Raw genomic sequence first — 115,343 nt, forward strand, 5'->3', positions numbered from 1 at the left:
CGATACCTGCTAGTATCGTTGCGATTAAGAAGGCATCGTTAATACCGTTAATTGCAGATAGCTTTGAAATTTGTCCATATAATAGTTGTGTGCTCATCGCGTCTCCTGCTTGAGCTGATCCAGCTAAGGCCGCTAAGCTTTGACCCATGCCGTGTACTTTATCAACTAAAATTGGGTTTGATGTTGTTAACATGTTGCCGTAATCAGCTACGTGAGCAGTCGTTTGTTGCGTCATAAGTGTAATTAAAATAGCTGTTCCGATTGAACCCGCTACTTGTCTTGACGTATTTTGCGTTGCTGTACCGTGAGAAATTAATTTCATCGGCAGCGCGTTCATACCAGCTGTCATAATTGGCATCATAATGAATGACATACCAATTGAACGTATAATGTAATCCGTCATAATAACGCTATACGGCGTATCCATCGATAATTTTGTAAATTCATATGTCGCATACGTCGTAATTGCCAATCCAATTATCGCTAATGGACGAATACCATATTTATCGAATAATTTACCCGCTACTGGTCCCATGATCCCCATAATTAATGATCCTGGAAGAAGTAGTAAACCAGATTCAATTGGCGTAAAGCCACGAATGTTTTGCAGATATACTGGAAGCAATAACATACCTCCGAATAATGCCATCGTAACGATTGCATTAATTACTAAAGTAAAAGTAAATACTGGATATTTAAATACTTGTAAATCAAGCATTTTATTGTCCGTTGTTAACTCTCTCCAAATAAATAACGCTAAACCAATTACACCGATAACAAGTGAAATAATGACTTCTGCACTAGTCCAACTATTATTTCCAGCTTCACTAAATCCGTACAATAAGCTTCCTAGTCCAATACTTGAACTAACCACACCGAATATATCTAATTTCGTTTTAGACACCGGCTGAGCTAGTGTAAAGAATTTTAAAGATAGGAACGTAATAATTAAACCAATAATAAACATCGCATAGAACATTAAGTTCCAGCTATAGTTTTCAATCACCCAACCTGTTACAGTTGGTCCGATAGCTGGTGCTAAAATCATCGCTACACCTAGTAATCCCATCGCCGCTCCGCGTTTATGAGGCGGGAATAACGTCATGAAGATATTCATACCAACCGGCATTAAAATACCCGCACCAACTGCTTGAATTACGCGACCTGTCATCATCATTGTAAAGTTTCCTGAAGTAGCACAAATGATAGATCCTACCGTGAAGAATAACATTGCTGCTACAAATAATTTACGATACGTAAATCGTGAAACTAAAAAGGCACTAATCGGTACTAAAATACCATTTACAAGCATGAAGCCTGTAATTAACCATTGTGCTGTTGAAGTTGATACATTAAATTCATTCATTAACGGAGGTAATGCAACGTTAATGATTGTTTGGTTTAAAATAGAAACGAACATGCCGAGAATTAATACAGCTACAACTGCTTTTACGTTCACATTCTCTACAGGCATAGACATTTGTTTTTTCGGCACTTCTTTTTCTTGTTTTACTTCTTCTTGCTTTCCTGTTTCTAACTCAACTACATTAGAAATTTCCGATTCTTGCTTTCGTTCAATTTCTTTCTCTTCTGTTTCAACTTTACTTACTTCTATTTTACTTACGGCTGGGACTTGTTCTTCTCCCATTTTCGTTTTTTTCTTTCGTAAAAGACGATTTACAAGGAAGAAGACGATTATACAAAATAGTGCATATCCTGCAATTACAATTGAGGACATCTCATCTCCCCCTTACTTATGAATACGAACTGTCACATTCATGCCAGGAACAATATTTACTGATTTGCTATGATCTAAAGAAATTTTAACTGGTACTACTTGTGTTACTTTCGTATAGTTCGCTGTTGCGTTGCTTGATGGCAACATAGAGAATGTATTCGCTGTTGTTAAGCCAACTTGTTCTACTTTTCCTGTTAACGTTGTATCTGGGTATGCATCTACATACACATCTACATCTTGACCTTTTTGAACATCATCAACATCTGTTTCTTCAATGTTTGCTGTTACCCATAAATTGTTCATATCAAATGCATAAGCAATTGGGCTACCCGCTCCAACGAAAGCATTTGTTGTCGCGTTTGATTGTACAACTGTTGCATTTTGTGGAATTGTTACATCTACTGTTTGTTCTCCATTAGCTGCCGCTACAGTAACAGTACCTAATTTATCGTTCTCATTATAATTTTTTCCTACTTCAGCTTTCCAGTCAGTTAGTTTACCTGCTACTGGTGAAGCAACCGGAATTACCTTTCCATCAATCTTTGCATTGTCTGTTTTTAAGTAATTTTCCGTTTGATTGTAATAGTAATAACCGCCAATACCGCCGCCAACTAGTACAATTAATGTGATAATGTTGATAATTACCATTCTTCGAAACTGATTCATTGCATTCCTCTCCTTATATCGCATATAATTTTTTTCTAAACTATTTATGTCCTTATTGTTTAGATTGTTTAATTGTTAATTATATTAACCTTTTAACAAAAAAATCACACCATCTGCAGCGTAAATCGAAACTTCTCTACCTGCGAGCGGTGCTGATTTCTGAAGGACTATCGTTTATAATTATAAATAATTATTTTGAATCTACAACCGACAATTTACGTATGAAATGTCGTTTAAACAACAATATAATACCAATATGTTGTTTAAGTATAGAAAATTAAACGAGGGGAAATAAAAATGTCTATTAAAAATACAAATGATCCACGTGTAAAACGGACGAGACAACTCATACAGGATGCTTTTGTCGCTTTAGTAGGCGAAAAAGGTTTTGAAAATGTAACTGTGCAACATATCGCAGAACGCGCTCCTGTAAACCGCGCTACATTTTATAGCCATTACCACGATAAATATGACTTACTAGACAAAAGCATTGAAGAAATGTTAGAAAAGCTAACTGAAGTAATTAAACCGAGAAATAGAAATAAAGAAGATTTCCAACTAACATTTGATTCGCCACATCCAAGTTTTTTGGCCTTGTTCGAACATATTGCAGAAAACACTAACTTCTATAACGTCATGCTTGGTGATAAAGCTGCTGGAAACTATACGTATAAGATGATGAAAGCAATTCAAACGCATTTAACATTAAGCCTCTCTATTTCACAACCTAACGATGAAAAACTAATGGTTCCACGCGATATTCTCATTAGTTATGTTACTGGTGCCCACCTAGGAATGATTATGTCATGGCTAAAAAGAGGGATGATATATACCCCGCATTTTATGGCGATGCAATTAACTCGTTTAATTATTTTAGGGGCTCATACTGCTGCAGGATTAGAAAGGCCTTTTTAAAACATAAAAAAGCGAAGGAGAAGCTCCTTCGCTTTTTCTATTAATTAAATGTAATGTTATGTACAGCCTCTTTATCAAGACGTTTAATAACTTCTACAATTAACTTCACTGCATTTTCATAATCATCACGATGTAACATTGCCGCATGAGAATGGATATAGCGCGTTGCAATTGTAATTGCCATAGAAGGAATACCATTTACAGCAATGTGAATCGCACCCGCATCCGTTCCTCCGCCTGCTACTGAATCATATTGATACGGGATTTGTAATTCATCAGCAACATCAACTACGAAATCACGTAAACCTGTATGTCCAATAACAGAAGCATCATATAAAATGATTTGTGGTCCATCGCCCATTTTACTTTGTGCTTCTTTTGACGTTACACCCGGTGTATCTCCAGCGATACCAACATCTACTGCGAACGCGATATCTGGTTTAATATAATTCGCAGATGTTTTTGCGCCACGAAGACCAACTTCTTCTTGTACAGTTCCAACGCCATATACAACATTTGGATGCTTTTCATCTTTTAATTGTTTTAATACGTCAATTGCAATTGCACAACCGATTCGGTTATCCCATGCTTTTGCAAGTAACATTTTTTCATTCTTCATCACTTGGAATTCAAAGTAAGGTACAACTTGATCTCCTGGTCGTACGCCCCACTCCATCGCTTCTTCTTGGCTAGAAGCACCGATATCGATGAACATGTCTTTAATTTCAACTGGCTTTTTACGAGCTTCTGGAGGTAAAATGTGCGGTGGTTTTGAACCAATTACACCTGTTACATCTCCTTTACGCGTTACAATCGTCACGCGTTGCGCAAGCATAACTTGTGACCACCAGCCACCAACCGTTTGGAAGCGAAGGAAACCTTTGTCATCGATTTGTGTAATCATAAATCCAACTTCATCTAAATGACCTGCAACCATAATTTTCGGGCCGTTTTCTTCCCCTACTTTTTTCGCAACTAAACTCCCTAAATTATCAGTAGAAAGTTCGTCCGCAAACGGCTCAATATACTTCTTCATTACTTCACGTGGTTCACGCTCATTACCAGCAATACCACGTGCATCTGTTAATTCTTTTAGCATTGTCAATGTCGCGTCTAATTTTGTCATTGCCAACACCCTCCTTTTTCTTCAGTCAATTCATTATACAATAATTAAATTGAAATATTCAAAAATTAAATTAGTATCCTTGTGTTTGACGCTGATGATTTACTTCATTTTTATCTAAATATGCTTTTTCAATCTCTTCTTGTTCAAATTCAAGTGCTTGTCCAAGTCGAAGATAGCTCGTAAATAATTCAATATAGTTTGTAATAGATGGTTGATCTGTAAAACGAATTACTTTCGCATATGTGTCTAAGAAAATTTCCACTTGTGTTTTATTCGTCTGTGCACATTTATAGAATAGGAAGTTTTTATCAATACCTAAATCAATTCCGATTGATAAAATAAAATGCAAACCATCTACGTATTCTTCTAATATTACTTCACGTTCTGATGCTGGTTTGTTGCTCCAATATTTAAAACAACGTGTTTCATTTGCAAGTTCTCCAATTTCTACAAGAAGAGCTAACATTTTTTCTTTTAACAATTTTTTCGGTTGTAAGTCATGTTCTTTTGCAATACGGTCATCTAATTCTTTTTGTAATTTAAATAGTTGTAGTAAGTCCATTCTATTGTCCTCCTCCAACATCGCATTTTACGCAACAATGTTGTTTCATCTCAAAGTTCATTATTATGTTTCAGTTCTTATGAATAAGTCAGCTATCTAACTCTTTATAAAATAGCTTGTCCTTAATTTACAAATACGTTTCAGTCATCGCTCTTAAATTGTTCATCTGATGAAAGTTCCATATCATCTTTCCATTATAGCAGTGTCGTTTCAGCTAGGAAAGATACTCTTCTTTCCAAACGAGCAGAATTGAAAAAAGCCAGGAGTATTCTCCTGACTTCATATGTATATTCTTCTATACTGCTATAACTTTTATATTGTTTTTGTCATATTGATAACAACATAGCCGTTAATCTTTAGAATTTCTTTCACTTCTAACTTCTATTTGAATACAAATAAAAAAACCTTAGAAGAAAATTCTTCTAAGGTTTCAACTAATTAATTAGTTAATGTTGTTTTTTGCAACTGTTGCTAATTCAGCGAAAGCTTTTTCGTCATGAACAGCTAAGTCAGCAAGCATCTTGCGGTTAACTTCGATGCCAGCATTTTTAAGACCGTGCATTAAGCGGCTGTAAGAAAGACCATTCATACGAGCTGCTGCGTTGATACGTGTAATCCATAATTTACGGAAGTCACGTTTCTTTTGACGGCGGTCACGGAATGCATACATTAGAGATTTCATAACCTGTTGGTTAGCAACCTTGAATAATGTATTTTTTGAACCGTAGTAACCTTTTGCTAATTTAATTACTTTTTTACGACGTTGACGAGTAACTGTACCACCTTTTACTCTTGGCATAATATTACCTCCTAATTGTTCTATATATCAGCCGAACTTATTTTAAGTTGTCAAGCATTTGACGAATGCGTTTGAAGTCACCAGCGCTTACTACACCAGCTTTACGTAGTTTACGTTTAGCTTTTGTAGATTTGTTAGCGAATAAATGGCTTGTGTAAGCGTGAGAACGTTTCAGTTTACCTGATCCAGTCTTTTTGAAACGCTTTGCAGCGCCGCGATGAGTTTTTTGTTTAGGCATAGGTATTTCCTCCTCTATCTATTACTTATCGTTTTTCGGTGCTAAAACTAAGAACATACTGCGTCCTTCCATTTTAGGCTTAGATTCAACTGTGCTAACTTCAGCACAAGCTTCTGAGAAGCGATCTAAAACACGTTGACCGATTTCTTTATGAGTAATGGCACGTCCTTTAAAGCGAATTGATGCTTTAACCTTGTCGCCTTTCTCTAAAAACTTGATAGCATTACGAAGTTTTGTGTTAAAGTCGTGTTCATCAATTGTTGGACTTAAACGAACTTCTTTCATGCTAATTACTTTTTGATTTTTGCGCTGCTCTTTTTCTTTCTTCTGTTGCTCAAAGCGGAATTTACCGTAGTCCATAATGCGGCATACTGGCGGTTTCGCATTTGGAGCAACTAATACTAAATCAAGATTAAGATTTGCAGCTAAGTCTAAAGCGTCATTACGAGACTTGATTCCAAGTTGATCGCCATTTGCGCCAACTAAACGTACTTCACGTGCACGAATTTGCTCGTTAATCATCATATCCTTGCTAATAGTAAGCCACCTCCAAGGTTTTCTCAGAACATATTTTGTAGTCATAGAACCCGAACAAAAAAAGTGCGGGCATACGACACCCACACTTGTAAAATCTTAAGTAAGAAATACATTTACCTGTTAACTGCGAATGCGTCCATCAGGTGAGAAGCGGGTGCTTCTACTTGTTCCACAAAACAATATTCTATTATCCTTGATGAGTTTATCATAGGACATGACGTCTGTCAAGAAGACGCGATGTGTTTTACTAACAACAAGAAATATTGTAACAAACAACTAACATACTTGCAATACTTTTTTATGATAAGTGTTACATGGTTATTTTTTCTAATTTTCCTCAAGTATATTACATAAAAAAGCCGCGGTATACCGCGGCTTTTTCTTATCGTTTTCCTTCTACTTTAATCATGTCAACAAAAGCATCTAATGCGATTGTTTCTGATTTTTGTTCACCATATTTACGTACGTTTACGCCGTTTTCAGTTACTTCATTGTCACCTACTACAAGCATGTACGGAATTTTTTGCATTTGTGCTTCACGGATTTTGTAACCGATCTTCTCTTCACGAGTGTCTAATTCAACACGGATACCAGCACGACGCAATTCGTCTTGTACTTTCTTCGCATAGTCTAAATGTACTTGCGGAGAAACTGGAATTACTTGTACTTGAACTGGAGCTAACCACGTTGGGAATGCACCTTTGTATTCTTCAATTAAGAAGGCTACAAAACGTTCCATAGTTGATACAACACCACGGTGAATTACAACTGGACGATGTTGTTTACCGTCTTCACCAACGTATGATAATTCAAAGCGTTCTGGAAGCAAGAAGTCTAATTGTACAGTTGAAAGTGTTTCGTCTTTTCCAAGAGCAGTACGAACTTGAACGTCAAGTTTTGGACCGTAGAATGCCGCTTCACCTTCAGCTTCATAGTAATCAAGACCCATTTCATCCATAGCTTCTTTTAACATACCTTGTGCTTTTTCCCACATCTCATCATCCGCATAATACTTTTTAGTATCTGCTGGGTCGCGGTAAGATAGACGGAATGAGTAGTTCTCTAAACCGAAATCTTTGTACACTTCTAGAGTTAAGTTTACAACACGTTTTAACTCTTCTTTAATTTGATCTGGACGAACGAAAATATGCGCATCGTTTAAAGTCATTCCGCGTACACGTTGTAATCCAGATAACGCACCTGACATTTCATAACGGTGCATTGTTCCAAGTTCCGCAATACGGATTGGTAATTCACGGTAGCTGTGAATATCATTTTTATAAACCATCATATGATGAGGACAGTTCATTGGACGAAGAACTAATTCTTCGTTATCCATTTCCATTGATGGGAACATGCCATCACGGTAGTGGTTCCAGTGACCAGAAGTTTCATAAAGCTCTCTGCTTCCTAGTACTGGAGTATATACGTGATCATAGCCTAAGCTTGCTTCTTTATCAACGATATAACGCTCGATAATACGACGAATTGTTGCACCCTTTGGTAACCAAAGTGGTAAACCTTGTCCTACTTTTTGGCTATTAGTAAATAGTTTTAATTCTTTACCTAATTTACGGTGATCGCGCTCTTTCGCTTCTTCAAGCATACGTAAGTGCTCATCTAATTCCGCTTTTTTAACGAATGCAGTACCGTAAATACGTTGTAGCATTTTATTATTGCTATCGCCGCGCCAGTAAGCACCTGCAACGCTTAATAATTTAAACACTTTAATTTTCCCTGTAGATGGAAGGTGAACACCACGACAAAGGTCGAAGAATTCGCCTTGCTCATAGATTGAAATAACTGCATCTTCTGGAAGATCGTTAATTAAATCTAATTTTAACTCATCGCCGATTTCTTCAAAGCGACGAATTGCTTCTGCACGTGGTACTTCATGACGAACGATTTCTAAGTTCTCGTTCACGATTTTTTGCATTTCTTTTTCGATTTTCTTGAAGTCTTCAACTGTAATTGCTTCTTCCATATCAATATCGTAGTAGAAGCCATTTTCAATTACTGGACCAATGCCGAGCTCAACCTTAACATCTTTATATAAACGTTTTAACGCTTGTGCTAAAAGGTGGGCTGTTGAATGGCGTAAAATATATAGGCCATCTTCAGAATCTAATGTAATGATAGAAACTGCACCATCTTCTTCGATTGGTGTAACAAGATCGATCATCTCATCGTTTAATTTTCCAGCTACAGCTTTTTTCTTTAAGCCTGGGCTAATAGAAGCTGCGATTTCTTCAGTTGTTACGCCTTTTGGAAACTCCTTCACAGCTCCATCAGGGAAAGTAATTTTAACTACATCTGCCATCACTGGTCACTCCTCTTTTTCTCAAAATAAAAAACACTCATCCCGTAAAAAGGGACGAGTGTTGAATTCGTGGTTCCACCCTTGTTCCAATTAACATAATTGTTAATTGCTCAAGTTCAACATAACGGTGTTGTCCGTTAGCAATTACTAGAAAAAACGTTCACTGCTAAAGTTTAGAGGTGGTAAGTAATAATCCCGTACTAGGAAGCTCACACCCTAAGGCTTCCCTCTCTGAAAATCGTAGAAAACTACTCATGTCCTCATCATGACATTTCAATATATTTCATTTATGTAGGTAATTATATGCTCAAAAACTTAGAAAATCAAGGGCGTTACCTTTATTTTTTAAATTTTTCACATTGCGCTCAAAATCATGTAATCCATGTAATTGGACCCGTTCTTGGAACACATTTCGCAAAGTAATAATCATATTATGGTCTTGTTCTTTCGTATATAAATAAATCTTTTTAGGCGAAATAGAAAGAAGCGGCGCAATTACTTTCGTATCAATATATACATCATTTTGCTTTAATAATTCCTCATCTATATATTGGACCAACTTCTCCTGTTTTAAACGTCTACCTTTATCATCATAAAAGATAAAGCTTTCATCAAAAATAAGATGCACGCAAGACAAACGTGATTTACGGCTACTTACTTGTTGCCGAAGCGTCTCAATGAACATTTGGTATTCTTGCTCCATCTTATATTCATCAATTGCCACTTCCGCAAGTTTAGCCACCATTTCCCTATATGTACGAAGACGAAAACGGATATATGATGAAAACGAGAATGAGAGCGGATCACAAAGCCAATTATTTAAAGAAGACTTAATATATGACTCAAATGCGTTACGCGTTAAATCCTGAGCTACACCTTTTCTTCTTCCCTTTAAAATCTCATGTGCCATGTGCAATATTTGATGACACTCTTCTTGTTCTTCATAAAAAAACTTTTCTTTTAAAATCGTATAAATCCACTCATTTTGTTTCACATTCACAATGAAATACACCATCACTGGCAATAAGATTTTTTCAATATAATTCGATTCACGTACTGGTATGTGAATCACCACTTTTTGTTCCTGTAAATACACACTCGTTTCCTTATATAACACTTCCGCTCTTTTCAGCAATTGTCTATATACGTGCATAGCATCATTTTTTTCTTCGAAGCAAATTTCAATCACTTTTGTCCCCCCTTTTATCCCCGCTCTAAAGGACTGTATCTATACGTTACAAATCCTATAAGAGTCCGTCCCGCGTGAATTTCACTCTTAGTAGAATCACATTTCCTATCGTTAGAAAATCCACTCAATATGGCTTGCTAATTTTATATATATTAAGGGAGGGAGAAAAAAATGATACAAGCTACTATGAATTTTTATTGTATACTTTACTTATCAATAAAAGGGGGTATCTGAATGTTTGAATATAAATTCGTAAAAGTCGAATTACATTGGGGGTTCACTCGCTCAAAACCAGCTGAAGACTACCAAGAAATTATTCAAGAACATGCTAGAGATGGCTGGAGGTTCGTACAGATTGTTGCCCCTACGTTTGGCAGTTCTGGACAACCTGAATATTTCGATCTCATATTCGAAAAGAAAATATCACTATAATACAAAAAAAGAGCAAGCTGAGAAGCTTACTCTTTTACTTATGACGACGGTTTTTCCCACCAATTGGAATTGGTTTCGCTAAATATTTAATTCTTTCCATAATACGTGCTGCTTTCATTTCTTCAGCCTCACCACGCTGCGTATACGTTAAATGGTGTTCCAGTTGTTTAAAATCAAAATTAGACGTAAAGAACGTCGGTAAGTTTTCTAACATACGGAATTGCAAGATTGCACCAAGCACATCGTCACGCACAAAGCTTGACATCGCTTCTGCCCCAATATCGTCTAACATTAAAACTTGTACGCGTTTAACCGCATCAATCTTTTCACCAATCGAATTATCTTGAATTGAACTTTTAATTTCACGTAAAAATTCCGGGAAGTATACGAGCATCGAACTTATTTTCTTTCGAGCAAGCTCGTTCGCTATTGCTCCTAACAAATACGTTTTTCCTACACCAAATTTACCGTACAAATATAAACCTTGTGCTTTTTTACCTGGTTCATATGTACTTAAAAATTCATTCGCTGCACCAATTGCATCGATACGTGCATTTAAATCAGAAGGGTCTAAGTTTTCCATAGTTGCCTGCAAAATATCCGTTGGCATATATACACTTTGAACGAGTTTTTCATATTTCTTTCTCTCGTCATGCGCTACTTTTCTAACGCAGCGATCGTATTGAATATCAATCATCTTCCCTTGAATAACAAGCTTTGGCTCGTACCCTTGTAGCATATTTTTACATGAGCCTAAATCCGGACAATCCACGCAACCTACACTTTGTCCAATATATTCATATAACTTCACAAGACTGCGCTCAATCATAGAAGTCGTTACTTCACCCTTATGTTCATCTATAAATTCTTTCACACGCGGATGCGCCATTACTTCTGCCTTTAATACTTCATATCTATTTTTAAAGTTTTCATTTTCCATTAATTTTGCAAATGAATTTTGAATATGCTCCATTTTCTCACCTCAAAGAGCGTTCATTCTCTTCTATTAATCACGCTTATATTTTTTTAACACTTCTTCTAGTCGTTTTCGTTCATCTTCTAGCGTACTTGCATCTTTTTCTACACTTACATCTTTCTTCACTGTTTCTTTCTCTTGTTCTTTCGGCTCTTCTTCCTTAAGCCAATCTGGCACCATTTCTTTCCGCACCGTTTTCTTCGCCGTACGGCCCTTTTTCTTCGTCTCAGCCCACTCTTGATATTGACGGTTCTCTTCTTTCGCTAACGCCATCGCGTCCGCTACTGTACCGACCTTTTTACGTGCCCAATGCCCAGCAATCTTCTCGACATACGTTTTCGCAAGTTTCATATCTGAGCGTAGCATAACGTAATAAATAAGTACATTCACAACTCCTGGTGTCAATTTTTGATTAATCATGACATCTTCAACGATCTGCAAGTCCGCTTTCGTTGCCTCTGCACCACCAGAAATCTCTTTCAATAGTTGTTTTGGTGAGATTTCCTCTAGCTGCTTTATTAGCATCTCCTCTTGCGATGAAGGCTCTTTCTCTTTCATCGTACGTGCAGCATGAGGCTGTACTCTTTCACTTAATACCGGTAATGCTTGACCATTTTCAAATTGATACCAATCGCGCGCTCCTTTTCTAAGCCTTTCCATATCAATTGTTTGCATCTCTGTTACTGCACCAAGAACGATATTTTGCATCGATAACACATCTACACCATACACGTAAGCAAGTGTTATAACGCAGTCTCTCACTTGATCTGTAATCGCCTTTTTAGGAACAAGAGCGGACAATCCATCTACAAATAAAGAGAAATCAAAGAAATCATTCCAAACTTTCGGAGCGTCTCCCTTCTCGTTACTTGGCATAGTTGTCGTTTTGGGAATACGAAGGTCTTCTTGCGCATGCTCAAGCTGTCCTGGATTAAACGAACCAAACACATCATTGAAAGAACGCGTAACATTTTCATAAGAAGCAAAATCAAATTCTTCTTCTAAGAAATATTGCTTTACTTGATTATATTTTGTCCTGCTCAATCGATTGTATAAAAAGATACTTAAAACAATATCATCAAAAAACTGCTTCGGAGATAAAGGTGGTTGCAACTCATATATGAACATTCGAATATCTTTTTCTTTCTTAATATATACCTTCAAAAGCCCAATTGCCTCTAACTTTACTCGTTCCTCATATACTTCAGGAAGTTGCATTTGCATAGTCACCATAAGGGAATGATGCGTACTCTCTTTTCCAAATACACGATCTTGCTCAAGCTCTCCCCATAGTGTCATGTATAAGCTAAAAGCTCTACTACCTATTAACGGCTGATACAACATCGTTAACACTTTTCGGTCGTAATTGTGCAGTAGTCCTTTCGCACTTACTTTATAACGATCAATCGGCAATAGCTCCATCCATGACTGTTTTTCCATTCTTGCTTTTCCTTTCTCTCATCCAATCTATCCTCTACTTCATTCGTTCTATCTTCATTATATAAATTCTTAGTGAAAAAGAGCTATTAGCTTGCGCTTCTAGCTCTCTTATCCTATTACTTACGGTATGTAAAGAGAATAAAATACAACTTCTACTCTCTTTCTTTTTGCAGTATATCTTTTAATTCTTCAATAAATACATTTAAATCTTTAAATTGACGATATACAGAAGCAAAACGTACGTAAGCAACATCATCAATATCGCGAAGTTCTTCCATAACAATTTCACCAATCATATCACTTTTCACTTCTGATATACCTAAATTACGCAGTTCACGTTCCACGCTTTGTGTTACTTCTTCTAATTGTCTTAAAGATACTGGTCTTTTTTCACACGCTTTAATTAAACCGCGTAAAATCTTTTCTTTATTAAACTCTTCTCGTGTGCCTTCTTTTTTTACAACGATAAGAGGTGACTCTTCTACCCTTTCAAAGGTCGTAAAGCGACTTAAGCAGCTTTCACACTCTCTCCTTCTTCGAATAGAGCGCCCCTCGTCTACCGGACGCGAATCTAACACTCTTGTACCATTATGAGAACAGGATGGACAACGCAATTCATTCACTCCTTTACACTATACTCTTTATTTTTCTCTACTCACTTCACCTAAAATATATATACAATATTATATAACTCATTCTAACTCTCTTACCACTTTAAGTTCCAGCGCATAACTTTATCATCTCATCCTTAAAAATAAGATGGTATATAGGGCACTACCTCATTTGCAAGAGTCCAATTTATTCAACTAACAAGTACGTTATATTTTCCCTTTTTTATAAACTAAAAAAGAGGTGCATTATACACCTCTTTACATTTTAAATCAATTATGTTCTTTTTTAAAGAGCTTTTGTTTCTCTCTGCTTAATTTCGAAGCTACCAGTGCCTCGAGGAAGCTCGATGCTCTCACGCGTTTTCGCGTTTAAACCTTCTGCAATATATTCTGCAGCAACATTTGGATCAATACGATCCCCACAAGTATAAACATCAATACTTGCGTAACCGTGCTCCGGAAAGCTATGAATTGTTAAATGTGATTCTGAGATAATTACTACTCCACTTACACCTTGTGGTGCAAATTTATGGAAAGCAACCTCACGCACTTCAGCACCAGCTCTTAGTGCTGCATCCACAAATAATTGTTCAATATACGGCATGTCATTAAGCTTGTCGAAATCGCAATCCCAAAGTTCAGCGATCACGTGACGACCCATCGTATCCATAGTATCCATTCTACAGTTCCCCCTTGTAAATTTATTCTAACTGTTCGAATTGAAAACTAATTTGCAATTTGGCTTGCTCCACTACCACGGGGGAAAGTTAGTCCAGAGAGGTCCTAACCCTTTAAGTAGTGACTACGTACCTCAGCTCTTAAGTTTACGAGTGTTAGTATACTTTGTTTATTTTCATTTTGCAACAACAGTTTTTTCGATTTTCTGTCATATTTTCCTCTTTACTTTTCCCTAAAAAAAATAAACGATTCACAAATGCAGTAATCACAACGTTTCGTGGTATGTCCACTTTTTAAAATATACTTATATAATTTTTTTCCTTTTCAGAAAAAATTAAAAAAAGAGGGCAAATATTGCCTTGCCCTCTCCTCCCTTATTCACTTAAATGTGTTGCACATTTTCTTGTTTCGCTAACTCTTGAACAACTAATGTTACAAGATCTACAACACGACGAGAGTAGCCCCACTCGTTATCATACCAAGCAAGTACTTTCACTTTACGATCACCCATTACCATTGTAGATAAACCATCGATAATAGCTGAGTGTGTATTTGTATTAAAGTCGATAGATACTAAAGGCTCTTCGCTGAATTCTACAATACCTTTTAACGCACCGTTTGCAACAGTTTTGAATGCATCGTTAATAGCTTCAACTGTCACATCGCGTTTTACATCTACTACTAAATCAACAAGAGACACGTTTGGTGTTGGTACACGAAGTGCCATACCATGAAGTTTTCCGTTTAAATGTGGAAGAACTTTTGCTAGCGCTTTCGCAGCACCTGTCGTTGTCGGAATGATTGATTGTCCGCAAGCACGTGCTCTTCTTAAATCTTTATGTGGGTTATCAATATTTTTTTGGTCATTTGTATAAGCGTGAACTGTCGTCATTAAACCGTTTTCAATTCCAAACTGCTCATCTAACACCTTCACAACAGGCGCTAAACAATTTGTTGTACAAGATGCATTTGAAATAACAGTATGTTTTGTAATATCTAATTGGTCTTCGTTCACACCAACTACAATTGTTACATCTTCATTTTTACCAGGCGCTGTTAAAATAACTTTTTTCGCTCCAGCTTCAACGTGAAGAATTGCTTTTTCTTTCGAATTAAATTTACCAGTTGCTTCAATTACAACTTCAACACCTAAATCTGTCCAAGGCAATTCCTTTGGATCGCGGTTGTTTAAAAGGCGAATCATTTTTCCATCAACTAATAAGTGATCTTCAAATGCTTCTACTGTTCCGTCAAACTTGCCATGAACTGTATCATATTTAATTAAGTGTGCTAACGTTTCAGATGGATAGCTTGCATTGATTGCTACAATTTCGAATGCGCTTTCTTTTATTGCTTGACGAAATACCATTCTCCCAATACGTCCAAATCCATTAATTGCCACACGAGTCATAATATGTTATCCCCCTTGAATGCGTTATACTATTTATCTCCAATCCCAATAATAGTATAACACAAAAAGGGGATATGTCACTAAGCATTTTCATTAATTTCACAATTTTTTAGTCAATAATGTTCCACTTTTTTAAAATTACCTGCAATTGTGTTTTCGTTCCCATAATTGTGCCATCATTATTTATCACTTCATCTGCATTTTTCATTTTTTCTTCTAACGGCATTTGAGATTGAATACGAGCTGTTGCTTCCTCTTCTGAAAAGTTATTTCGTTTCATTAAACGTTCTAATTGCGTATGCGGCTTAACCGCTACAACTAAAATGCGGTCAACGAGACTTGTTAATTTGCTTTCAAATAAGAGAGGAATATCTAACACAACCGCTTGCATACCTTCTTTTATGTACATTTCCTTTTGCCTATTCATTTCCTCACGCACTGCAGGATGAACAATTTTATTTAACTGCAATCGTTTTTCTTCATTATAGAAAACGACACTTCCTAGTTTTGGACGATCTAATTCTCCATCTTCTTGTAACACTTCCGTTCCAAATACTTCTACTATTTTGTTATATGCTGGTTTTCCTCGCTCTACAACTTCTCTTGCGATAATATCTGCATCAATAACTGGTATGCTCAGTTCACGAAACATTTCTGATACCGTACTTTTTCCGCTTGCAATGCCTCCCGTTAATCCAATTACTACTGTCATAATAATCCTCCTCATAATAAAAGGCGCGAAACTAATGTTCCACGCCCATACTTACATTTTCCAAATTCCAATAATGATGAGTAATACTCCAGGCAGGAATGTAAATTTTTGTAACCACTTCATATTTGATAAAACCGTTCCAAGTTTCATTCCAATAAATAAAAACAAAGAACTCATAACTGCAACTAATATCGCCATCATAGCGGGTGCATACCCTAATAAAGATGCACCAATTCCGGCACCAAATGAATCTACAGAAAGAGCTATACCAAGAAGTAATGCTTCTCCTGCAGAAATGGTGCCTGATTTATCAAAATCTGCAACAGTCGGTTTCCGTAAAATTTGAATCACTAGGCCTAGCGAGGCAATCTCTAATTTCCAGACCTTCTCCTCTTGCTTCGGTTCTTCTTTTTTCTCACTTCGAAAAAATTGATATAATACCCAAATCCCTATTCCAATAAGAACAAGCCCACCGATACGCGTTGCGATAACAGGTGAAAATACTTTCGCGATCATATGTCCAATTCCCATTGAAACAAGCATAACAGCCGCTGAACACATTCCGATAATTATAATTGATCTTAGTGGAATTCTTACGCTTCTTAAACCATATGTTAGCCCTACACTACAGCTATCTAAGCTTAATGTAAAAGCTAATAAAATAAGAGATAAATAAAGGTACATCGGTAAGCTCCTCCCTTATACATAGCTCTGCTGTATGTATATGACAAATGCCTATCCGATGTTATCTCTTTTCTATATTCTAGGCTGACAAATTGGGCAGTAATGCGTTCCTCGCCCGCCAACAACTGTTTTTTCTAATATCGTGCCACAAGTTACGCACGGCTCTCCCTTTTTCCCATATACATTTAGGAGTTCTTGGAACGAACCAATTTGCCCCTGTGAGTTGATATACGTCCGAATTGTACTTCCGCCACGCTTTACTGCTTCGCCTAACGTTGTAACGGTAGCCTCATAAATTCGCTCAATTTCTTCTACTGTTAAAGACGAAGCTTCTCGTTCTGGATGAATTTGAGAACGGAATAAAACTTCATCTACATATATATTTCCAAGCCCTACTAAAAGACGCTGGTCCAGTAGCACAACTTTTATTTTACGATTTGTCTTTTGTAATCTTTCTTGTAAATACTGCGGTGTCATTTCAGCATCAAATGGCTCCGGACCTAAGTCAGCAAGAGGCATTTGGTTCATTTCTTCACCTTTCTTAAAGAGATGCATCGTACCAAACTTTCTCACATCTTTATAATGTAATTCCATTCCATCTGTAAATAAGAAACGGACGTGCGTATGTTTATCAATCGGCTCATCCTCTTGATGTAATAAAAACTTACCTTCCATACGCAAATGTGAAACAATGACATAATTCGTTACATATAAAAGCAAAAACTTTCCTCTTCGCTTTATATTTTCAATCTTCTCGCCTTTTAGCATTTCTTTAAAGATTTCTGCATCATCCGGTCGTTTCACTATTTTTGGATAAGTAACAATAACATCTTCAATCGTTTTTCCTGTTACAAGATTTTCAAGTGTCCGTCTAACGTTTTCAACCTCTGGTAATTCAGGCATTTCATCACTTCCTTATTTTGCGTCGTACCAAGTTGGACCGTAAGAATAATCAACTTTCAGCGGAACTGCAAGTTCAATCGCATGTTCCATTACTTCAGGTACAAGCTGCTCTAATTTTTCGATTTCTTCTTTTGGTGCTTCAAATATTAATTCATCGTGTACTTGCAGAAGAAGACGCGCTTGTAATCCTTCTTCTTCTAAACGATCTGCCATAATAATCATCGCTTTTTTAATAATATCTGCTGCAGTACCTTGAATTGGTGTATTCATCGCTGTACGCTCAGCGAAGCTACGCAAGTTAAAATTACGACTCGTAATTTCTGGAATATAACGGCGACGATTTAATAATGTAGCTACATATCCTTTTTGTTTCGCATCTTTTACGATGTCCTCCATGTATTCTTGTACACCAGGGAAACTTTCTAAATACTTTTCAATAAATTCCGCTGCTGCTTTTCTTGTAATTCCTAAGTTTTGTGAAAGACCATAATCACTAATACCATACACAATTCCGAAGTTAACAGCTTTCGCTTGTCGTCTCATATTTGAAGTTACTTCATCTTTTTCAACGCCAAATACATCCATAGCTGTTTTCGTATGAATATCCATGTCATGTTGGAACGCTTCAACTAGCCCTTTATCATTTGCAATATGAGCTAATACACGCAGTTCGATTTGTGAATAATCAGCCGCATACATAATCCAGCCTTCTTCTGATGGAACAAATGCCTGACGAATCTTTCTTCCTTCTTCTAATCGAATCGGGATATTTTGCAAGTTCGGATCCGTTGAACTTAATCGACCTGTTTGCGTTAACACTTGATTAAAGCGAGTATGAATTTTAGATGAATCTTCATGTACAACTTTCAGTAAACCTTCAATGTAAGTTGAATTTAGTTTCCCTAATTGACGATAATGTAAAATATTTGGAATAATTTCATGGTGATTCATAAGCTTATCTAGTACATCAGCTGACGTAGAATAACCTGTTTTCGTCTTTTTAATAACCGGTAAGTTTAAGTTCTCAAACAGAATAACACCAAGCTGCTTCGGTGAATTAATATTAAACTCTGTTCCCGCAAGCTTATAGATTTCCTGTTCCATTTCCTTTAATCTACCCGCAAGTTCTTCTCCCATATTACGAAGACGCTCTGTATCAACTTTTACACCCTTTACTTCCATATCAGCTAATACACGTGCAAGCGGCAATTCTAACTCTGTAAACAGTTCATATTGCTCATTCTTCTTTAACTCTTCAACGAATGTTTGCTTTACATCATATAATACATGCACTTTACGAGCCACATGCTCCGCGACTACCTTTAACTCTGGAACAGCACGTTTCGCACCTTTTCCGTAAACTTCTTCATCTGATTTCACAGCATGCGTTTCTTTCATTTTCGCTACAGTACGGAAATCTTTATCTGTATCAGCCGGGTCAAGTAAATAAGCAGCGATTAATAGATCAAAGTCAATCCCTTGCATATCTATCCCATTCCATTTCAGTGCAACGATTGCACGCTTCGCATCAAATGTATGCTTTCTCATCTCTCCATCTGCAAGCCACTCTTTAAAAGCATCTGACTTAAGAGCAATGTCTGTCTGAATAAAGTAACATCCATTTTCATTTTGAATACCGAAACCTTGAATGTCTGCTTTATGATAGTTATCTTCTTGTACTTCAACGATAAGCGCACTATCTTGCTGAAGCATTTCTTCTGTAACTTCTTCCACAATATCAAATGTAATATCATCTAATTCAGCTGGAGCTGTTTCTTCTGGCGTAACGCCTAATTTATTTAAAAGAGATGTAAATCCTAAACTCTCGAACATTGGAATGACATCACTTGCTTCATATCCTTTATACGACATATCATCCACATGAACTGTAATCGGCGCATCTGTAATAATAGTTGCAAGATCCTTACTCATAAGAGCTTGTTCTTTATTTTCTTCCAGTTTTTCTTTTAATTTCTTCCCACTTACTTGATCTAGATTTTCATACACTTCTTCAACCGTTCCAAACTGTGTTAACAATTTAATCGCCGTTTTTTCACCAACTCCTGGTACACCCGGAATATTATCTGATTGGTCTCCCATTAAACCTTTCATATCGATAATTTGCTTTGGTGATAAGCTGTATTTTTCAAATAAAGCTTCTTTCGTATATTCATCCACTTCTGTAATCCCTTTTCGCGGAATACATACAAGCGTGTTATCAGAAACAAGTTGAAGTAAATCTTTATCTCCTGAAATAACTTTTACACTCGCCCCTTGCTCACTCGCTTCTTTCGCTAACGTTCCCATGATGTCATCCGCTTCATAATTTTCTAATTCATAACGCGGTACATTGAACGCATCCAGCATCTCACGAATAAACGGGAACTGCTCTGATAATTCAGGTGGAGTCTTTTGACGTCCTCCTTTATACTCACTATACGTTTTATGACGGAACGTTGTTTTGCCTGCATCAAACGCCACTAACATATGAGTTGGCTTTTCTTCCTCTAATATTCTCATTAACATCATTGTAAAACCGTAAATTGCGTTCGTATGTATACCTTTGTCGTTATTTAAAAGCGGTAGTGCAAAGAAAGCACGATACGCGATATTATTACCATCTACTAATACGACCTTTTTTTCCAAAATTGAAACCTCCCCATACAAATTTGAAATGATTTTTTTCACAGAAAAAAACCGTTCCTTTCCTCTCTCTATATTAACATGACTAATAGAGAGAAGAAAAATAACGGCTATTTTCTTTCATATATAAAACAGACTTATATTGGCATAAAGGGAAGTGACGAGAACAGCTTAACTATTCTCGTCCAAAATTACTCCTTGGATGAAGGGGTTTTCATGTATTATATTAACAGAGCTTTATTAATATTTAATTAAGCCATTGTTAATATATTGTAAACATCCTTCATCCTATTTTTCAGTTGCTGATTTCGGTAAAACAACTGTAAACGTTGTCCCTTCTCCAACTTCACTATCTACTGTAATCGTACCTTGATGCGCCTCAACTAAATGCTTTACGATCGACAATCCAAGGCCGGTACCACCAGTATTTCTACTTCTTGCTTTATCCACCCGGTAGAAACGTTCAAAAATACGCGGAATTTCCTCTTTACTAATACCAATTCCAGTATCCGATACTTTTATATAAGCATTATATTTATCTTCCGCTAACTCTACTGAAACAACGCCTCCAGCCGGTGTATATACGATTGCGTTATTAATTAAATTAATAAAGATTTGTTTCAAACGACTTGGATCTCCAATAACAGAGGCACGTTTTAATACATTAACTTGTAAAGAGATTTCTTTTTCTCCTGCTTTATTATCAAGTACCATATGAATATCTTCAAGCAGCCCCTTCATATCAACGGTTCCCATATTTAATTTAAATCCTTGTTGTTCGATCTTCGACAAATCTAATAAATCTTCAATTAATCCTTGCATGCGCTCACTTTCTTTTAAAATAATGTGCAAGAAATGTTCGCAGAATTTTTTATTATCCATCGCTCCGTCTAAGAGTGTTTCTGAAAAACCTTTAATAGAAGTAATCGGTGTCTTTAATTCATGAGAAACATTCGCTAAAAAGTCTTTTCTCATTTGTTCTAATTTCTTTAACTCTGTTATGTCATGGAATACGAGAACAATCCCTTTCCATTCATGGTTTGTCCCGATAATCGGCGCTCCATATACTTCGAAATGCTTCCGTTCAATTCCAAGTGGCAATAACATTTGTTTACGCACTTTCACTTCTGTCATAAAGATTTCTTCTACAAGCTCAATAATTTCTGTATGATGAAACGATTCATAATATAAGCGATCTAAATATTCTTCATCTGTTACGTGGAAAGTTTCCTTATAAGAGCGGTTTACAAGGTTTATATATCCTCGGCTATCAATTAAAATCATTCCGCTTCCCATATTTTCAATTAACGTATGCAGACGATCTTGCTGCATTTCTTGTTCAAGTGTCATCTCTTGTAAATTTCGAGCTAAAATATTAATCGCTTTACTCAGCATTCCAGTTTCATCCGAATGACTTTCGTATGCACGTGCTTTATAATTGCCCTTTGCCAATTCAATTGCAACTTTCGTAACCGATTCAATTGGCCTAATATATTGCCCTGTAATTTTCATACCTAAAAATACAACTACGAGACAAGCAATGACAAATCCGATAATTAATAATCCCCACGTTTTTTGATGTACGTCTCTTAAAGGATCAATTATACTTTTCACCAAAATGTATCCTTGTTTTCCTTCTACATCTTGAACGAACACCGCATGATAAAATTCATTCTTTCGATCCGTTTCTTTCGTAATCACTTTACTTCGTTGTTTTGCCACTTCCGAAGAAAGTTCTTTAATCGTCTCTGGACTAAATGCCAATTCTTGTCCTTTTCTATATTGAACTTTCTTTTTTTCATCCAAAAATACGATAGAAGCTGGTATTTTTTCTTCTAACTTTTCAAATATGTATGGGTTTTTTAAGACATTATCAAAACCTTGCTCTTCTGCTAACGTCGCAACATACTCTGTCTCTTTTACCATTCTCTCTTTAGCATGATCTATATAGTAGTTTTCAAACACAGTTTCTAGTAATAAACCTAGTCCAACTAAAATAAATACAATAAGAGAAACAAATGTAAAAAGAAGCCTGGAACGAAATTTATTCATTCCCTTTTGGCTCCTCTAATTTATATCCTAAACCACGTATCGTTTTAATGTACGTCGGTTTTTTCGTATTTTGTTCAATTTTATCGCGCAAATGGCTAATATGAACATCAACAATTCGTGTATCACCAGCAAAATCGTAATTCCATACAGCACTTAGTAATTGATCACGTGTCAACACGCGACTTTTATTTTTCGCAAGATACACAAGTAGTTCAAATTCTTTTGGTGTTAATTCAAGCTTTCTTCCTTGGAAATAAGCCTCATAAAATTCCGGTAAAATTTTAAGTTCTGCAATTGTGATGCTATCTTCATCTGGCGCTTCTGCAACTTGTTCTTCTTGTTGTAATTTCGTACGACGCAAAATCGCCTTCACACGAGCAACAACTTCTCTTGGACTAAATGGCTTTGTCATATAATCATCCGCCCCAAGTTCAAGGCCTAGCACCTTATCAAACTCATCATCTTTTGCCGTTAACATTAAAATCGGCGTCATAACGCGCTGCAATCGTAATTCTTTACACACTTCCATACCATCCATTTTCGGAAGCATTAAATCTAATATAATTAAATCTGGGCGTTCTGTTGTCGCTTTTTGAAGCGCCATTTCTCCATCCATCGCTGTTATAACTTCAAACCCAGCTTGTTGTAAATTAAATTCGATTAAAGTTAAGATAAATTCCTCATCATCAACTACTAAAATACGATTGTTCATTCTTTTCCTCCAAGTTATAGACTTGAAACCTTCTTCATCCTAGTATTTTCCCCGTTATTCTCATCATACTAGAAAACAAGGTCCCTCTCAATATAATTGTCTATTCATGGAGAGCGTTTGTGTAGAATTGAGAAAATAGAAGTAATTACAATTCACCTGCAACTACACAGGATTTTGCCAAACTTTATAGATTGCTCTCTCTTCTTTAAAGCTCACTTCCGTATGAACTATAAAATCTTAATTTTGTGCTAGGAAAAACGAAAGAGCATACGCTATTTTATAATCTGGTGTTTCATATCCATCAAATACTCTTCCATACATTTCATTTGCTACCCCATCTGGCCCACACTTCAGCTTCTCTTACCGTTTCAAAGATCACGTCTTCTCTTTTCCACCTTACCTAAAAAACCACTCCTTTAATTGACTTCAATTACCGATAATTATATCATTAATCTTAATATATAAATTAATAATATACGGAGGTCTATTATGCGACTAATACTATCCATTCTATCTTTAGCAGTCACATGTATCCTTGCTTTTAACGCTCCGAGCTGGGATACGATTAAAACGGGGTGCTCAGAATTTGCTGAAGGGTTCAAAGAAGGGTTCTTCAACTAAAAATAGCGCTAGCATCCTTATTAAAGGTATGCTAGCGCTATTCATATTTTCATCTTTTTAAAAATTATCTAATGCTTTTTCCATAATAGAAACTGATTTAAAAGGTGGCGTTACTGTTAATGAACCTTTCACAACAGTTTCTCCTTTTTCATCATGAGCAGATACAAGCATATCAATTGTATGTTCCTCCTCAGAAACAGCCACAACTTCAAAGTGGATTTGTAACGTTTCATAATGGTGAACATGTTTCACGAATGTAAGGTCCTTTCTCGTAATATGACTTCCTGGACCCGGTAAATATTTCGTAACCGCCGTTGTAATCATTCCCGTTAGCATAATGCTTGGTACAATCGGCTTTTCATACGGAGTTTGGGATGCGTAATCATGCTGAATATATAATGGATTGGCATCATTCGTTAACCCTAAGTACAATAACAAATCTTTATCCTCAATTTTTTCAGTGATAGATAATTTCTCTCCTACTGTAATTTCATCCATTTTACGACCAATTTGAACTTTTTTCTTTAACATGTTACAACCCCCTCCGATTTTTTCACCTTATTATCCTACTAAAAGCGATACCTTATCCGAAATTTACTATGATGAGGGCAATGTATAGTATAAATCTACAGTTTCATTATAGGATATTACAAATGATAGCGTTTTCATATTATTTCAAAAAAAACAATTCGGTAAATAGTAGAAAAAGATTCGGAATCCCGAATCTTTTTCACTACTATTCAATTATTAAACAAGAACTTTCATTACATTACGTACAGATTCTACAGAGCGATCTAACGCTTCTTTTTCATCTGCAAGAAGTTCTAATTCAATAATTTTTTCAATTCCGTTACCACCTAGAATTACTGGTACCCCTAAGTAAAGGTCACTATAACCATACTCACCTTCAAGGTACGCAATAGCTGGTAATATACGGCGTTGATCTTTTAAGATTGCTTCTGTCATTTCAACTAAAGAAGCTGCTGGTGCGTAATATGCACTACCGTTTCCTAATAAGCCTACAATCTCACCGCCACCTTTACGTGTACGTTCTACGATTGCTTCTAAACGCTCTTTCGGAATTAACGTTTCTAACGGAATACCGCCTGCATAAGAATAACGCACAAGAGGTACCATGTCGTCACCGTGTCCGCCAAGAACAAATCCTGTAATGTCTTTTACAGAAAGATTTAATTCTTGTGCGATGAATGTACGGAAACGAGCTGTATCTAATACACCCGATTGGCCGATTACACGCTCTTTCGGGAATCCTGCTTCTTTAAATACAGAATATGTCATTGCATCAACTGGATTTGTTAACACAACAATAATTGCATTTGGTGAATGTTTTGCAATGTCGCGCGTAATACTTTTCATAATTTTAGAGTTTGTTGCTACTAAGTCATCACGGCTCATACCAGGCTTACGTGCAATACCTGCTGTAATAACGACAACGTCAGAATCAGCAGTATCTGCGTAATCAGATGTTCCAATAATGTTAGCATCAAAACCTTGTACTGGGCTCGCTTCTAACATATCTAACGCTTTCCCTTTTGTTGGATTTTCCAGTTGTGGAATGTCCACTAATACAACATCTGCAAGTTCTTTTTGTGCTAATAAGAATGCCGTTGTTGCTCCTGTAAATCCTGCACCGATGACTGAAACCTTCTTGCGTTTGATTGTCATAATTTACCCCCCGCTTTAATTATGCGTTTTTGATTATCGCTACATCCATGTTTTTAATAAGTTCATTAGCGAACTCAGAACATTTCACTTCTGTTGCACCTTCCATTAAGCGTGCGAAATCATAAGTTACTACTTTTGAAGCAATTGTTTTCTCAACAGAAGCAGTTACTAATTTCGCAGCTTCGTTCCATCCTAAGTGTTCTAATAATAATACACCTGAAAGAAGAACAGAAGATGGGTTTACTTTATCTAAACCTGCATATTTTGGAGCTGTACCGTGTGTAGCTTCAAAGATAGCATGTCCAGTCACATAGTTAATGTTTGCACCAGGTGCAATACCAATTCCACCTACTTGTGCAGCAAGTGCATCAGAGATATAGTCACCATTTAAGTTCATTGTTGCAACAACATCGAACTCACGTGGACGAGTTAAAATTTGTTGTAAGAAGATGTCTGCAATAGAATCTTTTACGATGATTTTTCCAGCCACTTCAGCGTCTGCCATCGCTTTATTCGCTGCATCTTTACCATCTTTTTCAACGATACGATCGTATTCAGCCCAAGTAAATACTTTGTCGCCGAATTCTTGTTCCGCTACTTCGTAACCCCAGTTTTTGAAAGCACCTTCTGTAAATTTCATAATGTTTCCTTTATGAACTAATGTAACAGAAGAGCGTTTTTCGTTAATTGCATATTGAATTGCAGCACGAACAAGACGCTTTGTCCCTTCTTCTGAAATTGGCTTAATACCAATACCAGATGTTTCTGGGAAGCGGATTTTATTAACACCCATTGCTTCTTTTAAGAAAGCAAGAACTTTTTCTGCTTCTGGAGATCCTTGCGCATATTCAATTCCAGCATAAATATCTTCTGTATTTTCACGGAAAATAACCATATCAGTATCTTCCGGACGTTTTACAGGTGAAGGAACACCTTCAAAATAACGAACTGGACGTAGACATACATATAAATCTAATTCTTGACGAAGTGCTACGTTTAGAGAACGAATACCACCGCCAACTGGAGTTGTAAGTGGACCTTTAATCGCGATTAAATATTCACGAATTAAGTTTAAAGTTTCTTCTGGTAACCACTCGCCTGTTTGGTTGAATGCTTTTTCCCCTGCAAGCACTTCTTTCCAAACGATTTTCTTCTCACCATCATAAGCTTTTTCAACTGCTGCTTCTAGTACGCGAGATGCAGCTGCCCAAATATCAGGACCAATTCCATCTCCCTCGATAAATGGAATAATCGGATTGTTTGGTACATTCATAACACCATTAGTTACAGTAATTTTTTCACCTGTCGTCAATGTGATAACCCCCATGTTTGAAATTTCATATGTATGAAACTGAGGGAATAACCCCTCAGTTCAAACCGTTAGTCAAATTAAAATATTCTAATCATTACATCTTTCCGAAAAAATCAGACTTTTGAAAGCGTATTTTCACTATCAAAATAGTGTTATTCACTTATCGTTGTGCAATTGGAACATACACTTGATGCGTTGGTCCATTATAATCAGCACGCGGACGAATTAAACGGTTGTTTTCATATTGTTCTAGAATATGAGCTAACCAGCCTGACATACGGCTAATTGCAAAAATAGGTGTAAATAAGTCATGGTCAATTCCTAAACAATGGTATACAGAAGCTGAATAGAAATCAACATTTGGTGGAAGACCTTTTTCTTTTGTTACAATGTCTTCAATTTTGATAGACATATTATACCATTTCTCTTCTCCTAAAAGCACGCATAATCTCTTAGACATTTCACGTAAGTGTTTTGCACGTGGATCACCCTGCTCATACACACGGTGGCCAAAGCCCATGATTTTCACTTTATTTTGAAGAGCATTATGAATATATGACTCTACATTTTCTTCTTCACCAATCTCAGTTAACATCTTCATTACATTTTCATTTGCCCCACCGTGAAGAGGACCTTTTAATGCACCGATTGCTGCTGTAATACCAGAATATACATCTGAAAGTGTAGCTACGCAAACACGTGCAGTAAATGTAGAAGCGTTTAACTCATGATCTGCATGAAGTACAAGCGCCTTATCAAAAGCTTCAATTTCAACTTCATTTGGCTCGCGATCATTTAACATGTACAAGAAGTTTGCAGCTAATGATAAATCCTTTCTTGGCTCAACAATATCTAAACCTTTACGGATTCTCGCGTAAGCAGCAACTAAAGTTCCTACTTGCGCCTGTAATTTAACCGCTTTCAAATAATTGGACTTTTCGTCCATAATTTCAGCGCTCTCATCGTATAATGATAGCATGGAAATTGCAGTTCGTAAAACAGACATCGGATGTGCAATTTTTAAATCTACTTGTTTCAAATATGTTAAAATCTCACCTGGAACTTTATAGTATTCTGATACAATTTCATTAAATTCTGCTAGTTCTTTTTCATTAGGAAGCTTGCGGTGCCATAATAAGTACACTACTTCTTCAAACGTAGCATTCTCAGCTAAATCATCAATATTATACCCAACATAAGTTAATGTATCATCAATAATAGAGCTCACAGATGATGTTGTTGCTACTACCCCTTCTAAACCTCGAATAACAGTCATGACATTCTCTCCTTTTCCTGAAAATTCTCCCAACCTTGCTCCTTATATCTATTTGCTCCCCTTTTGAATTATGAACGCCCGTTCACTCTTTAGGCAAGCAAAATGCACGATCATGCAAATTTGTTGCGATGTTCCCCTCTTATTGTCCATTGTTTACATGGAAAGCATGAGCGTGAATGTCTCCCCGAATCCTCACGCTCAAAACAACAAGTTAGTGAGGAAAATTAATTCCGAAGAGTTTTATGATAAAAACAACATAAAACAATATCATTATAAAATTGTTTTATGTTGTTTTTATTTTATCTGGTGTAAAGTCTCTGCTGTTATGTAACTTTTCAAAGTTTCTAATCCTATTATAAACAATTATCTGACTTTTGTGAACAGAAAGAATTCAAAAATTTTATATTACTATAAAATTCCTTATTTAAACATTTGTATAATACTCATAACCGCATAGGCAATTCCAGCCCCAATTAACGGACCAACAGCAACCCCATTAAATAGCGCAACCGCTATAATTGTCCCAAAAACAAGCGCAGTTGTAATGTGGGGATCCGTTGTCAACAATTGTACGCCGCCTTTCGCTAACAAAGCGACCGCTACACCTGAAGCTAAAGCAATCCACGCATAATAAGATTTTGCCGCTTCTCCAAGTTGTTTAAAACCTATTTCCCCCGTCGCAATCGGTACGAGCACCGCTATTGTAATGACCGTTACACCTAGGTTAATTCCTTTCGTTTGTAAATAAGGAAAGACCTTATCTCCTAAAAACGTAAACTTCAATAAAAATAACACACCAATAGCCACAGTAAGCGATTGGTTTTTCGCAATAAGTCCTATAATAAGTAGTATGAATAAAAATAACGTTGACTGACTAATCATGTTTGCACTTCCTTTCTGAAAATAATGAACTCATTTCCAAACAAAAATACCTTTAAACCTATCGTTATACATGATATATCGATGCCTATTCAACATGAATCACTTCATTTTTTATGTATTTTAAAATGATAAATTGAGACTTTCACCATAAAAATTTAAGCGTGTATACATTTTAAAAAACAGACGTCTCTTCTTTCTTTTCTAATTAGAAACAGGTAAAATAAAAAGAAGAGAAAATGAAGTTTTTACCATATAGTAGAAGCATCAACACCAAGCTTTCACAGTCACTCACATACTGAAAAAGCAGGAAAAATCCATCATTCCACTATAACATAAAGTGAAACTTTAATCAGTGGGGCACACTCGTTATAAGTTGAACGAATTAGGATAATCCAAATTGGAATGGGAGGTATACATCTTTGAACCGAAACTTACTATATATGATATTGCGACTCATATTTGTCATTGTAGCAACGGTAGCTGGGTTCTATGTATTACTATACATGTCAGGGCTTATCTATCCTTTTATTATCGCTTTTGCATTTGCTTATTTGATTAATCCTGTCGTCAATTTCCTTAATCAAAAACTACAATTTCCTCGCGCACTAGCAGTACTCGTTAGCTTAATTCTCGTATTTGGAGCTATCGTTGGACTTGTTACATATCTTGTGACTGAAGCAATATCTGCCACAACATACTTACTACAACTTGTTACAGTAAAGTTTCCAGATATCGTTACATTCGCTCAGCAATTTGCACTTAATCATATTATGCCTCTCTACGATGATTTAATCTCTAAATTTAATCATCTTGGAGAACCACAGCGCTATACAATTACACAAAACATTCAAAACTTAGGAACAGAAGCGACAACACAAATGAAAGAACTTTTAACCGCCATTATAAGCGGGTTAACGAATTTCATTAGTGCACTGCCAACAACTTTAACTGTCCTTGTATTCATTTTATTAGCCACTTTCTTCATTAGTTACGATTGGCACCGTCTTGCTCAGAAAGCAAGAAAATTGCTACCGAATCGTGTACATGGCTATGGAAAAACTATTTTTGTCGACTTAAGAAAAGCTTTGTTTGGTTTTGTGAAAGCACAACTTACACTCGTATCTATGACAACTGTCATTGTACTAATCGGGCTTTTAATATTACGCGTACCATACGCCATTACTATCGCGATTATTACAGGGGTTGTAGATTTACTACCATATTTAGGAACAGGCGCAGTCTTTGTTCCATGGGTTATATACGTATTTTTCACTGGCGATACCGCATTCGCCATTGGTCTTCTCATTTTATACATCGTCGTGATTGTCCAAAGACAAATTATGGAGCCGAAAGTACTTTCATCTAACATCGGTCTCGATCCATTAGCAACACTCGTCGCTCTATTTGTCGGCTTTAAACTTTTTGGCTTTTTAGGATTAATCATCGGCCCAGTCACCTTAGTACTACTTAATACATTACACAAAGCTAATGTCTTCCATGACTTGTGGAAATATATTAAAGGTTCACCTTCAAAATAATAGTTTCTAATTCATACACAACAAAAAACTTACATGTAATCAGTGGGAAATTCCCACTGATTATTCCTTGTACTTATTTTTCATACTTATTACATAAAACAAGAGAATTGCACTCAAAAAAGATAATTCTCTTGTTTTTTTGCATGAAAAACGCATATTCCGTGGTGTTTTTACATATTTATTCTATTTATTTTATAATTATCATTTACATTTATTACTTTTTATGTAAATGAATAAATATACAAAATAGCATAAAATAAGACTTCAACTAACAATCTCCGCCTTTTTATATGAATTTTTTACACCAATCGTTCCTCTATATAAGAAAACAAAACTTTAATTTAGCAGTGTTTCCCTCCATCTTATTCATCTAAATTAATAGCACTAAAAAATCACAAGTTTAATCGAAGTACACACAAGAGTTCAAACGAAAATTATATAGCAAATATAATAAGCGAACGTTTTGTTCATCCCCACTCATCATTCGCCCCACATCAGACACTTACGAGCAGCCCAGCTTTGAGATAGAAATTCCACCCCACAAATAGCGCGGTAAAACAAAGCTTCAATCAGCAAGTTCCTCTCCTTTTACAAGACAAAAAAATAGCACTTAGATTTCTACAATCTAAGTGCTATTTCTGAATAATAATAGTAGAATTCTTTCTAAATTTCCATTCCATCCACTTCATAACAAGCGGCTTCAATAAAGCTCTCGTAATAGGGATCACGCAGATAAACCCTAGCATATCTGTCACATACCCAGGAAGCACTAAGAGAATACCTCCTACAAATACAAAAATACCATCTAGTACCGCCTCACCTGGCATTTCCCCTCTATTCAACTTAGATTGAATCTCTCCAAGCACTTTAAACCCTTGTCTTTTCGCCAAATACACACCTACAACACCTGTAAATACAATCATAGCGAACGTAGACCATAAACCTATTACATGACTTGATCCAATTAAGACCGTAATCTCAATCGCCGGTATTAAAATAAACAAGAATAGTAACCACTTCATAGTTCTACACCTCTCTCACATCTCACTTTTAACGCCCTCACAATGCCTATATACATCATATGAAATATAGATACCCTTTCATATTAAAACCCATAACAAACAGCTTTTAAAAGCAATTCTAGGCGCTTTAAGCTAATTTTATCTCGTTTTTGTGTAAAAAAAAAGAGAAGGACTCCGATCCTTCTCTCCGTATTACTTATAGCACTTCCGCATGTCCATTATAAACAATTCCGCGTGCTGCATCAACTGTTACTTCTTGGCCATTTTTTAAAGTTGCTGTTACGCCGTTTACACCAACGATAACAGGAATACCGATTGATACACCTACAACAGCTGCATGGCTTGTTAAGCCACCTTCTTCTACAACTAAAGCTGCAGCTTTTTCGATTGCAGGAATCATATCTTTATCAGTGCTTGTTGTAACAAGGATATCACCTTCGTTTACGTTCGCTACAGCTTCAGCAGCTGTTTTTGCTACAACTACTTTACCTTTTGCAGCTTTACGACCGATTCCTTGTCCTTTAGCAATTTCTTCACCAACAACGTGGATTTTCATTAAGTTTGTTGTACCAGTTTCAGCAACTGGAACACCAGCAGTAATCACTACAGTATCTCCAAGTCCGATTAGGCCTGCATCCATACCTGTTTGAATTGCTGTATCTAACATTTCGTCAGTTGAAGCTGCGCGCTTCTCAGCCATAAATGCTTGTACACCCCAAACAAGTGCAAGACGACGTCCTACTTGCTCGTCAGATGTTACAGCTACGATTGGAGATTTTGGACGGTATTTAGAGATCATTTTCGCAGTATATCCACTTTCTGTTGGAGCTACGATTGCAGCTACATCAAGAGCAAGTGCTGTATGTGCAACAGATTGGCTAATTGCATCTGTAATTGTTGGAGTGAACTCTTTAATACGTTTTTTGAACATATCTTCATATTGTAATGATTTTTCAACACGTACCGCAATGTTAGCCATCATTGTTACTGCTTCTACTGGGTATTGTCCAGCAGCTGTTTCACCTGAAAGCATGATTGCATCTGTACCATCGAAGATTGCATTAGCTACGTCACTTGCTTCCGCACGAGTTGGACGTGGGTTACGTTGCATAGAATCTAACATTTGTGTTGCAGTAATAACTGGTTTACCTAACACGTTACATTTTTTAATTAGACGTTTTTGTACTAACGGTACTTCTTCTGGTGGAATTTCTACACCCATGTCACCACGAGCTACCATTAAACCGTCAGAAACTTCTAAGATTGAATCGATGTTGTCGATACCTTCTTGGTTTTCGATTTTTGGTACGATTTGGATATATTGAGCGTTATGCTCTTCTAATAATTCACGGATTTCTAATACGTCAGACGCTTTACGTACGAATGAAGCTGCAATGAAATCAACTTTTTGCTCGATACCGAAGATGATATCTTTTACGTCTTTTTCAGTGATACCAGGAAGCTTAATGCTTACGTTTGGTACGTTAACACCTTTTTTATTTTTTACAGTTCCGCTGTTAAGAACTTTTGTACGGATGTTTCCATCAGCTTTTTCGATTACTTCTAGTTCGATAAGACCGTCATCGATTAGAATACGAGAACCTGGGTCTACATCGTCATAAAGACCAGCATAAGATACAGAGAACTTCTCTGCAGTACCTAATACTTGCTCAGTAGAAAGAACTACTTCTGCACCTGTTACAAGCTCAGCTTGTCCGTCTACGAAGTCGTGAGTACGGATTTCTGGACCTTTTGTATCAAGTAAGATACCAACTGTTTTACCAGTTTTCTTTGAAGCTTCACGAATGTTTTTAATACGAGCTCCGTGCTCTTCATGGCTACCATGAGAGAAGTTTAAACGAGCAACGTTCATACCTGCTTCGATTAATTGCTCTAATTTTTCAATACTTTCACTAGCAGGACCTATAGTACATACAATTTTAGTTTTACGCATATTGCACCTCCGAAAATTATGAAACCGTTCCCAAATATCTGACATTACGCCGATTAGATGGATAATTCTTTAGATAATTGATACATATCTTTATCGATTGTATGCTTTTGAGCTAACGCTTCGATAATGTCATGATCAACAAGTTTGTTATCTTGAATACCTACACAACGTCCGCCTTTACCAGCAATTAACAATTCAACTGCTCTTGCGCCAAGACGACTTGCTAATACACGGTCTTGTGCACTTGGTGATCCACCACGTTGTACGTGACCTAATACAGTTACACGAGTATCAAAGTTTGTTGCTTCTTCAATGTGCTTACCGATGTCAATTGCACTTCCAACACCTTCAGCTACAACGATAATACTGTGTTTTTTACCACGTTCACTACCACGCTTCAGACGAGCGATAACATCATCCATGTCATACTCTTCTTCTGGAATTAAGATTGTTTCCGCACCATCAGCTAAACCAGCCCATAATGCAATATCACCAGCGTGACGTCCCATTACTTCGATAACATATGTACGTTCATGAGATGTAGCTGTGTCACGAATTTTATCAATTGCATCAATAACAGTGTTTAAAGCTGTATCGAAACCAATTGTGAAGTCTGTTCCAGGGATATCATTGTCGATTGTACCTGGTACACCAACACATGGGAATCCTTGTTCAGTTAATTTTTTAGCGCCTTGGTAAGAACCATCTCCACCAATAACAACAAGTCCTTCGATACCGTGTTTCTTTAATTGCTCGATACCTTTTAGTCGTACTTCTGGATCTTTAAACTCAGGACATCTTGCTGTATATAATTTTGTACCACCGCGGTGGATAATATCGCCAACAGAACCAAGTTCTAATTTTTCAATGTGACCAGAAATTAATCCAGCGTATCCATGGTAAATACCATATACTTCAATATCATGGAAAATCGCTTTACGAACAACTGCACGAATGGCAGCATTCATACCAGGTGAATCTCCACCACTTGTTAATACACCAATACGTTTCATTTGTACTCACCTCATAAAGATTATTTGCCTTATAATAAAATAACACGAAAAAATATAAAAATACAATGGAGAAGATGTGTCTTTTCATAATAAAAACGTGCATTCGCGAAGTGGAACGCACGCTTTTCTTATTTTATCCAAATGGAAGCGTTTGAAAACGAAACTTGCCCAATTTTCATATATTTTTCATAACGTTTTTCGATTAATTCATCTTTCGAAATTCCGTTTAATTGTTCAAAAGTTTTTCGAATCATTAAGTCTATATTTTCTGACTGTTTCAAAATATTACGGTGAGCTCCGCCTCTTGCTTCTGGAATAATTTCGTCAATTACACCTAATTCTTTCAAATCTGCTGCTGTAATTTTCATTGCCTCTGCAGCTTCCTTTGCTTTCCCTGAATCTTTCCAAAGAATTGCCGCTGCACCCTCTGGTGTAATAACAGAATAAGTGGAATTTTCTAGCATATGAATGTAATCTCCAACTCCAAGGCCTAGCGCACCACCACTACCACCTTCGCCGATAACGATACAAATAACAGGTACCGTTAAACCTGCCATTTCAAATAAATTGCGGGCGATAGCTTCACTTTGACCACGTTCTTCAGCAGCTTTACCAGGATAAGCTCCTTTCGTATCAATAAAACAAATAATAGGACGATTGAACTTTTCCGCCTGCTTCATTAAACGTAATGCTTTTCGATATCCTTCTGGATGAGGCATTCCAAAGTTACGGCGAATATTTTCTTTCGTATCTTTTCCGCGCTGATGCCCAATTACAGTTACAGGCATCCCTTTATATTTCGCAATGCCGCCGACAATCGCTGCATCATCGCCAAATAGACGATCTCCATGACATTCGAAAAAATCAGTAAATAAGTGCTCAATATAATCGAGCGTTGTCGGTCGTTCAGCATGACGAGCAATTTGAACACGGTCCCATACTTTCAGATTGCCGTATATATCTTCCTCTAAATTTTCTAGCTTTTCTTCCAAAATACGAATCTCCTCACTGAAGTCCATCTGGCTGTTTTTCGTATAGTCTTTCAGTTCACGAATCTTATTTCTTAGCTCAACAACTGGTTTTTCAAATTCTAGCTCTGCCATACAGCCATTTCCCCTCCTTGATGAACTTCTAAAATCTTGCGAAGTGATTCTCTCATATCATCACGATGCACCACCGCATCTAATTGACCATGATCTAGTAAGAATTCTGCCGTTTGGAAATCTTCTGGTAGTTTCTCACGCACCGTTTGTTCAATTACACGTCTACCAGCAAATCCGATAAGTGCACCTGGTTCTGCAAGATTATAATCACCAAGTGAAGCGAAACTCGCTGAAACCCCGCCCGTCGTTGGGTGAGTCATAACAGAAATAAATAATCCTCCTGCATTACTATGCTTTTTCAAAGCTACGCTTGTTTTTGCCATTTGCATTAAACTTAATATACCTTCTTGCATACGGGCACCACCCGAAGCAGTAAAGATAATAAATGGAACTTGTAAGTCGTACGCCTTTTCAACCGCACGGGCGATTTTTTCTCCTACTACAGAGCCCATGCTCCCCATTCGAAAACGAGAATCCATTACTGCAACAACAACAAGCATGTCATCAATTGTTCCTTCACCAGTTACAACCGCTTCGTTCAATTCAGTCTTCTTACGATCGCTCTCTAGTTTCTCTTCATAACCTGGAAACTCGAGTGGATTTAATGAAACCATTTCTTTGTCATACTCACGGAATGACCCTTCGTCCAATATACTATCAAGACGTTCCCATGCATTCATAGGATGATGATATCCACAATTCACACATACTTTTAAATTTTTTAGAAGTTCTTTCGTATACATGATTTTTTTACATTCCGGACATTTTGTCATAACGCCATCTGGTACATCTTTTCGTACTTGTTCTGAAGGTATTGCAGCGTACTTTTTCTTTTTCACGAATAAATCTCTTAGCACAATTTGACCCCCTTCGTTGAGAGCTAAGGTTAGCGTAAGAAGAAAATGGGGCTAACACCAAAGTTTGATGTTAGCCTTATCTTCTCAATCTGTCTAATAACCTCACTCTTTACGTTTAACTTTAACCGCTAAGCGGTAGAATGTTTGTCATAACGTGTCATGGTCATTTCGACAAATTTTATACATTACGAGTGAAACTGTATATTCTCTACTAATTCATCGTAAATTTTTAGTGCATCATTTTCTTGTTTTTCTTCCAAAGTAGCATAAAGCTTTCTATACATATCGATAGAATCTCTTGAAACTTTACAAGAAAGAGTTGCTACGTAATCATTTACGATCATCCAAATGCGATATAGTAAATAATTATCGACTTGTTCAATAAGTGTTTTAAAGAACGTTTGATGAAGCGTTGGGACTGAGCTTTCATTTCCTTCAAGTACTTGGTGTAATCTACTTAGTACTTTAGAAAACGTTTCTTTCGGTAAATTACATACAATTCGAATCATATCTTTCTCAAGTAATCGTTTCGTTTGTAATAAATCACGAATTGTTTTCTCATCTTGCAATAAGAACGGGGCAATTAATTGTACAAGACCGTTATCATAAAAGTTTCGAATAAACGTCCCTTCACCACGTCTCGTTTCAATCAATCCTACCAGTTCTAAAGCACGCAATGCTTCTCTTACAGAGGAACGTCCTACGTTTAAGCGTGAACTTAACTCACGCTCAGACGGCAAACGATCCCCCGCCACCAAACCATCCTCTTCCATAATGGAACGGATTTTTTTTACAATTTCGAGATATACTTTTGTATTTGATGATGTCAATGGAAATTCCTCGCTTATTCTTTACCAATCAGCGCTAATTGTTTTGTTTTTTCAGCGATCTCATTTGGATCTACTTGACGGCGAGCTACTCCTGTCTCCATTGCTGCTTTTGCAACGTAAGCCGCTACTTGAGGCGCTACACGCGCGTCAAATGGTGCCGGAATGATATAGTCTGCATTTAACTCATCTTCTGCTACAAGCTCAGCAATAGCCTGTACAGCTGCCATCTTCATTTCTTCGTTAATTTGTGTCGCATGTACGTCAAGTGCACCGCGGAAAATACCAGGGAACGCCAGTACATTATTTACTTGGTTCGGGAAGTCAGAACGACCTGTTCCAACAACAGCTGCGCCCGCTGCTTTTGCCAATTCTGGCATAATTTCTGGAACTGGATTCGCCATTGCAAAAATAATCGCATCGTCATTCATTGTACGAACCATCTCTTCTGTTAATGCACCTTCTGCAGATACACCAATGAATACGTCCGCACCTTGTACAACATCAGCTAAAGAACCTTCTATACGATTCTTATTTGTATATTTTGCAACTTCATCCTTCACCGGATTCATACCTGTAGGACGACCATCATAGATTGCGCCTTTACGGTCACACATAATAATGTCGCGTACACCATAGCGATATAAAAGTTTAATAATTGCAATACCTGCTGCACCTGCGCCATTTGCGACAACTTTAATGTCAGACATTTTCTTTCCAACTAATTTCAGTGCATTTACAAGACCTGCTACTGTTACAATAGCTGTTCCGTGTTGGTCATCATGGAAGATAGGAATATTTGTTTCTTTTTTCAAACGCTCTTCAATAATGAAGCAGTTTGGTGCTGCGATATCTTCTAAGTTAACGCCGCCAAAAGTTGGCTCCATTAATTTTACAGTTTCAACAATTTTATCTACATCGTTTGTATTTAAGGCAATTGGGAATGCATCTACACCAGCAAAGCTCTTGAATAATACAGCTTTACCTTCCATTACTGGAAGAGATGCTTCAGGTCCAATGTTACCAAGACCAAGTACAGCTGTTCCATCTGTCACAACTGCTACCATATTTCCCTTCATCGTATATTCATATACCTTACTTTTATCGTCATAAATTTCTTTACAAGGTTCTGCAACCCCTGGAGAATATGCAAGACTTAAATCTTTTGCATTTTCTACTTTTACTTTTGATACAGTTTCTAATTTTCCTTGATGCACTTTATGCATGTGAAGTGCTTCTTCACGAAGTGTTGACAAACTATCCACTCTCCTCAAATTATTCTTGCTGATATCAATTTCTCCAAGTGGTCTGACCACGAACACTACTACTATAATAATCGAAGTGTAGGGAAATTGTCCATTATATTTTCACAACTACATTTTCTTCCCCGACAATTTCACGAAGTGCTCCTAAACATTCTTCACTTGGATGAATCGATAAACTCCGAGATAATTGTACCATTTTATGTTCCTTTTCATAATAAATTAGTACTTTCGCAAAACCTGAATAGTCGAACAATATTTTCGTAACCTGATTTAAAAGCTTTTTCTCATACTGAGACGGCAATTTCACGTAAACAGATGCGTCTTTCTTTTCTTCATAAACATCCATTTCCTCTAGCGGATATAGTCCATTTACAATCCATTGCAGCTTATGATTTCTTAGCTCAATCGTACCGTCAACTAAAACAATTGCTCCTTCTTGCAACTTATCCGAGAAATGTATATACGTTTCCGGGAAGAGGACCGCTTCCATTTCATCATTTTGATCACAGAATGTAATAAATGCCATCTTTTGAAACTTTTTCGTACGAATCACTCTCACACTTGTTATATACACAATAGCTCTTTGTACTTTTTTCTTGTGTCGCATCGCCTGAGCGAGAGATGGAATTTCTAATTCTTTTGCTAACTTCACATATTGCGCTGTCGGATAACTTGATAAATAAAAGCCAAGCGCTTCCTTCTCTTTATTTAGTTGTTCAATAAAAGATAACTCTTCTCCTTGTACATATTTTGATTTTGGAACAGCATCTCCTAAATCACGTGCGAGATTCGCGTACTCTAACGCCCCTTTAATACTTTTCCATAAATTCGTTCTCGAAACACCAAAATCGTCAAAACATCCCGACCAGACGAAAGCTTCTAAATTACGCTCCGTTACGAACTTTGACGGCATACGAAGACAAAATTCAAATAAATCTTCGAACATTTTTTCCTCTCGTTCTTCTAATAATGCCGTCACTGTAGCCATTCCAATATTTCGGATCGAAAGTAAACTGTAACGTATCGCATTCCCTTCTATTTGGAAGTTGTAGCCACTCCTCTGAAGAGACGGTGGCAAAACGTGAAAACCTTTCCGCTTCGTTTCTCGTATATACTGTACAATCTTATCTTCATTTCCAATTGCGCTTGATAATAATGCCGTCATAAATTCCAGCGTATAATTCGCTTTCAAATAGGCAAGCTGATATCCGATCATACTGTAAGCTACAGCGTGACTTCGGTTAAAACCGTAATTCGCAAATCTTACAATTAAATCATAAATTTTCTCTGCGGATGTCTCATCATAACCATTTCGCAAACATCCTTGGACGAAATGCTTACGTTCCTGATCTAAAATATCACGATTTTTTTTACTCACCGCACGGCGCAGTAAATCTGCTTCTCCGAGCGAAAAACCAGCTAACTTCGATGCAATTTGCATAATTTGTTCTTGGTATACAATGACGCCGTATGTTCTTTCTAAAATTGGCTTTAAATCCGGATGTAAATATTCAATTTTTCTTTTTCCATGTTTCGATTCAATAAAAGTCGGTATCTGTTCCATCGGTCCTGGTCTGTATAACGAGTTAACAGCTACGATATCTTCAAACTCATTCGGTTTTAACCCGCGAAGTACATTTCGCATACCACCCGACTCAAGCTGGAATACACCTGTTGTATCCCCTCTCCCTAATAATTGGAACGTCTTTTCATCTTGAAGAGGTAAGTTTCTTATATCGATTTCTTTCCCTGTTTTGTTCGCGATAAATTTTATAATATTTTCAAGTAACGTTAAATTACGTAATCCTAAAAAGTCCATCTTAAGCAAACCAAGTTCTTCTAGCGCATCGGCTGGATATTGCGTAACATAAACATCGTTATGTCCTTCTTGAATTGCTACACTTCCTGTTAGCGGTTCTTGACTCATAATAACACCAGCCGCATGAATAGACGTATGACGTGGTAAACCTTCTACACGTTTTGCGATTTCAAATACACGCTCATGCAGAAGATTCCCTTGTATAAACTCACGAAGTGATTGTGATTCTTCATATGCATCTTTTAACGTTATACCAAGCTTTGATGGAATAAGTTTTGAAAATATATCAATATCTCGCGGCGGAAGCCCCATTACGCGGGCAATGTCTCTAATTGCCGCTTTTGCTGCAAGCGTACCAAACGTTACAATTTGCGCAACACGGAGCTGACCGTATTTATCTTTCACATAGCGAATCATCTCATCACGTCTTACGTCTGGAAAATCAATATCAATATCGGGAAGCGTCACACGTTCAGGATTTAAAAACCTTTCAAATAATAGATCGTATTCAATTGGATCAATATCTGTAATTTCTAATACGTATGAAACGAGTGAACCAGCTGCCGATCCACGACCTGGTCCTGTTAGAATATGATTTTCATGTGCATACTTCATAAAATCCCATACGATGAGGAAATAATCACTAAATCCCATACGAGAAATAACATTTAATTCATGATCCAAACGCTTTATATGCACTTCTTTCGGTTCACCATATCGTTTCCGCAAACCTTCTTCACAAACACGACGCAAGTATATATCACTCGTTTCATTAGACGGAACAGGAAACTTCGGAAGTTGATTTACATGGAACGGTATTTCTACTTGGCAACGCTCTGCAATTTTTATTGTATTTTGGATTGCTTCCGGCGCATGGGAAAATAGTGCTTCCATTTCATCCGATGACTTTAAATAATACTGATCTGTTTTCAGCCTCGGCCTATCTGGATCAGTCATTTTCGTTCCACTTTCAACAGATAGTAAACATTCGTGAACAAGCGCGTCACTTTGATTGATATAGCGCACATCGTTTGTTGCAACGACTGGAATATTAACCCTACTAATAAATTCAGGTAGTTTCTCTTGTAAAAGCAACTCATCTTGAATCGCATGATGCTGCAAACTCATATAAAAATGGCCAAACATATTTTGATACGTGCGAGCTACTTCTTCAGCCTGACTCTCATTGTCTTCTAGTAATAATTGCTCAATTTCGCCATCTTTACCTGGTGAAATTGCAATTAATCCTTTCGCATAATGCGCAAGCCACTTCTTAGGAATACCTTCTTTGGACTTTGTCATAATACTGCTAGAAATCTTTAATAAATTTTGGTAGCCTATTTCATTCTCAGCAAGTAATACAAGCGGATAAGACCTTTCTTCTTCTTCACTAAAAATAGAAGCGGTTAATCCAATAACGGGCTGTATACCATGTTTCTTACATGCTTTATAAAACGGAATAACGCCATACATAACATTTTCATCCGTAATAGCCAGCGATGAAAAACCGAGTTCTTTCGCCCTGACTACAAGCTCATCAATTTTACAAGCACTTTTTAATAAACTAAAAACGGTTTGACATTGTAAATGCACAAACTTCACTGTTGTACCCTCTCTTTACCTATTTGACTACTTTTATTATAGGTGATGAGGAAAGCGGAAATCAAAACATACTTCTTATACTTTGTCCATATATATGAAGAAGAAAGGGGAATGACGATGGATGTAAGAGAACATACTTTTTTCTCTCTGCTTATTATTAGTTATTTTATTGCCTTTGGGGTTATACTTGGCGGTTCATTAATTGGTGGATTTGGTGCGTTTCTTATCGGAAAACCAGCTCTAACTTACATTAATCAATTCGCCCAAAACTTAAGAATTTGGGCACTCGTTGCAGCAATCGGCGGAACATTCGATACCTTTTATAGCTTTGAAAGAAGTTTCTTTGGCGGAGATATGAAAGATATCGTAAAGCAAATTCTCCTTATTTTTTTCGCAACTGGTGGTATGCAAACAGGTCTCATTATTATTAAATGGCTAACGCAGGAACATGTATGAGAGTACCAAGTGCCAATACAGCAAAAAGATGGTACTTAGTATTAGCTGGGGCTGCTGTTGGAGGCGTGTTGAGCTGGTTTATTTTTTTGTACATATACGGTGTTTTTCAAGAAGAACAAGCTAGTAAAATAGCAGAACAAAGAGAAATTATAGAAAAACAAGAAGCAAAGCTCCACGTCCTTCTCGAAGATCAAGAAAAATTGAACACTGAAAATAAACGGCTCTTAACCATTCAAGAGATTAAAATAAAACTTATCAATCGAGAAAAATACGATTTAGACAATCTCACACTCGAAAATATGACTACATCTATCCATAATGACCTCCAACATCTTTTAACGAAAAACATTCAAAGTATCGCAAAAAATAAAGACCTACTTAAAAAGGTAATCGAAAATAAAACGTACAAACATTACGATCGGCTATACCGTTTTAAAGTCGATACAATATCTTTTGATACAGTGCTTGAAATTAGCATTACTATAGAGAAAGAAAAATAAAGAAGGAGGGCTTTAGCGCCGCTCCTTCTTTTCGTTCTAACATATAGTCTCTTATTTACAAATCTCACGTAAATCAGCAAAAAGACGATCCGCTTCTTCCCAAGAAGATGCCTTCGCACCAGAAGCCATCGGATGCCCCCCGCCGTTATATTGCATTGCTAATTTGTTTATAACTGGTCCTTTTGAACGAAGACGAACACGAATTACGTCGTCTTCCTCTAAAAATAGAACCCACGCCTTTAATCCATCAATATTGCCAAGCGCTCCAACAACACCAGATGCTTCAGAAGGAAGTACATCAAACTCTTCTAATACTTCTTTCGTTAATTTAATGTAAGCTGCTCCTTCTTCTACCATCGTAAAGTTTTGTAAAATATAACCGTTTAAACGAGCAATTTTTTCTTTTGTCTTATACATCTCATTGTATAAATCTGTGAATTTCACACCCATGTCAACAAGCTCACTTACGTAACGAAGTGTTTTTGCTGTCGTATTCGGGAATAAGAAACGACCTGTATCTCCAACAATTCCTGCTAAAATAAGGCGGGCTGCTTCTTTTGTTATTTTTAATCCTTTATCTTTTCCATAGTTATAAAACTCATAAATCATTTCACTTGTAGAACTCGCTGTCGTATCTACCCACGTAATATCTCCATACGGATCTTCATTTGGATGATGATCAATTTTAATTAACATCTTCCCTTTTGTATAGCGTTGATCGTCAACACGTTCTTGATTCGCAGTATCACAAACAATAACAAGCGCATTTTCGTATACACTATCTTCAATATCATCCATTACTCGTAAGTATGCTAGTGACGGCTCATTATACCCAACCGTATAAATATTTTTCTCTGGAAACGATTCTTGTAGAATTGTACCAAGACCACCCTGTGAACCTAACGCATCTGGATCCGGACGCACGTGGCGATGAATAATAATTGTATCAAACTCTTTAATTGCTCCTAAAATTTGCTCATGCATATGTATAATCTCCTTTTTAATCAACTTCTTCACTTTATCCTCCATTATAACGGAAAGTATTTCATACATGCGAACAATTGCTTTATAATAAAAGTTAGAAAGTTTAGATATTTCTTTTTCTTTTCTATTATTTTTCACAAAGCGATGGGAGTGTTCATTATGCCAGTATTAGTCTTCTGTATTATCGTCTCATTTATGTTGTACCTCTTTTACAAAACAAAGTACTTTCGTACAAACCGCCCAATGGAGAAAGGTTGGCTCTCAGGAAAATCCGCAATGGCACTCGGTTCATTCGTTTTATTTTTCGGGATAAACCAATTCTTTTTAGAACTTTCAACCGCTCGTATTATCGTTGGTGTTTTATTCGTTCTATTTGGTAGTGCAAGTGTATTTAACGGGTTTCGCCAATACAAACATTTCTTGCCATTAGCAGTTAAAGAAGCTGAAGTCTATGAAGCAACGTAAAAAAGCATCAATATTGTGATGCTTTTTTACGTCCCTTAACTTTCAAAATCATATACGCAACAAACGCAGATGGTATATTAAATGGGTTCCCTTGTACGTGAAAATGTAATTGTTCTTCTCCAAAAGACATTTTTTCATATAGCTCTCGCTGAGATAATCCTGTCTTTTCCTTTTTTTCATGTAAACCTTGTAAATATAAATATTGAATCGGTATCATTACAAGAAAGTAAAATAGTGCGATACTACAAAAAAAGAGTACGGCTGACGACATAATGCATACCACCTCTCGCGATTCCATTTTCTTACAATATAATCATAACACAATATACAACTGAATTGAATTATTATTCCGTCTTTTCTCACATTACTTTTCCACTCCATCCCATACATATTTCACTAAAACTCCCATCTAAAATCATGCCTTTCAAATTTAAAACAACAAAAAAAGATGGAACAAATCAAAACGATTTGTTCCATCTTTTTATTTATCGATTAACTGAACCATAAGTAATGCTTTTCCAACAACATTACCTTCATGATGCACCTCTACATCGACCTTACCAAATTTACGTCCAATTTCTAATACTTTCGGATGAACAGATACAACATTATCAATTTGAACCGGCTTTACGAAATAAATCGTTAAGTTTTCAACAATTAAATCACTTTTCTTTTGCGCACGAATGACGCGATTTGTCGCTTCTGTCACAATTGTTGCAAATACACCGTACGATAACGTCCCGATTGAGTTCGTCATTTGCGGCGTCACCGAAAATTGATATAGATGCTCATTCTTCGCTTCTTTTGGTGTCATAAATTGATTCGTTACAATATCATCAATGGTTTCTCCAACTTGTGGCTGACGTTGAATCATTTGCAGTGCCTGAAGTACATCTTGACGGCTAATAATACCTTGCAGTTTGTTTCCTTCCTCAACGACAGGAAGTAATTCAATTCCTTCCCACACCATCATACGTGCCGCAGCTGCGACAGACATTTTACCGTTCACTGTAATTGGGTGTTTTGTCATTACTTTATCAATTGGTGTTTCTTTCGCTACTCCGATCATATCTTTTGAAGTTACGATTCCTAGTACTTTGTTACTTTCATCGACAATTGGATATCTTCCGTGCATTGTCTCTTCGTTATATGCATGCCATTGCTGTACTGTATCACTCGGCTTTAAATATAACGTTTCTTCAATTGGCGTTAAAATATCTTCAACGAGTACAATTTCTTTCTTAATAAGTTGGTCATAAATTGCACGATTAATTAACGTTGCGACCGTAAATGTATCGTAGCTACTTGAAATGATCGGCAGCTTTAATTCGTCTGCTAATTTCTTCACATGATCTTCCGTATCAAATCCGCCCGTAATTAATACAGCGGCTCCAGTTTCTAGCGCTAATTCATGTGCATTGGTACGGTTACCAATAATGAGTAAATTCCCAGCTTCTGTATAGCGCATCATCGCTTCTAATTTCATAGCTCCGATTACGAATTTATTTAATGTTTTATGTAGTCCTTCTCTGCCTCCAAGTACTTGACCGTCGACAATGTTAACGACTTCTGCATATGTCAGTTTTTCGATATTCTCTTTCTTCTTTTGTTCAATTCGAATTGTTCCGACACGTTCAATTGTACTAACATATCCTTTATTTTCTGCATCTTTAATTGCACGGTAAGCGGTCCCTTCACTTACACTCAAATCTTTCGCAATTTGTCTTACAGAAATTTTATGGCCTACTGGCAGGCTATTAATATGTTCTAAAATTTGGTTATGCTTGGTAGCCAAATGGTTTCACCATACTTTCTTTTCCCTAAATTCTTCATGTGTTGTACTTTTAGTATACTATATTTTCAAAACTGTTACACTCTCTCTTTGCATACCTGTACTATTTTTTTTATAACAAAATGACGCTTACATTCCACCAGTCATTCTATTACAACAATGTAATGCTATTGTCATCTCATTCGATAGTTCGCCCACTTAATTGCCTATACAATTAAGACAAGAAATAAAACAAAGGAGCGAACACATGATGAAAAAACTTTTAGAGGTTGTAGGTGCTGTATTTTTAGCTTTCGTAGATGGGAAAAAAGTTGCAATGGAATTGAATGAAACACCTAAACAACCACGTACCAAAAGAGAAGAATCACCAAAACAAATACAAGCATTAAAAGCTGTCCTACACACGTAAAAAACCCTTCACTTTTCTTTTCAAATGAAGGGTTTCTTTTCTATAGTGTAATACTTTCTCCAGCTTCTAATACTTTCCCTGTACAATTTTGTAGCTTTTCTACAAATTGATATGGATCTTGTTCAATAACTGGGAACGTATTGTAATGCATCGGTACAACAGTTTTCGCATTAATCCATTTTGCCGCTAGTACAGCATCTTCTGGCCCCATTGTGAAATTATCACCAATTGGTAAAAATGCTAGATCAACTTTATTTAATTCCCCAATTAACTTCATATCAGAGAATAGTGCAGTATCTCCTGCGTGGTATACAGTTTTCTCTTCTGCTGTAAATAAAATACCTGCTGGCATACCTGTATATGTAATCGTCTTATTTTCTTCATCAATATAACTAGAGCCGTGGAATGCTTGTGTAAACTTCACTTTTCCGAAGTCAAATTCATGTGAACCACCAATATGCATCGGGTGTGTATTTACACCTTGCCAACTTAAAAATGTTGCTAGTTCAAATGGCGCTACAACAACTGCATTATTTTTCTTCGCAAGTTCTACTGTATCTCCAACATGATCACCGTGTCCATGCGATAAAAGAATTGCATCCACTTTTACATCTTCAGTTTTTAAATCTGTTTTCGGATTACCTGTTAAAAACGGGTCAATTAAAATAACTTTTCCATTCGCCTCAATTTTCACAACTGAATGTCCATGATAAGATACTTTCATTATTACATTCCTCCCCTGTTCACATTCTCACTTTGTATTCTACATGATTTTTCAATTCCCTGTCTTTTCTAACATCTATTTACTTGTCATAACGCTTTCTTCCGAGTTAAAGTTATATTTGTAATTAAATATCTCGGGGGTGCCAATCGATGAATGCTAGATTAGAAAATTTAATGCAATGGCTAAAAGAAAAAAACGTAGAAGCTGCGTTCTTAACTTCTACACCAAACGTCTTCTACATGACAAACTTCCACTGTGACCCACACGAAAGATTACTTGGTATGTTTGTATTCCAAGAAAAAGAACCTATTTTAATTTGCCCTAAAATGGAAGAAGGTCAAGCACGTAACGCTGGCTGGGCACATGAAATTATCGGATTTACTGATACTGACAGACCATGGGATATGATTGCAAAAGCAATTAAAGACCGCGGCATCAATGCAAATGCAGTTGCAATTGAAAAAGAACATTTAAACGTAGAGCGCTACGAAGAATTAACGAAATTATTCCCAAATGCAGCTTTCAAATCAGCTGAGGAGAAAGTTCGCGAACTTCGTTTAATTAAAGATGAAAAAGAACTTTCTATTTTACGCGAAGCAGCTAAAATGGCGGACTATGCTGTTGAAGTTGGTGTAAATGCAATTAAAGAAGATCGTAGTGAACTAGAAGTATTAGCAATTATTGAACACGAATTAAAAACAAAAGGCATACATAAAATGTCATTTGATACGATGGTATTAGCAGGTGCGAACTCAGCTCTTCCACACGGTATTCCTGGCGCAAACAAAATGAAACGCGGTGATTTCGTACTATTTGATTTAGGCGTAATCATTGACGGTTATTGCTCTGATATTACACGTACAGTGGCATTCGGCGAGATTTCTGAAGAACAAACTCGTATTTACAACACTGTACTTGCTGGACAACTACAAGCAGTTGAAGCATGTAAACCAGGTGTTACACTTGGCGCAATCGACAACGCTGCTCGTTCTGTTATCGCAGATGCAGGTTACGGAGACTTCTTCCCACACCGACTTGGTCATGGACTTGGAATTAGCGTACACGAATATCCAGATGTAAAAGCTGGTAACGAGTCTCCATTAAAAGAAGGTATGGTCTTCACAATCGAACCTGGTATTTACGTACCAAACGTAGGTGGCGTTCGTATTGAAGATGATATTTACATCACAAAAGACGGATCAGAAATTTTAACGAAATTCCCGAAAGAGTTACAATTTGTAAAATAATAGAAAAAGGCAGCGGGAGTGCTGCCTTTTTCTATTTCCCTATTATTTCAAATTTCTCTACAATCATTTTTGCTGGATAACTTTCAAGTATTTGAGAAAACCATACTTTTATTTTATCCCCTGTTTTTAACTGTTTATATGCGTCTTTGTCCTTAAAGCTCAAGACTATATGTGCTGGATGCTCTTTATTCATTTGTTGTTCTATATAATGTTGCAACTCTACTTTTGTTTCAACCGTTTTATCATCGGCAAAAAACATCGTGTCATTTCTTAATATGATATACCCTTCTTTAGGTACTTCTTTTACCGTTACTTGTTTTGTATCACACGCTGATAATACGACTAGAAATACACTTAAAAACATAACAATTTTCATATGCCTATTCATTTTTAACTCCTTACTCTAGGCTATTTCAAATTTAACACCATCTTCTCCTCATACTTATCATCCCATTTAATCACAACTTCTATAGGTTCATCTTTAGAGATAGGCGCGCAACTTACACAAGAAGACTTCATTTCAACCTTTGCTCCTCTATGAACTTCTGACGTTTGTGTCATTGTACTAAAGGCTCCATTAATAGCAATCTCTAAGTTTTTAAATTTTGTCTTTCCATCCCCGCCCTTATATTGAAACGTAAACATTCCATCTTCACTGTCATCCTTAATATGCCCTTTATATTGTCCAGTCCAACTTTTGCTCTCGCTAGAAAAAGTAAAATACCAAATCGAGCAGCTTCCTAAAAAGAAAATACTAATGAAAAAGAATAACGCTCTCTTCATCATGCCCCTCCATTCAAATGCACTTATTTATTGTCTATTTCTTCCTTCTATTATACTATTAAAATACAGAATTTTCTAAAATAGAGGTTTATATGTTACAACAACAGTTAGAAGAAATTCGTAATAATAATTACATACTGGATAACACACTTAACATTGATTCTTTAAGTTCCAATATGCTTGAGCAAATTGGCGATACTGATAGCTATTTAAGGGACAAACTCATCTACTCTACTTTTTTTCATCTCATCAAGAAGGAATATCTTTCACACACACAATTACAGAAACTATTATTAGAAAGCATCGGTGAAAAATATTTATTGTATAAGATTCATTCAGATGATGAAGATGCGGTATTTACCCGAGCATTTACAACATTATTAATTGCCCTCATTATTGATGCTGATACAAATCATAATTTCTTATCACAGACTGATATTTCAAATGTAAAAGATCAACTAATTCTATATATGAACAACGAACATGATTTCCGGGGATATGTGCAAAAACACGGCTGGGCACATAGTATCGCTCATGCTTCTGATACATTTGAGGCGCTTGTGAATAGTCCTAAACTGGAAACTTTATATTACCAAGAAATATTACAAACTTTATTAAACAAAGTTTGTGTTCATTCCATCTATTACAAATATGAAGAAGATGAACGTATCGTTTATCCGATTGTCGCAATGCTACAAAATGGCTTAAAGGAAGAAGCACTCATATTAGCCCTTCGTGATTTAGTAGCTCAATTACCCGTTCAAAAACAAACATTACATATTGAATCATACGAGTTTCTATACGGAAATATAAAATCTTTCTTACGCAGCTTATTTTTCAGACTGCGCAAGCTTTCTATATGTGAAGAAACAGAATGCGAAATTGAAAAATTGCTACAAGAACTTCCAAAATATTATTAAAAAAAGAAGGCCACTCAAAAAGTGCCTTCTTCTATTTCACTAATATTTAATTGAAATTTCACGATCCAAACTGAGAAAAGGTGGACAAGAAGCGCAAACGCCATACATGCTCCGCTTAAAAAAGTTAGTATAGGATGCGAATACACGTGCCCCAATCCATAGGATACCGCCACGAAAAACATTGTTATGTAAATATAAATTGCTCCATGTATTTGCCTCATATAAACCTCCTTTTCCCATATTATAACATAAATTTTCTGATTATTCACATTAATCGCTTGTAATCAATATTTCTCAACTGTTACACCTCTTACAGCAGCCTTAATATACGGTGACCCTTGTAAACTTTGTAAATCCTCTGTTTTTCCTGTTACGACTATACCGTATATTGGTAAGTCTTTTGGTTTGGTGTTTTTTATTTCTTTATAGTTTGTCCTAAAAGATTCTTAATATCCCTTTTATTTTCACTTAAAGATATCCAAATACAGCTTTTCTACATTTTTATCATAATAAAAAGCACATCTATTTTGATGCGCCCTTCACATATATTTTATTAACATATAAATCACTTTTTTGAAACAAAAACTCTCACTCATCTCTCTCCATACTATCGTTATGACTTAGTTTCCATAATAATTGAACGAGGATAAAACCCCAGCTTTTCATAAAACGATACAGCTTCATTTCCGTACACTACTGTTAATTCAATTTCATCTATCTTCTTCGCTTTAAACCATTCCACTGCACTATTCATTAATTTCAAACCAAATCCGTTTCTTCGGTATCTTTCATCAACGAATAAAACTTCAATCTTTCCGTTTACACTTTTGCTATACGCTATACAACATCCTAATATATTATCTGTTTCCGCCTCAACTAATAATTCAATTCTATACTCTCCATACTTTGAATTTTGTTTATAAATTTCAATACGTTCCTCAAATGTCATTCTTGGATAGTCACCAGAAAAATGCCTTGATGTATTATTATGATATTCATGCAATTTATTTAAAGGTTCTCTTATTACTTCTATTTCATCGAGAGTGATATATTTATTACTAATTCTCATCCTACAGCATCTCCAATAATATATATTCCAACCAAAAAGATGACCCTTTTACGGTTATAAAATACCAATCTATTATTTCATCGCGTCCTTCACAACATCTTGAATCATAACGACTTCTGTTTTCATATCAACAGAGGGTGCTTCTTCATCAATACACTCATACCAAAATTCCAAGTGCTTTTTATCAATTTCATAATGAGAATTTTCGACAAGAGCCCCACCTTCTCCTTGCACAGAATACCAATATAAGTACTCTTCTCCATCTCTTATTTCCCGGAAAATTGTCTCAACGTACATCTTTTCGTCGTTTAATGTCAAAAGTACTTCTTTCATATTGTCATTCAGAAGCTGCATCCATTCATTTACTCGATGACTCTTACCAGGCTTAACTTTAAATCTCGTTAATTCTACATTCATTTTTCTTCCCCCGTTTTCTTACGTACAAACAAACTGTATTCTATTGGATGATAAAAACTTAATTTACTAGCTAATTTTCGCGAAGGAATATTGTCTACATAACAATCCCAGCTCGGTATAATATCATTTTGCATGCAATGTTCAATGAACCGTGTTGCAACAGCTTGAGCTAATCCTTTCCCTTGATGCGCTTCATGTGTTGCAATATCTATTTCAGCATAACCATTCCCGCTAAATATCGAGACACATTCAGCTACAATTATCCCATCTTGTTCTATACAAAATCCAAAACCACCGTTCAAAAACGTTTCTTTTGATCCCCAATATTCTTTGTAGTACTCCTCTTTAAATTCACTGCTTCGCTCTATATCTCTTCTATCAATACGCTTCACTTCATATGTATTTTTGTTAAAATCTCGTTTTCTCTCCTCAAAGGTTACTCTTTGAAATTTCATTCGCGGGATGTTCCGAAGTGTATTACTAAAACGCTCTTCTAACATCATTTCCCACTCTTCACTTGAAGTAAAGAGTGTAAATCTCTTCTCTGTTTTTTCAATAGCTGTTTTTAAATATGAAAATAACTCTTCGTTATAATTTTGATCATCAGTATCACCAAATAAATAATAGATACCGTTAGCTGTAATAATTAATCCTGCTGTTAATTTCTCGTTTGCAAAAACCTCACCATCTATCACTTGATCACATACCGCATAAGCAAACGTCGTCGTTTTTGTATGACTTTCTAAAATCGGAAGGATTTTTCTATACTCGGCTACGGATAATTTTTTCATAATTGCTCCACTTTAATCGTATCCGCCTCTATATGTTCAAAACAAAGATTTACAGTTCTCTTTAATGCTCTCGTTCTATGAATCTTACATGCTGGAATTAAGATTGAATCATTTGGCTTTAAAACCGCTGTTTCTCCATCTTCAAAATCAATAAGTAATTCTCCCTCTAACACAATAAATAATTCATCCGAATTAGAATGATAGTGCCAATCATATTCACCAGTAAATACAGCGATTCGTAAGCAATGACTGTTTATATTTGAAACGACGAAGTTTTTATGTTGATCTTTAATATCCTTTGTTAATTCTATTAAGTTCACAGTCTCCATCTTTCGTCCCATCCTTTCATTAGTCGTTCTTCTAAAAAACTAACTTAATCTCCACCACCTCCGCAATCTCCTCCACCATCACTTGAGCTACTACAGTCATTGCTACTGTAGTCACCGAATCCACTTGATGAACTTGAAGCGTATGAAGATTTTTTGCTTCTTTTTCTATCTTTTTTACTTTCATGACTAGGCCATACTGTAGCAAAGAGTATAACGAATAAGGCTAATTCTATTACAACAAGTATAAATTCTAGAATGCTCTCAATAATATTGGGAGTTATCCCAAAACTGTAAAACACTCCAAATGAATACATACACAAAATTACATACAGAGCCATACAAATATACCGAAATGTTTTCTCTATCGTAATGACTACTTTTTGTGAAAAAGGTATGTTCTGTTCCTTTTTGTTCTTTATATACCTTTGTCTCTTTGCCTGTTTTTCCTTCCTCTTTTTGCTCCCCATCGAATCCCCTCTTTTTATTATATAATTCTAAATTATCATAATAAAAATCGATTTACACCAATAAATAACAATTATTCACATGTTATTTCTCCATATAAAAAAGACCCTCCTCACGAAAAGGAAGGTCTCAAATGTATTTCTATTATGATAAAGCAGGAGCTTTTTCAAGAAGCTCTTTTGCATCAGCGTATTGTAAGCCGTGAGCTTCCGCAACTGCTTCGAATGTTACATAACCATCTAATGTGTTAATACCTTTTAATAATGCAGTGTTGCCTAAGCAAGCTTCTTTGTAGCCCTTGTTAGCAATTTGTACTGCATATGGTACTGTTACGTTTGTTAACGCAAGAGTTGACGTACGTGGAACTGCACCTGGCATATTAGCAACTGCATAATGAACAACGCCATGTTTTTCGTAAGTTGGGTTGTCATGAGTTGTAATACGATCAGTTGTTTCGAAAATACCACCTTGGTCAATCGCGATATCTACAACGACAGAACCTGGTTCCATTGATTGAATCATTTCTTCAGTTACAAGTTTTGGCGCTTTTGCACCCGGAATTAATACTGCTCCAATAACAAGGTCAGATTCTTTAACAGCTTCTGCAATGTTGTATGGATTAGACATTAATGTTTTTACTTGGTTACCGAAAATATCATCTAATTGACGAAGACGTTCTGCACTTAAGTCAATGATTGTTACATCTGCACCTAAACCTACTGCAATCTTAGCTGCGTTTGTACCAGCTTGACCACCGCCAATGATTGTTACTTTGCCGCGTTTTACCCCTGGAACGCCTGCAAGTAAAATACCTTTACCGCCTTTGTTTTTCTCAAGGAATTGTGCACCGATTTGTGCAGACATACGACCAGCCACTTCACTCATAGGTGCAAGTAATGGTAAAGAACGATTGTCTAATTGTACTGTTTCGTATGCGATTGATGCAACTTTGTTATCGATTAATGCTTTCGTTAATTCTGGTTCTGGAGCTAAGTGTAAGTATGTGAATAAGATTAAGCCTTCACGGAAATAGCCGTATTCACTTGCTACTGGCTCTTTTACCTTCATAACCATATCTTGATTCCATGCTTCTTCAGCAGTTTCTACAAGTTTCGCACCAGCTTGTACGTATTCTTCATCTGTAAAGCCAGATCCTAAACCTGCTCCTTTTTGAACAAAAACTTCGTGACCATTTTGTACTAAATGTACTGCTCCCGCTGGCGTCATTGCCACACGGTTTTCATTGTTTTTAATTTCTGTTGGAATACCGATACGCATGATTAGTTCCCCCTTGAGTTATGAAATGACCCCTGAATCATTTTTTAAAGCGCTTTCTACGCTCTTATATTTTAACATAATATCTCAATATTTGACAAAAAAATAACACGAGTTTTCCGATAGATTTAATTTTATATTAAAGGACAGTATTATCCGCACCTCTCAGCACAATGGATAAACTGTCCAATTATTCGAAACTTCATCTTATTTTATTCTATCGATGTCTATGAATAACATCCACTGCACCAGTCACTTCAATAATTGTACCGGTAATCATATCGGAATCGTCCTCACATAAAAACGAAATGGTTCTTGCAATATCTTCACCTGTTCCAGATCTACCAATCGGTGTGTTATGCTCTTTCAGCTGACGTGCTTCTTGAATAGTTGCCTCTTTCATATCGCCAATAATATCACCAGGACATACCATGTTCGCAGTGATACCATACTCCGCTTCTTCATAAGCAACTGTTTTCGTTAATGAAACAAGTCCTACTTTCGCTGCGGCAAAAGCTGAACGATAAATCCATCCCGGTGCACTATCCGCCCCTTGAAATCCGTAATTAATAATACGGCCAAAGTTCTGTTTTCTCATGACCGGAACGACAAGTTTTAATAAATGAAATACCGCTGTTAAATTTCCCTGAATCATTTCATTCCATTCATCTTCTTCATAATCAACTAACTTTTTTCGTTCAAATACATATGGACCAGCATTATTAATTAAAAAGTCAATTTTGCCAAAACGGCTCATCGCTTCTTCTACTATTTTATGTAAATCTTCCTTTTTCGTGACATCCGCTTGCACGAATTGTAGACGCTCTTCCACATCTTTATATGTTTCTTTCATCGTTTCCATAGCCGTGATATCGCTATGGTACGTTACTGTTACTGAATAGCCTTTAGCCAATAACTTTTCTGTTACTTGCTTTCCTAAACCTTTCGTACCGGCTGTAATGAGCGCATGTCTCACAAAACTGCCCCCTTTTAAATTGCTATACTTCATATGTAACAAGTTCTCGCTCCAATTACAACTAAAATGAATTGAAACAGAGTTTTCAAAATTCTGTAACGTTTCTGGCAAGCACGTTACCAAAATTTGTTTTATAATTAAGTTGTAAACAGTTATAAAACAGATTGGGAGGAATTTACTATGAATAATACATATACAAATATTTTAATCGCGGTGGATGGTTCTAAAGAAGCAGAAAAAGCCTTTAAAAAAGCAATTCAAGTCGCAAAGCGCAACAATGCAACATTAACAATTGCTCATATCGTTGATGTAAAAGCATACTCAGCAGTAGAAGCTTATAGCCGTGCAATTGCGGAACGTGCAAATCTATTTGCAGAAGACCTATTAGAAGACTACAAAAAAACTGCGCTTGAAGCTGGTCTTGAAAAAATTGAAACTGTATTAGAATTCGGTAATCCTAAATCAAAAATTTCAAAAGAAATCGCTCCAAACCATAAAGTAGATTTAATTATGTGTGGTGCGACTGGTTTAAATGCTGTTGAGCGTTTCCTAATTGGTAGCGTCTCTGAACATATTATTCGCTATGCGAAATGCGATGTCCTTGTTGTTCGTGGTGATGAAGAGCAAGGTGAGCTTTAATTTATAGATAAAACACCAAGTCCACATATTTTACCGAAGGATAAGGAAAATTAAGTTCGAGGCTCGAATGAACAATAAACACATATTGTTAAACAATGATAATAAACTAAAAAAGGGGTGGGAAATCCACTCCTTTTTTCACGACATGCCTTTATTTTTATTCATGGGAATAAATCTTCTCTGTTTTTCTCTACTCTTGTATGGATTTTAAAATATCAATCCACTCCACAAAATCAAAGAACACTTCAAAATCCCCATTTTCCAATTGATTATTTAATAAAATTTTAACTGTATTCTACTTAATTCTTTGAGCGATTGGATGGTCATCTTTTAGTTGTAACAAATCCCATAAATTCCCGTATAAATCTTTGAATACTGCAACTGTTCCATATTCTTGCTCTTGCGGTTCTCTCACAAATTCTATTCCTCTTGAGATCATTTCATTATAATCTCTCCAAAAATCGTCAGTATTTAAGAAAAGAAAAACTCTACCGCCTGATTGGTTACCGATAAAAGAATCTTGCTCAGGTTTAGATGCTCTAGCCAGTAGTATTGTCGTGCCGACTGAACCAGGAGGAGATACCACTACCCATCTTTTATTTTGCTCTGGCTGATATATATCTTGGACCAATGTAAAATTTAGTTTCTTTGTATAAAACTCTATTGCCTCATCGTAGTCTTTTACTACTAATGCGATATGAACTATTGATTGAACCATTATTATTCCTCCTATTATTACTAAACAAATTATAGTATAACATTTCTTACTTTAATCTATCTGTTAGTTTAATAACACTGGCTCTTGTTTTTCTTCTTATAACAATACATGAAAGACTGTATTCAGTAGCATGTAGTTATTAAATAGGTTATTCCTTTCTTAAATCATTACAGAAACGACTTTATTGTTACTTTGATGAATGTAGTGATAAAAAACAAGCGTATCAAGATAAGTGTTTCTACACTTTAAAACTACATTGTTAAACAACATGTGTCTTCGTGTAGTATATCTTATATATTTTTAACTATTTTAAATTCAGTGTTACATATTAGGCTTCGTGTTTTCATTTTATAAACTTCACTATAAACAAAAGACATGCTACGACAACAACGGTAATTGCCAACACATAAGGCGGAAGAAACTTCAAAGACCATAATGCCATCATAATCGTCGCAACCGTTAAGTACGTTCGCCTTGCACCTTCTGTCATTTTTTTACGAAATAAGAAAACATACAAATAACCAATTGGCGGCGTAATAAAGCAAAGAACGTATATGATTTTTGATTTTAAATACCACTTTTGTTCTCCAAGTTTCTTTATATCCCCTTCTATTCTCTTATGCTCTTGTTCTTTCTCTTCTTCTACAAGCGGATTTTCCTCTTCTCCTCGCTTTTCTTTCATATAAGGAAGAAAGTGCATAAAAAAATAGTATGCGAATACGAATGCTCCAAATCCAATATTTACTCTTTCTAATGGAATATGTTCACTAAAAAAAGCAGCAGTAAGCACTAAAGACAAACAGTATGTCATCATCCAAAAGGAACGTTTTCTCTTTTTCCGTTCCATTTCTTTTTTGCCTTGTATATCTTTTCTTTTCGAAAGCCATATAGAAATAAAGCAATCTACTACAAATAGAGCAAAAATAAATATCGCAACGTGTACTGTTTCTAAATCCTCAAATGAAAAGATATTTGGGAATGCAACATGTAATACAATGAATGTGTACAAAATTAGCCCTATAAAATAAATACGTCTCATTTTCCATCCCTTTCTTATTTCCTAACATTACGTTAACATACATTTTTTAGAAATAGACGGACAAAATATATATGTGTAAAAAAGGAGGATGCTATATGGATGATTCTGAACGCATTATTTTAGATGTGAACGGCAAAGAAATTGAAATGCTAGATACGATTCGCACTCATTTTAAAGAGAAGCACGGCGTTGAACTAAGTAATGGTGCATTACTTCGTGATTTGATGGATATTGAGTATATTCGAATTACGGAAGATCGACATAAGTATGATTAAAAGAAAACGACTGCAGGCGAATGCCATCAGTCGTTTTCTTTCTTTATTTAAGCTCTTGATGTTTCCCGCCCATACCACCAGACTCATTGCTATCTTGGTGTACAGTTAGTTTATTTGTTTTCGCATCTTTTAAAACTCTATATGTATATGATTCATTTGGTTCATCTTTAAACTGTACATTCATACCATAAGAATCCATTTTGCTATAAAAGGCCGGTTTTATATATAAAATATCACTTTCTTTATATCCTTTATCTTGTAAATGCCACATCGTTGCGATAACCGCTTCTTCTCGCTTTTCTTTTTCACCAACATACATATATTTGTCCAAAAGAAACACTTTAGCATTTGCAATTAAGCTAATTAACAGTACAATGATCAACACTATTTTTTTCATAGACTTCCCCTAAATTGTTATTTTTTACTACATTGTAACTTAAATGCTAGTAAAAAATAAAGTACGCCAGACTTTACTAGACTGGCGTACTTCCCAACTCAATTCTTAATAACTTCTTTCGTTAACCCCTTCGCCTTCTCCAAAGCGTTTTTGATTTGTTCAAACCCAGTCCCGCCAGCACTGTTACGACGCTTTACAGCTGCATATGGTGACAGCACTTCATACAAATCTTCTTCAAATAAGGAGCTCATTTCTTTATATGTTTCAAGAGAGACATCTAATAAATAAATTCCTTTTTGTGTGCAATATAGCACTAACTTTCCAACAATTTCATGAGCTTGACGGAATGGTAGTCCTTTGTTCGCTAAATAGTCAGCAATTTCTGTTGCGTTGGAGAAATCTTGCGTCACAGCTTGCCCCATTTTTTCTTTGTTTACAGTCATCGTTTCAAGCATGCCCGCCATAATATGAAGGCATCCTTCTACTGTTTTAACTGTATCAAACATTCCTTCTTTATCTTCTTGTAAGTCTTTATTGTAAGCGAGCGGTAATCCTTTCATTACTGTGAGTAAACTGAATAAATTACCGTATACTCTGCCTGTTTTACCACGGATTAGTTCCGCCATATCCGGGTTTTTCTTTTGCGGCATAATGCTGCTTCCCGTTGCATATTGATCGCTCATTTCAATAAATTGAAACTCTTGGCTACTCCATAAAATAAGTTCTTCGCAAAAGCGTGATAAGTGCATCATAAGCATAGAGGAGTTACTTAGGAACTCCAGTATGAAATCACGATCGCTTACTGCATCTAAACTATTTTCATAGATTCCATTAAATCCAAGAAGCTCCGCACTATACTCTCGGTCAATGGGGAATGTCGTTCCAGCTAACGCTCCTGCTCCTAATGGCGAAATGTTAATACGTTTTAACGAATCTTCATAACGATTCACATCACGCTCTAACATCCAAAAGTAAGCGAGAATATGATGAGCAAATGAAATCGGCTGGGCACGCTGCAAGTGCGTATAGCCCGGCATAATGGTTTCAATATTATTTTCTGCTTGTTGAACAAGAACAGTTTGCAATTGCTTTGTAGCTTTTATAATATGTTCTACCTTTTCTTTTAAATACAAATGCATATCTGTCGCTACTTGATCATTACGACTTCGGCCAGTGTGAAGTTTTCCTCCTACTTCGCCAATTTGTTCAATTAACATTTTTTCGATGTTTAAATGAATATCTTCTGCTTCTACTGAAAATTGTAGCTTATTCTCTTTTGCTTCTTTCAATAAATATTGAAGACCTATCTTTATTTTCTCTGCTTCTTCTTGCGTAACGATGCCTTGCTTTGCTAGCATCGTTACGTGTGCCATACTCCCATTTATATCTTGATTTACTAATTGTTGATCGAAGGAGATGGATGCTCCGAACTCTTCAACCCATGCTTCCGCTTCTTCTGTAAAACGTCCGCCCCAAAGTTTGCTCACGCTTCCACCTTCTTTTGATTCACTTGGCTGTATACTTTCGTCGGTAAACCGAATAATGAAATGAATCCAACTGCTGCATCATGATTAAATTCATCTTGAGCAGTATATGTTGCTAATTTTTCATCGTATAAAGAGTATTCAGATTTACGTCCTTCTACAATCGCATGACCTTTAAATAATTTCACACGCACTGTACCTGTTACATTCTTTTGCGTTTCTTGTAAAAATGCATGAAGCGCTTGTTTTAAAGGCGAGAACCATAAACCATTATAAATAAGTTCTGTTATTTTCTGTTCAATCACTGGTTTAAAATGTGCTACTTCTTTTACGTGTGTTAAATCTTCCAACTCTTTATGCGCAGTGATTAACGTCATTGCTGCTGGGCATTCGTATACTTCACGAGATTTAATACCGACAAGACGATTTTCTACGTGATCAATACGTCCAACGCCGTGTTTTCCAGCAAGCGCATTTAACGTTTTAATTAATTCTGCAAGTGAATATGCAGTGCCATTTAAAGTAGTCGGTACGCCTGCTTCAAATCCGATTTCTACAAACTCTGGTTTATTCGGTGTATCTTCTAATGCCAATGTCATCTCATATGCATCTTCTGGCGGCGCTGCCCATGGATCTTCTAAAATTCCACATTCGTTGCTGCGTCCCCATAAGTTTTGATCGATTGAAAACGGGCTATCTAAATTAATCGGAATTGGTACATCGTTTTCTTTTGCATAGGCAATTTCTTCTTCACGTGACCACTTCCATTCACGTACAGGTGCAATCACTTCTAAGTAAGGATTTAATGCTTGAATAGAAACTTCAAAACGAACTTGATCATTTCCTTTCCCTGTACATCCGTGTGCAACTGCAGTTGCGCCTTCTTGTTCTGCGATTTCTACTAATTTCTTCGCAATAAGCGGACGAGATAATGCAGAGACAAGAGGGTATTTCCCTTCGTATAATGTGTGTGCTTGCATCGCCATCAATGCATATTCGTTTGCAAATTCTTCTTGAACATCAATCATATATGATTTAATTGCACCTACTGAAAGTGCCTTTTCTTTTACAAATGCTAAGTCTTTACCTTCCCCTAAGTCTAAACAAAGCGCGATAATATCATAATTCTTCTCTTGTAACCATTTAATTGCAACGGAAGTATCAAGACCTCCGGAATATGCTAATACAACTTTTTTCTTCTCCATTTTGCATCCCCCTAAAGAATAAATATTCATTTTCTTTTATAATAATTCACACTTTACCACCTTTCACAAAATGTATCAAGAGTCATTTTCAAATTTTTTCAAACAATTTCGTCGAACTTCTTTCTGTTTTTATGTACAATATAAGCAGGAAAACGGGGGTGAACTTATGGAAAAGTATTTCTTATACGATGAACATCTAGGAATTGAAATTCCACATTTACAAGAAGACTGGGAAGAAATCCCCGAAAAAATGCAACATGCTATTTTACTAAAATGGGAACAAGTTCGCGGGAAAATTCCTGATCGTATAAAAGAACTTGAGCACTATATTAATACAAAACAACATTATTTAAATAACGAAGAAGACTTCGAAGTTTCTTGTAAACTAAATTCAGAAATTGCCGATCTTGCTTCCATCATTAATGACCTTTGGCTTTGGTATCGACTCACTCAAAATGTATCTGAGGGGAAAGCACACCAATGAAAAAAGCATGCCCCTCAATAACTTTGGGTCATGCTTTTTTTGTCATAACATGATTTACAATATATTTCTTGTGCTGTTTTCGCCAAACATACATCGAATGGACCAACTAATATACTTCTTTCTTTCGGCAACTTTACAAAAGCAACAAGCTCTTCTTCATATTGAATTTTTTTCTGACATGAAATGCATATTAATTCTTTTCTTTTGAACATGTCTTTTAGCATACCTTCACTCTCCCCTTCATCTATCTATATTAATATACTCTCATAATAGTTAAGACTTGTAAAAAAATGACACATTCTGAATCGAATGATTCATATACTATGTACAAAAGGAGGTTTAAAAATTATGCGTGCTTTCGTTATTATCACTTTAACTTTTTTAAGTGTAATTAGTTGGGATGCGTTTTTTAAAGATAAAAGTGATGAAAAGAACACAACGGAATAAAACCCTTTTTTCTTACTTATTGGACAAACCGTTATAAACTGTCCAATCCTCCGAAATAACTTAGGCTTTTCTACAAAAATATTTAAACATAACATTTTTTGTAGATTCCCTCCGTTTATTGTCGGTTTCCATCCGCATACATTTTTTAAAAGTATGATATAATAGTATAAATCTTGAAGGAAGGGATTTTGATATCATGATCGCTCGAAGGAGCATGTGGCATCGTATTGACGAATCATACACGTAGCGTATTTTTCAGCTCAGATACTTTAGTCTAGCGAAAAAAATACGAGAGTGGGGAAATTATGATTGCCCGAAGGATAATTTGGCAAAAAAAAGACTCTTCTTACACATAGCGTTTTGTTTAGGACTTAATTGTTACTAACTAAACAAAACAAAGAAGAGCAGGATTGCTAAATGACGAATCCTACTCCACGTTTTGTTTAGTCGTTTTAAGACTTAAACTAAAACGAAGGTAGGGAGAATTGATGGACGAGAGGATTATTCGTTATTTCTTCAGCGACATATAGCGTAGTTAGTTTTTTCGTAAACTAACTGAAAGCTACATGTGAGCTCGTAGTTAGTTTACAACACAAAAAGGACTACTAACTACGGAAAGAAGGAATAACGATGAGGAACATCCAAAGTCGGCAAATTATTAAAGAAATTTTTATGGTTTTAATCGGTTCATTTATTTTAGCAGCAGCGCTATATCACATTCACTTCCAAAACCACTTAACAGAAGGTGGATTTGTAGGAATTGCACTATTCATTCAAAACTTTTATGATATTTCACCATCTATTTCAACTGTATTAATGGATATCCCAATTATTTTACTGTGCGCTTCATTTTTAGGTAGAAAAATGGTTGGTTATTCATTCCTAGGTTCAATTTCATTCGGAGTATTTTATTCCTTTATGGAAAATTATTCTCCATTTACGGTAGATTTATCAAATAACTTATTTATAGCTGCAGTAGTTGGCGGTGCGTTAGCTGGTATTGGACTCGGTTTTATATTACGATTTGGCGGTGCAACCGGTGGAGACGATATTTTAACAATTGTATTAAGTAAACGAACTCGTTTTACAATTGGGCAAATTTTCTTCGTCTTTGACGCGATTGTTCTTGCGCTTTCATTATATTATTTAAATTGGACAGAAATTGCTTTTACTATTCTTTCGATTGCCGTACAGGCAAAAACATTGGATTTAATTTATTATCCAAAAACAGAAAAAACAGCAGAAAAGCAGCCAGTATCTGTTCCAATGTCCAAAAAACATGCAACGAATTAAAAAAGCGAAAGGCTTCGGCCTCTCGCTTTTTTTATGCTCTTTTTTCTTTCTCGACTATATGGCGCACTTGATAAAATCTATTTGCAAATTCAGTAACGTTTCTTGTTAAACGATAATTCACTGTAGATCCAATTGCCATTCCAATTACCGGTATACCTTGGAATAATTTACGACGAAGAGCATAAATCGAAAATGTCTTCAAAATTTGTTTTAACACAACCTCAGTAGAAGCTGTTTGTAGCACTGCTTCGTCTCCTTCGTAAAAGAACGAATCTTCTTGCTCCAGCTCTTGCAATAAATTGTACCATGCATATTGCTGAAGTCTTCCTGGTAGTAATGACGCATGAAACACCTTTAACGCAAGCATCATTTCATACGGCTTGTTCACATCATGTCCAAATGATGTTGCAATAAGTTGGACTGCCTTCACATTTAATGCGATCATAACCGGAAAATCCGCCGTTAATAATAATAAACCTCCAGCACCTGTTGCCCCACCTTGTACAAATGAATATAGACGATGACGTGCTGTTTGCTGCTCTGCTATGTATGTTAATTGATCAATAGATAATGCTTTCAAATCTTCAAGCTGTTCAATCGATTCATCAAATAACCTTGATGTTCCTAAAATCCGATTACGTGCATCTAACTGTGCTTGTGAACTTTGAATAAATGCATGCAAATGAAAGAGCCATCCATCTGCTTTCGTGAAGAATTCTTTTCGCTTTTTCTCAGGTAATTTCGCAACTGTAGCATGTAACCATTTATCAAACACTTTTTGAAAATCGGTCGCTTCTTGCTCAACTAATTGCGCTTCCCATTCTTTTATATTGTCTAAAATGGCTTGTTCTCGCTTCGATCGCATCGTAACAACCACCTCGTTCGATTTTTTTCTATTGTAACATATTTCTGCTTATTCTTTGCAAATATGCTTGTCTATCTTTATTCACATACCATTTTTGAATGGCATAAAATATTAACAAAAAGGATGAGATAAATCACATGAATCTATCCGATATAAAAAAAGAATATAATGCGGTATTCAGCTTAGGACAAAACTGCTGGCCCGCTTGGGCATTATATCAATTAGAATTATCACCATTTTTTGGCGTTATTGATTTTATGCTAAGTCCCTCATTAGAAAAAGTGAATGTATTATTACAAAATCGATTTGACCGCTTTTTAAATTTCGAAAATTTATCCTTCATCTCATTTTGGGATGATGATGCAAAATTAAGATTAAGGGACAACCTTTATGAAATTGACTCCTGTCATGACTTTAAAACAGATGTAAACACACCAACTTCTTGGCCTTCTTATACAGAAATTAAGTTAAACTATGAACATCGTATTAATCGTTTTCTAGCTACAATTGAAACGGCAGAATCCATATTATTTATTCGAACTGGAGGAACATATGAAGAAGCATGTTCCCTAGAACAAATTTTATCTCAAATCGTTACACATACATTCTCTGTCCTGTTACTAATTCCTGCCGATATACCAACTATCACCCAAGAAGATTGGGGATTACAACGTATTTGCGTTATGAAATGTCCTATTATGGATGTATACCAATACAATGAAGCATTTTGGAAAGACTTATTTGATGGAATTACAGTTAGACCGCACACTTAAATACACGATACTTTTATCACACCATAGATTATAATCGTCCTTATACAAAACAAATAAGGAGTGATTCTATATGTATCCACGTGCAAAAGCTTTCGGTCTTGCTGTACATCAAGATCGCCTTCTCGTACAAGAATATTATACAGAAGGCGAAATATATTATCGTCCTCTTGGCGGTTCAATTGAACTTGGCGAAAAATCAGCACATACTGTTATTCGGGAGTTTAAAGAAGAGCTTCATACGGAGATAGAAATCACCAATTATTTAGGGTGTTTAGAAAATGTCTTTCATCTCGATGGAGACATTGGTCATGAAATCATTCAACTATATTCTTTGCGTTTATTAGACACGTCACTATATGAAATGAAAATATTAAATATACAAGATGAAGAAACAGTAGCGTATGCGAAATGGATTCCTATTACGGCATTCATTCAGAAAGAAAAAATATTATATCCAGATGGAGTTTTAAAATACATCCAAAAGAAAAAAGACGAAATCCTATAGGATCTCGTCTTTCTTTTCATATATTAACCAATATCTCCAAGACGTAGTACGTCACGAGCAATCATAACTTCTTCGTCAGTTGGAATTACGATAATTTTTACTGGAGAGTGTGGGAAGCTGATGAATGCTTCTTCACCGAATACGTTATTACGTTTTGCATCGAAGTATACGCCCATGTACTCAAGGCCTTCTAATACACGCTCACGAATAATCGCACTGTTTTCACCTACACCAGCTGTGAAGATGATTGCGTCTACACCTTTCATACGAGCAGTGTAAGAACCGATGTATTTGTGGATACGGCTTACGAATACATCAAGTGCTACTTTCGCACGGTGGTCGCCTTCTTCTTCTTTCGCAATGATGTCACGTAGGTCACTAGAGTAACCAGTAAGACCTAACATACCACTCTTCTTGTTTAATACGTTAACTACTTCTTCTACTGTTTGGCCTGTTTTTTCCATGATGTATGGAATTAACGCAGGGTCAAGGTTACCAGAACGTGTACCCATTGTTACACCAGCAAGTGGTGTGAAGCCCATAGAAGTATCGATAGATTTACCGCCTTCTACTGCTGCGATACTTGCACCGTTACCTAAGTGACAAGAAAGTAAGCTTAAGCTTTCAATTGGACGACCTAATAATTCAGCCGCACGCTCAGTTACATATTTATGAGAAGTTCCGTGGAAACCGTATTTACGGATGCCGAATTTTTCATAGTACTCATATGGTAAGCTGTATAGGAATGCAGATTCCGGCATTGTTTGGTGGAATGCTGTATCGAATACTGCTACTGCTGGTACGTTTGGTAATACTTCTTGGAATGCTTTAATACCAACAACGTTTGCTGGGTTATGAAGTGGTGCTAAATCGCTTAATTCTTCGATATCAGCTAATACTTCATCAGTAATTAAAACAGAGTCAGCAAATTTTTCGCCGCCGTGAACAACACGGTGACCGATACCGCCAATCTCATCTAGAGATTTAACGATTCCGTTTTCAGTTAACTTTTTAAGAAGCATATTAACTGCTACTGCGTGATCTGGAATGTTTGTAATTTCTTTTTGTTTTTCGCCATCTACAGTAATAGTGAAGATACTATCTTCTAAACCGATACGTTCTACTAAACCTTTTGTTAATACTGTTTCACTTGGCATTTCAAATAATTGGAATTTTAAGGAAGAGCTTCCTGCGTTAATCGCGATGATTTTTGACATCTAGTCTTTCGCCCCTTTTTCTCTTGGTAGTTGTGTGGATGTTTCCACAAACCGCTCGATTTTATCTGATCAAATTCACCAAATATGAAAACGTTTCATCATTAGCAAATTTTATACTCACGATTTTAATTTAAACATCGTCCGACATATATTTCAAGTGAAAAAATTGTAACACCAAGAAAAAATATATATTACAGATTTCAAAAAAATTCAGTTAAATCTTGTATATATTTAAAAATATGACATATTATATAAAACTGTACTACATGAATCACTAATGCTGTTACATATACCCAGCTTTATTTATGTGTTGCAAACCAAGTATTTAATTGATCCATAATGTCTTCCATCGCCTTCATGTTAGAGAATTTAGGCAACTCCACTAATAACGCCTGTTTTGGCATTGTTACATTAGCGCCTTTCTTTTGGAGAACAAATATACTTTTTGCATTTTTCTCGTTTTTAAACATGGAAACAGGAAGCTGTAATAACCCTTGAATAAAGCATGTTTCTTTAATAAATGCATGTAATTTTGGTGCCTGGTCACTTTCAAAAATGAAGTTTGGTACTAAGAAGAATAAGTAACCGCCCTCTTTCGTATGTTTCACACTTTGTTCAATAAATAAGTGATGGGCATACGACATTCCTTCATCTGCTTTTAATTTATATTCACTTGCACCGATTTCGTTTGGATAATAACCAACCGGTAAGTCTGAAACGACTGCATCAACTGGATCGATATAAAGTGGTGCTAGTCCATCTTGATGGAAGAATTCGATTGCATGCTTTTGTAAATTTGCATTTACTAAAGCAAGTTTAATTAGCACTTCATCCACTTCTACACCAAATCCACTCATTGTTAGTCCTTCTTTGGCGCTATTAAACACTGTAGTCATTAAATTACCTGTTCCAATTGCAGGATCTAAAACTGTGATCTCGTTTTGACCTTGCATAAATTTATGGAATAAGTAACTCATGAACATTCCAACTGCATCAGGCGTCATTTCATGATTCGCTTGTACGCCTTCTTTCATTCCTTTTAAGATGGCTAACTGAAATGCTTTACGAATTTCTTCACCTTTATATGTTTCTTCATTAAACGTACTATATTCACGATTCAGCCTTTCAATTGCTGATTCGGATAATTCCTCTTGTAAAATCGCTCCCTCAAACAAGTTATCACCTGTTTCTACAAGCGCCTCTAAATATGTTACATCTAATTCTTTACGTAAAACTACCGCAGAAGAATCAAAAATAGAAAATAATGTTTCTACTGTCTGACTCACGTACATTCCTCCTTCTCTCTTTTACACATAACTTATATCATACCACAAAGTGATTTTTTCCAAAAAGAAAAAGCGACCTCCTGTAAAGAGCTCCCCTTTAGTTATATATGATATAACGTTTTTTCTCATATATCGATGCTGTTACAGAGCAATATATGAGAAAAAACGACCTCTTTATAAGAGGTCATTTTCATCACATTACTTCGCAGATTTAGCTGCTTCTAATGCTGCTTCATAGTTTGGATGGCTTGTACCTTCGCTTACGTATTCTGCGTAAACTACTTTGTCATTGCTATCTACTACGAATACTGCACGAGCAAGTAAACGAAGCTCTTTCATTACTAAGCCATAAGCTTCACCGAATGAAAGGTCGCGGTGGTCAGAAAGTGTAACAACATTTTCTAAACCGTTTGCTGCACACCAGCGTTTTTGAGCGAATGGTAAATCAGCGCTAATTGTTAATACTTTCGCGTTTTCAATACCTGCTGCATCTTGGTTAAAACGACGTGTTTGTGCATCACACACACCTGTGTCGATTGAAGGTACAACACTAATTAATTTCACTTCACCTTTGTATGTTTCTAAACTTACTGGAGATAAGTCGTTTGCTAATACTTGGAAGTTTGGCGCTTGATCGCCAACTTTAACTTCTGTTCCAACTAAAGTCATTGGATTACCTTTAAAAGTTACGTTTGCCACTTGAAAATCCTCCCTTATTTAAACAAAATATGTACAATGTAAATGATAGTTTGTCCCTATCGATAATGCAAATAAAATCGCTTTATTTACAAAAAAATTAAAGAAGCTAACCTATTGATTAGCTTCTTTATTCGTTAAATTTGAAATTCAGGATCATCTTCTTTTCGTTTATCCATCATTTCTTTCACTTTATCAACAGCTTGTGGCGCTAATTCAATTATTTTATCGATGACGTGTGTTTGTTTATCTAAGTGCAATACTTTCACACCATCTCCATTTATAACAAGAAAGGCAACAGGATTAATAGAAACTCCTCCACCACTTCCCCCGCCAAATGGATGACGGCCTGAATGTTCTACTTTACCAAATTCACTTCCACCAGCAGCAAATCCGAAACTTACTTTCGAAACTGTAAGAATTACGCTTCCATCTGCCGCTTTAATTGGGTCACCAACAATTGTATTTACATCAGTCATTTGTTTTAAATGCTGCATTGCTGTTGTCATTAAACCTTGAATTGGATGGTCCATTCTATATCCCCCCTATGCTTGAACAGATTTTTCTGTCATACCAGATCTTTGTCTTCTCATAAATACGAGTAATTTGACGCCAGTTTTTATAGCGCGGAATATACGAAAAGATGCTGTTAACTCGCATCTTGATGCAAATCCTTTCCCTTGAAAAACTGGGGTAATTTCAAATTCTGGTACGTCGACAATATGCATATATTGTCCGACAACTCCAGCAGCCATACCTTTTGTCCCCCAAGCATATCCAGTGACAATTCCAGTACTAGCTGCATCGCCTGCTCCAATTTGTGTATGCCATTTCCAACCATTGATTTTCACTCGTTTGAGAAAATCTTTAACAATAGTATGAACTTCTTGAAGCTTTTTTATCAGTTCACCAATGCTGTCAAGTTGCGCCATAATTTTATTATCGAGTCCGCCGTCCTCTTCAGCTTTTTCGATTTTCTGTCCTGTCTTTTTCTGCTGTTTTTCAATTCTTTCCAACACATCAAATGTATATCGAATCATCCATATTTTCACTTGAAGCAAACATTGCTTTTCCATTTCTGAATATAAAAATGTCACCTTAAGCTTTATTTTCGACAATAGTATAAACAAAATAAAAAGAAGAAGAATTATTATTCCAATTACGAGCCACTTCATACGTATCATCCTTTCACTCCGTACCCATTATCGACAAGTTTATTCATCGTTAAACAGAGTTTTATAAGATTGAATATAAAAATTTTTCTAAAAATAAAAAGGTATTTTGACAATTTATATCGAAATATATTATTTGAACATATCATCAGGGAACGGACTCTAATGATATGTAGCACGAAAAACAGAAAATTTAACTGCAGTGGAGGGATACATAATGGCAGATCGTCGCAATTTATTTTTCTTTTATGGTGATGACAAAGCAACGCTCGTTGAAAAAATGAAACCAATCTATCGTATTTTAGAAGAGAATGGATTTACCATATTAGATCATCCAAAAAATGCAAACGCTATCGTCAGTGTTGGAGATGATGCAACCTTCTTACAAGCCGTTCGTAAAACTGGTTTTAGGGAAGATTGCTTATATGCAGGGATTTCTACGAAAGATGAAATTTCGTTCTACTGCGATTTCCATATTGATCACGTTGATACAGCCCTTCAAGAAATTACAAAAAATGAAATTGAAGTGCGAAAATATCCAACAATTCAGGTAGATGTAGATGGCAGTACATCTTTCCATTGTTTAAATGAGTTCTCATTACGTTCTAGCATTATTAAAACATTCGTTGTAGATGTTCATGTTGATGATTTATATTTCGAAACATTTAGAGGGGACGGTTTAGTTGTTTCTACCCCAACAGGAAGTACTGCTTACAATAAATCATTGCATGGTGCAGTTGTTGACCCGCTTATCCCATGTTTCCAAGTAAGCGAACTAGCATCTTTAAACAACAACACTTACCGTACGCTCGGTTCACCTTTCATTTTAAATCACGAACGTACATTAACTTTAAAACTAAGACCAGACGGTAACGATTATCCTGTTATCGGCATGGATAACGAAGCGCTTAGCATTAAACAAGTGGAAAAAGCTGTTGTACGCTTAAGCGATAAACAAATTAAAACAGTTAAATTAAAAAACAATTCTTTCTGGGAAAAAGTACAGAGAACGTTTTTATAAGATTAAAATAACCGCAGAATTATGAAATTCCATAATTCTGCGGTTATTTATTTCCCCCGATTGACGCGAACAATACTCTCTTACTATCCGGCCGTTATTCTTGTCAGTTTTTGTCGGTAATTCGATATATTCCGAAAACTGCTCATATATTTTTACGCATCTTTTCTATAGACAACTTGGCCATCTATTACGGTCATTTCTGCTTGTACTTCTTTTATTTCTTCTGCCTCAATTTCAAAAATATTGCGGTCTAATATTGTAAAATCTGCTTCATATCCTTTTGCAATTTGCCCTCGCTTCGCTTCTTTTCCGATTGCATAGGCACTTCCTGTTGTAAATAAAGAAACAGCCTCATAAACCGTTAATCTTTCCTCAGGCATATAGCATATACCGTCAATAAAACTTCTACGTGTAACAGCGCTATATATGCCTAGAAACGGATTCACTTGTTCAATAGGAGCATCTGAGCCACCGTTGCAGTGTAATCCTGCCTCCAGTAACGTCTTCCAAGCGTACGCATAACGAAGACGGTGCTCGCCTAGTTTTTCAATGACTGACGGAAAATCTGATGAAAGAAAGACTGGCTGTATATCGATAATGGCTTGCAAGTTTTTCATTCTTTCTATCAACTCTTCACGAGCAAGCTGACAATGAATAATGCGGTCACGCACCCCTTCTGCTGGTGGATATAATTCGAGTGCATCAATGACATATTCAAGCGATAAGTCACCGATAGTATGAATCGCAACTGGCATATGTAGATCTCGTGCTTTCTTTACTAATTCCGCAAGTTCTTCACGTGAGAAAATCGCAACTCCATTTGTTTCCTTCGCATCTTCATACGGTTCACTTAATAATGCTGTTCTTCCGCCAAAAGAACCGTCAGAGAAAATTTTCATTGCTCCAAATTCAATACAATGTTCATTTTCATATTCTTTTCGTTCATGTGCTACTTCATGGTGAACGAGCAAATGGGCTTTAAATGGCATTTCTTTTATAACGTGAGAAAACGCATTATATGTTTTTCTAAAACCACCATAATAATTTAAATCTTCCGTATGCCCGCCAACAAGTCCGTATTTCCAGCAATCTTTAATCGCTGTTTGCAGAGCTCTTTGTAAATAAGCTTCATCAATTTCTGGCTGAACATGTTTAATTAATTCTTGCCCTTGTTCATATAAAAGCCCTGTTAACTTATTTGATGAATCCCTACCAATTTTCCCGCCTTTTGGATCTTCTGTCGCTGCTGTTATATTCGCTTCTTGCAGTATGTATGCATTCACCCATGTAACGTGACGACAAACTCTCTTTAGTAAAATGGGATGTTCTTTCGAAATTTCATCTAAATCACGCGCGTGAACATCTTTTGTATCTGTAAAGTTATTTTCATTCCATCCTTCTCCAATAATCCAAGAGCCCTTTGGAGCTTCTTCCACTCGCTTCTGAACAAGAGTAAGCACTTCGCCATAAGATGTGCAATTTGATAAATCTAAACGAAGCAATCTCTCCCCATGCCCAATAAGGTGCATGTGGCTATCAACGAGACCTGGAATCATCGTTTTGCCTTTTAAATCGTGCAATGTAACCGCGGCATATTGGTTTTCTAACTCTTCTTTACTTCCAACATCAACGATCGTACCGTTTTCAATGTAAACAGCGTCCACTTTTTCATTTTCTTCTCTCACTGTGTAAATGGTGCCGCCATACCAAATTTCTCCCATATATCCCATCTCCTTTATTTTTTATTGTATAAAAAAAAGCACCATTTCAAAACATGGTGCTTTTCTAAAAATTACTTTTGTTCAGTAGTAGATGTTGTAACTTGCCATTCAATATTAAATTTATCTTTTACTTGTCCGTATGCTGGGCTCCAGAATGTTTCTTGAAGTGGCATGATAACTTCTCCACCTTCTTGTAACTTATCGAATACTTCTTTTGCTTTTTCTGCATTACTAATTTGAATTGCGATTGTTACTTGAGATCCGATTGCATGCCCTTGACCTGGGAATGTATCAGAAATCATAAGATCCGTATTACCAACTTTTAAAGTAGCGTGTAAAACGCGCTCTTTCGCTTCAGCTGGAATCGGGTATTCTGGATTTTCAGGCATGTCACCAAAAGTTTGCATAACTTCTACTTTTGCATCTAAAGCCTCTTTATAAAACTGTACAGCTTCTTGCCCACTACCATCTAAAACTAAGTACGGATTAATACCTAAAATCATACGGACACCTCTTTTTTAAGTTTATAAAATCGAACTTGTGTTCGTTTTTATATTATCATTGTTTTGCATTTCATTCAACTATTTACTTCACTGTTTTCAAAATTATTTTGACGGAATCTCCATCTCTTGTTTTCTAAGTTCAATACGGCGAATTTTTCCAGAAATCGTTTTTGGTAGTTCATCTACAAATTCAATTTTGCGAGGGTATTTATATGGTGCAGTGAGTTCTTTGACGTGTTGTTGGAGTGTTGGAATTAATGTTTCTTCGTTCTTTTCTATATTCTCTCTTAATACGATAAATGCCTTCACGACACTTCCACGAATTTCATCAGGACTTGCGACAACTGCACATTCTCTTACGTACGGATGTTTTACAAGAGCATCCTCTACTTCAAACGGCCCGATTGTATAACCAGAACTAATAATGATATCATCACCGCGCCCTTCAAACCAGAAGTAGCCGTCTTCATCTTTCTTCGCTTTATCCCCTGTAATATAATAATCACCGCGGAATTGCATCGCTGTACGTTCATCGTCTTTGTAATATTGTTTAAAGAGGGCTGGCGTTTCAATGTGAACTGCAATATCACCAACCTCGCCTACTTTAACTGGAGTACCTTCCTCATTTACGATATCGACGTGGTTACCTGGCGTTGGTTTCCCCATTGATCCTGGTCTAATATCCATCCCTTTCATTACACCAACAAGTAATGTATTTTCCGTTTGCCCATAGCCGTCTCTCACTGTAATATGAAAGTGCTTTTTGAACGTTTCAATGACTTCTCTATTTAACGGCTCACCTGCCGATACAGCGCTATGTAATGCCTCTAAATTGTACTGGCTTAAATCTTCTACCTTTGCCATTAATCTATACTCAGTCGGTGTACAACAAAGTACATTCACCTTATTATCGTCTAATAAGTTTAGGTACGTTTTCGGTTCAAACTTACCGTGATATACAAACCCTGTTGCCCCTGATCCTAAAGTTGCTAAAAACGGGCTCCAAATCCACTTTTGCCAGCCTGGACTAGCTGTTGCCCATACAATATCATTCTCTTCAATTCCGAGCCAATTTGGAGCGCTCGTACGTAAATGAGCGTATGCCCACGCATGTGTATGAACGACACCTTTTGGATTTCCTGTCGTTCCTGACGTGTAAGATAAAAAGACCATATCTTCTTTATCTGTCTTCGCCATTTCTAACATGTCACTCTCTGTTTCTAACGCTGTTTTTAAATTAACCCATCCATCTACTGACTGCTCGCTCAGGACAAATTTTCGAAGAGATTCCATCGCTTCTATATCATCAAACTGCCTAATATACGGCTCATAGCTTACTATCGCTTTTACTTCTCCATGTCCAATTCGATATTCTATATCTTTTTTACGTAACATTTCCGAGCTTGGAATTACGACAAATCCTGCTTTAATAGCAGCAATATACGTCATGTACGCTTCAATTAAACGCGGCATCATAATGAGAAGCTTGTCCCCTTTTTGCAAACCACTTTTTATAAAAGCGTTTCCAATTTTATTCGCACCTTGCATTAATTCAGCGTATGTAACTTCCCTTCGATTCCCTTTATCATCTTGCCAAATTAAAGCTAACTTCCCTTTATCACCTGTATATTTCTCTATTTCAGAAACTAAATTATAAGACGGTGGCGCCAACAATTCTTCTCGCTTCATAAAATATCCTCCCTTTTCTTTATGCCTCCTTTATATAATAAAGAATTTTCAGTTAATTTTGAACCCTCTTCTTTTGACAAATTTTTCAGTTCTGTCGAATTAGTAAACGAAATTACATCGACTTACCGACAAATAGCGACACAACACAAAAAAAGAAAGAGCGGGAGAACCCGCTCTTTCTAAGCCATCATATGGGATTATTTTTGGTAACCGCCTAATTGTTGCTCAGCTAGTGAAACTAGACGTTTAGTGATTTCACCACCAACAGAACCGTTAGCGCGAGCTGTTGCATCAGCTCCAAGTTGAACACCAAACTCTTGAGCGATTTCGTATTTCATTTGGTCTAATGCTGATTCAGCACCAGGAACCGCTAATTTATTTGTGCTACGTGACATGTTATATCACCTCCTTGTGAGTATAGAGTGTGATAAATAACATGACTTCATACACGTTTTAGATATGGTAATTTATGGTTTTAGAAAAGTTCTTCAAATTTTTCTTCTTCCGCCACTACTTCTACCGTTTGTAATACCATTGTTTCTTTGTTCGCTACAGCTTCATCGATCAATGGTGTGAAATCGTATTTCGCTTCAAAACGATTTGCTTTTTCACGTTTCGGCTTCGTCGCTGGGCTTGCTGGTGTGAATACAGTACAGCAATCTTCATATGGACGAATTGAAATATCATACGTGCCGATTTCTTCAGCAATTTTAATAATCTCTAATTTATCCATCGTAATAAGCGGACGAATAACTGGATAGTTTGTTACTTCGTTAATCGTATGCATACTATCTAACGTTTGGCTTGCTACTTGTCCAAGACTTTCACCAGTCGTAATTGCAAGTGCGTTACGCTCCTCAGCAATACGTTCTGTAATACGCATCATCATACGGCGCATAACCGTCATTGAATAGCTAGATGGGATTTCTTTATTAATCGTTTTTTGCACTTCTGTAAACGGAACAAGGTGAAGCGTTACTCGTTTACAATACTTCGTTAACTCTTGCGCTAAATCGATTACTTTTTGTTTTGCACGCTCACTTGTGAAAGGTGGACTATGGAAGTGAACTGCTTCCACAGATACGCCGCGTTTCATCGTTAAGTAAGCTGCTACTGGGCTATCAATACCACCAGAAAGAAGTACCATTACTTTTCCGCCAACGCCAACTGGTAAACCGCCAGCTCCCATACGCTCATCGCACATGATATAGCTATAGCCACTGCGGATCTCTACACGTACATTTACATCTGGATTATGAACATCTACTGTAATATCTTCTGTATTTTCTAGAATGTGTCCGCCAATCTCAGGTAATAATTCCATCGTTCTCATTGGGAAATGCTTATAAGAACGGTGTACAGTAATTTTAAATGTTTTCACATCACCTTTTACTTGTAAGAAAGCTGCTAATGCACCTTCTTTAATGTCTTCTAATTCTGATGGTACTTTCATCGCTAAGTTAAACTTATGAATACCAAATACATCCTTCAATCTTTCAGAGACTGCTTCATGATCTTCACCATTTAACTGGATGTACATACGATCGTGTGTTGCATCGATTTTAATATTTGGGAATTTTTTCAGTTTGAACTTCACGTTATCTTTTAATGTGCTTACAAACTTAGAACGGTTCTTACCTTTTGTCGTCATTTCTCCGTAACGCACTAAAATATATTCATATTTCAACATAATTTCTTTACCTCATCACTTCATATAATTTTGGCATCGTCTCTTTTACAATACCTTCAAATTGTTTTACTTCTTCCATTGTGTTTTCTGGTGCCAAACTAATACGAATAGCGCTTGCAGCTGCTGCATGCGGCACTCCCATTGACACTAACACTCTGCTCACTTCATTTGCTTTTGAAGAACAAGCAGATTTCGTTGACACATATACACCGTGTTCTTCTAAAGCATGAACGACTACTTCTGGTTTTAAACCAACAAATGATACATTTAAAATGTGCGGTGCTGCATATGCAAGCGACGTGTTAATCGTTACATCTTCCATCTCTTTAAAGAAACGAACAAGCTCTGCTTGTAAACTTTGCAAATGAGCTACCTTTTCTTTCACTTGTTCCATTGTCATGCGAAGTGCTTTCACCATCGCTACAATGCCAGGTAAATTCTCTGTACCAGAGCGATACTTAAGCTCTTGTTGACCACCTGATAAAATCGGATCTAATCTTACGCCATCGCGTACATATAGAAGACCCGTTCCTTTTACACTGTGGAATTTATGTCCAGATATTGAGCAAAGATCAATATGAGACGCATATAAATCAAGCGGTACTTTCCCTATCCCTTGTACATGATCTACATGGAATCTTATTTTCGGATGATTCGATAATAACGTTCCAATTTCAGCAACGGGCTGAATTGCTCCAGTTTCGTTGTTCACATGAATAATTGACACAAGAATCGTATCTTCACGAAGTGCTCGTTTCACATCTTCTACCGACACAACACCATGCTCGTTAACCGGTAAATATGTTACATCAAACCCGAGTTCTTCTAATTGCTTATATGCCTCAAACACAGACGCGTGTTCAATATTTGTTGTAATGATATGTTTGCCACGCGAACGATTCCTCATCGCTATCCCTTTAATCGCAAGGTTATTCCCTTCTGTTCCACCTGATGTGAAAATAATTTCAGAAGGTTTAACACGAAGAAGCTGCGCTGCAATCGTTCTTGATTGTGTTAATAGACGCTCTGCCTCTCCTCCAAGCGAATGAATAGAAGAAGGATTACCAAAATATTTCCCAGCAACCGTCACGTACGATTGAAGAGCTTCTGGATATGGCTTCGTCGTCGCACTATTATCAAAATAGATCATCGTTCTTCCCCTTTCAGCGCTATCACATCGTATAATCATATCATAAATACGTGTCATTACGCTAAGACTACGCAAAGGTTCCGTTTTATCTCGATTGGTGAAGGCTAATAATTGTCGAGGATGCCCTCCTATTACAGTTTCACTTTATCCCGCATGAACAGGCAATAAGACTCTCACCTCAAAATCCAGTTAGAGCAAAGAAGTTAGGTAGGAGTCGGGCTGTCCGTAAATGCCCGATTGGTGAAGGCTAGTAATCAATGGGGATGAATCCTCCTACTGATTACAGTTTCACTTTATTTTGAAACGAATAACCTTGCTGTATTCCGCTATTCATTATAGCAACATCGTCTGCAAAATTACACAAAAAAACAAACCCTTTTATGAAAGGGTTTGTTCATTGTCTACATATTCAGCTATTTTTTGAACAACGCCAGGTTCAAGTTGCTCTAATACTGAAGCCGCTTGTTCTAAAGCTGCATCATATTGATATTCACGGAATAATTTCTCAGCATAATTTAAACTTTCTGCTAGGTTTTCATCATGACTACGGTAACGGTTACCGTACTGAATTAATTTTTCCACTAAATATGCTTGTCCAATTAACTCTTCTGTCATTTCAGCCACACCGTTCACAGTTGTGTATGCTTCTTCTAAACTGCTATTTACAGCGTTCATATTTAACGGCTTCACTTCTAATTGTTCATATACAGCTTGCATTGCCATTTGCCCTCTTTTTAAATCTTCCATAATACTCTCTGGAAGACCTGGCAAATTCGACTTTTGCATAAAGCGTTTCGTTTCGAAAATAGTATTTCGCATTTCTTGTAACTTCTCACGTGCTTCAAATTCTTCTTTGCGCATCGCTTGCAGCATTTCTTTATATTCTGCATGAAGTACTTTTAACGTTTCACATTGCTCATAAACCTCTTCTAGTTCCTCACGAATAATAGAGAAGGCAATATCTTGTTCTGCAACGCGTAATTGTAGCATTTCAAAACGTTTCGTTAAAATGTGCATTTGCTTTTCAATTACTTTTTGAGACTCAATGTCTTTATCTTGTAACTGATAGCTTTGTTTCACAAGTTGTGTTTCTGTTTTCGTTTCAATCGTTTCGATACGCATTTCTTCTAAGTCATCGTAAACAGAAAGTGTTTTTTGCTCCACATAATGTCTCGCATGTACTTCTTGTTCCAATTGATCGTAGAAGCCATCTAAACGTGTTTTTAAATTTTCTACTTTTTCAGCCGCTTCTGTTATATGAAGCTCCTGTATATCCATTAAACATGTTTGTAGTTGTTTCGTCATATCGCGAACTTCTTTAGGGACTTCCAAATAATCTAATACATAACCTTGTCTTACCATATCATTATGTCCGTGTAATAAATCTTCCAGCTGAACTGGTAACGTCGCTTGACACTCTACCAATAAATCTGGAATTTGGTGAATAATGATTTCTAAATCTGCTAAACCTTCTTCCAAACTAATAACAATTTCTCTCGCTTTTAAATAGTCGCCATTGTTTGTTGCTTCTTCAAAGGTTTTAAATTTCTCAGATTCAGCGTCTAGCATCTCTTCGATTTTCTGCTCTGCTGCTCCATACATATGTCTATGAGCAAGAACACTCTTTTTCATACTACGATATGTATCACGTAACCCTTCAATTTCCGAGCTATTTTTCTCATGGCTTTCTAACAATTGCTGTAATTCATTTAAAATGTCAGTAATACGATTATCAGCGTCATCTAAACCACTTATGGATTCGTTCATCGCATGCTTTGCTTTTCGGAAGGAGAATTGCGAGGCGAATTTTCGCGCTTGCGCTAAATCTTTGTCAGCTTTCGGAAGGGTTGTTGATACAATTTCATCCCATTCTTCACGCCATTTACCAAACAGTTCTTCTGTTTGACCCGTCATGTTTAAATCTTTTACCCGTTTTAGTTCATCTGCCACAGGTTTATCTTTTATCTCTTGTTTCCACTGCTCCAGTGCTTCAATATCTTTATATGAACGATTTCTTATCACAAGCTCTATCATGAGCAGCACTAGAATAGAGCTTACTACAATGATAACGATCGTCAGGATAGAATCCATGCAAAAAAGCCTCCTAGTTATATCTCTTTTTTTGTCCGTTCCGTTTATGAAATGGAAGGCATTATGTATAAAAAGGGAATTCCCCTATATTTAACAACTAACAATGTACTAATCATACCATGTAATGGTTTGTTTTTGACCTAGTTTTTTTTAAAATTTCATGTTTCTTTCAATGTGATTGTAATCTTTCTCAATATTCCGCCTACCTCACTACCTATCCTCAAATGATTGTAATAACAAACAATCTTTCGTATGGGATACGAAATAAATTTTCCGCATGAGTGGTGGTTCAACAGAAATTACATGTACATTTCCTTGCCTTACAGATTGCTCCACTGCCCTTTCTGGAAGTAACGTGATACCAAGGCCAGCTTTTACCATTGCAAGCATCGGTTCTGCGTAAGATGTTTCCACAGCTATAGTTGGTTTTACACCTATTTCATGAAACATGTTCATAATCATTTTCCTTACATCACATATTTCTGGATATACAATTAATTTTTCATTGTGTAGCTCTTCTATTTGAATGACTATCTTCTCTTTGTACGGATGATTATTTGAAACGGCACAAACAATTTTCTCTTGTTGCACTTCTTTTATATACGTAGCACCTTCTACTACTGAATCGATGAACATCGCGTCAATCTCCCGCGCTTTAAATAAATCTCTTAATACTTCCGTATGCCCGATTTGCCATTCCACTTCGAACTCATCACCTAATATATTTTTACATTCTGATATGTAATGCTCCGCTAAACTCGGTAGTATACCAATTGAAAACTTCCGGTTCTCTTGATACCCCCTCATTTCTGTTTTCACTTCATTTATTTGCTCCAAAATCGGTAACATTCTTTTTATAAATAACTCTCCTGCCTCCGTTAACTCTACTCCTTGCGCAGAACGTTTAAGTAAAGTAACCTCTAAATCCGCTTCTAACTTTTGAATTTGTTTACTAAGCGCTGGTTGTGATATATGTAAAATCTTACTTGCCTTTGATAAACTTCGCGTATGCTTCACTTCAATAAACGATCGTACTGCCTCCAAATCCATCATACACACCTCTAACAAAAAGTTATAACCGTTATAAGAAATCGATATTTCCTCCTATAAACAATTACTCTTTATACTTATTTCATCAACTTACTATAACGAAATGTAAAGGGGAAAGATACTCTTGAACAAAAAACAAATGCTACTCGGATCCTTTCTATGCTTACTCGCCGTCACTGCCTGGGGATTTATGTTTCCTGTAATGGCAAGTGCTCTGCAATTTATCGATCCATTCTTCTTCACAACGCTTCGCTATGGATCAGCAGCTATTATTTTTCTTATTTTGCTATTAATTACTGAAGGAAAGACTTCACTCCGCTTAGAAAAAAGAACACTTTCTCTATTCTTTTACGGGACAGTCGGTTTCGCGGGGTATGGTTTTCTCGTTTTCTACGGACAGCAACTTGCCGGACCTTCCGGAGCAATCCATGCAGCTATGATTCAATCCCTTATGCCACTGATTGCCTTATCACTGCAATGGATAACCCAAAATCGCCGCCCACAAAACTATACATTCCTTTGTATGTTCGTTGCATTACTTGGTGTTATGCTTGTCATTTCAAAAGGAAATATTGAATTACTATTTGGAGCTGCAAGCCACTTATCAACAAATATATTGATGCTATGCGGCGTTACTTGCTGGGTCATTTATACAAACGGGGGTGCTCGTTTTCAATCTTGGTCACCACTTAGGTACACGACATTAACTTGTTTATTTGGCTCCATTTCACTCATCGTTATTGTTACTTTCTTAACGTACACAAATATAGTTACTATGCCGTCACTGCGTACAGTTGTGAGCGTTCGTTTTGAGCTCTTTTATATGTCGATTATCGCAGGCGTTATCGCTGTATTTTGCTGGAATATGGGAAATCGCTATATTTCATCTATTAACGGCATATTATTTATGAATTTAGTTCCTATCCTTGCACTGATCGGTTCTATCTTTCGAGGTTATACAGTCGATAAAATTGAAATCGCTGGAGCTGCATTAACAATTATAGCGCTATTATGTAACAATTTATGGCAAAGAAAAGTAAACATAAAAATCCCCACCTCAGTTCGTTAGGTGGGGATTCTTCACATATGAACAGCTCTTGGCCATTCATGGTACATATTCGCCTTACATAATGCTTGTTCCATCCATTGCTCAATCTCTTTCGTGTACATTTCTATGAAAAATGTCTCAGACGGGAAAGAATGCAGTACTTCTGATATATATTGTGGATATAAAAACGGCATATTTATCATACCTTTTAATTGCGTCATAAACATTGTAAATGATACTTTCTGAAATTCTTTTTTCATTTGTCCTTGTCTAATCATTTGTTCTATATAATATCTTTCTTTAGAAAAATAAACGGTCATCACTTCACGAATTAATGTCGTATCAAGCGAAAGCTCTCGGTAGAAGAAACGTGTTAGTTCTCTATTTTCAAATTGATATCGTAAAATCCCGCGCACCATTTGCACCATCACATCTTTAGCCGACAAATACTCTCTCTGTTCAAACGACATTTCAATCACATGAATATATCCTTCTAAAAAATCAGTAATAAGCTGTTCTAATAAACCTTGCTTCCCAGCAAAATAATATGAAATATTCGCTACATTCACATCCGCTCGCTTTGCAATGTCTCGCACCGATGTTCCATCATACCCTTTCGTATTAAACAACGATATTGCCGCATCAATTACTTTTTGTTTCGTCTGCTTCATGCGCTCACTTCCCCTCACTGAACAGCTATAGTTTAAATTTCTTGACTTTTAAGACAAATTCCTTTAATTTTCTATCGACAAAGTCATGTGAAATACATCGTATTTTGCTAATATTTTACACATCTCGATAAAAAAGGAGCTGTTTCCATGTTTACTAAAGAAAGTTATGCAGGATCTCGCGTGCAGCAATATGAGACAGTAATTAAACAACTGGATGCGTTATTAACTGGCGAATCAAACGTAGTCGCAAACTTATCAAATGCGTCCGCATTATTAAACCAATTTTTAGATCGCGTTAATTGGGTTGGCTTTTACGTAACAGAAGGAAATCAGCTTGTCCTTGGACCGTTCCAAGGAATGCCTGCTTGCGTACGCATTCCATTTGGACGAGGCGTTTGCGGCGTAGCAGCTGAAACGAAAACAACACAGCTTGTAGCAGACGTTCACCAATTCCCAGGTCACATCGCTTGCGATAGTGCTTCTAATTCAGAAATCGTTGTACCGATTGTGAAAGAAGGAGCTGTCATTGGTGTACTTGACATTGATAGTCCTGAAAAGAATCGTTTTGATGAAGTAGATCAGCGCTATTTAGAAAAGTTTGTGGAAACACTCCTAAAACATATGTAAAAAGAAAAGAGCGAGTTATCGATTTAGTACGCCCTGTACAAAACCGATAGCTCACTCTTTTTTCATTGATTTACAGTAGATATTTTCTTTAATGCCTGCTCTAAATCAGAAACGATATCCTCCCACGATTCTAAACCGACTGATAAGCGTATTAAATTATCGAAAATGCCCATTTCTTTTCTTAGTTCAGCTGGAATCGCAGCGTGCGTCATCGTTGCTGGATGCTGAATTAACGTTTCTGTATCTCCTAAACTCACCGCAATTGTAATAAAGTGAAGATCATTAATAAACGCTTGCGTCTCTTCTTTTCCGCCTTTTACTGAAAAAGAAATAACACCGCCCCCGCGTTTCATTTGACGAGATGCTAACTCCCCTTCTGGATACCAAACACCTTCTACCGCATCATGTTTTCTTAGGAACGATACAATTTTTTCTGCATTATCACAATGACGATCCATTCTTACTGCTAACGTCTTTAACCCGCGTAATAATAACCACGCATCAAACGGTGCCATAATACCGCCGATATCCTTTCGCATCGGGCGAATCTTTTCAGCTAATGCTTTCGTTTTACAAATTGTTACGCCTGCTACAACGTCACCGTGACCACCAATATATTTTGTCGCACTATGCACAACAGCGTCACAGCCAAGCTCAAGCGGTCTTTGTAAATAAGGTGAACAAAATGTATTATCAACAATAACAAGTAAGCCATTTCGCTTTGCAACCCGAATCACTTGTTTTAAATCAATTAATTTCATTGTCGGATTAATCGGTGTTTCAACGAAAATAAGCTTTGTATTTGGGCGAATTTTATTTTCAATATCAACCTCTGTCTCCATATCACAAAACGAATGCGTAATCATAAATTTTTCTTCTAACACTTCTAAAAAACCGTACGTGCATCCGTATAATCCATTTGAACAAATAATATGATCTCCAGCCTTTAAAAAACCGATTAAAGTCGCTGAAATAGCTGCCATACCAGATCCGAAGGCAAGTGCCTCTTCTCCTCCTTCTAACACCGCCATACGTTCTTCAAATAATTTCACAGTTGGATTTCCAAGCCGTGAGTAAATATAAGATGGATCCACTCCCGCAAAACTCGCCTCTCCTTGCTGCGCAGTCTCAAATGTAAATGTAGAAGTTTGAAATAAAGGTGGTGTTAAACTTCCTTTATGTTCCTCAGGTTTATAACCGTGATGAATTAACGCTGTCTCCATATGCTTCTTTTTCATAAAAACATCCCCCTTATGTTTTTATTGCCGCATATTCATCCATAAAAATTTGATGAACGTTTCCCTTCATTTTATGTAAGCGTTTTATTTGTGTTTCTATCTCTTCTTCTATATTGTTTTAAATTCCTTCTTATATTAATTTCCAAAATTTTTATGCATAAAACAAAAACGTACTTGCTTGACGAAACTCTGGGTAAAAGATATAATAGCGTTTGTGTAAAATAAAAAGGCAGCCTTGTAATGTGAGTTTATCGTTTGTATTTTGTTCCTCTACGGAGGTGTATCTCGTAACTCCCTGCTGCTGGAGCGAAGGTACATGAAAACAAAATGCCCGTAAATATCGATTACGTCTGTTTTTATTTTACGTAAATAAAAACATTTTTAAAGGAGGAGTCAACTATGGCTCGTTATACAGGTCCAGCTTGGAAACTGTCTCGTCGTCTTGGAATCTCTCTAAGCGGCACAGGAAAAGAATTAGAAAAACGCCCTTACGCACCAGGTCCTCACGGTCCTAACCAACGTAAGAAACTTTCAGAATACGGTTTACAATTACAAGAGAAACAAAAACTTCGTCACATGTACGGCATGACTGAGCGTCAATTCCGTCGCACATTTGACCAAGCAGGTAAAATGCCTGGTAAGCACGGCGAAAACTTCATGATCCTTCTTGAAGCTCGTCTTGACAACTTAGTTTACCGTATGGGCTTAGCTCGCACTCGTCGTGCAGCTCGCCAATTAGTAAACCACGGTCACATCATGGTTGATGGCGCTCGCGTAGATATCCCATCTTACCGTGTAAAACCTGGTCAAACTATCAGCGTTCGCGAAAAATCTAACAGCCTTGTTGTTGTTAAAGAAGCGATCGAAGTTAACAACTTCGTACCAGAATACTTAACTTTCGATGCTGACAAATTAGAAGCTACTTACACTCGTCACGCTGAGCGTTCTGAGTTACCAGCTGAAATCAACGAAGCATTAATCGTAGAGTTCTACTCTCGTTAATGACAAAAAGCCAATCCTGTGGATTGGCTTTTTTCGTTTATATATAAAATAAAATTATTTATTTTCCTCTTTCTGAACATATACATAAGCATCTTTCTGCTCTTTATGTACATCCACCTTCGAATTCTCTGCAAGCTGACCCGCATTTAGCAAAGAAAAAATAATGAGCGCTTCTAGTGACATTTTGTTTTACCACTCCTTTCTAGTTGTTATACATTTATCATACCGCTTACATGTGATTTCCGTATGAACTCGAAAAGGAGATTACAACAAAATGGTTACAAGCATATGAATGCACGCTATAATAACCATAAAATGGGAGGTGGATTCTTTTTGACAATAAATCAAATGGTTCAACTCGGAAGTTCATTTATGCTATTTATTACTTCCGCACTTATTAATTGGTATCAGGGAAGTAATTTAATAGATGATCCTGATGAATGGAAATATAGCGCTAAATTTACGAATTACTTTAAAGGTACCGTTTCAAATTACGAAGATATTTATCAAATCGACTTCTTTATATATGCAGCAAAATTTTATCCAACAGCATTTATCGTTATGCTAGTGAGTTTACTTTATATGCTCATATTAATTCTTTATATTCTATTCAAAAGAAAAGATGTGGCGTTTTAAATCCATACATAAAAACCCCGAATCATAAACTTTTCAGCCTACAATTCGGGGTACTATTTGTTTATATTCGTTTCGGATTAGTAACGAATTAAGAAATATTTCTTTTTACCGCGGCGAATGATTGTGAATTTACCTTCGATGCGGTCGTTTTCTGTTACAACGTAGTCTAATGCTTGTGTACGCTCACCGTTCACATAGATTGCGCCGTTCGTTACATCTTCACGTGCTTGACGTTTTGATGGAGAGATTTTGCTTTCTACAAGTAAGTCGATTAATACTGTATCTTCTGCAGTACGTTCTACAGATGGTACGTCTTTGAATCCTTGCTCGATTTCGCTTGCAGTTAGTTCTGCTACAGAACCGCTGAATAATGCAGCTGAAATTTTAATCGCTTGCTCTAATGCTTCTTCACCATGAACAAGTTTTGTCATTTCAGAACCTAACGCTTTTTGTGCTGCACGTTTTTCTGGTGCTTCAGCTACTTGTTTCTCAAGCTCAAGAATTTCTTCATGAGATAAGAATGTAAAGTATTTTAAGTATTTAACAACATCACGGTCATCTGTGTTAATCCAGAATTGGTAGAACTCGTAAGGAGTTGTTTTCTCTGGGTCTAACCAAATTGCGCCGCCTTCTGTTTTACCAAACTTCGTACCGTCAGATTTAGTAACAAGTGGAATTGTTAAACCGAATGCTTTCGCATCTTCTTCTGATTTACGGATTAATTCAAGACCAGCTGTAATGTTACCCCATTGGTCACTACCACCGATTTGTAGGCGGCACTTATGGTGTTGGTATAAGTTTAGGAAGTCGTATGATTGTAAAATCATATAACTAAACTCAGTAAATGAAATACCAGTTTCTAAACGAGATGCTACTGTATCTTTTGCTAACATATAGTTTAAACCGAAGTTTTTACCGATATCGCGTAAGAATGAAATGACATCTAAGTTACCAAGCCAGTCATAGTTGTTAGCCATTGTTGCTGGGTTGTCCACGTTTTCGAACTCTAAGAAGTTTGAAAGTTGGTTTTTAATGCTTTCTGTGTAGTAAGCAACTGTATCTTTCGTATTTAATGTACGCTCTGCTTTTTTACCACTTGGGTCACCGATCATACCAGTACCACCGCCAACAAGTGCGATTGGTTGGTGACCAGCTAATTGGAAACGACGTAACATTAATACTGGTAACATATGACCGATGTGTAAGCTATCCGCTGTCGGGTCGAAACCACAGTATAATTTAACGCTTTCTTTTTCTAATAATTGCTCAAGGCCCTCAGCGTCTGTTTGCTGATTAATTAGACCGCGAAATTCAAGATCTTGTAAAATACCCATATCCTACATACTCTCCTTTAAGTTCATTACTGGCGTGAAGGTTAAAAACATAAAAAAATCGCCCCTTCAAATAAGGGACGATTTTGATTATCGCGTTACCACCCTAGTTGCAGACCAAAAAAAGCCTACCACCTTATTTACATAACGGCTTAGCACCGTCTCTTCCCTTTTGAATACAATTCAATCGAAAAAAGATGCTCTAGGGGCGTAATTCGCGATCATCTATGTGCTGATTTTCACCGGCCATCAGCTCTCTAAAACAGGGAAATGATCACTACTTCTCCCTTTCCACGCTCAATTATTCATATACTTTTCTTTATACCATCATTTATATAGGCGTGTCAAATAGAGGTCAGGTTTCCCTTCTTGTCAATCCTTTACAACGTCGCAAGAAGTAATTTATTAGACATATAAAAGCCTCCCTCATCTATTCTTTCATAAATGTATACAGAAGAGGAAGGCACTTCGTTCAAATATTATTTTAGTTTTTTTATAATCTTTGCAGGATTCCCGCCAACTACTACATTATTAGGCACATCTTTCGTTACGACAGCACCAGATGCGATCACCGCATTGTCTCCAATTGTTACACCTGGATTAATAATTGCTCTTCCGCCAATCCATACGTTATCGCCAATTGTAACTGGTTTTCCGTATTCTGATCCGCTTATACGCTCTACTGGATCAAGCGGGTGCGTTGCTGTATAAATGTGAACACCTGGAGCTAACATACAGTTCACTCCGATTGTTACCGGGCATACGTCTAAAATCGTACAGTCAAAGTTCGCGTAAAAATTTTCGCCAACGTGAATGTTATAGCCGTAATCACATCTAAAAGAAGATTCAAGATGAATATTATCTCCTGTCGTTCCGAATAATTCTTTTACGATTTCGCTACGCTCTTTCAATTGCTCTTCTGGCGTATCATTTAATTTTCTCGTTAATATACGTGCTTGCTCTCTTTCTTGTACTAAAACTGGATCAGCCGGTATGTACATTTCTCCTAGTATCATCTTTTCCTTTTCTGTTTTCATCATACTATCCCCTTTAACTTATATATATGAGTTCATGATATCATAAAAAAGAAAGGCCTGAACATTTTTCGTTCAGACCTTTCTCTCTTAATCTTCCATCGTTGATAAGTCACCTGTTGGTAAATTCAGCTCCCACGCTTTTAATACGCGGCGCATAATTTTACCACTTCTCGTTTTCGGTAATTTATCTCTAAATTCAATTTGTCGTGGCGCTGCATGAGCTGCTAGGCCTTTCTTTACAAATTGACGAATTTCTTCTTTTAATTCATCAGATGGTTCGTATCCTGCTCTAAGTGCGATAAATGCTTTAATAATTTCGCCGCGCACCGGATCAGGAATACCAATTACACCAGCTTCTGCAACAGCAGCATGCTCGATTAATTTACTTTCTACTTCAAACGGACCAACGCGCTCACCTGACGTCATAATTACATCGTCAATACGTCCTTGGAACCAGAAGTATCCATCCTCATCCATATAGGCAGAGTCACCTGATACGTACCAATCTCCCGGCATGAAATAAGATTCATACTTTTGCTGGTTATTCCAGATCCCGCGCATCATAGATGGCCAACCTTTCGCAATTGCTAAGTTACCCATTGTGTAAGGAGGCACTTCATTTCCTTCATTATCAACAATCGCTGCTTTCACACCTGGAATTGGTTTACCCATTGAACCTGGACGGATTTCCATACAAGGGTAGTTACAAATTACTTGTCCACCTGTTTCTGTCATCCACCACGTATCATGAATACGAAGTCCAAATGCATTCATACCCCAGCGAATTACTTCTGGATTTAACGGCTCACCAACGCTTAATACGTGACGAACTTGTGATAAGTCATATTTTTTAATTGCGTCTTGTCCAGCTCCCATTAACATACGGAATGCTGTTGGTGCGCTGTACCAAACCGTCACACCGTAATCTTGCAGTGCTTCATACCAAGCTTCTGGACTAAAGCGTCCACCTAAAATAACGTTTGACGCTCCAACTAACCACGGTGCGAAAATACCGTAAGCTGTTCCAGTTACCCAGCCCGGGTCAGCAGTACACCAATATACATCGTCTTCTTTTAAATCTAATACCCACTTCGCCGTTTGATAGTGCTGAACCATTGCGTTTTGCGCATGAAGCACACCTTTTGGCTTACCAGTAGAACCAGACGTGTAATGTAGAATCAAACCGTCTTCACGGCCTAACCATTCAATATGTAATTCTTTTGAAGCTTGTTCAAATAACGGATTGAACGCTACCGTTTTACCGCCTTCTTCTACATTATCTCCAACAAGGAAAACTGTTTTTAAAGCCGGTAAATCATTTAATGGTACGCGCTCTAATAATTCAGGCGTTGTAATTAACACCTTTGCTTCGCTATCTTCTAAGCGATCGCGAACTGCGCCTTCCATAAATGCTTCAAATAGCGGTCCAACAATTGCTCCTAATTTCACTGCACCTAAAAGTGCGAAATATAACTCTGGAGAACGTGGCATAAAAATAAAAACGCGATCGCCTTTTTCTACATCGCCATAATTCTTAAGGACGTTTCCTGCTTTATTAGAAAAATCCTTCATTTCCTTAAATGTATATTTCTCTTTTCGCGATCCATCTTGATAATAAAGAGCTACTTTATTCTTTCGATCGGATTTCGCATGCTTATCAATTGCCTCATACGCCATATTTACTCGGCCTGTTTCATTCCAAGTAAAGTTTTTATTAACCTCTTCCCAGTTAAAATTCGCGTATGCCTCATCATAATTCGGCAAATTATTTTCTCCTTTAATGACAGGAAGCGTTTCTACTTTCATACTTTACATCCCCCTCCTATGTATTCTATTATCTATTATAATGACATTATTTAAAATTTTCAGTATATTTGTTGATTTTTAGACAAATTTTTAATGACAAATTTCGATTCACATCGCATATATTATAAAGTACGATATTAATAGATTCACAAACCCTCAAGGTGGTGAGCAATACATTGATTCATAAAAAAATATATAATGCTAGAAACTTAAAAACAGCGAAAGGCACTTTAATTATTGAAGGTCCTGTCTCTACACATAACTTAGAAATGTATGAGTTTCATCCAGACTTAATTGCGTTTCGTCCTGCCGAGCAACAATATAAAGCAATTGTCGAAATTTCTAAATTACCAGAAGCTCGTCTCATTATTGCTAGACATGACCAAACAATTGTTGGATATGTTACATACTTGTATCCTGATCCACTTGAACGATGGTCAGAAGGAAAAATGGAAAACTTAATTGAGCTTGGAGCAATTGAAGTAGTCCCAGCCTTCCGCGGGAGTTCTGTCGGAAAGAACTTACTAGAGGTTTCTATGATGGACGATTATATGGAAGATTACATTATATTGACGACTGAATATTATTGGCACTGGGATTTGAAACAAACAGGATTGAATGTGTGGGAATACCGAAAAGTAATGGAGAAGATGATGAATGCTGGCGGGTTACAATGGATGGCTACAGACGATCCTGAAATTTGTTCACATCCTGCCAACTGTTTAATGGTCCGCATCGGTAAACGCGTTGATACGGATTCTATTCAAGCTTTTGATCGTCTACGTTTTCACAATCGTTTTATGTATTAATAAAGGGGGCAACTGGAATGATTGTAGAAGAAATTATGAATCAAAATGTAGTTACATTACATCCAAACGATACAATCGAAACAGCAATCCGAACGATACGCACGAAAGGCATTCGGCACATTCCAATTGTCGATCAAAATAATCACGTCGTAGGCATTATTTCTGATCGGGATGTAAGAGATGCAAGTCCGTCTATTCTAGATGAACAAGTTTCACTCGATATGCTACAGCAACCTCTCGAACTTATTATGAAACATCCTGTTATGACTTGCCATCCTCTCGATTTCGTTGAGGAAATTGCTACTTTATTTTTTGAAAATAAAATTGGCTGTCTTCCTGTTACAAAGGCCGGGAAGTTAGTTGGAATCATTTCTGAATCTACAGTATTACACACGTTAGTAAAATTAACAGGAGCACATCAACCAAGTTCGCAAATTGAAATTCAAGTAAAAAACGAACCTGGTATTCTTGGAAAAGTCGTTGCTATTTTTAGTGATTTACAAATAAATATCGTGAGTGTTCTCGTCTACCCAGCAAAAGACGAGAATGATAAAGTACTCGTTTTCCGCATTCAAACGATGAATCCTCTAAAAGTGATTGATGCACTTGAAGCAGAAGGCTACCGCGTATTATGGCCAAACATCATGGGGATGCAAGCATGAGTAGCGCGTTTATTTATTCGGATGACTTTCGGGGCTATTCATTTAGCCCTGATCATCCTTTTAACCAACTGCGCGTCACACTTACGTATGATTTATTACAAAAGGGCGGTTTCATCTCTCCCTCTCAAATCATCTCACCACGGATGGCTACAGATGAAGAGATCGCCTACGTTCATACAGAGGAGTACATAAATGCGGTAAAACGTGCTGGAGAAGGAAAGTTAGAAAAATCAATTGCGATGACATATGGACTCGGAACAGAAGATACACCGATGTTCCCAAATATGCACGAAGCAAGCGCATTGCTCGTTGGTGGTACGTTAACAGCTGTCGATGCTGTTCTTTCCGGAAAAGTAAAACACGCACTTAATTTGGGCGGCGGCTTACATCACGGCTTTCGCGGCAAAGCATCTGGCTTTTGTATTTATAACGACAGTTCTATCGCAATGAAATATATTCAAAAGAAATACGGTTTACGCGTCTTATATATTGATACAGATGCTCATCACGGTGATGGCGTACAGTGGTCGTTTTATGATGACCCTAACGTATGCACAATTTCATTACATGAAACTGGTCGCTATTTATTTCCTGGAACTGGCGCTGTAAATGAACGCGGACAAGGTAATGGCTATAGTTATTCTTTTAACGTTCCACTCGATGCTTTTACAGAAGATGAATCGTTCTTAAAATCATATCGAACTGTTGTAAAAGAAGTTGCAGCGTACTTTAAACCGGATATTATTTTAACGCAAAATGGTGCTGACGCACATTATTATGACCCACTTACACATCTTTGTGCGACAATGAATATTTACCGTGAAATACCGAAGCTCGCTCGTGAAATTGCAAATGAATATTGCGACGGTCGCTGGATCGCTGTCGGTGGCGGTGGCTATGATCACTGGCGCGTCGTTCCAAGAGCTTGGGCACTCATTTGGCTCGAAATGAACAACATCCAAAACATCTCAGGTTATCTCCCTCCAGAATGGATTGAAGCTTGGAAAGGACAAGCAGAAACAGAACTTCCCCTCACATGGGAAGATCCAGACAACATGTATAAACCTATCCCCCGTAAACCAGAAATTGAAGAAAAAAACGCATTAACTGTAGCGAAATCCCTTGAAATTATTCGGAATAATATGACAAAATCTTTGTACTAAACGAAAAGGAGGCTCGTTTTTGAATAGCCTCCTTTTATTTATTGTCGGTTTCTGTCGGTAAGTCGATATATTTTAATAATCGCTGATATATTTCGAAATGCGCCGATATATTTTCATTTCATAACAGCCTGGCCCAACTTTTATGAGAAAAGGTAGTGATATTATGTGGAAACGACAAATGATCCACACGAAACGTGGTACATTTGAACTCTTTACAAAAGGAGATGGCGAATCGCTTTGTATTACACATCACTATTCACAATTTAATGAAACTGGTGATTACTTTGCGGATGTTTTTACTGCTACGCATCGTGTATTTCTCATTAATTTACGAGACGCTGGTAACTCGTTAAAAGCCAATTCAGAAAAAGAATTAAGCATGATTGAAACAATCCACGACTTGGAAGCCATACGAGAAGCATTACAACTTCCAACATGGCATTTCGCTGGCCATTCAACAGGTGGTATGCTTGGACTTTTATATGCAATTACATATCCACATTCCTTACAATCATTAGTCGTAGCAGGAGCTGCAGCAAGTAACTATACCGAAACACCATTCTGCATTTATCACCCAGCACATCCACAGTTTCATTATATGCAAAAACTCATCGAAAACTTAAAAAGCCCTCACCTTACAAATGAAGAACGGAAAGAACTATCTACTAAGAGAACAAAATTATCATTGTATAAACCAGAAAACTACAACTCTTATTTTTGTAAACCAATCAATAAAACAATGTCCATTAGCCGGATGAATGCTTTCGCCAATGAATATCCTTCATTTGATTTAAGAGAGAATTTACCTTCCATCCAAACAAAGACACTTATTATATGCGGAAGATATGATGTACAGTGCCCAATTCAATATTCTATCGAGATACATGATGGGATACGTAATTCTATCTTCATTCCATTCGAAAACAGCAACCATTATCCTTTTTTAGAAGAAGCTGCTCAGTTTACTTCTACTACTCAAACATTTTATAAATCGTTAGTACCATTATTATTAAGAAAACCTAAACACTGATAAAAAGCTCATAGCCTCTATACGACTATGAGCTTTTTTCAAAAGAAATATTTCACACTAAAAACAACTAAAAAAACAAAAGAAATAACCACTAAACCCACATCAAGTAATACCGACTTTTTATCTCTATCTTTTAAACTTACCTTAGAGCTAGAAATGCTTTTAATTACCCAAAAGATCGCAAAAAAGAACCAACCGAAATGATCATTCGTAGAATCTTCATCATAAAACATTTGTATTGCACCAATAATCAATAAGATAAGTACGATATTAGTTCCAATCTTTAAAGTCTTATTTGATTTATTATCTTTTAATATATCCCCCAACATATAGCTCGCTCCCTATGCTCTCCTCTGTTTTGTTTCTCTTTACATTTTAACACAAATTACCTATTTCTTCCTTTTCATTCGAATAACATACAAAAAACCTGCCAATTACTCGGCAGGTATATTACACGTTAAAACGATAACCAGCTCCCCATACAGTTTCAATATATTGCGGGTGAGCAGGATCTCTTTCAATTTTTTCACGTAGCTTTCTAATGTGGACGACAACAGTGGCTAAATCACCAGCGGAATCTAATCCCCAAATGCGTTCAAATAACTGTTCTTTATTTAATACTTGGTTTGGATGTGTGACAAAGAATGTTAATAAATCAAATTCCTTCGTTGTAAATGCCACTTCTTCATTGTTTATAAAAACTTTTCTCGCTCGTTGATCGATAGAAATTCCGTGAATATATAACGTATCACGTTGCTTACTTACATTTCCTAATAATCTTTCATAACGGGCAATATGCGCTTTTACTCTTGCGACTAATTCACTCGGACTAAACGGTTTCGTTATATAATCATCCGCTCCTAATCCGAGTCCGCGAATTTTATCTATATCTTCTTTTTTTGCTGAAACAAGTAGAATCGGAATATCTTTTACAGCACGTATTTGTTTACAAATTTCGAATCCGTTCATTTTCGGAAGCATAATATCTAAAATAATTAAATCATAGTCTTCTTGCAAGGCTGTTTGTAAACCTATTTCTCCTGAATGCTCTACATCAACTTGGAAATCATTAATTTCTAAATAATCTCGCTGTAATTCTGCAATACTTACTTCATCTTCTATTAGTAAAATTCTTTTCAATTTACTCACCACATTCCTCTACTTTTTCCAATGAGAAGAAAATGCTTGTGCCTTTACCAAGCTCGCTTTCCGCCCAAATTTTCCCGCCATGTTCTTCAACAATTTGCTTCGCTATTGCTAAACCAAGTCCACTTCCACCTGTGCTAGAATTCCGCGATTGTTCTGCACGATAAAAACGTTCAAAGATATAAGGTAGCGTATCAGATTCTATACCTGATCCATTGTCCATCACTTTCACAATAACTTTATTATTATTACTCGATACTGTTACAGTAATTTTCTTCTCTTCTTTATCCATGTATTTCACACTATTATGAATTAAATTTGATATAACTCTATTTATCTTTTCGCAATCAGCCGTTACATATAGTGGTGATGCATGTAATTGCAAGTTAACTTCTATACCTTCTTTACTTAAATCCATTTGCATCTCTTCGATTAACTCTTGCATAAACATATTTAATTCAACCGTTTCAAACTGAAAGGGAACTCGATTCAAATCGAGCTTCGAAAACAAAAAGAGTTCATCAATGAGTGTGTCCATATGTTTTGCCTTCGTATGGATAGTTGTTAAATACTTATCCATTTTTTCTGGCGTATTTGCTACTCCGTCCTTTATTCCTTCTACATATCCGATAATTGATGTAATCGGTGTTTTTAAATCATGAGAGATGTTTGAAATAAGCTCTTTTCGATTTTCTTCATACTGTGTTTGCATCTCTATCGATTCTTTTAATCTCTTCCTCATTTCCTCAAATCCTTGATTTAATTGCCCTATTTCATCGTGTGATGTAACTGGTATTTGAAAATCTAAATTTCCTTCTTTAATTTTCTCCGTTGCGCCTTTCAATACAAAAATTGGTTTTATTACACTTCTTGAAACGAGGTAACTTAATAATCCAATGAGTAAAATGGCTAGTAGTAAGAGAGATACAAATAAGATTGGAAATAATTTTTGTGTAAGATCTACAAATGAACTTTGCTTTTTTAATACAAATATACTTCCCTCTTCTTCCTGAGGAAAATAAAAATCAAACTTTACATATCGATAAAATGTATCGCCTAGTTCCGTTGTACCACGACTATTAATATTTGCTGATTCAAATTTCGGAAGGGCTTCTTTTAAAGATACACTTTCAAATACGTTTGAAGCATATGAAAGTGTTTCTCCTTTTCTTACTACTATTTTCACACCCTCTTTTTCTATTGCTGAGACAAACGACTCATCTAACAACTGAGATTGATGCTGTTTAGCTGCTGACTTCAACTCAAGATAGGCATTCTCTTCTTCTGGTGTAAGCGGCTTTTGAATATAAGAACTTTTATAGAAATTTTTCACTGCTTCCAAGTCACCTGTTATCGAAAAAACGATTAAAAATCCCGCGACTAATATAAGCGTAATGGAAACGAGGATAACAGCAATATAAGAAAATAAAAACCTTGTTTTAATAGACATATCTTAAATCCTCACTTTATCAAACCTTATTATTTATAAGCATAAAAATATATGTTCAATTACTCAAGCGATTTTATAGTAATTTTAGCGTCAGTTTATAAAAATTTAATGTTCCTATTTTACAGTTGAAATTAGGAGGTTGAAATTCCATGTTCAAAAAAACATTCAGTATGATATGTTGCGTAATTTTTTTACAAGGATGCTCGCAAGAACAAGAAGTAAAAAAGGAGATGGCAAACATGGAGACTGCACTACTAGCAGCTACTGAAAAAAATGAAACGAATACTGTTATATCTTTACTAAAACAAGGCGCAAATATAAATGCGACGGATAGTCAAGGACGCACTCCGCTTATGATTGCTACATACAAAAATGATGTAAAAACCGCAAAGGCGCTTATCAAAGCCGGTGCTGACGTAAATATTCAAGATGACATGAAAAATAATCCCTTTCTATACGCCGGTGCGGAAGGTTACTTAGACATTTTAAAACTAACAATTGATGCTGGTGCAGATCCTACGATTACAAATCGTTACGGCGGAACAGCTCTTATCCCAGCTTCAGAACATGGCTATATTGACGTCATAAAAGAACTCCTCACTCGAACAAATATTGATGTAAATCATGTAAATAACCTGGGATGGACAGCTTTAATGGAAGCCATCGTACTAAGTAACGGAAACGAAACACAGCAACAAGTCATTCGCCTTCTTATTGAGCACGGTGCAGATGTAAATATTCCAGACAATGATGGTGTTACCCCGCTAGAGCATGCTCGCGCTCATCACTTTGAGGAGATAGAGAAGATTTTGTTAGAAGGCCGTAAGTAAAAAGCTAATTTTTGCCTTCCTCCCCCACCCTATGCTACATTTAAGCCGTTACATTAATATTAATAGGGTGGGAATAAACATGAACAAACCTAAAATTGGGATGATTGGACTTGGAAGTATTGCGCAAAAGGCCTATCTTCCAACACTTACAAAAGAAACTGATTGGAATTTTGTAGGGGCGTTTACACCTAACGCAGAGAAAAGAAAACAAGTTTGCCAGCAATACCGAATTCAAGACTTTCATTCTATTGAAATGTTAGCTTCGGAATGCGATGCAATCTTCGTTCATAGTTCAACTGCATCGCATTATGAAATCGTTTCTGAACTTCTAAAAAAAGGGATCGACGTTTATGTTGATAAACCGCTCGCAGCTACAGTGGAACAAGCTGAGCAACTAGTCGAGTTAAGCGAGAAGTATAACCGAAAATTAATGGTCGGATTTAATCGCAGATTCGTTCCTATGTATGTCGCTGCCAAAGAACAGGCTAATGATATTTCATGGATTCGAATTGAAAAGCATCGTACAAATAAAGTCGGGCCATATACGTACGACTTCACTATGTTAGATGATTATTTACACATTGTAGATACCGCTCGCTGGTTAGCTAATGATGACCTTAACGCCGTTCACAATATGATGCAAATCAATGAAAAGAATGAACTTCTTTACGGACATCATACATATACAACTCCAAGTGGACTGTTACTTTCTACTGCAATGCATCGCCATGCCGGTACAAATTTAGAAAAAATTGAACTTGTAACGCCAGGGAAAATCATTCGCGTAAAAAATATGAATACATTTGAAATTGAACAGGAAAACTCAGTTTCACAAAGTGGTTCCCCATCATGGGATACGACGTTAAAACAACGTGGTTTTGAAGATGCTGTTCATCATTTTATTGAGTGTGTACAAGGCGATACAAAGCCTGTTGTAGATGGATTAGAAGGATTAAAAACGCAGCAAATGCTACAATCTTTACTAGATGATGTAAACAAAAATTAAAACGGATACATTTTTCAGAATTTACTTTCATTCCCATTCCCTCTTTATTTCTCTCGTAAATTTCTATAGAATATGTTGATAGGAATTATAAATTTCATAATGAATCGTGGAAAGGATGGGATTAACACATGTGGAACGAGTTTAAAAAATTCGCTTTCAAAGGGAATGTCGTTGATTTAGCTGTCGGGGTTGTAATCGGTGCTGCATTCGGTAAAATCGTTAGTTCTTTAGTAAAAGATATCATCACACCATTACTTGGTATGGTATTAGGTGGCGTTGACTTTACAAGTTTACACTTTGGATACGGTAAATCTGCTGTTATGTATGGTAACTTCATCCAAACAATTTTTGACTTCTTAATTATCGCAGCTTCTATCTTTATGTTTGTTAAAGTTTTCAACAAACTAACATCTAAAAAAGAAGAAGAAAAAGAGGAAGAAATTCCAGAACCAACAAAAGAAGAAGAACTTCTTGGCGAAATTCGCGACTTACTAAAACAGCAAAACTCTTCTAAAGATAGAGCATAATTGAACGGATAAAAAGGCATGTCCCCTCAGGACATGCCTTTTCTATATGCTATAACGTTTCCGAATTCATATGAATAAATAAAATAATACCAGCAACCATAAGTACCATAATGCTACCTGCAAATAGTGTAATACCAATAAACATTAAACTTGTGCTCATATCTACTGATACACTTTCAATAAAAATAGAAATTACATACGTGATAAGGGCAATTCCTGCAAGAATACTTCCTGGAACAAATCGCTTTAAACCATTTTGTTTTAACGTCATATATGCAAAAATAGCAGTCATACAAAGCGTAATTATCCAAAGAACGATCATCTCTTTTCCCCCCTCACAAGCCTTTTCTTTCTATTATACATGACATTGCCCTATAATAGTTAAATTTGCACTTATGTGACATATAACAAGGAATAGCCCCATCTATAGCGAAGGCATTATAACATACACTTATACAATAAGGAGGCTTTCATTTGGAATATACTACTACATATAAATTAGAGCTATCCGAACGATTCGATTATGTTACGATTGACTTAGACAAACAGTTTTTTTACATCGAAGTTGTAAATTTACAAAGTAATATAACTGTACTAAAAATATCAATTAACTTGCAAAAAGACGAAACGATGGTAGAGGGAAATATAATTCATTATGATACTTTTCACGTAGATGCATTATTACAAGGATTGAAATATGTTGCTCGAACATGTATTGATCACAATTTAAAAAACCAAAAGGAACTGTTTGCATTTTTAGAAGAAAATTAGCTCCAACAAAAAAATGGTTATTTTTTCCTTTTATTGATATAATTGTTATATATAAATATTCTTTATAAGGGAGTGTTCATAATGATTTGGATTTCACTAATCGTATTAGCTTATTTCATCATTCTCGTCCCAATACAGTACAACTACATTAAAATGCTCAAAGAAAAACAGAAAAAAATGAGTGTCTCACAAAACGAACTATATGACAACATGTCTTATGAAGAATCCCAAGTACATTACCATTATCAAAGTAACGTATTTACAATACCTGCTTCGCTTGTCGCAAGTATTATTTATAAAGTGAACCATGCAGCATAATATGTACGCTGTAAAATTATTGTTTGAGTCTGTTCATTCTAGTGAGCCTGATTCTACGAAAATTGATGAGTATTATGAAGAGAATCACGATACACTTTTTGAAGAAAGTATTATTCTTGTTAAAGCAAACAGTTTGGAAGAAGCTCATGCACTAGGCGAACAAATCGCTATACAGTCTGAGCATACGTACGATAATAAGTACGGCCAGCAAATAACATGGACGTTTCGAAAACTATTGCATGTGTTTGAATTAGACGATACCCCATTTGAAACTGGAAAAGAATTGTATGCAAGATTTTTACACGTTAAGAAAGACGAAATGGTAAATGCAGTCGTACAAAAATACTATCCTGAATACGAATAAAAGCTCACAGCAATCGCTGTGAGCTTTTTTATACTTACTTCGTTGAATCTCTAAATTGGATACGGTGAGGTAAGATAACAGTGTGATCTTCCACTTTTTCTTTGTTCATATACTTTGTTAATAGACGCATTGCTACTGCACCGATATCATACATCGGTTGAACAACTGTTGAAAGCTGCGGACGAACCATTAATGCAAGGCGTGTATTATCGAAACCAAGTACTTCTACGTCAGTTGGTACGTTTAATCCAGCGTCTTGTGCTGCATGGATTACACCTAGTGCCATTTCATCAGAAGATACGAAGATTGCTGTTGGCTTTTCATCATTGCTACAAAGCTTTTCGAATGCTTCGATACCTGAGTCATATGTGTAATCTCCATCGATTACAAGATTTTCATCATATGAAATACCTGCTTCTTCTAAAGCTTTTTTATAACCTTGTAACTTCTTCGCGCTTCCCGCTTTATCAATGAAAGGACCAGAGACGAAACCGATACGTTTATGTCCTTGCTCGATAAAGTGCTTCATTGCATCATAAGCTGCTTGTGTATAATCAATATTTACTGATGGCGTTTCATTTTGCTCATCAAATGATGCTGCTAATACAATTGGTACTGGAGATTTTTTAAATTCTTCAATGTGAATGTCTGTAATATCTTCACCCATGAAAACAATTCCGTCCACTTGTTTTCCAAGCATCGTATTTAATAAATGGAACTCTTTCTCTTTGTTTTGGTCAGAGTTACTTAAAATGATGTTATATTTGTACATTGTTGCGATATCTTCAATTCCACGAGCTAGTTCTGCATAAAACGTATTTGAGATATCAGGAATAATAACACCTACTGTAGTTGTCTTCTTACTTGCTAGTCCACGTGCTACCGCATTTGGGCGGTATCCTAAACGATCAATTGCTTCTAATACTTTCTTTCTTGTTGTAGGCTTTACATTTGGGTTACCGTTCACAACGCGTGATACGGTAGCCATTGAAACGTTCGCTTCACGCGCTACATCATATATTGTTACGTTCATCTCATCGCACACTCCTTCTATTTTTGTTATCTATTTTTATGTATCGGTTACTTGAATGAAAAAAAGACATCAACTCTATTTGCAGATGCCACCAATCGTCCCGAGTTCTTCCTTTTACTAATGATACGATAAAAACGCAGGCTCATACAATATTTTCCCGCAAAAGTTTCGAAAAAATTCGCTTCTTTTCTCGTATTTTCGTATTTTTTATGAAAAAAGGGCATTTTTTGTAAAAAAATAGATGTTTCCTTAGTAGAAATCTTATTTTAAGCAGTACGATAGTAAATGAAATTTATATCGGCGATTTTTCGAATATATCGACTGTAACTCGAAATATATCAGCGATTTTCCAAATATATCGACCGCAACTCTAATTATATCAGCGATTTTTTAAATATATCAACTTACCAACAAAAATCGACAATGACAGTCGCTATACAATAGGAGAAAGCTGTTCCAAAATGCCTTTTTGGAACAGCTCATTAAAAGTTTTTATAATTTACTTCCAAATGATTTTAATTCATTCATAAAATCATTGAACTGCGGTATATTCATTTGTTGCGCTGCATCAGATAAAGCTACAGCTGGATCTGGATGTACTTCAGCCATAATTGCGTCTGCACCAATTGCCATCGCTGCTTTTGCAGTTGGTAAGAGAAGGTCACGTCGCCCTGTAGAATGCGTTACATCGACAACGACAGGTAAATGTGTTTCTTTCTTTAAAATCGGCACAGCGGAAATATCAAGCGTATTACGCGTCGCTCTTTCATACGTGCGAATACCTCGTTCACATAAAATAATGTTCCCATTTCCCTTTGCCATAATATATTCTGCCGCATTAATGAATTCTTCAATCGTTGCTGATAGACCACGTTTTAATAATACTGGTTTATTCACAGCACCAGCTGCCCTTAGCAAATCAAAGTTTTGCATATTGCGAGCGCCAATTTGAATAACATCAACGTAATCTAATGACATCTCAATATCATTCGGATTTAAAATTTCACTAATAACAGCCAAATCATATTCATCTGCTACCTGGCGCAAAATTTGTAATCCCTCTAATCCAAGACCTTGAAAATCATACGGTGAAGTACGTGGTTTAAACGCACCACCACGCATTAATTTCAGACCTTGCCCTTTCATTGCTTCAGCAACTTGACGTACTTGTTCATAACTTTCCACTGCACACGGTCCCATAATAAAATGCTGATTTCCGTCACCAATTTTTTCACCATTAATTTCAACAATCGTATCTTCTGTTTTTTTCTTACGAGAAACAAGTAATGCTTTACGATGATCGTCTTCTTGTAATTCTAAACCAGCTTGAAAAATTTGTTTGAAAATATGTTGTAAAGTCGAAGTTTCAAATGGACCATTATTATTCTCTGCAATTAAATCCAGCATATTTCTTTCACGTACAGGATCAAAACGTTTCACACCTTGTACTTCTTTTAAATTACCAACTTCTTGTACGAGACGACCTCTTTCGTTTAGTAACTCTAATATTTGTAAATTAAGTTGATCAATTTCAGAACGTAAACGACCTAATTGTTGTGATGCCATAAGAAAGCCACCTCTTTCAAATTCCTATATGTTACTTTTTTAAGATAATTTATTATAGCTGATACATATACGATTGTCACACGATATACAGCAAGGAATTACTATCAAAAAACATTATATATTTTCATTTAAAATAAAAAAAAGACAGTTTACATACTGTCTTTTTTTACAAGAAGGAAACAAACGGTTTATCACTGTTTTTCTCTTTTATAATAACGGCCTCAATTTTACTCTCGGACTTGATCTGTAATTGTACTTTCGCATCTTTAGGCAATTTGTCTAACATGCCTTGAGCAGCCAATTGGGTAAGAGCCATTAATTCTGTTTTACCGTTATATTTAATAACAATATTCATATTTAATGTATCCATTTGATCTTTCTTATAAGAAACTTTAGCGTTGACTGGAATAAAATCTCCATTAGAAAAACCTTTTATTTCCTTAGCAAAGTTATTTATTTTTGTATTATCTTCTCCATGTGCTTGTGTAAATTCATCAGAAGGATATGAATACGACTTTTCATCGATCGTACTCCAATTTCCAAGGTTCGTATCATTCTTTTGAACAGTAGCACTAGCAATATACGTACCATTTTTTAAAGAACTTGTACTTTCTTGCTTAAAGATAGCAAACGTAATTGGAGATTTGTTATATTTATCATTTTTGTTAATAGCTTCAATAAGTTGTTTAGCAACTTCAGTCCCTTTAGACATAGCCTCTTCATTCGATACACTTGAAGACATAGCTAAGCCAATCATAACACCAGATAAACTTAATTCATTTGAATTCTGTTTTCCGAAATAATCTTGTTCTATAATATTTGTCAAAACTGGCGCTTCTACTTTCGCAACTAGTTCATCAATTAGTTTCTCTGGAATATACTGGTTTAATTGCAGTACGTGACTCTCTGTATCAAATTGCTGCGTTGCAATATTTATTAAACCATTTTCATACTCTGCTAAATCTAATTTAGAATTTGTTTTTATATTAGCTGTATTAATAACCTTTTGTTCTTTTAAAGGAATAACAGTTCTATAATAATCTTTAGAAACAGCAGTTCTCGGAATCATACTTTTTTCTTTTGTATCTTTTTGTATAACTTCATCCTTCTTACTAATCGTATTACTATTGTTACTACAAGCTCCCAGTAATAAACTTACGACTGCGAAGGATAATGCCATTTTCTTCATTACTTAAAACCTACTTTCAACAATCTAGTTATTTAGTTTGAACTATTAATAGTGTACCACTAAATATATTTCAACAAAAACAAAAAAAAAGAAGCAAGCACCTTTAGCTTGCTTCTTTTTACTTTATATTCTCTTCTAAAGCATCTTTTTTAATATTCCAATGAGATGTATTCCATACTACCATCCCATCTTTTATGTATAACACTTGTGGTGATTCATGTCTAATACTGTATTGTTCTGCAACACGATTTGACACATCTCTCGCATCTTGTACGTATAAGTAATACGCTGGTACTTCTCTTTCTTCGCTGCAATACGCTTGAAATTCTGTGTATGCACCGTGACTAATTGGGCATGTCGTACTGTGTTTAAAAAGAACATACGGCTCGTTCTTTTCTACTAAGACTTCAAGCTCTTCAATTGTTTCAAGTTTTGTCATATTCATCACGATTCACCTCTCATACGAAATCTAGAGCGTTTCTCTTTCTTTTCAGCTTTTTTCTCAATTCTTTCTAATTTACGCTCTTCTTTTTCAACCTTCTTCTCTTGTCTCGACGCACGGTAATGATTGTATACTTCAATCGCCGCACTGCTCCACTGTACAACTTGCGCTACTTTATCAGCGTTATTTTCAATTTCGTCCGTTACAGAGTCTGATACATTACGAAGCTTCGTATTTAAAGATTGGATTGTCGTTCCAATCCCATCTACACCCGCTACCACTTTATTTAATGACTGTGACTTCTGTTGAATATCATCAGCTAACGCATTCGTTTTATGTAATAATTGCTCTGTCTCTACGCTAATTCCTTGCATTTGTTTTTCTAAACCTTCTAACGTGCTTGCAACGTTTTCTAACGTCTTCTGAACCGATAACAACGTTCTACATACATACACTACTAATACTGCGAAAGCAACCGCGATAATAGCCGCACTTACATATAAAAGAACTTGCATTTCATCACTTCCTTTATCTTTTTCATACTTTCCCCTATTATACAATCATTTTCCGTTTCATTCTAATCCCTATCTCATCATTAGAATTTTCATACTTATTCGTTAACTGTAACATAAATCATTCAACAAATTCCACTAAGTAGGTTACAATAGGAGAGGATACATAATTAGTAGGGAGGCTTTACATATGAAAGATCCACGTATTGAAAAGTTAGCATACAATTTAATTAACTACTCTATCCGCTTACAAAAAGGTGAAAAAGTATTAATTGAAAACTTTGGCTTACAAAAAGAACTTGTAACTGCACTTGTAAAAGAAGCATATGCAGCTGGTGGTTTCCCATTCGTCTCTTTAAAAGATCATCAAGTAGATCGCTCTTTATTAATGGGTGCTACTGAAGAACATTTCGAACAAATCGCTGCATATGAAGCAAGCGTAATGAAAGACATGGACGCTTATATCGGCCTTCGCTCTGGCGATAATATTAATGAACAAGCTGACGTTCCAAGTGAGCGTATGAAAGTTCATGGCCAAACAGTTGGTAAAAAAGTTCATAGAGACATTCGCGTTCCAAAAACACGCTGGGTTGTTCTTCGCTACCCAAATGCTTCTATGGCACAGCTTGCTAAAATGAGTACAGAAGCTTTCGAAGACTTCTACTTTGAAGTATGTAACTTAGACTACGGTAAAATGGATAAGGCGATGGACAGCCTTGTTACATTAATGAATAAAACAGATAAAGTTCGTTTAACTGGTCCTGGAACTGACTTAACATTCTCTATTAAAGACATTCCAGCAATTAAATGCTCCGGTCATTTAAACATTCCAGACGGTGAAGTATACTCTGCACCAGTTCGTGATTCTGTTAACGGTACAGTTTCTTACAACACACCATCTCCTTACAACGGTTATACATTTGAAAATGTACAACTTAAGTTCGAGAACGGCCAAATCGTTGAAGCAACTGCAAACGATTCAGAACGCATTAACAAAATCTTCGATACAGACGAAGGCGCACGCTACGTTGGTGAGTTCGCAATCGGCGTAAACCCATACATCTTACATCCAATGGGAGACATCCTATTCGATGAAAAAATCGATGGCAGCTTCCACTTCACTCCTGGACAAGCTTACGACGATGCATGGAACGGTAACAACTCGAACATCCATTGGGACTTAGTATGTATCCAACGCCCTGAATACGGCGGCGGCGAAATTTACTTCGACGACGTACTCATCCGTAAAGACGGACGCTTCGTTGTAGCTGAATTAGAAGCTTTAAATCCAGAGAACTTAAAATAATAATAAAAACGCTCGGGATTTTTCCGAGCGTTTTTTTTATTAATACTTTAATAACTCTTTCGCCACATCTTCTGGCACTTTAAAACTCATTTTCTTATTTTTCATTTCAACTTCGACATAAGGGACATCTTTATATACTGTCATCGTACCAATTTCATGTAACTCTTTTTTATCTTTACTCGAATCCAATAATTTCGGTGTATCCTCTTGATACATTGTAAATGTTTTCCCTTGCGGAGTATCTAAAGGAGCCGATTGCATTTTCCACTTATCCATTTTCATGACTTCAAACAGCTTTTCAATTTTTTTCTTATCGGTAATTACTTTTTTCTCACTTGAATCAGTAAGTGATTCAATTTCAACTTTTTGTGCCTTTTCTAAGTTCATATCAGCCTTTTCCTTCTTCGCACTACACCCTATTAAAAGAAAGGATGCAGTTAACAGAAGTAAAAATAACATAAGGGCTTTTTTCATTTCTAATCCCCCTAACTACATAGTGCTACTTTTCTCACTTTTTGTTTGCTGAAAATGAAAATAATATAAAAGCGCCACTGCAATAGTACTTATTAATATTGGTATATATAAGGGCAAATCCCATTTCATATATACTCTAGTGCAAATAGCAAGCACCAGTAATATTTCTAAGCAAAACAAAGGTTTTACATATTTCATTTCTTACCCACCATTTCTATTTTCACATGTGGATTTTCTTTTTCGATAAGCGCCAAAAATTCATTCATATCTTGCGGCATCGCAACCATATGTACTTTATATGCATTCGTCGTAATTTCAAGAGACTTTCCGACCTGACGTATAATTCTCACATCTTTTAATACAATATCATCATTTAAAATACCGTACTTTAATACGCCATTTTCTACTTTATGTTTTTTAATAAATACTTCCCAAACGAGTGGTACATTTACAATGAAGCATAAACCCATCCCAATCAACGCTGACATCCAATGCGCTTTATTAGTGAAAAGCATGACAATTGGATATATAAACATAAAAACTAACGTAAGGCAAACGAAAATGACTACTGACTTACTTCTTTGAATTGGAAAGTTCATACCTACACCCCCCTAATCCAAATTATACCACTATTTCCATTTTAGTTCATAGAAAAAGGCCATTTCTAAATGACCTTTTACACAATGTACCTATAAAATTTCTTATCTACCTGTAGCACCGGAAAGTTTTTCGGCAACTCGTCTATACTCACACTTTGAAAACCATTCTTTTCATAAAAGCGATGCGCCGCTAAAAATTTTACTGTTGTTCCTAAGTAAATATCTTTCAGCTTTTTATTCTCAGCCCATGAAATTGCTGTTTGGAGCAACATATGTGATGCGCCCCATTCTTTTCCGCGAAACTCTTTTTGTACGAACATTTTTCTTAGCGCTACTTGATGATTCTCAATATCTAATAAAGCTACTGTTCCAACTACTTTACCATCATAAATTGCTACCCAAAAGTTTCCATGATTCCTTTGATAAAATGTTTCTATTTCAAGTAAATCAGGTTGCTCTTGTTTCGTAATTGAAACATTATACTCTTTTTGCTGAATATGAACGATAAGATCTACTACTTCCTCTTGAAACGTACTTTCATATGGAACAATACGAATCTTCTCGTTCATCGAATCTCTTTCCATTCTGAAGCTAGTAAACTATATACAGCGATATCATGAAAATGATCATATAGCCATTCTTCATCTCGTAAAATACCATCTAACTTAAATCCTAAACGTTCTGGAATTGCGCGGCTTTTCGCATTTCCAACACCGCACCGAATTTCAATTTTATTCAGCTTTAAATTTTCAAATGCATAGTGAAGTACAGCCTTTACGCTACGCGTCATAATACCTTTCCCGCCAGCATCTTCTGCAAGATAATACCCAAGACTCGTCGCTTTCTTCCCCCAGCTCACTGGATGAATGCCTACCATCCCAACGAGCTTTCCTTTGTAACGTATACCACTTTCAAAACCGTCTCCCTCTGCAAACTTCTTTAACCACATCGGAAAAATTTCATCATAAGCATCAGCAGATTTTGTCCCATCTACCCAAGGGAGCCATTTCCGTAAATGATTACGGTTTTGATCTAATAATTGATATAATTCCTCTTTATGATGTTTTTCTAGTAATTGTAGTTCGATTTCGTCATCTACTCGGAGTGTGAACATGTTTTTTAGTCCCCTTTTTAGTTTTCTTATTATTCTAACATTTATATTTCAAAACGCGTACCAATATATCAACGATTTTTGAAATATATCGAACACAACTCCATATATATCGACGTTTCAACATTAATGCACAACCACGACAACATAAAAAAGACGCACAGCCAAGCTATGCGTCTTTTCTATTATTTCTCTGCAACTTGAACTTCTTTTACGTAAGCCGCTTCGAATTTTTGGATGTCACCTGCGCCCATGAAAATTAGAACGCCGTTTTTATGTTTCTTTAATACATCCGTTGTTGTATCTGTAATTAATTCTGCACCGTCAATACGCTTTTGCAGATCTTCGATTGTTAATTCACCTTTGTTTTCACGTGCTGATCCGAAAATATCACATAAGTATACTTGGTCAGCTTTGCTTAGGCTTTCTGCGAACTCATCTAAGAACTTTTCTGTACGTGAGAATGTATGTGGCTGGAATACAGCGACAATTTCACGCTCTGGATGTTTTTGACGAGCAGCTTCAATCGTTGCATTAATCTCTGTCGGATGGTGTGCGTAGTCATCGATGATTACTTGCTCTCCCATCGGCTTTTCATTAAAGCGACGTTTTACGCCTTCAAAAGTTGTTAATTGATGTTTTACTGCTTCTACATCAACATTTTCATAATGGCAAAGCGCGATTACTGCTAACGCATTTAATACGCTGTGATTGCCGTATCCTGTAATTTTGAACGTATCATAGTACGTGTTACGAACGAATACATCAAATATCGTACCATCTGTTCTCTTTTGAATGTTGCGTGCTTGGAAATCATTATCTTCTCCAAATCCATAGAAAATAACAGGTACTTTCGCTTGAATTTTTTGAAGTTCTTCATCATCTCCACATGCAATAATGCCTTTTTTCACTTGCAATGCCATCTCTTGGAATGCACTGAATACATCATTGATGTCTGCAAAATAATCTGGATGATCAAAATCAATATTCGTCATAATTGCATAGTCTGGATTATAAGACAAGAAATGACGACGATACTCACAAGCTTCAAATACAAAATACTTACTATTTTCTACCCCATGCCCTGTTCCATCTCCAATAAGGTAAGATGTTGGGTGTGCACCTTGCATTACATGGGCTAACAAACCTGTTGTTGATGTTTTTCCGTGTGCACCAGTTACAGCAACACTTGTGTATTGGCTCATCAGGTCACCTAAGAAATGATGGTAACGATGGACTGGGATGTTTAATTCTTTTGCTGCTACGATTTCTTCATGCGTATCAGGAAATGCATTTCCTGCAATAATCACTTGTCCTTCTTCTACATTATTCTTATCAAAAGGAAGGATCGAGATACTACGCTTTTCCAACGCTGTTTGTGTAAAGAAACGCTTTTCATAATCAGACCCTTGAACAGTATGCTTCATATCATGAAGAATTTGCGCTAATGAACTCATTCCTGTTCCTTTAATTCCTACAAAATGGTAAACTGTCATCTTAAAGAACCTCCAACATTTCGAACTAATACAACGGCCTATCTATAAGACAGTATATGAATCTTTTCTTATTTTGGTAATCATCATACATTTTTGATGTAGTGAAGTTATTCTTTCCCTTCACTTATCAGGATAAACTCGTACGTACTTCTTTATATGTCCATAATAAGTCCATTATAGCAAAAAAGAAGCCGCTATACTATGATAACAGAAAAACTGATAGGGTCAATCACCTATCAGTTTTTCTCTCTTTTACATCTCTTCTCTTTTTTCTAATTGAACACGCTCTAAACGTGGGTTTGGACGATATTTACGACCAGCTTTTGCTTCTGGTTTCCCATTTAGTTCTACATTGTCACCAGTAAAGCCAATATTCATTTTTAATAAGCTACTTCCTACCCCGTATATGTCAACAGGTACGTTTTGAGCTTCAAATTCACGAATACGCTTCTCATCAAATCCACCAGTTACAACGATGTCTACATGCTGGAATCCTTCTTCATCAAGTGCTTTACGAAGTGCGAATACAAGCGATGGGTTTACACCACGTGGATCGAATGTTCCAAGTACTTCTGGGTGGCGAATAAAGTATTGATCAATCATCGTGCGGGACGTATCTACACGTACACCTTTTAATGTTGATCCAAATTCACGCGCTACGCGAAGTGCATCTGTAATGACATCATTGTTGTAATCAATTAATACAACTAATTCATCTTCTGGGAATTTCTTATGATATGCTTTTGCCGCTTCCACAACATCACCATTAAACATTTGAATTAATGCGTGAGGCATCGTCCCCATACCACTTTTGCCCCACCATTCATTCATCGCATGCGTCGCTTGTGCGCTCATACCTCCGATGTATGCTGCATAACCGTCACCAGCTTGTTGTGTATAATGATCATCACGATCTCCCATGAAAATAACTGGTTTTTCTTTATCTACGCTACGCGCAGCTTGGACAACGTTATATACGTTTGTCGCAACCGATGTACGACGAGCTAAAATCCCATCAATGACACCTTCTAAAAATCCGAAATTTTCATAAGGACCATGAATTGTTAACACTGTTTCAAATGGACTAATTTTATCGCCATCTTTTAAAGAGTTAATTTCAAGTTCCTCAGGATTTTTAGCGAATGTTTGTAGCAATGCAATTACTTCATCCGTTCCGCAAAGAACTGCATTTTCCTTTTGGAAAAATTGCATCGTTACAACACTTTTCGGGCGAAATTCTTCGATGATTTCTCTAGTCTTTAAAAAGTAAACGGCAGAGAACCAACCTTCTCCAACACGTTCGTCAAATTTAAATGTTTTATTTGTTAGTCTATTTATTTCACCTTTTAATTTTAATTCAATTTCTTTCATGTCGCTTTACTCCCTACTTTACTATCCAACATTTTCTCTTAGTATACAGCAAAACCGTTTACTATACATTTGTTTCCTGCATAGCGGCAAATTCATCCTCAGAAATAAGGACATCTCTCGGTTTCGTTCCTCTACCTTCAGAAATAATTCCTTGCGATTCCATCTCTTCAATGAGACGTGCCGCGCGATTATAACCGATGCGGAATTTTCGCTGTACAGAAGATGTGGACGCTCCCCCTTGTTCTACAACAAATTGACATGCATCAAGGAACAATTCGTCTTCCGACTCAGCTTGTTCTGTTTTCGCTAATAAATCCTCTTGCTTAAATAAGTAATTCGGCTTCATTTGCTTTTTCACATGATCAACTGTTTTTTCAATCTCATCATCCGATACGTATACACCTTGTACACGAACTGGTTTAGATGTACCGTTCCCTAAGAATAACATATCACCACGGCCAAGTAATTTCTCCGCGCCCCCAATATCAATAATCGTACGCGAATCAACTTGAGATGATACAGTAAACGCAATACGCGTTGGAATGTTTGACTTAATTAAACCTGTAATAACATCTACAGATGGACGCTGCGTCGCTACTAATAAATGAATACCACAAGCACGTGCTTTTTGCGCAATACGACAAATCGCTTCCTCAACATCACCAGGTGCTACCATCATTAAATCGGCTAACTCGTCAATGACAATAACGATATAAGGTAATGTCTCTCCTGGAATTTCTCGCTCACTTACAATCGTATTGTAGCGAGTTAAATCACGAGCACCTGCGTGTGCAAACAATTCATAACGGCGTTCCATTTCCTCAACTGCCCATTTTAATGCAGCTGTCGCTGCTTTTACATCCGTAATAACAGGTGCTACAAGATGCGGAACAGAATTGTATGGTGCAAGCTCAACCATCTTCGGATCAATTAACATTAACTTCACTTCATGTGGTTTCGCTTTATATAAAATACTCGTTAAAATCGCGTTAATACACACACTTTTACCTGAACCCGTTGCACCCGCAATAAGTCCGTGCGGCATTTTTCGAATATCCGTTACAATTGGGTCCCCTGAAATATCAAGTCCAAGCGCAACAGTAAGCGGTGATTCACTCTTTGTGAATACAGGACTTCTTAAAATTTCGCGAAGAAATACTGGCTTGCTTTCTTTATTTGGAACTTCAATTCCAATTGCACTCTTCCCTGGAATCGGCGCTTCAATACGAATATCTTTCGCAGCTAAACTTAACTTAATATCATCACTTAAGTTTGTAATTTTATTTACTTTCACACCTGGGTCTGGCTGTACTTCAAAACGAGTTACCGCTGGCCCTTGCGATACATTAATAACATGTGCGCCAACGTGAAAATTATTAAACGTTGTATCTAATAATTCTTTCTGCTCCTCTAACCATTCTGTATTATCTAACGCTGATTGCTGTGGAATCGACAACAGCGCTAATGGTGGAACAGTATATGTCGGTGGTGTATGCAATACATTTCGCATATCGTTCTCTCTTTGATTTACAACATATGCTTTCTCTTGTACTTCCGTACTTGAAATTGGCTTTTGTACTTGCTCTACCACTACTTGCTGCATTGGTTGCTCTTCCACTTGTGGTTCTGCTACTACTTGCTGCACTGGGCGTTCTTCCACTTGTGGTTCTGCTACTTGCTGCACTGGGCGCTCTTCCACTTGTGGTTCTACTACCACCTGCTGCACTGGGCGCTCTTCCACTTGTGGTTCTGCTACTACTTGCTGCACTGGGCGTTCTTCCACTTGTGGTTCTGCTACTACTTGCTGCACTGGACGTTCTTCCACTTGTGGTTCTACTACCACCTGCTGCATTGGGTTTTCTTCCACTTGTGGTTCTGCTACTACTTGCTGCACTGGGCGTTCTTCCACTTGTGGTTCTGCTACTACTTGCTGCACTGGGCGTTCTTCCACTTGTGGTTCTGCTACCACCTGCTGCATTGGGTTTTCTTCCACTTGTGGTTCTGCTACTACTTGCTGCACTGGGCGTTCTTCCACTTGTGGTTCTGCTACCTCTTGTTGTACTGGCTTATTCTCTACTCGTACATTAGCAGAAGGCTGCATTGCATTTGCTCTAGCTGCATGTCTTTCCATTAATCGTGTTCTATCTTGTTTCAACATAACAACATTAAATGGTACATGGCGCTTTTTCTCACGTTTTGGTTCTTCTTTTTGTACAACTGGTTGCTCTTCTGCGATTGGTGTTTCTTCTACAACTCGTTGCTCTTCTACGACTGGCGCTTCTTCTACAACTCGTTGCTCTTCTACGACTGGCGCTTCTTCTACAACTCGTTGCTCTTCTGCGACCTGTGCTTCTTCTACAACTCGTCTATTTTCCTCTGTTTCTGCAATTAAAACATTCGCAAAGCTTTGAACATCTTTCTTCGTTTGTTCATCAGCCTCAGCAACATGTATGAATTCACTCTTTTGTTCAATTGCTTCATCTTCTTGCTGAATTTCCTCAAGTGCTACAAATGTCTCTACTACAGGCGCTTTTGTTTCTGCAATCACTTCTGTTTCTTCTGCTTCCGCAATTACTTCCACTTCTTCCGTTTCCGCAATTACTTCCACTTCTTCTGACTCTTTCGCTTCCGCAATTACTTCCACTTCTTCTGACTCTTCTGTTTCTACAATCACTTCTACTTCTTCTGCTTCCGCAATTACTTCCACTTCTTCCGTTTCCGCAATTACTTCCACTTCTTCCGTTTCCACAATTACTTCCACTTCTTCCGTTTCCGCAATTACTTCCACTTCTTCCGTTTCCGCAATTACTTCCACTTCTTCTGACCCTTCTGCTTCCACTTCTTCAGGTGCCTCTGTTTCCATAACTACTTCTTCAAGCTCTTCCGTTTCTGCAATTACTTCTACTTTTGACACTTCTTCTGGTATTTCCACAATGATTGTTTCTTCAAGTTTTTCTTCTGCTTTGACAATCACTGATTCTTCTGGAGCTTGCTTTTCTACTTCAATAGTAGGTTGTTTTATTTCTGTATTACGTTTAATTTCTTCTGATAATATTGTATCCTCGTGCTCTACTTTAGAAGCTACTAATTCTTCTTGTAGATTGTTTTCGTTTAACACCACTACATCTTTTTCTAGCTTAGCACTTTCCATCTGCTCAGCTACTGTTTTATGAAGTAATTCATCCGCTGAAACTTCCTGCGGTGTACTCATTTCTTTAATCACTTCTTTTTCTTCTACTAAAGGCACTTGGCGTTCAATTTCATAACCGTTTTTCTCTAGCCATTGATCAACTACTGACTTTTCTTCCTTTTTATTCTCTTCATATTGTTGCTCTCCTTGCTGGTTAGCAGCTCTATGACTAGAAGAAGTTGGTGCTTGTCCTTCTGAGAAATCAGATAATTTATATCCTTTTTTCTCTAACCATGCATCAACGACTGATTTACCCTCTACAGATATTTCAAGATCTTCTCTTTCTTTTACTTCCTCCTGCTTTTCAACCTTTTTCTCTACTGAAGGACGATTATATCCATAAATTGGCGAAATCATTTCTGTTGGACGAAATGGTCTACGGTTACTCTCTTGCGAAGGTGCAGATGCCTTTTTAACGACAGACTCCCGCACCGGTTCATATTGCACTT

General features: G+C 36.5%; 122 protein-coding genes, 2 pseudogenes and 3 other annotated features (2 of these 127 running past the window's edge). Of the genes and pseudogenes, 32 read left to right on the forward strand and 92 right to left on the reverse strand.

Annotated features, from left to right (window positions below; genetic code table 11):
* Together GD442_RS22415 and GD442_RS22420 are read right to left on the reverse strand one after the other, a co-directional pair.
* On the reverse strand, nucleotides 1-1,738 hold the 5' portion of the coding sequence (locus GD442_RS22415; RefSeq protein ID WP_000095295.1) for a DHA2 family efflux MFS transporter permease subunit. 62 nt of this gene lie to the left of the window's left edge; only the first 1,738 of its 1,800 coding nucleotides appear in the window; the start codon lies at nucleotides 1,736-1,738; its stop codon lies beyond the left edge, outside the window.
* A 12-nt stretch (nucleotides 1,739-1,750) separates the two neighbouring features.
* The gene (locus tag GD442_RS22420; protein ID WP_001071419.1) at nucleotides 1,751-2,404 is read right to left on the reverse strand and encodes an HlyD family secretion protein; all 654 of its coding nucleotides are present in this window, start codon (nucleotides 2,402-2,404) and stop codon (nucleotides 1,751-1,753) included.
* A gap of 297 nt (nucleotides 2,405-2,701) precedes the next feature.
* Here GD442_RS22420 and GD442_RS22425 point away from each other — a divergent pair, with 297 nt between their 5' ends.
* A complete protein-coding gene (locus tag GD442_RS22425; RefSeq protein ID WP_000023672.1) occupies nucleotides 2,702-3,319 on the forward strand; it encodes a TetR/AcrR family transcriptional regulator in 618 nt (205 codons plus the stop codon).
* 40 nt (nucleotides 3,320-3,359) lie between these two features.
* Here GD442_RS22425 and GD442_RS22430 read toward each other — a convergent pair whose 3' ends face one another.
* The 7 genes from GD442_RS22430 to ytxC all read right to left on the reverse strand — a co-directional run bounded on the left by GD442_RS22430 (nucleotide 3,360) and on the right by ytxC (nucleotide 10,090).
* Nucleotides 3,360-4,445 (reverse strand): M42 family metallopeptidase, encoded by a 1,086-nt coding sequence (locus GD442_RS22430; RefSeq protein ID WP_000163555.1) that lies wholly within the window; start codon nucleotides 4,443-4,445, stop codon nucleotides 3,360-3,362.
* A 70-nt stretch (nucleotides 4,446-4,515) separates the two neighbouring features.
* On the reverse strand, nucleotides 4,516-5,007 hold the full coding sequence (locus GD442_RS22435) for a dUTP diphosphatase (RefSeq protein WP_000365050.1): 492 nt from the start codon (nucleotides 5,005-5,007) through the stop codon (nucleotides 4,516-4,518).
* 442 nt (nucleotides 5,008-5,449) lie between these two features.
* Nucleotides 5,450-5,806, reverse strand: coding sequence for a 50S ribosomal protein L20 (gene rplT / locus GD442_RS22440; protein WP_001138362.1), 357 nt, complete (start codon nucleotides 5,804-5,806; stop codon nucleotides 5,450-5,452).
* 37 nt (nucleotides 5,807-5,843) lie between these two features.
* A complete protein-coding gene (gene rpmI, locus GD442_RS22445; RefSeq protein ID WP_001125945.1) occupies nucleotides 5,844-6,044 on the reverse strand; it encodes a 50S ribosomal protein L35 in 201 nt (66 codons plus the stop codon).
* Nucleotides 6,045-6,065: 21 nt separating this feature from the next.
* Complete coding sequence (gene infC / locus GD442_RS22450) at nucleotides 6,066-6,569, reverse strand: translation initiation factor IF-3 (protein WP_000973215.1); 504 nt, start codon at nucleotides 6,567-6,569, stop codon at nucleotides 6,066-6,068.
* Between the two features lie 63 nt (nucleotides 6,570-6,632).
* Nucleotides 6,633-6,753 (reverse strand) — a sequence feature (ribosomal protein L20 leader region).
* A 210-nt stretch (nucleotides 6,754-6,963) separates the two neighbouring features.
* The gene (gene thrS / locus GD442_RS22455; RefSeq protein ID WP_000786083.1) at nucleotides 6,964-8,901 is read right to left on the reverse strand and encodes a threonine--tRNA ligase; all 1,938 of its coding nucleotides are present in this window, start codon (nucleotides 8,899-8,901) and stop codon (nucleotides 6,964-6,966) included.
* A gap of 47 nt (nucleotides 8,902-8,948) precedes the next feature.
* Nucleotides 8,949-9,177 (reverse strand) — a binding site (T-box leader).
* 31 nt (nucleotides 9,178-9,208) lie between these two features.
* A complete protein-coding gene (ytxC, locus tag GD442_RS22460; RefSeq protein ID WP_000569629.1) occupies nucleotides 9,209-10,090 on the reverse strand; it encodes a putative sporulation protein YtxC in 882 nt (293 codons plus the stop codon).
* A 234-nt stretch (nucleotides 10,091-10,324) separates the two neighbouring features.
* On the opposite strand from ytxC, the gene GD442_RS22465 reads away from it, so the two are divergent.
* On the forward strand, nucleotides 10,325-10,522 hold the full coding sequence (locus tag GD442_RS22465) for a DUF4177 domain-containing protein (RefSeq protein WP_000464456.1): 198 nt from the start codon (nucleotides 10,325-10,327) through the stop codon (nucleotides 10,520-10,522).
* 34 nt (nucleotides 10,523-10,556) lie between these two features.
* Here GD442_RS22465 and dnaI read toward each other — a convergent pair whose 3' ends face one another.
* The 12 genes and pseudogenes from dnaI to GD442_RS28180 form a co-directional block, all read right to left on the reverse strand.
* Entirely contained in the window at nucleotides 10,557-11,495 is a 939-nt protein-coding gene (dnaI, locus tag GD442_RS22470; RefSeq protein WP_000400104.1) for a primosomal protein DnaI, read from the reverse strand.
* A 33-nt stretch (nucleotides 11,496-11,528) separates the two neighbouring features.
* Nucleotides 11,529-12,938 carry a replication initiation and membrane attachment family protein gene (locus GD442_RS22475; protein WP_000415056.1) on the reverse strand — a complete coding sequence of 470 codons (1,410 nt, stop codon included), beginning with the start codon at nucleotides 12,936-12,938 and terminating at the stop codon, nucleotides 11,529-11,531.
* A gap of 152 nt (nucleotides 12,939-13,090) precedes the next feature.
* Entirely contained in the window at nucleotides 13,091-13,552 is a 462-nt protein-coding gene (gene nrdR, locus GD442_RS22480; RefSeq protein WP_001203687.1) for a transcriptional regulator NrdR, read from the reverse strand.
* Nucleotides 13,553-13,835: 283 nt separating this feature from the next.
* Nucleotides 13,836-14,219: an adenosylmethionine decarboxylase gene (speD, locus tag GD442_RS22485; protein ID WP_002003660.1), complete on the reverse strand. Its 384-nt coding sequence runs from the start codon at nucleotides 14,217-14,219 to the stop codon at nucleotides 13,836-13,838.
* Nucleotides 14,220-14,609: 390 nt separating this feature from the next.
* Nucleotides 14,610-15,638 (reverse strand): glyceraldehyde-3-phosphate dehydrogenase, encoded by a 1,029-nt coding sequence (locus GD442_RS22490; RefSeq protein WP_000198975.1) that lies wholly within the window; start codon nucleotides 15,636-15,638, stop codon nucleotides 14,610-14,612.
* Between the two features lie 109 nt (nucleotides 15,639-15,747).
* Nucleotides 15,748-16,350, reverse strand: coding sequence for a dephospho-CoA kinase (coaE, locus tag GD442_RS22495; protein ID WP_000219283.1), 603 nt, complete (start codon nucleotides 16,348-16,350; stop codon nucleotides 15,748-15,750).
* 51 nt (nucleotides 16,351-16,401) lie between these two features.
* Complete coding sequence (ytaF, locus tag GD442_RS22500; RefSeq protein ID WP_000281744.1) at nucleotides 16,402-17,034, reverse strand: sporulation membrane protein YtaF; 633 nt, start codon at nucleotides 17,032-17,034, stop codon at nucleotides 16,402-16,404.
* 72 nt (nucleotides 17,035-17,106) lie between these two features.
* Nucleotides 17,107-17,937, reverse strand: a complete 831-nt coding sequence (mutM, locus tag GD442_RS22505; protein ID WP_086407797.1) for a DNA-formamidopyrimidine glycosylase — start codon at nucleotides 17,935-17,937, stop codon at nucleotides 17,107-17,109.
* A gap of 12 nt (nucleotides 17,938-17,949) precedes the next feature.
* The gene (gene polA, locus GD442_RS22510; protein ID WP_025690731.1) at nucleotides 17,950-20,583 is read right to left on the reverse strand and encodes a DNA polymerase I; all 2,634 of its coding nucleotides are present in this window, start codon (nucleotides 20,581-20,583) and stop codon (nucleotides 17,950-17,952) included.
* 285 nt (nucleotides 20,584-20,868) lie between these two features.
* Nucleotides 20,869-22,632 carry a sensory box histidine kinase PhoR gene (gene phoR, locus GD442_RS22515; protein WP_001032102.1) on the reverse strand — a complete coding sequence of 588 codons (1,764 nt, stop codon included), beginning with the start codon at nucleotides 22,630-22,632 and terminating at the stop codon, nucleotides 20,869-20,871.
* A complete protein-coding gene (gene phoP / locus GD442_RS22520) occupies nucleotides 22,625-23,344 on the reverse strand; it encodes a two-component system response regulator PhoP (protein ID WP_001065220.1) in 720 nt (239 codons plus the stop codon). The genes phoR and phoP overlap by 8 nt, the downstream gene beginning before the upstream one ends.
* Before the next feature lie 162 nt (nucleotides 23,345-23,506).
* Nucleotides 23,507-23,723: pseudogene (locus GD442_RS28180) on the reverse strand (hypothetical protein).
* A gap of 110 nt (nucleotides 23,724-23,833) precedes the next feature.
* Between GD442_RS28180 and GD442_RS28300 the strand changes: the two are divergent.
* Nucleotides 23,834-23,965, forward strand: a complete 132-nt coding sequence (locus tag GD442_RS28300; RefSeq protein ID WP_001237022.1) for a hypothetical protein — start codon at nucleotides 23,834-23,836, stop codon at nucleotides 23,963-23,965.
* Nucleotides 23,966-24,022: 57 nt separating this feature from the next.
* On the opposite strand, the gene GD442_RS22525 is transcribed toward GD442_RS28300, so the two are convergent.
* From GD442_RS22525 to GD442_RS22545, 5 genes are all read right to left on the reverse strand, one after another.
* Nucleotides 24,023-24,496 (reverse strand): MaoC family dehydratase, encoded by a 474-nt coding sequence (locus GD442_RS22525; protein WP_000914180.1) that lies wholly within the window; start codon nucleotides 24,494-24,496, stop codon nucleotides 24,023-24,025.
* A gap of 216 nt (nucleotides 24,497-24,712) precedes the next feature.
* Nucleotides 24,713-25,651: a malate dehydrogenase gene (mdh, locus tag GD442_RS22530; RefSeq protein ID WP_000153230.1), complete on the reverse strand. Its 939-nt coding sequence runs from the start codon at nucleotides 25,649-25,651 to the stop codon at nucleotides 24,713-24,715.
* 19 nt (nucleotides 25,652-25,670) lie between these two features.
* A complete protein-coding gene (gene icd, locus GD442_RS22535) occupies nucleotides 25,671-26,963 on the reverse strand; it encodes an NADP-dependent isocitrate dehydrogenase (RefSeq protein ID WP_000206898.1) in 1,293 nt (430 codons plus the stop codon).
* Between the two features lie 160 nt (nucleotides 26,964-27,123).
* On the reverse strand, nucleotides 27,124-28,272 hold the full coding sequence (citZ, locus tag GD442_RS22540) for a citrate synthase (protein WP_000503652.1): 1,149 nt from the start codon (nucleotides 28,270-28,272) through the stop codon (nucleotides 27,124-27,126).
* A 387-nt stretch (nucleotides 28,273-28,659) separates the two neighbouring features.
* Nucleotides 28,660-29,121: a DUF441 domain-containing protein gene (locus GD442_RS22545; RefSeq protein WP_000625507.1), complete on the reverse strand. Its 462-nt coding sequence runs from the start codon at nucleotides 29,119-29,121 to the stop codon at nucleotides 28,660-28,662.
* Nucleotides 29,122-29,540: 419 nt separating this feature from the next.
* Between GD442_RS22545 and ytvI the strand changes: the two genes are divergently transcribed.
* The gene (ytvI, locus tag GD442_RS22550) at nucleotides 29,541-30,659 is read left to right on the forward strand and encodes a sporulation integral membrane protein YtvI (protein WP_001081388.1); all 1,119 of its coding nucleotides are present in this window, start codon (nucleotides 29,541-29,543) and stop codon (nucleotides 30,657-30,659) included.
* Nucleotides 30,660-31,291: 632 nt separating this feature from the next.
* Here the strand turns inward: ytvI and GD442_RS22555 are convergent.
* From GD442_RS22555 to dnaE, 8 genes are all read right to left on the reverse strand, one after another.
* Nucleotides 31,292-31,681 carry an FxsA family protein gene (locus tag GD442_RS22555; RefSeq protein ID WP_000871628.1) on the reverse strand — a complete coding sequence of 130 codons (390 nt, stop codon included), beginning with the start codon at nucleotides 31,679-31,681 and terminating at the stop codon, nucleotides 31,292-31,294.
* Nucleotides 31,682-31,877: 196 nt separating this feature from the next.
* Nucleotides 31,878-33,635: a pyruvate kinase gene (gene pyk, locus GD442_RS22560; protein WP_001232673.1), complete on the reverse strand. Its 1,758-nt coding sequence runs from the start codon at nucleotides 33,633-33,635 to the stop codon at nucleotides 31,878-31,880.
* Between the two features lie 53 nt (nucleotides 33,636-33,688).
* Entirely contained in the window at nucleotides 33,689-34,648 is a 960-nt protein-coding gene (gene pfkA, locus GD442_RS22565; protein WP_000821157.1) for a 6-phosphofructokinase, read from the reverse strand.
* A 128-nt stretch (nucleotides 34,649-34,776) separates the two neighbouring features.
* A complete protein-coding gene (accA, locus tag GD442_RS22570; RefSeq protein ID WP_000818810.1) occupies nucleotides 34,777-35,751 on the reverse strand; it encodes an acetyl-CoA carboxylase carboxyl transferase subunit alpha in 975 nt (324 codons plus the stop codon).
* Nucleotides 35,739-36,608 carry an acetyl-CoA carboxylase, carboxyltransferase subunit beta gene (gene accD / locus GD442_RS22575; RefSeq protein ID WP_000942856.1) on the reverse strand — a complete coding sequence of 290 codons (870 nt, stop codon included), beginning with the start codon at nucleotides 36,606-36,608 and terminating at the stop codon, nucleotides 35,739-35,741. Before accD ends, accA begins: the two co-directional genes overlap by 13 nt.
* Nucleotides 36,609-36,793: 185 nt before the next feature.
* Nucleotides 36,794-37,438, reverse strand: coding sequence for a FadR/GntR family transcriptional regulator (locus GD442_RS22580; protein ID WP_000204448.1), 645 nt, complete (start codon nucleotides 37,436-37,438; stop codon nucleotides 36,794-36,796).
* A 14-nt stretch (nucleotides 37,439-37,452) separates the two neighbouring features.
* Entirely contained in the window at nucleotides 37,453-38,661 is a 1,209-nt protein-coding gene (gene ystJ / locus GD442_RS22585) for an NADP-dependent malic enzyme (protein WP_161508111.1), read from the reverse strand.
* A 133-nt stretch (nucleotides 38,662-38,794) separates the two neighbouring features.
* Entirely contained in the window at nucleotides 38,795-42,121 is a 3,327-nt protein-coding gene (gene dnaE / locus GD442_RS22590) for a DNA polymerase III subunit alpha (RefSeq protein ID WP_000673727.1), read from the reverse strand.
* Nucleotides 42,122-42,163: 42 nt separating this feature from the next.
* Here dnaE and GD442_RS22595 point away from each other — a divergent pair, with 42 nt between their 5' ends.
* Together GD442_RS22595 and ytrI are read left to right on the forward strand one after the other, a co-directional pair.
* Nucleotides 42,164-42,577 (forward strand): YtrH family sporulation protein, encoded by a 414-nt coding sequence (locus tag GD442_RS22595; protein WP_002005839.1) that lies wholly within the window; start codon nucleotides 42,164-42,166, stop codon nucleotides 42,575-42,577.
* Nucleotides 42,574-43,077 carry a sporulation membrane protein YtrI gene (ytrI, locus tag GD442_RS22600; RefSeq protein WP_001265736.1) on the forward strand — a complete coding sequence of 168 codons (504 nt, stop codon included), beginning with the start codon at nucleotides 42,574-42,576 and terminating at the stop codon, nucleotides 43,075-43,077. The genes GD442_RS22595 and ytrI overlap by 4 nt, the downstream gene beginning before the upstream one ends.
* A 51-nt stretch (nucleotides 43,078-43,128) precedes the next feature.
* Here ytrI and GD442_RS22605 read toward each other — a convergent pair whose 3' ends face one another.
* Entirely contained in the window at nucleotides 43,129-44,061 is a 933-nt protein-coding gene (locus tag GD442_RS22605; protein WP_000545136.1) for a DHH family phosphoesterase, read from the reverse strand.
* 159 nt (nucleotides 44,062-44,220) lie between these two features.
* On the opposite strand from GD442_RS22605, the gene GD442_RS22610 reads away from it, so the two are divergent.
* Complete coding sequence (locus GD442_RS22610) at nucleotides 44,221-44,526, forward strand: YtpI family protein (protein WP_001144776.1); 306 nt, start codon at nucleotides 44,221-44,223, stop codon at nucleotides 44,524-44,526.
* Between the two features lie 7 nt (nucleotides 44,527-44,533).
* On the opposite strand, the gene GD442_RS22615 is transcribed toward GD442_RS22610, so the two are convergent.
* Together GD442_RS22615 and GD442_RS22620 are read right to left on the reverse strand one after the other, a co-directional pair.
* Nucleotides 44,534-44,797, reverse strand: a complete 264-nt coding sequence (locus tag GD442_RS22615) for a DUF3949 domain-containing protein (protein WP_137396698.1) — start codon at nucleotides 44,795-44,797, stop codon at nucleotides 44,534-44,536.
* A 210-nt stretch (nucleotides 44,798-45,007) separates the two neighbouring features.
* Nucleotides 45,008-46,321 (reverse strand): CBS domain-containing protein, encoded by a 1,314-nt coding sequence (locus tag GD442_RS22620; RefSeq protein ID WP_000201572.1) that lies wholly within the window; start codon nucleotides 46,319-46,321, stop codon nucleotides 45,008-45,010.
* 244 nt (nucleotides 46,322-46,565) lie between these two features.
* On the opposite strand from GD442_RS22620, the gene GD442_RS27895 reads away from it, so the two are divergent.
* The gene (locus GD442_RS27895; RefSeq protein WP_086402147.1) at nucleotides 46,566-46,727 is read left to right on the forward strand and encodes a hypothetical protein; all 162 of its coding nucleotides are present in this window, start codon (nucleotides 46,566-46,568) and stop codon (nucleotides 46,725-46,727) included.
* A 40-nt stretch (nucleotides 46,728-46,767) separates the two neighbouring features.
* Here GD442_RS27895 and GD442_RS22625 read toward each other — a convergent pair whose 3' ends face one another.
* Entirely contained in the window at nucleotides 46,768-47,451 is a 684-nt protein-coding gene (locus GD442_RS22625; protein ID WP_000868927.1) for a metal-dependent hydrolase, read from the reverse strand.
* Between the two features lie 149 nt (nucleotides 47,452-47,600).
* Between GD442_RS22625 and pepQ the strand changes: the two genes are divergently transcribed.
* Nucleotides 47,601-48,698 (forward strand): Xaa-Pro dipeptidase, encoded by a 1,098-nt coding sequence (pepQ, locus tag GD442_RS22630; RefSeq protein ID WP_086402148.1) that lies wholly within the window; start codon nucleotides 47,601-47,603, stop codon nucleotides 48,696-48,698.
* A gap of 31 nt (nucleotides 48,699-48,729) precedes the next feature.
* Here the strand turns inward: pepQ and GD442_RS22635 are convergent, their stop codons facing one another.
* A complete protein-coding gene (locus GD442_RS22635; RefSeq protein WP_086402149.1) occupies nucleotides 48,730-49,086 on the reverse strand; it encodes a DUF3221 domain-containing protein in 357 nt (118 codons plus the stop codon).
* 20 nt (nucleotides 49,087-49,106) lie between these two features.
* Nucleotides 49,107-49,481: a hypothetical protein gene (locus GD442_RS22640; protein WP_140348569.1), complete on the reverse strand. Its 375-nt coding sequence runs from the start codon at nucleotides 49,479-49,481 to the stop codon at nucleotides 49,107-49,109.
* Nucleotides 49,482-49,573: 92 nt separating this feature from the next.
* On the opposite strand from GD442_RS22640, the gene GD442_RS22645 reads away from it, so the two are divergent.
* On the forward strand, nucleotides 49,574-50,401 hold the full coding sequence (locus GD442_RS22645) for a DUF2785 domain-containing protein (protein ID WP_086402150.1): 828 nt from the start codon (nucleotides 49,574-49,576) through the stop codon (nucleotides 50,399-50,401).
* A gap of 14 nt (nucleotides 50,402-50,415) precedes the next feature.
* On the opposite strand, the gene GD442_RS22650 is transcribed toward GD442_RS22645, so the two are convergent.
* The 9 genes and pseudogenes from GD442_RS22650 to GD442_RS22690 form a co-directional block, all read right to left on the reverse strand.
* Nucleotides 50,416-50,622 carry a hypothetical protein gene (locus GD442_RS22650; RefSeq protein ID WP_001248908.1) on the reverse strand — a complete coding sequence of 69 codons (207 nt, stop codon included), beginning with the start codon at nucleotides 50,620-50,622 and terminating at the stop codon, nucleotides 50,416-50,418.
* 63 nt (nucleotides 50,623-50,685) lie between these two features.
* Nucleotides 50,686-50,876: pseudogene (locus GD442_RS22655) on the reverse strand (anti sigma factor C-terminal domain-containing protein); the annotation flags it as partial.
* Between the two features lie 138 nt (nucleotides 50,877-51,014).
* A complete protein-coding gene (locus GD442_RS22660) occupies nucleotides 51,015-51,470 on the reverse strand; it encodes a GNAT family N-acetyltransferase (RefSeq protein WP_001222930.1) in 456 nt (151 codons plus the stop codon).
* Between the two features lie 72 nt (nucleotides 51,471-51,542).
* The gene (locus tag GD442_RS22665) at nucleotides 51,543-51,887 is read right to left on the reverse strand and encodes a DUF6176 family protein (RefSeq protein ID WP_001100217.1); all 345 of its coding nucleotides are present in this window, start codon (nucleotides 51,885-51,887) and stop codon (nucleotides 51,543-51,545) included.
* On the reverse strand, nucleotides 51,884-52,678 hold the full coding sequence (locus tag GD442_RS22670; RefSeq protein ID WP_086402151.1) for a GNAT family N-acetyltransferase: 795 nt from the start codon (nucleotides 52,676-52,678) through the stop codon (nucleotides 51,884-51,886). Before GD442_RS22670 ends, GD442_RS22665 begins: the two co-directional genes overlap by 4 nt.
* On the reverse strand, nucleotides 52,675-53,007 hold the full coding sequence (locus GD442_RS22675; RefSeq protein ID WP_000450925.1) for a cupin domain-containing protein: 333 nt from the start codon (nucleotides 53,005-53,007) through the stop codon (nucleotides 52,675-52,677). The genes GD442_RS22670 and GD442_RS22675 overlap by 4 nt, the downstream gene beginning before the upstream one ends.
* 44 nt (nucleotides 53,008-53,051) lie before the next feature.
* Nucleotides 53,052-53,474, reverse strand: coding sequence for a hypothetical protein (locus GD442_RS22680; RefSeq protein WP_086402152.1), 423 nt, complete (start codon nucleotides 53,472-53,474; stop codon nucleotides 53,052-53,054).
* Nucleotides 53,475-53,616: 142 nt separating this feature from the next.
* Nucleotides 53,617-54,750, reverse strand: a complete 1,134-nt coding sequence (gene ald / locus GD442_RS22685) for an alanine dehydrogenase (RefSeq protein ID WP_001219403.1) — start codon at nucleotides 54,748-54,750, stop codon at nucleotides 53,617-53,619.
* 214 nt (nucleotides 54,751-54,964) lie between these two features.
* A complete protein-coding gene (locus tag GD442_RS22690; protein WP_002024902.1) occupies nucleotides 54,965-55,756 on the reverse strand; it encodes an SDR family oxidoreductase in 792 nt (263 codons plus the stop codon).
* 147 nt (nucleotides 55,757-55,903) lie between these two features.
* Between GD442_RS22690 and GD442_RS22695 the strand changes: the two genes are divergently transcribed.
* Nucleotides 55,904-56,362 (forward strand): universal stress protein, encoded by a 459-nt coding sequence (locus GD442_RS22695; protein ID WP_001066673.1) that lies wholly within the window; start codon nucleotides 55,904-55,906, stop codon nucleotides 56,360-56,362.
* Between the two features lie 295 nt (nucleotides 56,363-56,657).
* Here GD442_RS22695 and GD442_RS22700 read toward each other — a convergent pair whose 3' ends face one another.
* Nucleotides 56,658-57,080 carry a VOC family protein gene (locus GD442_RS22700; protein ID WP_000250791.1) on the reverse strand — a complete coding sequence of 141 codons (423 nt, stop codon included), beginning with the start codon at nucleotides 57,078-57,080 and terminating at the stop codon, nucleotides 56,658-56,660.
* A 343-nt stretch (nucleotides 57,081-57,423) separates the two neighbouring features.
* Nucleotides 57,424-58,119 carry a hypothetical protein gene (locus GD442_RS22705; RefSeq protein WP_001252878.1) on the reverse strand — a complete coding sequence of 232 codons (696 nt, stop codon included), beginning with the start codon at nucleotides 58,117-58,119 and terminating at the stop codon, nucleotides 57,424-57,426.
* Between the two features lie 95 nt (nucleotides 58,120-58,214).
* Here GD442_RS22705 and GD442_RS22710 point away from each other — a divergent pair, with 95 nt between their 5' ends.
* Nucleotides 58,215-58,394, forward strand: a complete 180-nt coding sequence (locus tag GD442_RS22710) for a hypothetical protein (RefSeq protein ID WP_000342760.1) — start codon at nucleotides 58,215-58,217, stop codon at nucleotides 58,392-58,394.
* A 43-nt stretch (nucleotides 58,395-58,437) separates the two neighbouring features.
* Here GD442_RS22710 and GD442_RS22715 read toward each other — a convergent pair whose 3' ends face one another.
* The 3 genes from GD442_RS22715 to GD442_RS22725 form a co-directional block, all read right to left on the reverse strand.
* A complete protein-coding gene (locus tag GD442_RS22715) occupies nucleotides 58,438-58,791 on the reverse strand; it encodes a DUF3139 domain-containing protein (protein WP_000725032.1) in 354 nt (117 codons plus the stop codon).
* A gap of 98 nt (nucleotides 58,792-58,889) precedes the next feature.
* Nucleotides 58,890-60,278: an argininosuccinate lyase gene (gene argH, locus GD442_RS22720; RefSeq protein WP_017656263.1), complete on the reverse strand. Its 1,389-nt coding sequence runs from the start codon at nucleotides 60,276-60,278 to the stop codon at nucleotides 58,890-58,892.
* A complete protein-coding gene (locus GD442_RS22725; RefSeq protein ID WP_000412315.1) occupies nucleotides 60,275-61,480 on the reverse strand; it encodes an argininosuccinate synthase in 1,206 nt (401 codons plus the stop codon). Before GD442_RS22725 ends, argH begins: the two co-directional genes overlap by 4 nt.
* Nucleotides 61,481-61,646: 166 nt before the next feature.
* Here GD442_RS22725 and GD442_RS22730 point away from each other — a divergent pair, with 166 nt between their 5' ends.
* The gene (locus GD442_RS22730; RefSeq protein ID WP_000417218.1) at nucleotides 61,647-61,964 is read left to right on the forward strand and encodes a hypothetical protein; all 318 of its coding nucleotides are present in this window, start codon (nucleotides 61,647-61,649) and stop codon (nucleotides 61,962-61,964) included.
* A gap of 14 nt (nucleotides 61,965-61,978) precedes the next feature.
* On the opposite strand, the gene GD442_RS22735 is transcribed toward GD442_RS22730, so the two are convergent.
* Complete coding sequence (locus GD442_RS22735) at nucleotides 61,979-62,188, reverse strand: hypothetical protein (RefSeq protein WP_000910274.1); 210 nt, start codon at nucleotides 62,186-62,188, stop codon at nucleotides 61,979-61,981.
* An 853-nt stretch (nucleotides 62,189-63,041) separates the two neighbouring features.
* Here GD442_RS22735 and GD442_RS22740 point away from each other — a divergent pair.
* A complete protein-coding gene (locus GD442_RS22740) occupies nucleotides 63,042-63,704 on the forward strand; it encodes a YitT family protein (protein ID WP_001244515.1) in 663 nt (220 codons plus the stop codon).
* 31 nt (nucleotides 63,705-63,735) lie between these two features.
* Here GD442_RS22740 and GD442_RS22745 read toward each other — a convergent pair whose 3' ends face one another.
* A complete protein-coding gene (locus tag GD442_RS22745) occupies nucleotides 63,736-64,569 on the reverse strand; it encodes an EcsC family protein (protein ID WP_001256850.1) in 834 nt (277 codons plus the stop codon).
* A 137-nt stretch (nucleotides 64,570-64,706) separates the two neighbouring features.
* Here GD442_RS22745 and GD442_RS22750 point away from each other — a divergent pair, with 137 nt between their 5' ends.
* Together GD442_RS22750 and GD442_RS22755 are read left to right on the forward strand one after the other, a co-directional pair.
* Nucleotides 64,707-65,342 (forward strand): DUF1796 family putative cysteine peptidase, encoded by a 636-nt coding sequence (locus tag GD442_RS22750; RefSeq protein WP_001053729.1) that lies wholly within the window; start codon nucleotides 64,707-64,709, stop codon nucleotides 65,340-65,342.
* A gap of 70 nt (nucleotides 65,343-65,412) precedes the next feature.
* Entirely contained in the window at nucleotides 65,413-65,847 is a 435-nt protein-coding gene (locus GD442_RS22755; protein ID WP_000283500.1) for an NUDIX hydrolase, read from the forward strand.
* Nucleotides 65,848-65,870: 23 nt separating this feature from the next.
* Here the strand turns inward: GD442_RS22755 and ackA are convergent, their stop codons facing one another.
* From ackA to GD442_RS22780, 5 genes are all read right to left on the reverse strand, one after another.
* The gene (gene ackA, locus GD442_RS22760) at nucleotides 65,871-67,064 is read right to left on the reverse strand and encodes an acetate kinase (protein ID WP_000034575.1); all 1,194 of its coding nucleotides are present in this window, start codon (nucleotides 67,062-67,064) and stop codon (nucleotides 65,871-65,873) included.
* A 299-nt stretch (nucleotides 67,065-67,363) separates the two neighbouring features.
* Entirely contained in the window at nucleotides 67,364-68,350 is a 987-nt protein-coding gene (locus tag GD442_RS22765; RefSeq protein ID WP_000084367.1) for a class I SAM-dependent methyltransferase, read from the reverse strand.
* A 198-nt stretch (nucleotides 68,351-68,548) separates the two neighbouring features.
* A complete protein-coding gene (gene tpx / locus GD442_RS22770) occupies nucleotides 68,549-69,049 on the reverse strand; it encodes a thiol peroxidase (protein WP_000024525.1) in 501 nt (166 codons plus the stop codon).
* Between the two features lie 134 nt (nucleotides 69,050-69,183).
* Nucleotides 69,184-69,579, reverse strand: a complete 396-nt coding sequence (gene ytfJ / locus GD442_RS22775; RefSeq protein WP_000350003.1) for a GerW family sporulation protein — start codon at nucleotides 69,577-69,579, stop codon at nucleotides 69,184-69,186.
* A gap of 12 nt (nucleotides 69,580-69,591) precedes the next feature.
* The gene (locus tag GD442_RS22780) at nucleotides 69,592-70,230 is read right to left on the reverse strand and encodes a DUF2953 domain-containing protein (RefSeq protein WP_002164419.1); all 639 of its coding nucleotides are present in this window, start codon (nucleotides 70,228-70,230) and stop codon (nucleotides 69,592-69,594) included.
* Nucleotides 70,231-70,435: 205 nt separating this feature from the next.
* Between GD442_RS22780 and GD442_RS22785 the strand changes: the two genes are divergently transcribed.
* On the forward strand, nucleotides 70,436-71,239 hold the full coding sequence (locus GD442_RS22785; protein ID WP_000785177.1) for an NAD kinase: 804 nt from the start codon (nucleotides 70,436-70,438) through the stop codon (nucleotides 71,237-71,239).
* 152 nt (nucleotides 71,240-71,391) lie between these two features.
* Here GD442_RS22785 and GD442_RS22790 read toward each other — a convergent pair whose 3' ends face one another.
* The 8 genes from GD442_RS22790 to GD442_RS22825 all read right to left on the reverse strand — a co-directional run bounded on the left by GD442_RS22790 (nucleotide 71,392) and on the right by GD442_RS22825 (nucleotide 81,133).
* On the reverse strand, nucleotides 71,392-72,960 hold the full coding sequence (locus GD442_RS22790) for an amidohydrolase (protein WP_000504018.1): 1,569 nt from the start codon (nucleotides 72,958-72,960) through the stop codon (nucleotides 71,392-71,394).
* Nucleotides 72,961-73,031: 71 nt separating this feature from the next.
* On the reverse strand, nucleotides 73,032-73,463 hold the full coding sequence (locus GD442_RS22795) for a VOC family protein (RefSeq protein ID WP_000600350.1): 432 nt from the start codon (nucleotides 73,461-73,463) through the stop codon (nucleotides 73,032-73,034).
* Nucleotides 73,464-73,565: 102 nt separating this feature from the next.
* Entirely contained in the window at nucleotides 73,566-75,152 is a 1,587-nt protein-coding gene (gene mbcS, locus GD442_RS22800; protein WP_000817773.1) for an acyl-CoA synthetase MbcS, read from the reverse strand.
* Nucleotides 75,153-75,349: 197 nt separating this feature from the next.
* Entirely contained in the window at nucleotides 75,350-75,547 is a 198-nt protein-coding gene (locus GD442_RS22805) for an alpha/beta-type small acid-soluble spore protein (RefSeq protein WP_000091640.1), read from the reverse strand.
* Between the two features lie 80 nt (nucleotides 75,548-75,627).
* The gene (thiI, locus tag GD442_RS22810) at nucleotides 75,628-76,842 is read right to left on the reverse strand and encodes a tRNA uracil 4-sulfurtransferase ThiI (protein ID WP_000922337.1); all 1,215 of its coding nucleotides are present in this window, start codon (nucleotides 76,840-76,842) and stop codon (nucleotides 75,628-75,630) included.
* Between the two features lie 7 nt (nucleotides 76,843-76,849).
* Entirely contained in the window at nucleotides 76,850-77,992 is a 1,143-nt protein-coding gene (locus GD442_RS22815) for a cysteine desulfurase family protein (protein WP_000638992.1), read from the reverse strand.
* A gap of 378 nt (nucleotides 77,993-78,370) precedes the next feature.
* On the reverse strand, nucleotides 78,371-80,083 hold the full coding sequence (ezrA, locus tag GD442_RS22820; protein WP_000377303.1) for a septation ring formation regulator EzrA: 1,713 nt from the start codon (nucleotides 80,081-80,083) through the stop codon (nucleotides 78,371-78,373).
* A gap of 210 nt (nucleotides 80,084-80,293) precedes the next feature.
* Nucleotides 80,294-81,133: a LysR family transcriptional regulator gene (locus GD442_RS22825; protein ID WP_079004424.1), complete on the reverse strand. Its 840-nt coding sequence runs from the start codon at nucleotides 81,131-81,133 to the stop codon at nucleotides 80,294-80,296.
* A gap of 124 nt (nucleotides 81,134-81,257) precedes the next feature.
* Here GD442_RS22825 and GD442_RS22830 point away from each other — a divergent pair, with 124 nt between their 5' ends.
* Nucleotides 81,258-82,202 (forward strand): DMT family transporter, encoded by a 945-nt coding sequence (locus GD442_RS22830; protein ID WP_061457762.1) that lies wholly within the window; start codon nucleotides 81,258-81,260, stop codon nucleotides 82,200-82,202.
* Between the two features lie 11 nt (nucleotides 82,203-82,213).
* On the opposite strand, the gene refZ is transcribed toward GD442_RS22830, so the two are convergent.
* Complete coding sequence (gene refZ / locus GD442_RS22835) at nucleotides 82,214-82,852, reverse strand: forespore capture DNA-binding protein RefZ (RefSeq protein WP_000814918.1); 639 nt, start codon at nucleotides 82,850-82,852, stop codon at nucleotides 82,214-82,216.
* 147 nt (nucleotides 82,853-82,999) lie between these two features.
* Between refZ and GD442_RS22840 the strand changes: the two genes are divergently transcribed.
* On the forward strand, nucleotides 83,000-83,479 hold the full coding sequence (locus GD442_RS22840) for a GAF domain-containing protein (protein ID WP_000494340.1): 480 nt from the start codon (nucleotides 83,000-83,002) through the stop codon (nucleotides 83,477-83,479).
* 62 nt (nucleotides 83,480-83,541) lie between these two features.
* Here the strand turns inward: GD442_RS22840 and megL are convergent, their stop codons facing one another.
* On the reverse strand, nucleotides 83,542-84,717 hold the full coding sequence (gene megL / locus GD442_RS22845; protein ID WP_063220471.1) for a methionine gamma-lyase: 1,176 nt from the start codon (nucleotides 84,715-84,717) through the stop codon (nucleotides 83,542-83,544).
* Nucleotides 84,718-85,116: 399 nt separating this feature from the next.
* Here megL and rpsD point away from each other — a divergent pair, with 399 nt between their 5' ends.
* Nucleotides 85,117-85,719 (forward strand): 30S ribosomal protein S4, encoded by a 603-nt coding sequence (rpsD, locus tag GD442_RS22850; protein WP_000135317.1) that lies wholly within the window; start codon nucleotides 85,117-85,119, stop codon nucleotides 85,717-85,719.
* 54 nt (nucleotides 85,720-85,773) lie between these two features.
* On the opposite strand, the gene GD442_RS22855 is transcribed toward rpsD, so the two are convergent.
* On the reverse strand, nucleotides 85,774-85,902 hold the full coding sequence (locus GD442_RS22855; protein WP_000050944.1) for a hypothetical protein: 129 nt from the start codon (nucleotides 85,900-85,902) through the stop codon (nucleotides 85,774-85,776).
* 105 nt (nucleotides 85,903-86,007) lie between these two features.
* On the opposite strand from GD442_RS22855, the gene GD442_RS22860 reads away from it, so the two are divergent.
* Nucleotides 86,008-86,355 carry a YjdJ family protein gene (locus GD442_RS22860; protein ID WP_000994182.1) on the forward strand — a complete coding sequence of 116 codons (348 nt, stop codon included), beginning with the start codon at nucleotides 86,008-86,010 and terminating at the stop codon, nucleotides 86,353-86,355.
* Between the two features lie 77 nt (nucleotides 86,356-86,432).
* Here the strand turns inward: GD442_RS22860 and tyrS are convergent, their stop codons facing one another.
* The 3 genes from tyrS to acsA form a co-directional block, all read right to left on the reverse strand.
* Nucleotides 86,433-87,689, reverse strand: a complete 1,257-nt coding sequence (gene tyrS / locus GD442_RS22865) for a tyrosine--tRNA ligase (protein ID WP_000512076.1) — start codon at nucleotides 87,687-87,689, stop codon at nucleotides 86,433-86,435.
* A 70-nt stretch (nucleotides 87,690-87,759) separates the two neighbouring features.
* Nucleotides 87,760-87,989: a binding site (T-box leader), on the reverse strand.
* A 176-nt stretch (nucleotides 87,990-88,165) separates the two neighbouring features.
* Nucleotides 88,166-88,726, reverse strand: a complete 561-nt coding sequence (locus GD442_RS22870) for a maltose acetyltransferase domain-containing protein (protein WP_002026426.1) — start codon at nucleotides 88,724-88,726, stop codon at nucleotides 88,166-88,168.
* An 84-nt stretch (nucleotides 88,727-88,810) separates the two neighbouring features.
* Nucleotides 88,811-90,529: an acetate--CoA ligase gene (acsA, locus tag GD442_RS22875; RefSeq protein ID WP_000862049.1), complete on the reverse strand. Its 1,719-nt coding sequence runs from the start codon at nucleotides 90,527-90,529 to the stop codon at nucleotides 88,811-88,813.
* A gap of 176 nt (nucleotides 90,530-90,705) precedes the next feature.
* Here acsA and acuA point away from each other — a divergent pair, with 176 nt between their 5' ends.
* The 4 genes from acuA (at nucleotide 90,706) to GD442_RS22895 (ending at nucleotide 94,193) form a co-directional block, all read left to right on the forward strand.
* The gene (acuA, locus tag GD442_RS22880) at nucleotides 90,706-91,338 is read left to right on the forward strand and encodes an acetoin utilization protein acetyltransferase AcuA (protein WP_000581388.1); all 633 of its coding nucleotides are present in this window, start codon (nucleotides 90,706-90,708) and stop codon (nucleotides 91,336-91,338) included.
* 17 nt (nucleotides 91,339-91,355) lie between these two features.
* Nucleotides 91,356-92,000, forward strand: coding sequence for an acetoin utilization AcuB family protein (locus tag GD442_RS22885; protein WP_000634583.1), 645 nt, complete (start codon nucleotides 91,356-91,358; stop codon nucleotides 91,998-92,000).
* A complete protein-coding gene (gene acuC, locus GD442_RS22890; protein ID WP_000092826.1) occupies nucleotides 91,997-93,163 on the forward strand; it encodes an acetoin utilization protein AcuC in 1,167 nt (388 codons plus the stop codon). The genes GD442_RS22885 and acuC overlap by 4 nt, the downstream gene beginning before the upstream one ends.
* 142 nt (nucleotides 93,164-93,305) lie before the next feature.
* Nucleotides 93,306-94,193 (forward strand): alpha/beta fold hydrolase, encoded by an 888-nt coding sequence (locus tag GD442_RS22895; RefSeq protein WP_137396700.1) that lies wholly within the window; start codon nucleotides 93,306-93,308, stop codon nucleotides 94,191-94,193.
* Between the two features lie 38 nt (nucleotides 94,194-94,231).
* Here the strand turns inward: GD442_RS22895 and GD442_RS22900 are convergent, their stop codons facing one another.
* From GD442_RS22900 to GD442_RS22910, 3 genes are all read right to left on the reverse strand, one after another.
* On the reverse strand, nucleotides 94,232-94,522 hold the full coding sequence (locus tag GD442_RS22900; RefSeq protein WP_000900161.1) for a hypothetical protein: 291 nt from the start codon (nucleotides 94,520-94,522) through the stop codon (nucleotides 94,232-94,234).
* A 121-nt stretch (nucleotides 94,523-94,643) separates the two neighbouring features.
* The gene (locus tag GD442_RS22905) at nucleotides 94,644-95,333 is read right to left on the reverse strand and encodes a response regulator transcription factor (protein WP_001986686.1); all 690 of its coding nucleotides are present in this window, start codon (nucleotides 95,331-95,333) and stop codon (nucleotides 94,644-94,646) included.
* A gap of 1 nt (nucleotide 95,334) precedes the next feature.
* Entirely contained in the window at nucleotides 95,335-96,789 is a 1,455-nt protein-coding gene (locus GD442_RS22910; protein WP_000023870.1) for a sensor histidine kinase, read from the reverse strand.
* A 149-nt stretch (nucleotides 96,790-96,938) separates the two neighbouring features.
* Between GD442_RS22910 and GD442_RS22915 the strand changes: the two genes are divergently transcribed.
* The 3 genes from GD442_RS22915 (at nucleotide 96,939) to mscL (ending at nucleotide 99,152) form a co-directional block, all read left to right on the forward strand.
* Complete coding sequence (locus tag GD442_RS22915; protein WP_000474105.1) at nucleotides 96,939-97,619, forward strand: ankyrin repeat domain-containing protein; 681 nt, start codon at nucleotides 96,939-96,941, stop codon at nucleotides 97,617-97,619.
* Between the two features lie 79 nt (nucleotides 97,620-97,698).
* Complete coding sequence (locus tag GD442_RS22920; RefSeq protein WP_086402176.1) at nucleotides 97,699-98,625, forward strand: Gfo/Idh/MocA family protein; 927 nt, start codon at nucleotides 97,699-97,701, stop codon at nucleotides 98,623-98,625.
* Nucleotides 98,626-98,753: 128 nt separating this feature from the next.
* Entirely contained in the window at nucleotides 98,754-99,152 is a 399-nt protein-coding gene (gene mscL, locus GD442_RS22925; RefSeq protein ID WP_000267011.1) for a large conductance mechanosensitive channel protein MscL, read from the forward strand.
* Between the two features lie 49 nt (nucleotides 99,153-99,201).
* Here the strand turns inward: mscL and GD442_RS22930 are convergent, their stop codons facing one another.
* Nucleotides 99,202-99,474: a DUF3917 domain-containing protein gene (locus tag GD442_RS22930; protein WP_000636589.1), complete on the reverse strand. Its 273-nt coding sequence runs from the start codon at nucleotides 99,472-99,474 to the stop codon at nucleotides 99,202-99,204.
* A 152-nt stretch (nucleotides 99,475-99,626) separates the two neighbouring features.
* On the opposite strand from GD442_RS22930, the gene dhp61 reads away from it, so the two are divergent.
* The 3 genes from dhp61 (at nucleotide 99,627) to GD442_RS22945 (ending at nucleotide 100,605) form a co-directional block, all read left to right on the forward strand.
* Nucleotides 99,627-99,923 (forward strand): protein Dhp61, encoded by a 297-nt coding sequence (gene dhp61, locus GD442_RS22935; RefSeq protein WP_000456864.1) that lies wholly within the window; start codon nucleotides 99,627-99,629, stop codon nucleotides 99,921-99,923.
* Between the two features lie 81 nt (nucleotides 99,924-100,004).
* A complete protein-coding gene (locus tag GD442_RS22940; protein ID WP_000637903.1) occupies nucleotides 100,005-100,241 on the forward strand; it encodes a DUF3949 domain-containing protein in 237 nt (78 codons plus the stop codon).
* 1 nt (nucleotide 100,242) lies between these two features.
* Complete coding sequence (locus GD442_RS22945) at nucleotides 100,243-100,605, forward strand: DUF4288 domain-containing protein (protein WP_002164415.1); 363 nt, start codon at nucleotides 100,243-100,245, stop codon at nucleotides 100,603-100,605.
* 34 nt (nucleotides 100,606-100,639) lie between these two features.
* On the opposite strand, the gene ccpA is transcribed toward GD442_RS22945, so the two are convergent.
* From ccpA to GD442_RS22970, 5 genes are all read right to left on the reverse strand, one after another.
* Nucleotides 100,640-101,638, reverse strand: coding sequence for a catabolite control protein A (gene ccpA, locus GD442_RS22950; protein ID WP_086402178.1), 999 nt, complete (start codon nucleotides 101,636-101,638; stop codon nucleotides 100,640-100,642).
* A gap of 492 nt (nucleotides 101,639-102,130) precedes the next feature.
* The gene (locus GD442_RS22955; protein WP_000168209.1) at nucleotides 102,131-103,204 is read right to left on the reverse strand and encodes a bifunctional 3-deoxy-7-phosphoheptulonate synthase/chorismate mutase; all 1,074 of its coding nucleotides are present in this window, start codon (nucleotides 103,202-103,204) and stop codon (nucleotides 102,131-102,133) included.
* Nucleotides 103,205-103,370: 166 nt separating this feature from the next.
* A complete protein-coding gene (locus GD442_RS22960; RefSeq protein ID WP_000738025.1) occupies nucleotides 103,371-104,393 on the reverse strand; it encodes a CamS family sex pheromone protein in 1,023 nt (340 codons plus the stop codon).
* Between the two features lie 118 nt (nucleotides 104,394-104,511).
* Nucleotides 104,512-104,838 carry a bacillithiol system redox-active protein YtxJ gene (gene ytxJ, locus GD442_RS22965; protein ID WP_001057469.1) on the reverse strand — a complete coding sequence of 109 codons (327 nt, stop codon included), beginning with the start codon at nucleotides 104,836-104,838 and terminating at the stop codon, nucleotides 104,512-104,514.
* Nucleotides 104,838-105,350, reverse strand: a complete 513-nt coding sequence (locus GD442_RS22970) for a DUF948 domain-containing protein (RefSeq protein ID WP_001197720.1) — start codon at nucleotides 105,348-105,350, stop codon at nucleotides 104,838-104,840. The genes ytxJ and GD442_RS22970 overlap by 1 nt, the downstream gene beginning before the upstream one ends.
* Nucleotides 105,351-105,537: 187 nt before the next feature.
* Here GD442_RS22970 and GD442_RS22975 point away from each other — a divergent pair, with 187 nt between their 5' ends.
* Nucleotides 105,538-106,653, forward strand: coding sequence for an aminopeptidase (locus GD442_RS22975; protein ID WP_000654727.1), 1,116 nt, complete (start codon nucleotides 105,538-105,540; stop codon nucleotides 106,651-106,653).
* A gap of 39 nt (nucleotides 106,654-106,692) precedes the next feature.
* Here GD442_RS22975 and GD442_RS22980 read toward each other — a convergent pair whose 3' ends face one another.
* The 8 genes from GD442_RS22980 to GD442_RS23015 all read right to left on the reverse strand — a co-directional run.
* Nucleotides 106,693-107,127 carry a hypothetical protein gene (locus GD442_RS22980; RefSeq protein WP_000709855.1) on the reverse strand — a complete coding sequence of 145 codons (435 nt, stop codon included), beginning with the start codon at nucleotides 107,125-107,127 and terminating at the stop codon, nucleotides 106,693-106,695.
* 15 nt (nucleotides 107,128-107,142) lie between these two features.
* Nucleotides 107,143-107,325, reverse strand: a complete 183-nt coding sequence (locus GD442_RS28185; protein ID WP_000878355.1) for a hypothetical protein — start codon at nucleotides 107,323-107,325, stop codon at nucleotides 107,143-107,145.
* Nucleotides 107,322-107,726, reverse strand: coding sequence for a PH domain-containing protein (locus GD442_RS22990; RefSeq protein WP_001010641.1), 405 nt, complete (start codon nucleotides 107,724-107,726; stop codon nucleotides 107,322-107,324). The genes GD442_RS28185 and GD442_RS22990 overlap by 4 nt, the downstream gene beginning before the upstream one ends.
* Nucleotides 107,727-107,803: 77 nt before the next feature.
* Nucleotides 107,804-108,295, reverse strand: coding sequence for a GNAT family N-acetyltransferase (locus GD442_RS22995; protein WP_086407801.1), 492 nt, complete (start codon nucleotides 108,293-108,295; stop codon nucleotides 107,804-107,806).
* Nucleotides 108,292-108,840 carry a GNAT family N-acetyltransferase gene (locus GD442_RS23000; RefSeq protein WP_000494681.1) on the reverse strand — a complete coding sequence of 183 codons (549 nt, stop codon included), beginning with the start codon at nucleotides 108,838-108,840 and terminating at the stop codon, nucleotides 108,292-108,294. Before GD442_RS23000 ends, GD442_RS22995 begins: the two co-directional genes overlap by 4 nt.
* Nucleotides 108,841-109,022: 182 nt before the next feature.
* A complete protein-coding gene (murC, locus tag GD442_RS23005; protein WP_000219468.1) occupies nucleotides 109,023-110,333 on the reverse strand; it encodes a UDP-N-acetylmuramate--L-alanine ligase in 1,311 nt (436 codons plus the stop codon).
* A 252-nt stretch (nucleotides 110,334-110,585) separates the two neighbouring features.
* On the reverse strand, nucleotides 110,586-111,704 hold the full coding sequence (locus GD442_RS23010; protein ID WP_000658370.1) for a nicotinate phosphoribosyltransferase: 1,119 nt from the start codon (nucleotides 111,702-111,704) through the stop codon (nucleotides 110,586-110,588).
* Between the two features lie 61 nt (nucleotides 111,705-111,765).
* Nucleotides 111,766-115,343: the 3' portion of a DNA translocase FtsK gene (locus GD442_RS23015; RefSeq protein WP_159365208.1), read on the reverse strand. Its footprint extends 343 nt past the window's final position; 3,578 of the gene's 3,921 nt are visible here — the last part of the coding sequence; the start codon falls outside the window, past its right edge; the stop codon is at nucleotides 111,766-111,768.

Origin of the sequence: Bacillus sp. A260 (genome assembly GCF_009861435.1) — a bacterium.
Lineage (GTDB): Bacteria > Bacillota > Bacilli > Bacillales > Bacillaceae_G > Bacillus_A > Bacillus_A cereus.

Bases quoted from the DNA above. Each gene is read 5' to 3' on its own strand.
- GD442_RS22910 (WP_000023870.1), bottom strand. From the start codon at position 96,789: ATGTCTATTAAAACAAGGTTTTTATTTTCTTATATTGCTGTTATCCTC.
- GD442_RS22940 (WP_000637903.1), top strand. From the start codon at position 100,005: ATGATTTGGATTTCACTAATCGTATTAGCTTATTTCATCATTCTCGTC.
- GD442_RS22635 (WP_086402149.1), bottom strand. From the start codon at position 49,086: ATGAATAGGCATATGAAAATTGTTATGTTTTTAAGTGTATTTCTAGTC.
- dnaI (WP_000400104.1), bottom strand. From the start codon at position 11,495: ATGGAGCATATTCAAAATTCATTTGCAAAATTAATGGAAAATGAAAAC.
- GD442_RS22525 (WP_000914180.1), bottom strand. From the start codon at position 24,496: ATGTTAAAGAAAAAAGTTCAAATTGGTCGTAAAATGGATGAAATTACA.
- GD442_RS22735 (WP_000910274.1), bottom strand. From the start codon at position 62,188: ATGCTAAAAGACATGTTCAAAAGAAAAGAATTAATATGCATTTCATGT.
- GD442_RS22855 (WP_000050944.1), bottom strand. From the start codon at position 85,902: ATGTCACTAGAAGCGCTCATTATTTTTTCTTTGCTAAATGCGGGTCAG.
- megL (WP_063220471.1), bottom strand. From the start codon at position 84,717: ATGAAAAAGAAGCATATGGAGACAGCGTTAATTCATCACGGTTATAAA.
- GD442_RS22900 (WP_000900161.1), bottom strand. From the start codon at position 94,522: ATGTTGGGGGATATATTAAAAGATAATAAATCAAATAAGACTTTAAAG.
- GD442_RS22750 (WP_001053729.1), top strand. From the start codon at position 64,707: ATGAATCTATCCGATATAAAAAAAGAATATAATGCGGTATTCAGCTTA.
- GD442_RS27895 (WP_086402147.1), top strand. From the start codon at position 46,566: ATGATGAAAAAACTTTTAGAGGTTGTAGGTGCTGTATTTTTAGCTTTC.
- coaE (WP_000219283.1), bottom strand. From the start codon at position 16,350: ATGACAGTAGTAATTGGATTAACGGGAGGCATTGCAAGCGGAAAAAGT.
- rpmI (WP_001125945.1), bottom strand. From the start codon at position 6,044: ATGCCTAAACAAAAAACTCATCGCGGCGCTGCAAAGCGTTTCAAAAAG.
- GD442_RS22605 (WP_000545136.1), bottom strand. From the start codon at position 44,061: ATGCATGAGCAAATTTTAGGAGCAATTAAAGAGTTTGATACAATTATT.
- GD442_RS22785 (WP_000785177.1), top strand. From the start codon at position 70,436: ATGGCAGATCGTCGCAATTTATTTTTCTTTTATGGTGATGACAAAGCA.
- GD442_RS22490 (WP_000198975.1), bottom strand. From the start codon at position 15,638: ATGACTCGTGTGGCAATTAATGGATTTGGACGTATTGGGAGAATGGTA.
- GD442_RS22690 (WP_002024902.1), bottom strand. From the start codon at position 55,756: ATGAAGTATAGCAATTTAAAAGGGGGCAGTTTTGTGAGACATGCGCTC.
- GD442_RS22680 (WP_086402152.1), bottom strand. From the start codon at position 53,474: ATGGGGAGCAAAAAGAGGAAGGAAAAACAGGCAAAGAGACAAAGGTAT.
- GD442_RS22465 (WP_000464456.1), top strand. From the start codon at position 10,325: ATGTTTGAATATAAATTCGTAAAAGTCGAATTACATTGGGGGTTCACT.
- ald (WP_001219403.1), bottom strand. From the start codon at position 54,750: ATGCGTATCGGTATTCCAACAGAAATTAAAAACAATGAAAACCGTGTG.
- GD442_RS22955 (WP_000168209.1), bottom strand. From the start codon at position 103,204: ATGGCATCACAACAATTAGGTCGTTTACGTTCTGAAATTGATCAACTT.
- GD442_RS22840 (WP_000494340.1), top strand. From the start codon at position 83,000: ATGTTTACTAAAGAAAGTTATGCAGGATCTCGCGTGCAGCAATATGAG.
- ytfJ (WP_000350003.1), bottom strand. From the start codon at position 69,579: ATGGACCATCCAATTCAAGGTTTAATGACAACAGCAATGCAGCATTTA.
- GD442_RS22790 (WP_000504018.1), bottom strand. From the start codon at position 72,960: ATGGGAGAAATTTGGTATGGCGGCACCATTTACACAGTGAGAGAAGAA.
- ytaF (WP_000281744.1), bottom strand. From the start codon at position 17,034: ATGTACCTTTATTTATCTCTTATTTTATTAGCTTTTACATTAAGCTTA.
- thiI (WP_000922337.1), bottom strand. From the start codon at position 76,842: ATGTTGAAATATGAATATATTTTAGTGCGTTACGGAGAAATGACGACA.
- GD442_RS22970 (WP_001197720.1), bottom strand. From the start codon at position 105,350: ATGCAAGTTCTTTTATATGTAAGTGCGGCTATTATCGCGGTTGCTTTC.
- murC (WP_000219468.1), bottom strand. From the start codon at position 110,333: ATGACAGTTTACCATTTTGTAGGAATTAAAGGAACAGGAATGAGTTCA.
- pfkA (WP_000821157.1), bottom strand. From the start codon at position 34,648: ATGAAACGTATTGGTGTATTAACAAGTGGTGGAGATTCACCTGGTATG.
- GD442_RS22945 (WP_002164415.1), top strand. From the start codon at position 100,243: ATGTACGCTGTAAAATTATTGTTTGAGTCTGTTCATTCTAGTGAGCCT.
- GD442_RS22435 (WP_000365050.1), bottom strand. From the start codon at position 5,007: ATGGACTTACTACAACTATTTAAATTACAAAAAGAATTAGATGACCGT.
- GD442_RS22860 (WP_000994182.1), top strand. From the start codon at position 86,008: ATGAATGCACGCTATAATAACCATAAAATGGGAGGTGGATTCTTTTTG.
- GD442_RS23010 (WP_000658370.1), bottom strand. From the start codon at position 111,704: ATGAAAGAAATTGAATTAAAATTAAAAGGTGAAATAAATAGACTAACA.
- acuC (WP_000092826.1), top strand. From the start codon at position 91,997: ATGAGTAGCGCGTTTATTTATTCGGATGACTTTCGGGGCTATTCATTT.
- GD442_RS22420 (WP_001071419.1), bottom strand. From the start codon at position 2,404: ATGAATCAGTTTCGAAGAATGGTAATTATCAACATTATCACATTAATT.
- GD442_RS22710 (WP_000342760.1), top strand. From the start codon at position 58,215: ATGGATGATTCTGAACGCATTATTTTAGATGTGAACGGCAAAGAAATT.
- GD442_RS22425 (WP_000023672.1), top strand. From the start codon at position 2,702: ATGTCTATTAAAAATACAAATGATCCACGTGTAAAACGGACGAGACAA.
- GD442_RS22805 (WP_000091640.1), bottom strand. From the start codon at position 75,547: ATGTCACGTAGCACAAATAAATTAGCGGTTCCTGGTGCTGAATCAGCA.
- GD442_RS28185 (WP_000878355.1), bottom strand. From the start codon at position 107,325: ATGAAATATGTAAAACCTTTGTTTTGCTTAGAAATATTACTGGTGCTT.
- thrS (WP_000786083.1), bottom strand. From the start codon at position 8,901: ATGGCAGATGTAGTTAAAATTACTTTCCCTGATGGAGCTGTGAAGGAG.
- GD442_RS22665 (WP_001100217.1), bottom strand. From the start codon at position 51,887: ATGAATGTAGAATTAACGAGATTTAAAGTTAAGCCTGGTAAGAGTCAT.
- GD442_RS22430 (WP_000163555.1), bottom strand. From the start codon at position 4,445: ATGACAAAATTAGACGCGACATTGACAATGCTAAAAGAATTAACAGAT.
- mscL (WP_000267011.1), top strand. From the start codon at position 98,754: ATGTGGAACGAGTTTAAAAAATTCGCTTTCAAAGGGAATGTCGTTGAT.
- GD442_RS22555 (WP_000871628.1), bottom strand. From the start codon at position 31,681: ATGAAGTGGTTACTATTCTTGTTTATTTTAATACCGGCGATTGAGATT.
- ezrA (WP_000377303.1), bottom strand. From the start codon at position 80,083: ATGGATTCTATCCTGACGATCGTTATCATTGTAGTAAGCTCTATTCTA.
- GD442_RS22920 (WP_086402176.1), top strand. From the start codon at position 97,699: ATGAACAAACCTAAAATTGGGATGATTGGACTTGGAAGTATTGCGCAA.
- GD442_RS22715 (WP_000725032.1), bottom strand. From the start codon at position 58,791: ATGAAAAAAATAGTGTTGATCATTGTACTGTTAATTAGCTTAATTGCA.
- GD442_RS22755 (WP_000283500.1), top strand. From the start codon at position 65,413: ATGTATCCACGTGCAAAAGCTTTCGGTCTTGCTGTACATCAAGATCGC.
- GD442_RS22625 (WP_000868927.1), bottom strand. From the start codon at position 47,451: ATGAAAGTATCTTATCATGGACATTCAGTTGTGAAAATTGAGGCGAAT.
- infC (WP_000973215.1), bottom strand. From the start codon at position 6,569: ATGATGATTAACGAGCAAATTCGTGCACGTGAAGTACGTTTAGTTGGC.
- GD442_RS22870 (WP_002026426.1), bottom strand. From the start codon at position 88,726: ATGATGAAAACAGAAAAGGAAAAGATGATACTAGGAGAAATGTACATA.
- GD442_RS22990 (WP_001010641.1), bottom strand. From the start codon at position 107,726: ATGAACTTTCCAATTCAAAGAAGTAAGTCAGTAGTCATTTTCGTTTGC.
- GD442_RS22915 (WP_000474105.1), top strand. From the start codon at position 96,939: ATGTTCAAAAAAACATTCAGTATGATATGTTGCGTAATTTTTTTACAA.
- ytxJ (WP_001057469.1), bottom strand. From the start codon at position 104,838: ATGAATATGACAAAACTTGAAACAATTGAAGAGCTTGAAGTCTTAGTA.
- GD442_RS22885 (WP_000634583.1), top strand. From the start codon at position 91,356: ATGATTGTAGAAGAAATTATGAATCAAAATGTAGTTACATTACATCCA.
- GD442_RS22725 (WP_000412315.1), bottom strand. From the start codon at position 61,480: ATGGAGAAGAAAAAAGTTGTATTAGCATATTCCGGAGGTCTTGATACT.
- GD442_RS28300 (WP_001237022.1), top strand. From the start codon at position 23,834: ATGCGACTAATACTATCCATTCTATCTTTAGCAGTCACATGTATCCTT.
- phoR (WP_001032102.1), bottom strand. From the start codon at position 22,632: ATGAATAAATTTCGTTCCAGGCTTCTTTTTACATTTGTTTCTCTTATT.
- GD442_RS22730 (WP_000417218.1), top strand. From the start codon at position 61,647: ATGGAAAAGTATTTCTTATACGATGAACATCTAGGAATTGAAATTCCA.
- phoP (WP_001065220.1), bottom strand. From the start codon at position 23,344: ATGAACAATCGTATTTTAGTAGTTGATGATGAGGAATTTATCTTAACT.
- mbcS (WP_000817773.1), bottom strand. From the start codon at position 75,152: ATGAAGCGAGAAGAATTGTTGGCGCCACCGTCTTATAATTTAGTTTCT.
- GD442_RS22895 (WP_137396700.1), top strand. From the start codon at position 93,306: ATGAGAAAAGGTAGTGATATTATGTGGAAACGACAAATGATCCACACG.
- ackA (WP_000034575.1), bottom strand. From the start codon at position 67,064: ATGTCAAAAATCATCGCGATTAACGCAGGAAGCTCTTCCTTAAAATTC.
- rplT (WP_001138362.1), bottom strand. From the start codon at position 5,806: ATGCCAAGAGTAAAAGGTGGTACAGTTACTCGTCAACGTCGTAAAAAA.
- tyrS (WP_000512076.1), bottom strand. From the start codon at position 87,689: ATGGGTATTTTACAAGATCTTGAATTTCGCGGTCTAATTAATCAGCAA.
- GD442_RS22825 (WP_079004424.1), bottom strand. From the start codon at position 81,133: ATGGATTTGGAGGCAGTACGATCGTTTATTGAAGTGAAGCATACGCGA.
- rpsD (WP_000135317.1), top strand. From the start codon at position 85,117: ATGGCTCGTTATACAGGTCCAGCTTGGAAACTGTCTCGTCGTCTTGGA.
- GD442_RS22995 (WP_086407801.1), bottom strand. From the start codon at position 108,295: ATGAACGAGAAGATTCGTATTGTTCCATATGAAAGTACGTTTCAAGAG.
- GD442_RS22660 (WP_001222930.1), bottom strand. From the start codon at position 51,470: ATGAGAATTAGTAATAAATATATCACTCTCGATGAAATAGAAGTAATA.
- pepQ (WP_086402148.1), top strand. From the start codon at position 47,601: ATGAATGCTAGATTAGAAAATTTAATGCAATGGCTAAAAGAAAAAAAC.
- GD442_RS22475 (WP_000415056.1), bottom strand. From the start codon at position 12,938: ATGGAAAAACAGTCATGGATGGAGCTATTGCCGATTGATCGTTATAAA.
- GD442_RS22670 (WP_086402151.1), bottom strand. From the start codon at position 52,678: ATGAAAAAATTATCCGTAGCCGAGTATAGAAAAATCCTTCCGATTTTA.
- GD442_RS22980 (WP_000709855.1), bottom strand. From the start codon at position 107,127: ATGAAAAAAGCCCTTATGTTATTTTTACTTCTGTTAACTGCATCCTTT.
- GD442_RS22740 (WP_001244515.1), top strand. From the start codon at position 63,042: ATGAGGAACATCCAAAGTCGGCAAATTATTAAAGAAATTTTTATGGTT.
- GD442_RS22795 (WP_000600350.1), bottom strand. From the start codon at position 73,463: ATGATTTTAGGTATTAATCCGTACTTAGTTTTAGATGGTAGTGGGCAA.
- pyk (WP_001232673.1), bottom strand. From the start codon at position 33,635: ATGCGTAAAACTAAAATTGTATGTACTATAGGTCCTGCTAGTGAAAGT.
- ystJ (WP_161508111.1), bottom strand. From the start codon at position 38,661: ATGCATAAAGTGCATCAAGGAAAATTAGAAACTGTATCAAAAGTAAAA.
- mutM (WP_086407797.1), bottom strand. From the start codon at position 17,937: ATGCCTGAATTACCAGAGGTTGAAAACGTTAGACGGACACTTGAAAAT.
- speD (WP_002003660.1), bottom strand. From the start codon at position 14,219: ATGGATACGATGGGTCGTCACGTGATCGCTGAACTTTGGGATTGCGAT.
- acsA (WP_000862049.1), bottom strand. From the start codon at position 90,529: ATGAAAGTAGAAACGCTTCCTGTCATTAAAGGAGAAAATAATTTGCCG.
- accA (WP_000818810.1), bottom strand. From the start codon at position 35,751: ATGGCAGAGCTAGAATTTGAAAAACCAGTTGTTGAGCTAAGAAATAAG.
- GD442_RS22745 (WP_001256850.1), bottom strand. From the start codon at position 64,569: ATGCGATCGAAGCGAGAACAAGCCATTTTAGACAATATAAAAGAATGG.
- GD442_RS22960 (WP_000738025.1), bottom strand. From the start codon at position 104,393: ATGAAGAAAATGGCATTATCCTTCGCAGTCGTAAGTTTATTACTGGGA.
- refZ (WP_000814918.1), bottom strand. From the start codon at position 82,852: ATGAAGCAGACGAAACAAAAAGTAATTGATGCGGCAATATCGTTGTTT.
- ytrI (WP_001265736.1), top strand. From the start codon at position 42,574: ATGAGAGTACCAAGTGCCAATACAGCAAAAAGATGGTACTTAGTATTA.
- GD442_RS22645 (WP_086402150.1), top strand. From the start codon at position 49,574: ATGTTACAACAACAGTTAGAAGAAATTCGTAATAATAATTACATACTG.
- GD442_RS22930 (WP_000636589.1), bottom strand. From the start codon at position 99,474: ATGATCGTTCTTTGGATAATTACGCTTTGTATGACTGCTATTTTTGCA.
- GD442_RS22700 (WP_000250791.1), bottom strand. From the start codon at position 57,080: ATGGTTCAATCAATAGTTCATATCGCATTAGTAGTAAAAGACTACGAT.
- GD442_RS22675 (WP_000450925.1), bottom strand. From the start codon at position 53,007: ATGGAGACTGTGAACTTAATAGAATTAACAAAGGATATTAAAGATCAA.
- GD442_RS22975 (WP_000654727.1), top strand. From the start codon at position 105,538: ATGAAAGATCCACGTATTGAAAAGTTAGCATACAATTTAATTAACTAC.
- GD442_RS23000 (WP_000494681.1), bottom strand. From the start codon at position 108,840: ATGTTCACACTCCGAGTAGATGACGAAATCGAACTACAATTACTAGAA.
- GD442_RS22815 (WP_000638992.1), bottom strand. From the start codon at position 77,992: ATGATCTATTTTGATAATAGTGCGACGACGAAGCCATATCCAGAAGCT.
- GD442_RS22780 (WP_002164419.1), bottom strand. From the start codon at position 70,230: ATGATACGTATGAAGTGGCTCGTAATTGGAATAATAATTCTTCTTCTT.
- ccpA (WP_086402178.1), bottom strand. From the start codon at position 101,638: ATGAACGTAACAATATATGATGTAGCGCGTGAAGCGAACGTTTCAATG.
- GD442_RS22695 (WP_001066673.1), top strand. From the start codon at position 55,904: ATGAATAATACATATACAAATATTTTAATCGCGGTGGATGGTTCTAAA.
- GD442_RS22640 (WP_140348569.1), bottom strand. From the start codon at position 49,481: ATGAAGAGAGCGTTATTCTTTTTCATTAGTATTTTCTTTTTAGGAAGC.
- GD442_RS22650 (WP_001248908.1), bottom strand. From the start codon at position 50,622: ATGAGGCAAATACATGGAGCAATTTATATTTACATAACAATGTTTTTC.
- GD442_RS22545 (WP_000625507.1), bottom strand. From the start codon at position 29,121: ATGATTAGTCAGTCAACGTTATTTTTATTCATACTACTTATTATAGGA.
- GD442_RS22615 (WP_137396698.1), bottom strand. From the start codon at position 44,797: ATGTCGTCAGCCGTACTCTTTTTTTGTAGTATCGCACTATTTTACTTT.
- GD442_RS22705 (WP_001252878.1), bottom strand. From the start codon at position 58,119: ATGAGACGTATTTATTTTATAGGGCTAATTTTGTACACATTCATTGTA.
- mdh (WP_000153230.1), bottom strand. From the start codon at position 25,651: ATGACAATCAAACGCAAGAAGGTTTCAGTCATCGGTGCAGGATTTACA.
- GD442_RS22610 (WP_001144776.1), top strand. From the start codon at position 44,221: ATGCCAGTATTAGTCTTCTGTATTATCGTCTCATTTATGTTGTACCTC.